This window comes from Moritella viscosa, assembly GCF_900120065.1.
Lineage (GTDB): Bacteria > Pseudomonadota > Gammaproteobacteria > Enterobacterales > Moritellaceae > Moritella > Moritella viscosa.
The window spans coordinates 1-115,343 of record NZ_FPLG01000088.1 but is presented as its reverse complement, the minus strand read 5'-3'; the positions used below and the strand labels follow the sequence as shown (position 1 = coordinate 115,343).

Annotated in this window: 99 protein-coding genes, 1 tRNA gene and 1 other RNA gene (1 of these 101 running past the window's edge); 68 read left to right on the top strand and 33 right to left on the bottom strand. The window is 40.6% G+C overall.

Going from position 1 to position 115,343, the window contains the following annotated elements; all coding sequences use genetic code 11:
- On the bottom strand, positions 1-162 hold the 5' end (the start) of the coding sequence (locus BT797_RS12625) for a KpsF/GutQ family sugar-phosphate isomerase (RefSeq protein WP_075472277.1). Its footprint begins 810 nt before the window's first position; 162 of the gene's 972 nt are visible here — the first part of the coding sequence; its start codon is at positions 160-162; its stop codon lies beyond the left edge, outside the window.
- Positions 163-209: 47 nt separating this feature from the next.
- Complete coding sequence (locus BT797_RS12620) at positions 210-1,178, bottom strand: calcium/sodium antiporter (protein ID WP_075472275.1); 969 nt, start codon at positions 1,176-1,178, stop codon at positions 210-212.
- Between the two features lie 324 nt (positions 1,179-1,502).
- Between BT797_RS12620 and BT797_RS12615 the strand changes: the two genes are divergently transcribed.
- Positions 1,503-1,760 carry a BolA family protein gene (locus BT797_RS12615; RefSeq protein WP_045112143.1) on the top strand — a complete coding sequence of 86 codons (258 nt, stop codon included), beginning with the start codon at positions 1,503-1,505 and terminating at the stop codon, positions 1,758-1,760.
- A gap of 11 nt (positions 1,761-1,771) precedes the next feature.
- Positions 1,772-3,034, top strand: coding sequence for a UDP-N-acetylglucosamine 1-carboxyvinyltransferase (gene murA / locus BT797_RS12610; protein WP_045112142.1), 1,263 nt, complete (start codon positions 1,772-1,774; stop codon positions 3,032-3,034).
- Between the two features lie 109 nt (positions 3,035-3,143).
- Here murA and degS read toward each other — a convergent pair whose 3' ends face one another.
- The 3 genes from degS to BT797_RS12595 form a co-directional block, all read right to left on the bottom strand.
- Positions 3,144-4,229, bottom strand: coding sequence for an outer membrane-stress sensor serine endopeptidase DegS (gene degS / locus BT797_RS12605; protein ID WP_082276056.1), 1,086 nt, complete (start codon positions 4,227-4,229; stop codon positions 3,144-3,146).
- 97 nt (positions 4,230-4,326) lie between these two features.
- Positions 4,327-5,685 (bottom strand): Do family serine endopeptidase, encoded by a 1,359-nt coding sequence (locus BT797_RS12600; protein ID WP_075472271.1) that lies wholly within the window; start codon positions 5,683-5,685, stop codon positions 4,327-4,329.
- A 67-nt stretch (positions 5,686-5,752) separates the two neighbouring features.
- On the bottom strand, positions 5,753-6,124 hold the full coding sequence (locus tag BT797_RS12595) for a Z-ring associated ZapG family protein (RefSeq protein ID WP_045112139.1): 372 nt from the start codon (positions 6,122-6,124) through the stop codon (positions 5,753-5,755).
- 179 nt (positions 6,125-6,303) lie between these two features.
- Here BT797_RS12595 and zapE point away from each other — a divergent pair, with 179 nt between their 5' ends.
- From zapE to sspB, 9 genes are all read left to right on the top strand, one after another.
- Positions 6,304-7,416, top strand: coding sequence for a cell division protein ZapE (gene zapE / locus BT797_RS12590; protein WP_170860756.1), 1,113 nt, complete (start codon positions 6,304-6,306; stop codon positions 7,414-7,416).
- Between the two features lie 249 nt (positions 7,417-7,665).
- Positions 7,666-8,598 (top strand): type I pantothenate kinase, encoded by a 933-nt coding sequence (coaA, locus tag BT797_RS12585; protein ID WP_045112137.1) that lies wholly within the window; start codon positions 7,666-7,668, stop codon positions 8,596-8,598.
- A gap of 248 nt (positions 8,599-8,846) precedes the next feature.
- Positions 8,847-9,275 carry a 50S ribosomal protein L13 gene (rplM, locus tag BT797_RS12580; RefSeq protein ID WP_045112136.1) on the top strand — a complete coding sequence of 143 codons (429 nt, stop codon included), beginning with the start codon at positions 8,847-8,849 and terminating at the stop codon, positions 9,273-9,275.
- Between the two features lie 18 nt (positions 9,276-9,293).
- Complete coding sequence (gene rpsI, locus BT797_RS12575; protein WP_045112135.1) at positions 9,294-9,686, top strand: 30S ribosomal protein S9; 393 nt, start codon at positions 9,294-9,296, stop codon at positions 9,684-9,686.
- A gap of 382 nt (positions 9,687-10,068) precedes the next feature.
- Positions 10,069-10,659, top strand: coding sequence for a ubiquinol-cytochrome c reductase iron-sulfur subunit (gene petA, locus BT797_RS12570; RefSeq protein WP_045112134.1), 591 nt, complete (start codon positions 10,069-10,071; stop codon positions 10,657-10,659).
- Entirely contained in the window at positions 10,659-11,867 is a 1,209-nt protein-coding gene (locus BT797_RS12565) for a cytochrome b (RefSeq protein ID WP_045112133.1), read from the top strand. The genes petA and BT797_RS12565 overlap by 1 nt, the downstream gene beginning before the upstream one ends.
- Positions 11,867-12,667, top strand: coding sequence for a cytochrome c1 (locus BT797_RS12560; protein ID WP_045112132.1), 801 nt, complete (start codon positions 11,867-11,869; stop codon positions 12,665-12,667). Before BT797_RS12565 ends, BT797_RS12560 begins: the two co-directional genes overlap by 1 nt.
- Positions 12,668-12,783: 116 nt before the next feature.
- Positions 12,784-13,419, top strand: a complete 636-nt coding sequence (gene sspA, locus BT797_RS12555; protein ID WP_006032937.1) for a stringent starvation protein SspA — start codon at positions 12,784-12,786, stop codon at positions 13,417-13,419.
- 3 nt (positions 13,420-13,422) lie between these two features.
- Positions 13,423-13,914: a ClpXP protease specificity-enhancing factor gene (gene sspB, locus BT797_RS12550; RefSeq protein ID WP_170860755.1), complete on the top strand. Its 492-nt coding sequence runs from the start codon at positions 13,423-13,425 to the stop codon at positions 13,912-13,914.
- Between the two features lie 101 nt (positions 13,915-14,015).
- Here the strand turns inward: sspB and BT797_RS12545 are convergent, their stop codons facing one another.
- The 4 genes from BT797_RS12545 to BT797_RS12530 are packed head-to-tail and all read right to left on the bottom strand — an operon-like array spanning position 14,016 to position 17,419.
- Positions 14,016-14,564 (bottom strand): BON domain-containing protein, encoded by a 549-nt coding sequence (locus tag BT797_RS12545; RefSeq protein ID WP_170860754.1) that lies wholly within the window; start codon positions 14,562-14,564, stop codon positions 14,016-14,018.
- A 2-nt stretch (positions 14,565-14,566) separates the two neighbouring features.
- On the bottom strand, positions 14,567-15,163 hold the full coding sequence (locus BT797_RS12540) for an SIS domain-containing protein (protein ID WP_075472265.1): 597 nt from the start codon (positions 15,161-15,163) through the stop codon (positions 14,567-14,569).
- 11 nt (positions 15,164-15,174) lie between these two features.
- Positions 15,175-15,582 (bottom strand): YraN family protein, encoded by a 408-nt coding sequence (locus BT797_RS12535; protein WP_045112128.1) that lies wholly within the window; start codon positions 15,580-15,582, stop codon positions 15,175-15,177.
- Entirely contained in the window at positions 15,545-17,419 is a 1,875-nt protein-coding gene (locus BT797_RS12530; RefSeq protein WP_075472263.1) for a penicillin-binding protein activator, read from the bottom strand. The genes BT797_RS12535 and BT797_RS12530 overlap by 38 nt, the downstream gene beginning before the upstream one ends.
- 84 nt (positions 17,420-17,503) lie before the next feature.
- Here BT797_RS12530 and rsmI point away from each other — a divergent pair, with 84 nt between their 5' ends.
- The 20 genes from rsmI (at position 17,504) to mutT (ending at position 40,736) form a co-directional block, all read left to right on the top strand.
- Entirely contained in the window at positions 17,504-18,343 is an 840-nt protein-coding gene (gene rsmI, locus BT797_RS12525; RefSeq protein WP_045112126.1) for a 16S rRNA (cytidine(1402)-2'-O)-methyltransferase, read from the top strand.
- 43 nt (positions 18,344-18,386) lie between these two features.
- Positions 18,387-18,762: RNase P RNA component class A (rnpB, locus tag BT797_RS12520), an RNA gene on the top strand.
- Positions 18,763-18,930: 168 nt separating this feature from the next.
- Complete coding sequence (gene rsmH / locus BT797_RS12515) at positions 18,931-19,872, top strand: 16S rRNA (cytosine(1402)-N(4))-methyltransferase RsmH (RefSeq protein ID WP_045112125.1); 942 nt, start codon at positions 18,931-18,933, stop codon at positions 19,870-19,872.
- A 1-nt stretch (position 19,873) separates the two neighbouring features.
- A complete protein-coding gene (gene ftsL / locus BT797_RS12510; protein WP_045112124.1) occupies positions 19,874-20,188 on the top strand; it encodes a cell division protein FtsL in 315 nt (104 codons plus the stop codon).
- Entirely contained in the window at positions 20,185-21,912 is a 1,728-nt protein-coding gene (locus BT797_RS12505) for a peptidoglycan D,D-transpeptidase FtsI family protein (RefSeq protein ID WP_045112123.1), read from the top strand. The genes ftsL and BT797_RS12505 overlap by 4 nt, the downstream gene beginning before the upstream one ends.
- A 52-nt stretch (positions 21,913-21,964) precedes the next feature.
- Entirely contained in the window at positions 21,965-23,473 is a 1,509-nt protein-coding gene (gene murE, locus BT797_RS12500) for a UDP-N-acetylmuramoyl-L-alanyl-D-glutamate--2,6-diaminopimelate ligase (RefSeq protein ID WP_045112122.1), read from the top strand.
- Positions 23,473-24,909, top strand: a complete 1,437-nt coding sequence (locus BT797_RS12495; RefSeq protein WP_075472261.1) for a UDP-N-acetylmuramoyl-tripeptide--D-alanyl-D-alanine ligase — start codon at positions 23,473-23,475, stop codon at positions 24,907-24,909. The genes murE and BT797_RS12495 overlap by 1 nt, the downstream gene beginning before the upstream one ends.
- On the top strand, positions 24,903-25,985 hold the full coding sequence (mraY, locus tag BT797_RS12490; RefSeq protein WP_045112120.1) for a phospho-N-acetylmuramoyl-pentapeptide-transferase: 1,083 nt from the start codon (positions 24,903-24,905) through the stop codon (positions 25,983-25,985). Before BT797_RS12495 ends, mraY begins: the two co-directional genes overlap by 7 nt.
- The gene (murD, locus tag BT797_RS12485) at positions 25,985-27,325 is read left to right on the top strand and encodes a UDP-N-acetylmuramoyl-L-alanine--D-glutamate ligase (RefSeq protein WP_045112119.1); all 1,341 of its coding nucleotides are present in this window, start codon (positions 25,985-25,987) and stop codon (positions 27,323-27,325) included. Before mraY ends, murD begins: the two co-directional genes overlap by 1 nt.
- Positions 27,325-28,506: a cell division protein FtsW gene (gene ftsW / locus BT797_RS12480; protein WP_045112118.1), complete on the top strand. Its 1,182-nt coding sequence runs from the start codon at positions 27,325-27,327 to the stop codon at positions 28,504-28,506. Before murD ends, ftsW begins: the two co-directional genes overlap by 1 nt.
- 67 nt (positions 28,507-28,573) lie before the next feature.
- Positions 28,574-29,632, top strand: coding sequence for an undecaprenyldiphospho-muramoylpentapeptide beta-N-acetylglucosaminyltransferase (gene murG, locus BT797_RS12475; protein WP_045112117.1), 1,059 nt, complete (start codon positions 28,574-28,576; stop codon positions 29,630-29,632).
- 9 nt (positions 29,633-29,641) lie between these two features.
- Positions 29,642-31,102: a UDP-N-acetylmuramate--L-alanine ligase gene (gene murC / locus BT797_RS12470; protein WP_170860760.1), complete on the top strand. Its 1,461-nt coding sequence runs from the start codon at positions 29,642-29,644 to the stop codon at positions 31,100-31,102.
- Positions 31,090-32,028: a D-alanine--D-alanine ligase gene (locus tag BT797_RS12465; RefSeq protein WP_045112115.1), complete on the top strand. Its 939-nt coding sequence runs from the start codon at positions 31,090-31,092 to the stop codon at positions 32,026-32,028. The genes murC and BT797_RS12465 overlap by 13 nt, the downstream gene beginning before the upstream one ends.
- A gap of 15 nt (positions 32,029-32,043) precedes the next feature.
- Positions 32,044-32,862 (top strand): cell division protein FtsQ/DivIB, encoded by an 819-nt coding sequence (locus BT797_RS12460; protein ID WP_045112114.1) that lies wholly within the window; start codon positions 32,044-32,046, stop codon positions 32,860-32,862.
- A 5-nt stretch (positions 32,863-32,867) separates the two neighbouring features.
- Positions 32,868-34,115 carry a cell division protein FtsA gene (gene ftsA, locus BT797_RS12455; RefSeq protein ID WP_045112113.1) on the top strand — a complete coding sequence of 416 codons (1,248 nt, stop codon included), beginning with the start codon at positions 32,868-32,870 and terminating at the stop codon, positions 34,113-34,115.
- 29 nt (positions 34,116-34,144) lie between these two features.
- The gene (gene ftsZ / locus BT797_RS12450; RefSeq protein WP_075472259.1) at positions 34,145-35,326 is read left to right on the top strand and encodes a cell division protein FtsZ; all 1,182 of its coding nucleotides are present in this window, start codon (positions 34,145-34,147) and stop codon (positions 35,324-35,326) included.
- Between the two features lie 169 nt (positions 35,327-35,495).
- The gene (gene lpxC, locus BT797_RS12445) at positions 35,496-36,419 is read left to right on the top strand and encodes a UDP-3-O-acyl-N-acetylglucosamine deacetylase (protein ID WP_045112111.1); all 924 of its coding nucleotides are present in this window, start codon (positions 35,496-35,498) and stop codon (positions 36,417-36,419) included.
- A 138-nt stretch (positions 36,420-36,557) separates the two neighbouring features.
- Entirely contained in the window at positions 36,558-37,460 is a 903-nt protein-coding gene (locus BT797_RS12440) for a M23 family metallopeptidase (RefSeq protein ID WP_244534186.1), read from the top strand.
- Between the two features lie 46 nt (positions 37,461-37,506).
- Positions 37,507-40,224: a preprotein translocase subunit SecA gene (gene secA / locus BT797_RS12435; RefSeq protein WP_075472255.1), complete on the top strand. Its 2,718-nt coding sequence runs from the start codon at positions 37,507-37,509 to the stop codon at positions 40,222-40,224.
- A gap of 119 nt (positions 40,225-40,343) precedes the next feature.
- Positions 40,344-40,736: an 8-oxo-dGTP diphosphatase MutT gene (gene mutT / locus BT797_RS12430; protein WP_045112700.1), complete on the top strand. Its 393-nt coding sequence runs from the start codon at positions 40,344-40,346 to the stop codon at positions 40,734-40,736.
- Between the two features lie 22 nt (positions 40,737-40,758).
- On the opposite strand, the gene yacG is transcribed toward mutT, so the two are convergent.
- The 8 genes from yacG to BT797_RS12390 form a co-directional block, all read right to left on the bottom strand.
- Positions 40,759-40,950 (bottom strand): DNA gyrase inhibitor YacG, encoded by a 192-nt coding sequence (gene yacG / locus BT797_RS12425; protein ID WP_170860759.1) that lies wholly within the window; start codon positions 40,948-40,950, stop codon positions 40,759-40,761.
- A 26-nt stretch (positions 40,951-40,976) separates the two neighbouring features.
- Positions 40,977-41,582 (bottom strand): dephospho-CoA kinase, encoded by a 606-nt coding sequence (coaE, locus tag BT797_RS12420; RefSeq protein ID WP_075472251.1) that lies wholly within the window; start codon positions 41,580-41,582, stop codon positions 40,977-40,979.
- 11 nt (positions 41,583-41,593) lie between these two features.
- Positions 41,594-42,481, bottom strand: coding sequence for a prepilin peptidase (locus BT797_RS12415; RefSeq protein WP_075472245.1), 888 nt, complete (start codon positions 42,479-42,481; stop codon positions 41,594-41,596).
- A gap of 119 nt (positions 42,482-42,600) precedes the next feature.
- Positions 42,601-43,851, bottom strand: a complete 1,251-nt coding sequence (locus BT797_RS12410; RefSeq protein ID WP_075472243.1) for a type II secretion system F family protein — start codon at positions 43,849-43,851, stop codon at positions 42,601-42,603.
- A gap of 86 nt (positions 43,852-43,937) precedes the next feature.
- Positions 43,938-45,641: a type IV-A pilus assembly ATPase PilB gene (gene pilB / locus BT797_RS12405; RefSeq protein ID WP_045112105.1), complete on the bottom strand. Its 1,704-nt coding sequence runs from the start codon at positions 45,639-45,641 to the stop codon at positions 43,938-43,940.
- Positions 45,642-45,648: 7 nt separating this feature from the next.
- Positions 45,649-46,104 (bottom strand): pilin, encoded by a 456-nt coding sequence (locus tag BT797_RS24580; RefSeq protein WP_045112104.1) that lies wholly within the window; start codon positions 46,102-46,104, stop codon positions 45,649-45,651.
- A 390-nt stretch (positions 46,105-46,494) separates the two neighbouring features.
- A complete protein-coding gene (gene nadC / locus BT797_RS12395) occupies positions 46,495-47,337 on the bottom strand; it encodes a carboxylating nicotinate-nucleotide diphosphorylase (RefSeq protein ID WP_045112103.1) in 843 nt (280 codons plus the stop codon).
- 24 nt (positions 47,338-47,361) lie between these two features.
- Positions 47,362-47,868 (bottom strand): retropepsin-like aspartic protease family protein, encoded by a 507-nt coding sequence (locus tag BT797_RS12390; RefSeq protein ID WP_045112102.1) that lies wholly within the window; start codon positions 47,866-47,868, stop codon positions 47,362-47,364.
- Positions 47,869-48,021: 153 nt separating this feature from the next.
- On the opposite strand from BT797_RS12390, the gene ampD reads away from it, so the two are divergent.
- The 9 genes from ampD (at position 48,022) to BT797_RS12345 (ending at position 62,614) form a co-directional block, all read left to right on the top strand.
- Positions 48,022-48,585: a 1,6-anhydro-N-acetylmuramyl-L-alanine amidase AmpD gene (gene ampD / locus BT797_RS12385; RefSeq protein WP_045112101.1), complete on the top strand. Its 564-nt coding sequence runs from the start codon at positions 48,022-48,024 to the stop codon at positions 48,583-48,585.
- 1 nt (position 48,586) lies between these two features.
- Positions 48,587-49,435, top strand: a complete 849-nt coding sequence (ampE, locus tag BT797_RS12380) for a regulatory signaling modulator protein AmpE (protein ID WP_045112100.1) — start codon at positions 48,587-48,589, stop codon at positions 49,433-49,435.
- Between the two features lie 541 nt (positions 49,436-49,976).
- Positions 49,977-50,738, top strand: a complete 762-nt coding sequence (gene pdhR / locus BT797_RS12375) for a pyruvate dehydrogenase complex transcriptional repressor PdhR (RefSeq protein WP_045112099.1) — start codon at positions 49,977-49,979, stop codon at positions 50,736-50,738.
- Positions 50,739-50,823: 85 nt separating this feature from the next.
- Entirely contained in the window at positions 50,824-53,487 is a 2,664-nt protein-coding gene (aceE, locus tag BT797_RS12370) for a pyruvate dehydrogenase (acetyl-transferring), homodimeric type (RefSeq protein ID WP_075472241.1), read from the top strand.
- A 10-nt stretch (positions 53,488-53,497) separates the two neighbouring features.
- The gene (gene aceF, locus BT797_RS12365; protein ID WP_075472239.1) at positions 53,498-55,081 is read left to right on the top strand and encodes a pyruvate dehydrogenase complex dihydrolipoyllysine-residue acetyltransferase; all 1,584 of its coding nucleotides are present in this window, start codon (positions 53,498-53,500) and stop codon (positions 55,079-55,081) included.
- A 244-nt stretch (positions 55,082-55,325) separates the two neighbouring features.
- Positions 55,326-56,756, top strand: coding sequence for a dihydrolipoyl dehydrogenase (lpdA, locus tag BT797_RS12360; protein ID WP_045112097.1), 1,431 nt, complete (start codon positions 55,326-55,328; stop codon positions 56,754-56,756).
- Positions 56,757-56,923: 167 nt separating this feature from the next.
- Positions 56,924-59,230 (top strand): patatin-like phospholipase family protein, encoded by a 2,307-nt coding sequence (locus BT797_RS12355; RefSeq protein WP_045112096.1) that lies wholly within the window; start codon positions 56,924-56,926, stop codon positions 59,228-59,230.
- 277 nt (positions 59,231-59,507) lie between these two features.
- On the top strand, positions 59,508-62,087 hold the full coding sequence (gene acnB / locus BT797_RS12350) for a bifunctional aconitate hydratase 2/2-methylisocitrate dehydratase (RefSeq protein WP_045112095.1): 2,580 nt from the start codon (positions 59,508-59,510) through the stop codon (positions 62,085-62,087).
- A gap of 155 nt (positions 62,088-62,242) precedes the next feature.
- Positions 62,243-62,614 carry a YacL family protein gene (locus BT797_RS12345; protein ID WP_075472238.1) on the top strand — a complete coding sequence of 124 codons (372 nt, stop codon included), beginning with the start codon at positions 62,243-62,245 and terminating at the stop codon, positions 62,612-62,614.
- Here BT797_RS12345 and BT797_RS12340 read toward each other — a convergent pair.
- On the bottom strand, positions 62,611-63,228 hold the full coding sequence (locus BT797_RS12340; RefSeq protein ID WP_045112094.1) for a trimeric intracellular cation channel family protein: 618 nt from the start codon (positions 63,226-63,228) through the stop codon (positions 62,611-62,613). The genes BT797_RS12345 and BT797_RS12340 overlap by 4 nt on opposite strands.
- Before the next feature lie 251 nt (positions 63,229-63,479).
- On the opposite strand from BT797_RS12340, the gene metA reads away from it, so the two are divergent.
- Positions 63,480-64,391 (top strand): homoserine O-acetyltransferase MetA, encoded by a 912-nt coding sequence (gene metA / locus BT797_RS12335; RefSeq protein WP_045112093.1) that lies wholly within the window; start codon positions 63,480-63,482, stop codon positions 64,389-64,391.
- 95 nt (positions 64,392-64,486) lie between these two features.
- A complete protein-coding gene (gene metH, locus BT797_RS12330; protein WP_082293702.1) occupies positions 64,487-68,206 on the top strand; it encodes a methionine synthase in 3,720 nt (1,239 codons plus the stop codon).
- An 81-nt stretch (positions 68,207-68,287) separates the two neighbouring features.
- On the opposite strand, the gene BT797_RS12325 is transcribed toward metH, so the two are convergent.
- Together BT797_RS12325 and BT797_RS12320 are read right to left on the bottom strand one after the other, a co-directional pair.
- Positions 68,288-69,199, bottom strand: a complete 912-nt coding sequence (locus tag BT797_RS12325) for a DMT family transporter (RefSeq protein WP_075472236.1) — start codon at positions 69,197-69,199, stop codon at positions 68,288-68,290.
- 30 nt (positions 69,200-69,229) lie between these two features.
- Complete coding sequence (locus tag BT797_RS12320) at positions 69,230-69,595, bottom strand: cupin domain-containing protein (protein ID WP_045112090.1); 366 nt, start codon at positions 69,593-69,595, stop codon at positions 69,230-69,232.
- 162 nt (positions 69,596-69,757) lie between these two features.
- Between BT797_RS12320 and BT797_RS12315 the strand changes: the two genes are divergently transcribed.
- The gene (locus BT797_RS12315) at positions 69,758-70,672 is read left to right on the top strand and encodes a helix-turn-helix transcriptional regulator (protein ID WP_075472235.1); all 915 of its coding nucleotides are present in this window, start codon (positions 69,758-69,760) and stop codon (positions 70,670-70,672) included.
- A gap of 22 nt (positions 70,673-70,694) precedes the next feature.
- On the opposite strand, the gene rsmD is transcribed toward BT797_RS12315, so the two are convergent.
- The gene (gene rsmD, locus BT797_RS12310) at positions 70,695-71,288 is read right to left on the bottom strand and encodes a 16S rRNA (guanine(966)-N(2))-methyltransferase RsmD (protein ID WP_045112088.1); all 594 of its coding nucleotides are present in this window, start codon (positions 71,286-71,288) and stop codon (positions 70,695-70,697) included.
- Positions 71,289-71,461: 173 nt separating this feature from the next.
- Between rsmD and ftsY the strand changes: the two genes are divergently transcribed.
- From ftsY to BT797_RS12290, 4 genes are all read left to right on the top strand, one after another.
- Entirely contained in the window at positions 71,462-72,931 is a 1,470-nt protein-coding gene (gene ftsY, locus BT797_RS12305; protein ID WP_045112087.1) for a signal recognition particle-docking protein FtsY, read from the top strand.
- Positions 72,932-73,080: 149 nt separating this feature from the next.
- Positions 73,081-73,752, top strand: coding sequence for a cell division ATP-binding protein FtsE (gene ftsE / locus BT797_RS12300; protein WP_045112086.1), 672 nt, complete (start codon positions 73,081-73,083; stop codon positions 73,750-73,752).
- 1 nt (position 73,753) lies between these two features.
- Positions 73,754-74,713 carry a permease-like cell division protein FtsX gene (gene ftsX, locus BT797_RS12295; RefSeq protein ID WP_045112085.1) on the top strand — a complete coding sequence of 320 codons (960 nt, stop codon included), beginning with the start codon at positions 73,754-73,756 and terminating at the stop codon, positions 74,711-74,713.
- 87 nt (positions 74,714-74,800) lie between these two features.
- The gene (locus BT797_RS12290; protein WP_045112084.1) at positions 74,801-76,012 is read left to right on the top strand and encodes a GGDEF domain-containing protein; all 1,212 of its coding nucleotides are present in this window, start codon (positions 74,801-74,803) and stop codon (positions 76,010-76,012) included.
- Between the two features lie 33 nt (positions 76,013-76,045).
- On the opposite strand, the gene BT797_RS12285 is transcribed toward BT797_RS12290, so the two are convergent.
- Positions 76,046-76,645 carry a LysM-like peptidoglycan-binding domain-containing protein gene (locus tag BT797_RS12285; protein ID WP_045112083.1) on the bottom strand — a complete coding sequence of 200 codons (600 nt, stop codon included), beginning with the start codon at positions 76,643-76,645 and terminating at the stop codon, positions 76,046-76,048.
- A gap of 250 nt (positions 76,646-76,895) precedes the next feature.
- Between BT797_RS12285 and parC the strand changes: the two genes are divergently transcribed.
- Both parC and BT797_RS12275 read left to right on the top strand, forming a co-directional pair.
- Positions 76,896-79,151: a DNA topoisomerase IV subunit A gene (parC, locus tag BT797_RS12280; RefSeq protein ID WP_045112082.1), complete on the top strand. Its 2,256-nt coding sequence runs from the start codon at positions 76,896-76,898 to the stop codon at positions 79,149-79,151.
- 67 nt (positions 79,152-79,218) lie between these two features.
- Positions 79,219-79,938, top strand: coding sequence for a 1-acylglycerol-3-phosphate O-acyltransferase (locus tag BT797_RS12275; RefSeq protein ID WP_045112081.1), 720 nt, complete (start codon positions 79,219-79,221; stop codon positions 79,936-79,938).
- Between the two features lie 175 nt (positions 79,939-80,113).
- Here the strand turns inward: BT797_RS12275 and rsmC are convergent, their stop codons facing one another.
- On the bottom strand, positions 80,114-81,148 hold the full coding sequence (gene rsmC / locus BT797_RS12270; RefSeq protein WP_045112080.1) for a 16S rRNA (guanine(1207)-N(2))-methyltransferase RsmC: 1,035 nt from the start codon (positions 81,146-81,148) through the stop codon (positions 80,114-80,116).
- Positions 81,149-81,545: 397 nt separating this feature from the next.
- Here rsmC and dapA point away from each other — a divergent pair, with 397 nt between their 5' ends.
- Positions 81,546-82,463 carry a 4-hydroxy-tetrahydrodipicolinate synthase gene (gene dapA, locus BT797_RS12265; RefSeq protein WP_045112079.1) on the top strand — a complete coding sequence of 306 codons (918 nt, stop codon included), beginning with the start codon at positions 81,546-81,548 and terminating at the stop codon, positions 82,461-82,463.
- An 81-nt stretch (positions 82,464-82,544) separates the two neighbouring features.
- Here the strand turns inward: dapA and BT797_RS12260 are convergent, their stop codons facing one another.
- Positions 82,545-83,123 (bottom strand): Lcl C-terminal domain-containing protein, encoded by a 579-nt coding sequence (locus BT797_RS12260; protein ID WP_045112078.1) that lies wholly within the window; start codon positions 83,121-83,123, stop codon positions 82,545-82,547.
- Positions 83,124-83,137: 14 nt separating this feature from the next.
- On the bottom strand, positions 83,138-84,613 hold the full coding sequence (locus BT797_RS12255) for an Lcl C-terminal domain-containing protein (protein WP_075472234.1): 1,476 nt from the start codon (positions 84,611-84,613) through the stop codon (positions 83,138-83,140).
- 308 nt (positions 84,614-84,921) lie between these two features.
- Between BT797_RS12255 and oxyR the strand changes: the two genes are divergently transcribed.
- Positions 84,922-85,818, top strand: coding sequence for a DNA-binding transcriptional regulator OxyR (oxyR, locus tag BT797_RS12250; RefSeq protein WP_045112076.1), 897 nt, complete (start codon positions 84,922-84,924; stop codon positions 85,816-85,818).
- A gap of 99 nt (positions 85,819-85,917) precedes the next feature.
- Here oxyR and BT797_RS12245 read toward each other — a convergent pair whose 3' ends face one another.
- Entirely contained in the window at positions 85,918-88,479 is a 2,562-nt protein-coding gene (locus BT797_RS12245; protein ID WP_170860753.1) for a penicillin-binding protein 1A, read from the bottom strand.
- A 203-nt stretch (positions 88,480-88,682) separates the two neighbouring features.
- On the opposite strand from BT797_RS12245, the gene pilM reads away from it, so the two are divergent.
- The 12 genes from pilM to trpS all read left to right on the top strand — a co-directional run bounded on the left by pilM (position 88,683) and on the right by trpS (position 100,462).
- Positions 88,683-89,714, top strand: a complete 1,032-nt coding sequence (gene pilM / locus BT797_RS12240) for a type IV pilus assembly protein PilM (RefSeq protein ID WP_244534189.1) — start codon at positions 88,683-88,685, stop codon at positions 89,712-89,714.
- Positions 89,714-90,274, top strand: coding sequence for a PilN domain-containing protein (locus tag BT797_RS12235; protein WP_045112074.1), 561 nt, complete (start codon positions 89,714-89,716; stop codon positions 90,272-90,274). The genes pilM and BT797_RS12235 overlap by 1 nt, the downstream gene beginning before the upstream one ends.
- Positions 90,271-90,849 carry a type IV pilus inner membrane component PilO gene (locus tag BT797_RS12230; protein WP_045112073.1) on the top strand — a complete coding sequence of 193 codons (579 nt, stop codon included), beginning with the start codon at positions 90,271-90,273 and terminating at the stop codon, positions 90,847-90,849. The genes BT797_RS12235 and BT797_RS12230 overlap by 4 nt, the downstream gene beginning before the upstream one ends.
- A complete protein-coding gene (locus BT797_RS12225; RefSeq protein WP_045112072.1) occupies positions 90,846-91,373 on the top strand; it encodes a pilus assembly protein PilP in 528 nt (175 codons plus the stop codon). The genes BT797_RS12230 and BT797_RS12225 overlap by 4 nt, the downstream gene beginning before the upstream one ends.
- Positions 91,374-91,394: 21 nt before the next feature.
- Positions 91,395-93,671 (top strand): type IV pilus secretin PilQ, encoded by a 2,277-nt coding sequence (locus BT797_RS12220; RefSeq protein WP_075472232.1) that lies wholly within the window; start codon positions 91,395-91,397, stop codon positions 93,669-93,671.
- Between the two features lie 212 nt (positions 93,672-93,883).
- Positions 93,884-94,399, top strand: a complete 516-nt coding sequence (gene aroK, locus BT797_RS12215) for a shikimate kinase AroK (RefSeq protein ID WP_045112070.1) — start codon at positions 93,884-93,886, stop codon at positions 94,397-94,399.
- A gap of 10 nt (positions 94,400-94,409) precedes the next feature.
- Complete coding sequence (gene aroB / locus BT797_RS12210; protein ID WP_045112069.1) at positions 94,410-95,519, top strand: 3-dehydroquinate synthase; 1,110 nt, start codon at positions 94,410-94,412, stop codon at positions 95,517-95,519.
- Complete coding sequence (locus BT797_RS12205; protein WP_045112068.1) at positions 95,497-96,963, top strand: SPOR domain-containing protein; 1,467 nt, start codon at positions 95,497-95,499, stop codon at positions 96,961-96,963. The genes aroB and BT797_RS12205 overlap by 23 nt, the downstream gene beginning before the upstream one ends.
- 69 nt (positions 96,964-97,032) lie before the next feature.
- Positions 97,033-97,845, top strand: a complete 813-nt coding sequence (locus tag BT797_RS12200; protein WP_045112067.1) for a Dam family site-specific DNA-(adenine-N6)-methyltransferase — start codon at positions 97,033-97,035, stop codon at positions 97,843-97,845.
- 148 nt (positions 97,846-97,993) lie between these two features.
- Entirely contained in the window at positions 97,994-98,668 is a 675-nt protein-coding gene (rpe, locus tag BT797_RS12195) for a ribulose-phosphate 3-epimerase (protein WP_045112066.1), read from the top strand.
- Positions 98,661-99,332: a phosphoglycolate phosphatase gene (locus BT797_RS12190; protein WP_045112065.1), complete on the top strand. Its 672-nt coding sequence runs from the start codon at positions 98,661-98,663 to the stop codon at positions 99,330-99,332. The genes rpe and BT797_RS12190 overlap by 8 nt, the downstream gene beginning before the upstream one ends.
- Positions 99,333-99,460: 128 nt before the next feature.
- Positions 99,461-100,462 (top strand): tryptophan--tRNA ligase, encoded by a 1,002-nt coding sequence (gene trpS, locus BT797_RS12185; protein ID WP_045112064.1) that lies wholly within the window; start codon positions 99,461-99,463, stop codon positions 100,460-100,462.
- Between the two features lie 98 nt (positions 100,463-100,560).
- Here the strand turns inward: trpS and BT797_RS12180 are convergent, their stop codons facing one another.
- The 5 genes from BT797_RS12180 to cobA form a co-directional block, all read right to left on the bottom strand.
- Positions 100,561-101,196, bottom strand: a complete 636-nt coding sequence (locus BT797_RS12180; RefSeq protein WP_045112063.1) for a bifunctional 4-hydroxy-2-oxoglutarate aldolase/2-dehydro-3-deoxy-phosphogluconate aldolase — start codon at positions 101,194-101,196, stop codon at positions 100,561-100,563.
- A 169-nt stretch (positions 101,197-101,365) separates the two neighbouring features.
- Positions 101,366-103,105 (bottom strand): bifunctional protein-serine/threonine kinase/phosphatase, encoded by a 1,740-nt coding sequence (locus BT797_RS12175; protein ID WP_045112062.1) that lies wholly within the window; start codon positions 103,103-103,105, stop codon positions 101,366-101,368.
- Between the two features lie 34 nt (positions 103,106-103,139).
- Positions 103,140-103,466: a nitrite reductase small subunit NirD gene (nirD, locus tag BT797_RS12170; RefSeq protein ID WP_045112061.1), complete on the bottom strand. Its 327-nt coding sequence runs from the start codon at positions 103,464-103,466 to the stop codon at positions 103,140-103,142.
- Between the two features lie 132 nt (positions 103,467-103,598).
- Entirely contained in the window at positions 103,599-106,133 is a 2,535-nt protein-coding gene (nirB, locus tag BT797_RS12165) for a nitrite reductase large subunit NirB (protein ID WP_045112060.1), read from the bottom strand.
- Between the two features lie 11 nt (positions 106,134-106,144).
- Entirely contained in the window at positions 106,145-106,963 is an 819-nt protein-coding gene (cobA, locus tag BT797_RS12160) for a uroporphyrinogen-III C-methyltransferase (protein ID WP_045112059.1), read from the bottom strand.
- Positions 106,964-107,360: 397 nt separating this feature from the next.
- Between cobA and BT797_RS12155 the strand changes: the two genes are divergently transcribed.
- The 4 genes from BT797_RS12155 to BT797_RS12140 all read left to right on the top strand — a co-directional run bounded on the left by BT797_RS12155 (position 107,361) and on the right by BT797_RS12140 (position 113,218).
- Positions 107,361-109,550, top strand: coding sequence for a molybdopterin oxidoreductase family protein (locus BT797_RS12155; protein ID WP_045112058.1), 2,190 nt, complete (start codon positions 107,361-107,363; stop codon positions 109,548-109,550).
- Between the two features lie 36 nt (positions 109,551-109,586).
- Complete coding sequence (locus BT797_RS12150) at positions 109,587-111,488, top strand: DmsC/YnfH family molybdoenzyme membrane anchor subunit (RefSeq protein ID WP_075472231.1); 1,902 nt, start codon at positions 109,587-109,589, stop codon at positions 111,486-111,488.
- A gap of 419 nt (positions 111,489-111,907) precedes the next feature.
- Positions 111,908-112,771, top strand: coding sequence for an RNA polymerase sigma factor RpoH (gene rpoH, locus BT797_RS12145; RefSeq protein ID WP_045112056.1), 864 nt, complete (start codon positions 111,908-111,910; stop codon positions 112,769-112,771).
- A gap of 108 nt (positions 112,772-112,879) precedes the next feature.
- A complete protein-coding gene (locus tag BT797_RS12140; protein WP_045112055.1) occupies positions 112,880-113,218 on the top strand; it encodes a hypothetical protein in 339 nt (112 codons plus the stop codon).
- Positions 113,219-113,320: 102 nt separating this feature from the next.
- Here the strand turns inward: BT797_RS12140 and BT797_RS12135 are convergent, their stop codons facing one another.
- Complete coding sequence (locus BT797_RS12135) at positions 113,321-114,112, bottom strand: RelA/SpoT domain-containing protein (RefSeq protein WP_045112054.1); 792 nt, start codon at positions 114,110-114,112, stop codon at positions 113,321-113,323.
- A 266-nt stretch (positions 114,113-114,378) separates the two neighbouring features.
- Between BT797_RS12135 and BT797_RS12130 the strand changes: the two genes are divergently transcribed.
- On the top strand, positions 114,379-115,023 hold the full coding sequence (locus BT797_RS12130) for a YiaD family glycine zipper/OmpA-like lipoprotein (protein ID WP_045112053.1): 645 nt from the start codon (positions 114,379-114,381) through the stop codon (positions 115,021-115,023).
- Positions 115,024-115,243: 220 nt separating this feature from the next.
- On the opposite strand, the gene BT797_RS12125 is transcribed toward BT797_RS12130, so the two are convergent.
- Positions 115,244-115,319, bottom strand: a tRNA-Asn gene (locus tag BT797_RS12125).
- Positions 115,320-115,343: the final 24 nt, after the last annotated feature.

Here is a 115,343-nt window from a genome sequence, read left to right as displayed (position 1 = left end):
TTTACCCATGCCAGTCACAATGACTTTGCCTTTACATGCGATTAATAATTCACAAGTCGCGGTAAACGTGGCATCAATATATTGGCTCAATTGAGAAATCGCTGCCGCTTCCGTGTTAATGACATTAAGCGCGCTTTGGCAATAGTTAAACTGACTCGACATGGTTACTCCCTAATGAAAATATTGTTTAATATTGAGATTAAACAGCATTAAATGCTACTAAATATAATGAATTGATACGCAATAAAACCAGCGAGTAAAATGGCACCTTCAACACGAGTAATACGTCCTGGACGGCCTCTAAAGCTCATTGCCATCACCAGAATTAACACCGTCGCGCCAAGCATATAATAGAAATCACGACTAATAATTGCCGGGTCAATCATGCCCGGAGCTAAAATACCAGGTAGTGATAATACGGCTAAAATGTTGAATATATTAGAACCAATGATATTACCAATAGCAAGGTCATCTTCACCTTTAAGTACACCTGTTACGGATGCGGCGAGTTCAGGTAGGCTAGTTCCAATAGCAATAATAGTCAGGCCGATCACTAAATCACTCATGCCAAAATACTGTGCAATAACAACGGCTGAGCCAACAAGAAAATGTGAACTGACAGGTAATGCAATCATGCCGAAGACTAACCAAGCAACCGCTTTCCAGGTTGGCACACCTTCAGGTACTTCATCATTATGTTCTTGGATAAGCGGATCATTACTTGGACGTTTTAATGCTAGGATAGTTAAGGTGATGATAGTAATAAAGAAAAGTAATAATAAAATCACGCCTTCGTACATTTCTAGTTTTAAATCCCATAGTACAACACCTGCCAGTAGTGTGGTAATTAATACCATCGGGATCTCGCGACGGATTGTTGCTGAGCCTACGAGCAGTGGCTTTATTAATGCGGTGATACCTAATACTAAGGTGATGTTGGTAATATTAGACCCAATCGCATTACCAATAGCTGTGTTTGGTGAACCATTAAGTGATGCCGATACTGCGACCATCATCTCTGGCGCAGATGAACCCATAGCGACAATTGTCAGACCAATAACCAGTGGTGAAATACCTAAATTTCTCGCCAGTCCTGCGGCACCATAGACGAATTTATCGGCACTGATGACCAGTCCAATAAATCCAAGAATTAAAATAATAATATTTGTAGTTAACATCGGCACAGTTTAAAAGTTGATATGAAAGAACACTATTTTCGGTCTTTTTGGACTGAAAGAAAAGGTAAATTGTTAAATCTTATTTAGTATTCAAGCTCGAAGGGTATAAATCATCATATAGTTATACTTTTATGATTGTGTATTATACCGATTACTTTTAGAATACCGGGTTATTTTAATACTTTAGTTTTAAGCGCAATTCTTTCTGCTAGATTGCCATTCACTTAAAACTAAACGTGCGGTTAAGGGTCTATTACAATAACGCTAGCGGCATGTACAGTTTTAACTATGCTCAGAATGGCGATATAATAGGATTTAAGTATTATGGATATTAAAGAATTACAAACATTGCTGGAGAATGCATACACGTTCCAGGAATTACACATTAAAGGTGAAGGCAGCCATTATGAAGTTATCGCTGTCGCTGAGATGTTTGTCGGTATGAACCGTGTAAAAAAACAACAAGCTATTTATGCGCCATTAAATGAGCATATTGCATCAAATAGTATTCATGCGTTAACCATCAAGGCATATACACCTGAAGAATGGGTTCGCGAACGTAAATTCATATTACCTTCTTAGGCTGGATTAGAATGGATAAATTTTTAATTAAAGGTCCTTGTCAGTTAAATGGCGATGTGACTATTTCGGGTGCTAAAAATGCTGCACTACCGATTTTATTTGCCACATTGCTAAGTGATGAAACGATCACTCTTAAGAATGTTCCTGAATTAAGAGATATTAAGACCACGTTGCAATTGTTACGTGAGCTTGGTGCACAGGCAGAACGCAATGCAGAAGGTGACGTTGTTATTACTGCTGGTACTGTTAACTGCCAAAAAGCACCTTATGAGTTAGTTAAAACCATGCGTGCGTCAATTTTAGCATTGGGTCCTTTGACTGCTAAATTTTCGACCGCAGATGTTTCTTTACCAGGTGGTTGTGCTATCGGTGCTCGCCCTGTGAATCTACATATTCATGGTTTAGAAATGATGCAAGCAGATATTCGTGTTGAAGAAGGTTACATTAAAGCCCGTGTTGATGGTCGCTTAAAAGGCGCGCGTATCTTAATGGACATGGTCAGCGTAACTGGCACTGAAAATCTATTAATGGCAGCGGTACTTGCAGACGGAACAACCACGATTGAGAACGCAGCAAGAGAGCCTGAAGTTGTTGATTTAGCTAACTTCTTAAACTCACTTGGCGCTAAGATTAGTGGTATTGGTTCTGATGTATTAACTATTGAAGGTGTTGAAGCGCTTCATGGTGGTACATATACTGTGCAACCTGATCGTATCGAAACAGGTACTTTCCTTGTTGCTGCAGCTGTCACTGGTGGTAAAATTAAATGCCATAAAACAGATCCTTCATTACTTGATGCGGTATTACTCAAGCTTGAAGAAGCGGGCGCCAAAATTGAAACTGGTGATGATTGGATCTCACTTGATATGCAAGGTCGTGAATTAAAAGCGGTAAATATCAAGACGGTACCTTATCCTGGTTTCCCTACGGATATGCAAGCACAGTTCACGGTATTAAATACAGTGGCGAAAGGTACGTCGACTATCATTGAAACTATTTTTGAAAACCGTTTCATGCACGTACCTGAATTAGCGCGTATGGGCGCAGACATTGAACTGGAAGGAAATACGGCTATTTGTCGCGATACTGAGAGTTTGACTGGCGCACAAGTAATGGCAACGGACTTACGCGCATCTGCGAGTCTCGTTATTGCTGGTTTCCTCGCTAAAGGTGAAACAACGGTTGAGCGTATTTATCACATCGACCGTGGTTATGAATTTATTGAAGATAAACTACAAGGCTTAGGCGGCAATATTACTCGCATTGAAGATTAATATTCTTCTGACATTGTTGTCGTTTAAATAACGGCTAATAACGTGTAGCATTTGTAAGATATAAAAAGGGCGCATTATATGCGCCCTTTTTATATCTACGAGGTCTGTATTATGGCTGTCTCGCTTGGAGCTCGCCGAGTGTGACGGAGGTATCGAATTGTTTACCTTCTCGTATAACCGTTAAATTAATTTTTGACCCCGGACGCTGTTCTGCCACCATATCCATTAACCAGATAACATTATCAATTTCAGTGCCATTGAATTTGACTACTACATCACCTGCGATTAATCCGGCTTTCTCTGCTGGCGAGTTTGGCGCGGTATTTTGTATGACAATACCTTGATTGGCTTTCAAACCAAGTAATTTTGCCATAACGGTATTTATTGATGTACCTTCAATTCCGATATAACCACGGATCACGCGACCATTGGCAATCAATGCATCCATAATTTTCACCGCGAGCGGGTAGGGAATCGCAAAGCTAATACCCATGGTTTCAACATTTTCGGCCAATTGGAAAGATGCTGTATTAATACCCACTAATTCACCCAGACTGTTTACAAGCGCACCACCCGAGTTACCTTCGTTAATTGCGGCGTCAGTTTGTAAGAAATTCTGATGGCCAGTGGTGCTCATACCAATACGACCACGGGCACTAATAATGCCTTGGGTGATAGTTTGACCTAAGTTGTATGGATTACCAATGGCGAGTACCACATCACCAATATTGGTCTGTTCATGTTTACTTTGTGGGATACTGGGTAAATTTTTGGCATCAATGTTTAACACCGCAAGGTCGGTATATTTATCAAAACCAATTAACTCGGCAGTGAAAAATCGTCCGTCTTGGAGCGCAACAATTATTTGATCTGCATTGGCAATAACGTGATAGTTTGTAAGTAAGTAACCTTTCTTATTCATGATCACGCCAGAGCCAAGGCTTTGCGGACGTAATGTCGGCTTACTATTAATAGTTGATTTTTGGTAGGTACGTGTATAAATATTGACAACTGAAGGCGCAGCGCGTTTAACAGCGGCAGAAAAACTAATTTGCTCATTAAGACCAAGTGAAAATGGTTGAGTGAGTGCTAAACCTTGTTTGTTTTTTAATTGTGGCAATGCTAAAAGTAATATCGTTGCGACAGCGATACCGAGTAAGATACTTTTTGAAATATATGACAACAAACTTTGCACTGAGATATCCCTACGTTACCTATCAAAAATAGCAACGTAGAGAATAGCATCTCTTTCTTGGAGAATGTAGGAAATAACTTGTAAAGTGATGTAAGTGCTAGCGTAACACTAAAAATAAATGCTGGTTACCCCGCTTGATATTAAGTGCCAGTGTGGATTTTTCTGCAGTGAGCAATTCACGTAACTGGGCTAAATTTTTCACTTTATCTTTATTCACACCAATAATAATATCACCTTCCTCTAAGCCTGATGCAGCCGCTATTGAACGGGATTCGACTTTCGCAATCAGCACTCCTTGATTGTTGTCGGCGCTGACGAATGCCGCACCTTCAAGTCCTGAATGTAGATTACTGGCATTTTCTAGCTTATTATCCGCGGGTTTTAATTTTGCGATTAGACGTTTTTCTTTCCCGTCTCTAATAACACCTAAAGTGACTTTTTTATCTGCGCCTAAGGTACCAATTCTGGCTCTTAATTCACTGAAACTGCGGATGTTATTATTATTGACGCTGACAATAATGTCACCGGCCATTAAACCTGCTTCTTCTGCGGCTGAATTGGGTGTGACTTGGTTAATAAATGCGCCATATTGGACATCAATATCAAACGCTTTCGCTAGATCTGTTGTTAACTCTTGGCCTGTAACACCTAATACACCACGGCGAACTCCACCATGTTCAATAATTTGCTGTATCAGATTGTTGGCCATATTAGCCGGTATCGCAAAACCGATACCGACGTTGCCGCCGTTTGGTCCTAATATAGCTGTGTTAATACCGATTAACTCGCCGCGTAAATTAATTAACGCGCCGCCGGAATTACCACTATTAATCGCCGCATCGGTTTGGATGAAGTTTTCCAAGTTCTCTAACTGAAGCCCAGTTCGACCTAATGCACTGACAATACCTGATGTTACTGTTTGGCCTAAGCCAAACGGATTACCAATGGCGATCGTAAAATCGCCGACACGTAATTTATCCGAGTCTGCGAATTTAATTTCGGTTAAGTTTTTTGCTTTAATTTGTAATAAGGCTATGTCACTGCTTTTATCCGCACCGATGAGTTTGGCATCATATTCATGACCATCTTTTAGCATCACTTGGATCTTGTCCGCATCCGCTATTACATGGTTGTTAGTGAGGATATAACCCTGTTCGGCATCGATGATTACACCAGAACCTAAACCTTGGAAAGGTTGGGTTTGTTGTTGAGAACCTGGGCCTTCAGGGCCAAAGAAATAGCGAAATGCTTCTGGGATTCGCTGTTGAGATACCTTAGTACCAGATACGGAAATATTTACCACTGCAGGGGTTACTTGCTCTAATATCGGCGCAAGACTGGGTAAGGTTTGTCCTGCAACAGCGGGGGGGAAAGCTGTTGCAGGTAAACTTGCTAACCCTATTGCTGTACTTAATGCTAAAGCTGTGAGGGTTTTAAAGTGTAATTTAGGTTTCATAACAGTTTAAGCCTTTAAAAATTAGAAGCATAAACAGTTAGGTGTAGTTGAAAGCTAAAAGTTCAAGTTATTTGTTCAGTAACCCTGAACTCGTACTTGAATAATCTTTTGGTTGCCCTTCTATTGGTTCTGCAGGGTCTACAACTTCTTTGGTTTGAAAAGGAATATCTTTAACGGCAACATTATCTAATAAATGTTTGGCATTGCTGGCTAAATGCTGTTGCATTTCTACATAGGTATCAGACAATTTCATTAATAATTCTTCGGTGCTGGTGAAGTGTTCATTAACATCATGTTTGTATTGTTCAATTTCAGCTTCTTTGGCCAGTAGTTTACCCTTAAACTTACCTGTTTGATCTTTTGTGTTGGTTATCTTCGCAATAGAAAAACCGATAATAATACCGATAACCAAACTAATTAATATTTCAAGATAGGGCATATACACCTCGTTAAATGGTAATTTGTATTCTACTAATACGGGACACTCATTCTGATACTCTAATATAAGCTCCTTAGTTTTAAAATAGTGTATTTCAAAAGAATACAACATGGTAGCATTGATTATTATTAATGCGTGGTGAGCAAGGCGTTAGAAACAGTAAAGGATTAGTAATTATAATGACCCCAATAAAAAAATATCAGCTTGATTTAAAGCGCCCTGACTTTATGTTTGATGCGGCACAAGAGAATGCAGTAATAGCACTACAACGGCTGTTTGATGAATTATTAGTTGTACCAGATAAACCCGTAAAACGCAGCTTCTTAGCCAAGTTTAAAGGGTTAAAAGCAAAGCCTACACCGACGCTAATGAATCCAGTTAAAGGTATTTATTTTTGGGGTGGAGTAGGAAGAGGTAAGACCTATTTAGTTGATACTTTCTACGATTGCCTCCCGTTCGAGAATAAAACCCGTATTCACTTCCATCGTTTTATGCATAGAATCCATCAAGAACTGAAAGGATTAGCGCAACAAAAAGATCCATTGAAAGTGATCGCAAAGAAGCTAGCTAACGAAACACGCGTTATTTGTTTTGATGAATTTTTTGTTTCGGATATTACTGACGCGATGATTTTAGGTACATTATTTGAAGAATTATTTTCTCATCAAGTTATCTTGGTTGCCACATCAAATATTATTCCTGACGAGCTTTACCGTAACGGCTTGCAGCGCGCACGTTTTTTACCTGCGATTCATTTGATTAATCAAAATTGTGACATTATTAATGTAGATAGTGGCGTTGATTATCGGTTACGTACTCTAGAGCAAGCTGAAATTTATCATTTTCCATTAGATGGTGTGGCTCAGAAAAATTTAGATCAATACTTTCAACAATTATCTTGTGATCCTCGTCAGTATAATCAATCGATAGAAATTGAAAACCGTCAAATACCTACTTTAGCAGAAGCAGATAGTGTATTGATGATTGATTTTGCAGAGTTATGTGGAGGGCCACGTAGTCAGGTTGATTACATGGAAATTTCTCGTATTTATCACACTGTATTATTAGCCAATGTGAAACAAATGGGGCGACTAAGGGATGATATTGCCCGTCGATTTATTGCGATGGTAGATGAGTTTTATGAGCGTAACGTTACCTTAATTATTTCAGCCGAATTTGAAATGTCAGCCTTGTACAGTACTGGTTTACTCGATTTTGAATTCCGCCGCTGTTTATCACGTTTACAAGAAATGCAATCCCATGAATATTTGGCACGTGAACATTTACCTTAGATTAGCATGACGAAAACACGCCTGTTTTTAGCACTAAATAGGTAGCTTTTGTGCGCGTTATTAAAATTAATACTGTAATAAACGTATTTATTGATTGAGTTACGGTAAGTATATAGGCTATTGTTTCGGCGGACATGGACTGACAAAGTGACGTTAATAGTGTTATTACGTCATTAAATCCATTCAAAGATTTGCTTCTAAACTTGTGAAGTAAGTAATTATTAGAGCGTTAAGTAGGCTTTTAGTTTAATGAATTATTCACCATACCAAGTGTTTAACAGGGAATATTGGGCTGAACTTCGAGAGTCAGTACCTTTGACCTTATCAGCTCTCGAGTTAAAACAGTTACAAGGTATTAATGAACGTGTTTCTATTGAAGAGGTGTGTGATATTTACCTGCCTTTGTCACGTTTGCTTAACCTATATGTTACTAATCGAATTCAACGCCGTTTTGTTCGCGATCAATTCTTGGGTCGTAAAGTGGCTAAAGTACCCTACATTATCAGTCTCGCGGGTAGTGTCGCTGTCGGTAAAAGTACCACAGCTAGGATCTTGCAAGCATTATTACAATGCTGGAGTGAACATCCTAAGGTGGCGTTAATCACCACTGATGGCTTTCTGTATCCAAATGCGCATTTAAAAGAGCATGGTTTGATGAAGCGTAAAGGCTTTCCTGAAAGTTATGACATTAATGGCTTAGTTAAATTTGTGGCAGATATAAAGTCGGGTCATGCTCGTGTCACGGCTCCTGTTTATTCACATTTTTCTTATGATATCGAAACAGACCAAGAAGTGGTTGTTGAGCAGCCTGATATTGTTATTTTGGAAGGCTTAAATGTATTACAATCGGGATTAGAATACCCTAATGATCCGCATCGGGTATTTGTTTCTGATTTTGTCGATTTCTCTATTTATGTCGATGCTGAGACTGAAAACCTCGAAAATTGGTATGTGCAACGTTTCTTGCAACTCCGAGAAAGTGCGTTTACCGATTCAAGTTCCTATTTCCATCATTACGCTAAACTGGGTGAGGATGAAGCAAAAGATGTAGCATTGAACATTTGGCGTACAATTAATGGTAAAAACTTAGTAGAAAATATCTTACCAACGCGAGAACGTGCTAACCTCATTCTTACTAAAGACCTAAATCATCAAGTGCATCAAGTTAAATTACGGAAATAATCTTAATTTCAGTCATTTTCTTGACCTTATTCTGATGTTTTTTGAGATTAATCTTATTTTTTTTAAAATATAGGTGAAATTTCGCTCATTTCTCTTTATAATACGCGCTGCCCACGAACAAGGTGCTGTGGTGGTTCCTTGTCCTAATGACGCCATGTACTTATTCGAAGGGATGAGTAAGGTATATAGTTCACGTATAGATAACTATATGTGATAGTTTAAACAAATTTTATTGGGTTCAATATAAAATGAAAACTTTTGTTGCTACACCAAGCACGATCAAACGTGAATGGTTCGTTGTTGACGCTGAAGGTAAAACTTTAGGTCGTCTTGCGACTGAAATCGCTACTCGCCTACGTGGTAAGCATAAGCCTGAGTACACTCCTCATGCTGATACTGGCGATTACATCATCGTTGTAAACTGTGAAAAAATCGTTGTAACTGGTAACAAAGCGAAAGGTAAAATTTACTACTCGCACACTGGTTACATTGGCGGCATTAAATCAATTAGCTTTGAACAGCTTATTGAGAAAGCTCCAGAGCGTGTTATCCAGTCTGCGGTTAAAGGTATGTTGCCAAAAGGTCCTCTAGGCCGTGCAATGTTCCGTAAGATGAAAGTATACGCAGGTCCTGAGCACAATCATGCTGCTCAACAACCACAAGTTCTAGACATCTAATTTACGGAATTTAAGCAAATGGCAGAAAATCAATACTACGGCACTGGTCGTCGTAAAAGTTCAACAGCTCGTGTATTCATGAAAGCTGGTACTGGTCAACTAACTATCAATAAACGTTCTTTAGACGTTTATTTTGGTCGTGAAACAGCTCGTATGGTTGTTCGTCAAGCACTAGAATTAGTTGAATTACAAGACAAATTCGACCTAAACATCACTGTTTCTGGTGGTGGTACTACTGGTCAAGCTGGCGCAATCCGTCACGGTATCACTCGCGCACTTATGGAATATGACGAAACTCTTCGTCCTGCTCTACGTGCAGCTGGTTTTGTTACTCGTGATGCTCGTCAAGTTGAACGTAAGAAAGTTGGTCTTAGAAAAGCACGTAAACGTCCACAGTTCTCAAAACGTTAATCCGTTTTTTGGTGGTTCGCTTTATTGCGACGAAAGCCTGGCATATGCCAGGCTTTTTTTTGTCTTTTTTTTGTCTTTTTTTTATTTAACTAGGTTATATCTTTGTTAAATGTAATGCAGTTTCTTACTTGCGCGACTGTACTTAACACAGAAAGAGAGCGACTTGCTCTGTTTACTGAGTCATAAGCGACAGATATTGACTTAATCACTGAAAATCCATGATTAATGTCTCATTATCCTTGTAAAAATGTAACCAATTAATTAAAATTCAACGGCATTTATGTAACTTTTTTAGCTATTAAAAAGTTATCTTTTTTGAAATGGTATTCACTGCAAGATAATAACAATAATTTGCGCTGAGTCCGAATGGGAGAATAATTGGATGAGCAATGCGCCTGTTGATTCTGGTCGTCGTCGCTTTTTAACTGCCGCTACATGTGTAGTAGGTGGTGTTGGAGCTGTCGGCGCAGCCGTACCTTTTATCAAATCTTGGAACCCGAGTGCTAAAGCTAAAGCAGCTGGCGCTCCGGTTGAAGTTGATATTAGTAAAATTGAACCTGGTCAGTTAATTCGTGTTGAATGGCGAGGCAAACCTGTATGGGTTGTATCTCGTACAGAAAGCGTATTAAACGAACTTGAACAGCATGATGGTTCGTTACGCGATCCGGCATCAGAGCAAGAACAACAACCAGATTACGCACAGAACAAATATCGCTCGATTAAATCAGACTTATTTGTAGCCGTTGGTATTTGTACTCACTTAGGGTGCTCTCCAACTTATCTGCCTGACAGCTTTGGCGAACAAGTCGAAGGTGTTTCTTCTGGTTTCTTCTGTCCATGTCATGGTTCTAAATTTGATATGGCCGGTCGTGTATTCCAAGGTGTTCCTGCACCCTTGAATCTAGTGATACCACCGCATTATTATATCGATAAAACGACGATTCTAATTGGTGTAGATAAGGGAGCTGCCTAATGTCATTAGTCAAGTGGATTGATGAACGTATCCCAATGACGGATACGTGGAATAAACACGCTGGTCAATATCCAGCACCGAAAAACTTTAACTTCTGGTATTACTTTGGTATTTTAGCTACGGTTGTTTTTGTCAATCAGATCCTAACTGGTATCTGGTTAACGATGAATTATAACCCATCTGGCGACGGTGCTTTTGCTTCAATTGAATACATCATGCGTGATGTTGAATTTGGCTGGTTGTTACGTTACATGCATTCAACGGGTGCGTCAGCATTCTTTGTGGTTGTATATTTGCACATGTTCCGTGGTTTGATGTACGGTTCATACCAAAAACCACGTGAATTATTGTGGATCTTTGGTTGCTTAATCTTCTTAGCGCTGATGGCTGAAGCTTTCATGGGTTACTTATTACCATGGGGTCAAATGTCATTCTGGGGTGCACAGGTTATTATCTCTTTATTTGGTGCAATTCCAGTAATTGGTGATGATTTAACACTTTGGATCCGTGGTGATTATGTAATCTCGGGTGCGACACTAAACCGTTTCTTTGCGCTACACGTTATTGCTGTGCCATTAGTACTTGTGGTACTGGTATTCTTACACATAGTTGCACTGCATCACGTTGGTTCTAACAATCCAGACGGTATTGAAATCAAAGAGAACAAAGATGAAAATGGCTGGCCGAAAGACGCTATTCCATTCCACCCTTACTACTCTGTGCACGATGCCGTTGCGGTAGTGGTGATGCTTATCTTATGTAGCATTGTGATCTTCTTTATGCCTGAAGGTGGTGGTTACTTCTTAGAAGCGCCAAACTTTGAAGCTGCAAACCCATTGAAAACACCGGATCATATTGCACCAGTGTGGTACTTTACGCCGTTTTATGCAATTTTACGTGCGGTTCCGGACAAACTAGGTGGTGTGATCATGATGGGCCTTGCTATTGTGATGCTATTCTTAGTGCCTTGGATTGATCGCGGAAAAGTGAAATCAATTCGTTACCGTAGTGTTTGGCATAAACTTAATTTATCTCAGTTTGTTATTTGTTTCATTATTCTGGGTGTATTAGGGACATTAGCACCGACACCAGGTCGTACATTATTGTCGCAAATTACCACATTAGGTTACTTTGGCTATTTCGCTCTGCTGTGGTTCTACAGTAAGAATGAAACGACTAAACCATTACCAAAAAGGGTGACAATGTAATGAAAAAATTATTTATCGCGTTACTTACCCTATTGCCTATGGCTGTATTTGCATCTGGTAATGCTGCACATTTAGATGAAGCAAATTATGATTTAAGAGACAAAGCATCATTGCAAAATGGTGCTAAAATCTTCATGAATTATTGTTCTACGTGTCACTCTACGCAATATCAACGTTATTCACGTGTTGCTGATGATCTGGGGATTGATCGTGATGTAATGACTGAAAACTTGGTATTTACGGGCGTTAAAGTTGGCTCATTAATGTTAACTGCGATGCCTGCTGAAAGTGGTGCTAAATGGTTTGGTGCTACACCACCAGACCTAACACTTGAAGCTCGTTTACGTGGTGCAGATTGGGTTTATACTTATCTGCGTTCTTTCTATATTGACGAAACTCGCCCATTTGGTGTGAATAATGTGGTATTCCCAAGTGTGGGTATGCCGCATGTACTTGAAGAACTGCAAGGTACTGCACGTCTTTTAGAAATAAAACATAACGAAGAAGAGCTAGATCTGCCGGAAGGTGCTAGAATTGTTAAAGAAACCGAAGTTGTTGACGCTGATGGTGTTGCAACAGGTGAAATTCTGACTAGCTACCTAAGTCCCGATGGAAACGGTGAGTTATCAGCAGAAGAGTTTGATGAAGCAATGCTCGATTTGGTAAACTTCTTAGTTTACTCGGCAGAGCCTAATCAGCTTGAACGTCAAGAAATGGGCTTCTGGGTTATTGGATTCTTACTAATTCTACTTGTATTTACTTGGTTCCTGAACCGTGAATACTGGCGTGATGTCCACTAATCACTGAGATGTTGCCGCATTACTTGTAAAAGTTGTTGCTGGTAAAAGAATTACGTACCGCCAATGCTAGTTTAGGCTATCATTGGCGTTTGTGTTTACAATTTATTGGAGGTGGCATGGCATTAGCTGCTAATAAACGTTCAGTTATGGTGTTGTATTCGGAGCCGACTGATCTATATAGTCATCAAGTCCGAATCGTCTTAGCTGAAAAAGGCGTAAGTGTTGATATTCATCAGGTTGATCGTAATAACCTACCTGAAGATCTAATTGATTTGAATCCATATCAGACAGTACCAACATTAATCGACCGTGAACTGACATTATATAACTCACGTATCATCATGGAATATCTGGATGAGCGTTTTCCGCATCCACCTTTGATGCCTGTTTATCCTGTATCTCGTGGTAGCAGTCGTTTAATGATGCACCGTATCGAGAACGATTGGTATTCATTAGTGACTAAGATCATGAAAGGCTCTGTTGAAGAAGCTGCTGTAGCGCGTAAGCAACTACAAGAAGCATTAATGAGTATCAGCCCTATTTTCGCTGAATACCCATACTTCATGAGTGAAGAGTTCAGCTTAGTTGATTGCTATATGGCTCCATTATTATGGCGTTTACCTGAACTCGGTATTGATCTTCCAGGTCAAGCTGCAAGTGAGTTAAAGAACTATATGCTTCGTGTATTTGATCGTGAATCATTCCAAGCATCTTTAACTGAACAAGAACGTGAAATGAGAATGTTAATGTAAGTTATGGATAAAATGACCCCAATTCGTCCCTATTTATTACGTAGTCACTATGAGTGGTTACTTGATAATGACTTAACACCACATATTGTTGTTGATGCACATATTGCTGGTGTTTATGTACCGCAGCAGTTTGTTCAAGATGGCCAAATTGTGCTGAATATTGCCCCAACAGCTGTTGTTGCTTTTGAGCTGAATAACACCGCACTGAGTTTTAATGCTCGTTTCGGTGGTGTGCCATTTGATGTTTATGTACCGATTGCGGCTATTACAGCTATCTACGCGCGTGAGAATGGCGCAGGTAGTATGTTTGAACCGGAACAGGCATATATCGACCAAGCAGAGCAAGAAAGCGCTGAAGCGGCTGTTGAGCCAAGTGAAGAGCGAAGTGTACCGGCGCTAGTTAGTGCGCCAACGGCTAGCTCTGATGATGAGAGCGAAACGCCTGAGCGTCCAAAACCTACTAAAGGTAGACCCTCTTTGCGGGTCATTAAGTAACATAACACTTAATTAACGAATCGATGCAGTACTTGAATTTGTCGACGGACAGTATTCAGTACTGCATTTTTTTATATTATATTTGCATGTATGTTCGCTGATTAGCGATAATCGAAAACTTTAATTACTTTATCTACACCCACGACATAACGTGCGGCTTCGGCAACTTTATTACCTTCTGTTTTTGTTACTCTTCCAATTAAGAATACTTCGGCATTCTCAGTGATCACTTTAATACCCAGTGGCTCAATATTTTTTAAATTAATAATACTGGTTTTTACCTTGGTCGTTAACCAAGCATCTTTACTGGCACGCTCAAATGAGATTGGTGTACCTAAACGTATCTGATTATATACTTGCTGCACTGACGTTGTATTTGCGGCAATCTCGACGATTTGCTTGCGCTCAGCTTCGGTTCTAACTTGACCAGATAGTAGTACTTTACTGTTGTTGGTTAAAATATGCAGGTTATTATTTAACAGCAGTTGTTTATTGGCATCATTAAGTCCTGCTGTGATATCCAAGGTAATTGTTTCATCATCAATTAATTGGCTAAAACTACCGGTGTTACTGCAGCCTTGTATAACAGTAAAACTCAGAAGAGTGATACTTATAGTCAGCCAATATTTTAGTTTTCTTGCTACAGCCATACTCATTCTTCGCACTCTTGTTGTGGGAATAAAGTTTGATCGATAATGTCACAAAGACAGTTAATGATCAGAGCATGTACTTCTTGTATTCTTGCTTCTCGGCGTGATGGTACGCGGACTTCGGCATCGTGTGGACCTAATAATCCTGATATTTCCCCCCCATCTTTACCCGTTAAAGCGACAATAGTCATATTGCGTGTTAGCGCTGCTTCAATGGCTTTAATTACATTACGGCTATGGCCACCTGCAGAGATCACCACTAGAATATCACCATCATTCCCTAAGGCTCGGACTTGTTTAGAATAAACCATATCAAAACTGGTGTCGGTGCCAATAGCTGTCATCAGCGTACAGTCAGGGGTTAATGCCAATGCTGGTAAGCTTGGGCGTTCGGTTTCGTAACGATTTAATAATGATGCAGAAAAATTCTGAGCCAAGCTCGCGGATGCACCATTACCACAGATTAAGATCTTGTTACCGTTTAATAAGCATTGTGCCATCATCATGGCTGAGTTTTGAATGTATTCAGGTAATGCCTCGGCTGCGGCGATCTTGGTTTGAATACTCTCAGTAAAATTTTCTTTAATTAGCTCTAACATGGGTATCTACTCTAAAAAGCATTGGTTATCCATTGAATATTATCACTGGAACCTTCAATGGCAATCACATCGAAACGGCAAGGGGTGTAGTTTTCATTTATTCCGTTGCGCACCATATAATATTGCGCCGTATAACGCAATTTTCGTTGTTTCGTGACCGGGATTGCTGAAATAGCACCGCCATAATGGGTGTATTGCCGATATTTTACCTCAACAAATACTAAGGTCGGTAGTGCTGTTGTTGATTTTACGTCACTGCTTGCGCCGTGCTGGCAAATTAAATCTATTTCACCTTGGCGACAAGCGAAATTCCGCGCCAAGATAATTAACCCTTGGCGCTGTAAAAAATCGGCTGCTATACCTTCAAAATATTCACCGCGTTTACGGGGTTGTTTTAGTTTCAGCGTTCGTGTCCTCAAGTCTTATCTTACCTGAGCGATATTTAGCCCAACTAAATTCGCGTTCGATAATACCGTTTTCATTAATATAAAGAATACCAGTCTGGCCAGCTAGGCGTAAGTCAGGAAAATTACGTAGCTGTAGCAGGTTTGGAATTAATTTAAATGAATCGTAGCCCATCGAAAATAGATTTTGCTGGATTTTCGACATATTTGGCCACAGTGCCAAAGTTTGCTGTTTCAGTTCGAGATCTGGGTTCAACAACCAAGGCATATCACTAAATATTAAACCATTAAGATCGCGGTTTTGGCTTTTGGAAAGATTATTACCATGAGTACGTGAACTTGCATACACTGCTACCTGTGGTGCATAAGGATTCTGGGTGGTAATAATGTAAGGAATTGCTAACATCGCTTCAGAAGGCGTGGCAATAATATAAATGGCATCAATATCACGACGACTGCGTGTTTTGGCTTTAATATTAGCACCGGCTAGGTTTTTCATTAAGTTAATACGCTGATTACTCGATGTCACTGAAAATAGCGAGGTCACCGTTTTTTGCATGTCACTGCGGCTTTTATATTTATAAATATCACTGGTATCTTGCGTGAGTAATTGCCATTGCTTGGCGAACACGGCTGATAAGTTATTACCTGAACGATTATTTGGTGCGAGTACTAATGGTTGTTTGATACCGTCTTTTTGCATTTTTTTCGCAGCCGCAATAACTTCATCATTCGAACTTAATGAGAAATAAAAAATATTTTCTGTTGCTGGCGCTTCTGTCAGTTTATTTAATGAGATTAATGGTACTTCTTTTACTAAAGGTAATACTTTGGTTAAATTTGATTTTAATAATGGACCTACAACAAAGTCAGCCCCATCATTAATGGCTTGTAAATACAGCTTATCTGCGCTTGTTTCTGCTGTATCATAGAAACGTAAGTTAACTCTATCGGCTTCTTCATCTTGATAGTAAGCACTTAGCATCCCATCTCTTATTGCTTTACCTGCTATGGCGCGTTTACCCGTTAAAGGAGCCAGTACCGCGATTTGATTTGGTGCATAAGGTGTTATTGCCATTGCTTTTACAAGTTCGATAGGGAAAGCACTCAATGCAGGGTGTTGTGGGTACTCTGTTTTCCATACTTGTAAATTCTGAATGAGTAATTGTGGTTCGGTACGATATTGTTGTGCGATCATACCTAAATGATACCAACCTGAAAGTGTTGGGTTTTCTGTATCAAATTGCGATGTTAGTTGTTGTAACTCTGATGTCGGTATTATCGTGACTAACTTCCATATACGCGTATTATTGGTACTATGCAGTTTTGCATCAAGGAAGTCATTTAACGCGACGCGGTATTCAACCGCTTTAGCATTATTATTCTGCAGCTCGGAAATAGTGGCGTTTAATAGATAGTAGCGTTGCCAATGTGCGAGTTTCATTGTACTTAGTGTCGAGCTAAAGTTCAATATTGTGGCCGCATCATGATAGCGCTTTTCTAATAGATAGGCTTCTGATTTGATTAACGCCACTTCAAATAATTGCTGTGTTGATAGTGGGTTTCTCTCTACCGATGATAATATATCAAGCGCTGGTTGGGGATGACCTTCTGTAATCAAAGCGCGTGCGGATAATAACTGCCAAGAGATGGTTTGTGGTTTATTCGCTAATGCTATCTTATCAATGTAGTATTGCGCCGGTTGATCTATTTGCGTAAGCACGTCTGGCGCACCAATTAGCTGAGGTTTCGATGTTGCTTTTTCAGATGTTGTGGTACTTGAACACGCACTGAGCAGTAAACTCAAACTAAAAAACATAATCAAGCGGGAATAACTGTGCTTAAATTCCATTGGTGTATTATCCTGCAAAAGAGATTTATAATACCCCTATACTAAAGCATCATCGCTTAACAAAAAACTACCCATGAGAATGAAATGTCTGAACAAGCAACTTTATTTATCGTTCCAACCCCGATTGGCAACCTTTCTGATATCACAGAGCGTGGTTTAGAGATACTAAGAAGTGTTGATTTAATTGCTGCAGAAGATACCCGCCATACGGGGAAACTGCTAAGCCATTATCAAATCAAAACTAAAACATTTGCTTTGCATGATCATAATGAACAGCAAAAAGCAGAATATTTAGTATCAAAACTACAATCTGGTATCAGCATAGCGCTGGTTTCTGATGCTGGCACGCCGTTGATCAGTGACCCTGGTTACCATTTGGTTAATACCTGTCGTGCACATGGTGTCAAAGTAGTACCACTACCTGGTCCTTGCGCAGCAGTAACTGCAATGAGTGGTTCTGGTCTCCCATCTGATCGTTTCTCGTTTGAAGGTTTTTTACCTTCGAAAGAAAAAGCCCGTAATGACAAGATCACCGAGCTGAAAGAAGAAACCCGGACGATGATTTTTTATGAATCACCGCGTCGACTGCAGTATACCTTAGATGCCTTAACGGCAATCATGGGGCCTGAACGTGAAGTGTGTGTTGCACGCGAAATAACCAAAGCGTTTGAAAGTATTACCACTATGCCAGTGGGTGAGTTAGCAGCATGGGTAGCGGAAGACAGCAACCGGAGTCGTGGTGAAATTGTATTATTAGTTTCTGGTTACAAACCTACGGGCCTAGAGATACCAGCTAAGGTTCTGAATACATTAAGATTATTAAATGAAGAATTGCCATTGAAAAAAGCGGCTGCATTAACGGCTGAAATTCACGGTGGCAAAAAAAATGCTTTGTATAAGTGGGGTTTAGAAAACTTTAATTAATCGCTGGATTTTTTGTCTTAGATTATGTAATATCCTTCGCCTTGGAGTTGGTCAGACAATCGCCGCTTTATGACTCGGTATTTATATCGAGGTTATAGAGGGGAGGAAAGTCCGGGCTCCACAGGGTAGGGTGCCAGGTAACGCCTGGGGGGCGCAAGCCCACGACAAGTGCAGCAGAGAGAAGACCGCCGATGGCTTTTTAGGAAGCACAGGTAAGGCTGAAAGGGTGCGGTAAGAGCGCACCGGACGACTAGTAATAGTTCGTTGCAGGGTAAACTCCACCCGGAGCAAGACCAAATAGGCTTTCTATAGGCGTGACCCACGCTGAAAGCGGGTAGGTTGCTTGAGTCTGTGAGCGATTGCAGACCTAGAGGAATGATTGTCCACGACAAAACCCGGCTTATCGACCAACTCCAAGACCTTATCTATATCTTCTTTACTATAGATAAGTTCTTGTTTATTTTTCCTTCTGATTATCAGCATCACTTGCAATACGTTTTACCCCTCCCTAAACTAGATCTTTTACGTTACAATAACCATTTTAGCACCTGCTATAATTTAAAGTATTTTTAAGAGCTTTCATCGACATGACACAAGAATTTGCACACGTATCCGTTTTACTTAACGAAACCGTAGCTGGGTTAGACCTAAAACCGGATGGTATTTATATTGACGGTACTTTTGGTCGCGGTGGTCACTCTCGCTTTATTTTGTCTCAGCTGGGTGAAAACGGCCGATTGATTGCAATCGATCGTGACCCTGAAGCAATTGCAGTGGGTGAAGCATTAAAATTAGAAGACCCACGTTTTGATATTGTTCACGGTCCATTTTCTGGTATTGCTGAATATATGGAAAATAAAGAACTGACAGAACAAATTGATGGTGTGTTATTGGACCTTGGTGTTTCTTCTCCACAGTTAGACGATGCATCTCGTGGTTTTAGTTTTTTACGTGATGGTCCGTTGGACATGCGCATGGACCCTACATCAGGTATCAGTGCAGCTAAATGGTTAGCAACAGCTGACTATGATGATATTGTATGGGTATTGAAAGTATTTGGTGAAGAAAAGTTTGCCCGTAAGATTGCCCGCGCCGTGGTATTTGATCGTGACGGCACGCCATTCGAAACAACAGCACAGTTAGCAAGTTTAATTTGCCGTGTGGTACCAAAATCGAAAAAAGAAACCAAACACCCAGCCACACGTTCATTCCAAGCGATCCGTATTTATATTAATAGTGAGTTAGAAGAGATTGAACGTGCATTAGCTGGCGCATTAAAATGTCTTAAGTCTGGTGGTCGTTTATCTGTGATCAGCTTCCACTCGTTAGAAGATCGTATTGTGAAGCAATTCATTCGTAAACAAGCGCGTGGTAAAGAAGTGCCATACGGCTTACCTATCATGCAAGAAGAAATTGATAAAACGCGTACCATGAAGGCAGTCGGTAAAATGCTAAAACCTTCGGAGCAAGAATTAGAATTCAATCCTCGAGCGCGTAGTTCTGTATTACGCGTGGCGGAAAAATTGTAATATGTTCGGCATTAAGTGGGATTTAGGTAAGGTTATCATGACTGACATCGGCCAGCATAAGCGAGTCGTTAGTCTATTGTTTGCCATCTTAATTTCCGCTTTTGCCGTGATCATGTTAACGCATGAAACCCGCTTAAAGACGAATAACAAAGAGCAGTTATTGACTCAGCGTGACTTGGCTGACATTGAATGGCGTAATTTATTGTTAGAACAAAGCACGTTAGAAGAGCACAGTAAAATTGAATACACCGCAAAACACAAACTCGGTATGTATCGACCAAGTACAGCAGAAGAAAAGTTGGTGACACAGCAGTGACAAATCGTAGAAATATTACCAACGAAGAACCAGCCAATTTTATCTTATGGCGCTATCGTTTAGTTGCAGCCACGGTTGTTATTATCTTTTTAAGCTTACTCGCCCGTACCGCTTATATCCAAGTTATTAATCCCGAACATCTGCGTCAACAAGCGGATATGCGCTCACTACGTGTGGCATCACAGCAAGTACAGCGCGGTATTATTACCGACCGCAATGGGGTGGAATTGGCTGTTAGTGTGCCCGTGATGGCGATCCATGTGGATCCGCGCACCATTAAAAATAAAAACAGTTTTGATAAAAAACGTGCATGGCAAGCGTTTGCAGAAATTCTCGATCTTAATCTTATTGATCTGCAAAAAAAAATCATGGATTCCAATGGTCGTTTTATGTATATAAAACGCCAAATTAGTCCCGCGGTTGCTAAGTATGTTGATGAATTAAAATTAGTCGGTGTAAGTTTGGCTCCAGAATCCCGTCGTTTTTACCCAACCGGTGAAGTTAGCGCACAGTTGGTTGGCATGACTAATATTGATGACAAAGGTATTGAAGGCGTTGAAAAGGCTTATAATGATTTTCTTACTGGTACCCAGGGTAAGCGTATTGTCCGTAAAGACCGATTAGGTAATGTTATTGAGGATATCTCTGTTATTCAGCAAAGTGAACAAGCCAATAATATCCAACTCAGTATTGATCAACGTATTCAATCGTTAGCCTATCAGCGCTTGAAAAAAGCGGTTAAATACAACGGCGCTGTGTCGGGATCATTGGTGATGATTGATGTAAAAACAGGAGAAATATTAGCGATGGTAAATAGCCCATCGTTTAACCCGAACAATCGCAGTAAGTATGACAGTTATAAGTTAAAAAATCGCGCTATCACGGATAGTTACGAACCTGGCTCCACAATTAAACCACTCGTAATTGCCAGTGGTTTAGATAACGGTATTATTGCTGCAGATTCTATAATTGATACAAATCCTGGCCGTATGCGTTTAGGTGGTCGTTTAGTACAAGATACCCGTAACCGTGGTGAGATGATACTGAGTGATATTTTACGTTATTCATCAAACATGGGCGTGAGTAAAATTGCGCTGAAACTAGGTCATCAACGTTTGCTGGATACGTATTATCAATTTGGTTTTGGTAATGAAAGTAGCTTGATCTTAAATGGTGAAAGTAGGGGCTATATGCCACGTCGTTCACGGTGGTCAGAGTTCGAGAATGCAACATTATCCTTTGGTTATGGTATGCAAGCGACAACATTACAGCTTGCTCATGCTTATGCAACAATTGCTTCTGGTGGGGTATATCGTCCACTGACAATTAGAAAATTGGATACGATGCCATTATCAGAACGGGTGTTATCTGAAGAGCACGCACAAGAGCTATTGCTCATGATGGAAAGCGTGGTGGAAAAAGGCGGTACGGGTGATAAAGCACGTATTGATGGCTACCGCGTCGCGGGTAAAACTGGTACTTCTCGTAAAGCTATTGCCGGTGGTTATGGTGACGATTATGTTGCTTTATTTGCTGGTATTGCTCCCGTGTCTAATCCTCGTTTTGCATTAGTGGTGGTGATTGACTCACCAAGCGGTGACCGCTATTACGGCGGTGTTATCGCGGCACCGGTATTTGCTGAAGTTATGGAAAGAACATTACAAATGTTAAATGTAACACCAGATGAAAAACAATCATTAACAGTAATAGCAAAAGACGCTTAAAAATTAAAGGACGCTTAGGCGTTAAGGGTTGTTTGATACTAAGGATTGTTAAATGCCACGGGCTTTAAATATTAAGGGTTTGGAAATGAATTCGTCATGTCGAGTCTTATCTCTACAAACGTGGAATATTGATTTTGAATTAGCGGTTAACGCATTGATTATTGATAGCCGGAAAGTGCAGGCGGGCGATTGTTTTGTCGCGATAAATGGTCATGCCCTTGATGGTCGCCGGTTTATTGGTAATGCATTACAATGTGGTGCAACAGTTGTACTGAAAGATGCTGATATTCAGGGAGAACATGGTCATATTGAATATGTTGATGGAATTCCTATTGTTGCTTTTTTTGGTCTTAATAAGGCCTTATCCGCATTAGCCGATAGTTTTTATCAATTCCCTTCGCAGCAATTAAAACTTGTCGGTGTTACTGGCACGAATGGTAAGAGCACTATCACGCAGATTATTGCCAATTGGGTTACTTTATTAAACGGTAAAGCTGGTGTGATGGGAACGATCGGTAATGGCTTATTCGATCAATTAGTGCAAACAGAAAATACCACAGGTAGTGGTTTAGATGTACAAGCTGAAATAGCGAGCCAAGTGCAACAAGGTGCAGAATTGTGTGCCATGGAAGTATCCTCACACGGTTTGATCCAAGGTCGTGTAAATTCTCTCGACTTTGATGTGGCATTATTTACCAATCTAACCCGTGATCATCTTGATTATCATGGAGACATGGATAATTATGCTGATGCCAAAAAAATCTTATTTCAAGGTGCTGTGAAACATAGGATCCTTAATGTTGATGATACTTACGGTAAAGCGTGGTCACAGCAATGGCCTGATGCTATCCGATTTTCAGTCCAGCAAGATTTATCAGCCTATTCTGGTGCTTTTTTATATTGTCATGATTTAAATTTTGATACCGGTGGTTTTAACTGTGAGTTAAAAACCAGCTGGGGTGAAGGTACATTGCGATGTGGTTTAATTGGCGAGTTTAATGCTTCTAATGTAGTGGCCGCTTGCGCGAGTTTGTTAGCTCTCGGTTATGATTTGGATGATTTATTACAGGTAGCACCAAAATTAACCGCCGTATGTGGCCGTATGGAATTATTCAAACAAGCAGGGCAAGCTGCTTGCGTGGTTGATTATGCTCATACACCTGACGCATTAGAAAAAGCCTTGCAAGCATTACGTGTGCATTGTGAAGGCAAGCTCTGGTGCATTTATGGCTGTGGTGGTGACCGAGATACAGGTAAAAGACCAATAATGGCACAAGTCGCTGAACAATTTGCAGATATGGCTGTCATTACAGATGATAATCCGCGTACTGAGTCTGCGTCTTCGATTGTAGCTGATATGAAAATCGGTCTTGCTAACCCTGATGTAATGCAAGTTATTCATGATCGCCGTAGTGCTATTCATTGGGCGATGGAACAAAGTCGTGCTGACGATATTATTTTAGTGGCAGGTAAAGGCCATGAAGATTATCAAATTATCGGTGTAGATAAACACCATTATAGTGATCGAGAGACGATCAGAGAGATGTTGAGTAAAAAATAATGATTAGTTTAGCGTTAAGTGCAATTGCGACACAACTCAATGCCAAGTACCAAGGTGATGATGTCGTCATTACTCATGTTTCAACAGATACACGCACGATTAAAGTTGGTGATTTGTTCGTCGCGTTAAGTGGTGATAATTTTGATGCCAATAGTTTCGTTGCCAAAGCGGCAGAGCAAGGTGCTATTGCTGCTATTGTAACAAAAAAGCAAGCGGTGGATATCCCGCAAATTCAAGTAAAAGATAGCCGTGTTGCTTTAGGTCTGTTAGGTAAAATGGTGCGTGAACATGTTAATCCTAAAGTTGCAGCGCTTACTGGCAGTAATGGAAAAACCACGACGAAAGAAATGCTGGCGGCGATTTTAAAACAAGTCGCACCAACATTAGCAACTGCAGGCAATTTTAATAACGATATTGGTGTTCCATTGACATTGCTTCGCTTACAGCAAGAAGACCAATTTGCGGTGATGGAGCTTGGTGCTAATCACAAAAAAGAAATTGCCTATACCACGGGATTGGTATTGCCAGATGTGGTGTTAATCAATAATGTTGATGCTGCACACTTAGAAGGTTTTGGTGATCTACAGGGCATCGCATTGGCTAAAAGTGAGATATTATCGGGGGTTAAGGAACAAGGCATGGCGGTACTAAACCGCGATGATAAGTTTTATCAATACTGGCTACGTAAAGTTGACTCACAGCGACACGTTAACTTTTCGGTTGTTGATGAGAGTGCCGATTATTTTGCAGCTAATATTGAATTTGCTGATTCGGGTAACCCGACGTTTAGATTATGCACACCAGACAGTGACTGTTCGATTAACTTAGGTGTTGCAGGTCGTCATAATGTCGCTAATGCATTAGCCGCCGCTGCAATGGCAAGTTGTTTTGGTATTGATATTAAAACCATTAAGTTAGGCCTTGAATCTATGGTTAATGTACAGGGACGATTGAAAATATCACAATTAACCCCACGTATTCGTATTATTGACGATAGCTATAATGCCAATATTGCATCAGTAAAGGCGGCCATTGATGTATTAACCCATTTCAAATCAACAAATGTATTAGTCATGGGCGATATGGGAGAACTGGGCGTTAGTACTGCTGATATGCATCAACAAGTTGGGCATTATGCTCAGCAGCAACAGGTTGATCATGTCTATACTTGTGGTGCCGTTAGTCGTGAAGCTGCATTAACTGCTGGTGTTATTGGTCGCGCCTTTTTAGCACAGCCAGCACTGGTTGATGCGTTAGCTGACTTAATCACTACAGCTCCCAAAGAGCAGGTGTTTACTTTATTATTTAAAGGTTCCCGTAGTGCTAAAATGGAGCAGGCAATCAGTTTGCTTACCACAAAGCTATCTGAGAACACTGCTATGTTAATCGAAAATACAATATTAGTTAAAAATACAGTAAAGGAAATAAAATGTTAGTTTGGTTGTTCGAATCTTTAAGTGAGCATTTCTCGCTATTCAGAGTTTTTTCATATCTCACATTTCGTGCAATTATCACGATAATTACCTCGTTATTACTGACATTATGGATGGGACCTAAACTTATCCGCTATTTGCAAGATATGCAGATTGGTCAAGTTGTACGTGATGATGGCCCTGAATCACATTTCAGTAAACGTGGTACGCCAACAATGGGTGGCGTAATGATCCTAGTTGCAATTTTAGTATCAACGCTATTATGGGCAAGATTAGATAATGCCTATGTTTGGATCATGATGTTTGTGTTTGTCGCATTTGGTGCGATTGGTTTTGTGGATGACTATCGCAAAGTGATCCGTAAAGATACCGATGGCTTGATTGCGCGTTGGAAGTATTTCTGGCAGTCAGCGGTCGCAATTGGTATCGCTGTTTATCTCTATGTAACGGCAGGTTCGGCGGCAGAAACGACATTAGTTGTCCCTTTCTTTAAAGAATATATGCCAGAACTTGGATTGTTATTCATTGTATTAACTTATTTTGTGATTGTGGGGAGTAGTAATGCGGTTAACTTAACCGATGGTTTAGATGGTTTAGCTATCTTACCAACGGTATTAGTGGCGGGTGCATTTATGCTTGTGTCGTACTTAACGGGTAACGTTAAATTTGCTGAGTATCTGTTTATCCCTTATATCCCACAAGCCAGTGAATTAGTGATTGTGTGCGCGGCTATGGTTGGCGCCGGACTTGGTTTCTTATGGTTTAACACGTATCCAGCACAAGTATTTATGGGTGATGTAGGTTCATTAGCATTAGGTGCGGGTTTAGGTACGCTAGCAGTATTAGTTCGCCAAGAGTTCATGTTGGTGATCATGGGCGGTGTTTTTGTTATGGAAACAGTATCGGTTATCTTACAAGTAGGTTCTTATAAGTTACGTGGTCAACGCATCTTTAGGATGGCTCCAATTCATCACCATTATGAACTAAAAGGTTGGCCTGAACCACGTGTGATTGTACGCTTTTGGATCATTACTATTATTTTAGTACTCATTGGCTTAGCCACGTTGAAGGTACGCTAATGACACCATTATCTGAGCAAAATATGGCATCGCCTATCGTTATTGTTGGTTTAGGCCAAACCGGTCTGTCTTGTGTTCGCTATTTTCTAAAGCAGGGAATTATTCCTGTTGTTGTGGATAGCCGTGATGCACCGCCGGGACAAGATGAGTTGCCAGCTCAGGTAACGTTGTACAAAGGGGGGTTACACCCTGAAGTCTTATTACAGGCTAAGCAATTAGTCGTTAGTCCAGGTATTGCCATTGCAACCCCCGAGATTGCTGCTGCACGGCAAAAGGGGGTGGAAGTGATTGGTGATATTGAATTGTTTGTCAGAGCTGCACAAGCACCAATTATTGCGATTACTGGATCGAATGGTAAATCGACCGTTACTACACTGGTTGGTGAAATGGCGAATGCAGCAGGTGTGAAGACCGCAATCGGTGGCAACATTGGCATTCCAGCATTAGACCTACTTGATGTAGCCGATCCTTATCAGTTATATGTGTTAGAGCTTTCAAGCTTTCAATTAGAAACGACCCATAGTCTAAAGGCTATTGCTGCGACCGTACTGAATGTAACAGACGACCATCTTGATCGTTACCCTGATTTCGAAGCCTATCGCCAAGCCAAATTGTCAATTTATCAGCATGCGCAAACCGTGGTAACAAATAGTGATGATGTATTAACGGCTTGTCCTCAACAAAATAATACGCTAAGTGCGGTTAAGCGTAGTTTTGGTGAGAGTGATGCTGATTATGGCTTGCTCCAACAGCAAGGGAGTACTTGGTTAGCTTATCAAGGTAAGGGCATTATCAGTGCTGATGATTTGCAGATCACCGGTGTACATAATTTAATGAACGCATTATCTGCCATAGCCCTGCTTGATGCCGCAGGTGTGGATAGAACTAAAACGTTACCGGGATTACGTCAATTTACGGGGCTAGCGCATCGCTGTGAGTTTATTCGTGAACTTAACGGGGTAAGGTGGATTAATGATACTAAGGCCACGAATGTCGGAGCAACGCTAGCGGCGCTGGCCGGGTTGAAAAGCAGTGTTAAAGGACGTTTATACCTGATTGCTGGCGGTGATGGAAAAGGCGCTGATTTTAGTCCTTTAGTCCCCGCATTACGTGATGACATTGCGTTGACGTATTGCTTTGGTAAAGACGGTGAACGTTTTTCGGCGTTAACGGATAATACGAAATTGGTCCCAGACCTGGCCGTTGCGATTGCTGAAATTAGTGAGTTTGTACAACCGGGTGACTGGGTTTTGTTGTCACCTGCTTGTGCAAGTATTGATATGTACGCTAATTTTATGGCTCGGGGTAACCACTTTAGAGCGCTAGTGAAGGCATTATAATGGAATTTCTGACACGGACGAAAGCCTATTTATTAGGTGCTGAAGAGCAGCGCGCGGCGGTTTATGATCGCCAATTATTATTATTAGCGATTATCTTAATGATGGTTGGTTTGGTGATGGTTGCATCGGCATCCTTACCTGAAGGTATTGCTCTGGGTGATGATCCCTTCATGTTTGTGAAAAAACATTTAGTCTTTCTGAGCGTTTCCTTGTGTGCTGCAATTTGTGTGTTGAATGTTCCGATTGCTTTTTTTGAGCGTAATAGTGTGCGGTTTTTATTTGTCGCTATTGGTTTATTGATCGTGGTATTAGTCATTGGTCGTACGGTGAATGGCAGTACTCGTTGGCTCTCGTTTGGTCCCTTGAATATGCAGCCCGCTGAGTTTGCTAAATTTGCTCTATTTACTTATTTTTCAGGTTATTTAGTCCGCCAAAAAAGCTTATTACAAGAAAGCTATAAAGGTTTTGTGAATGGATTACTTGTGATCGCCGTTATCTCTGCATTGCTGCTTTTTCAACCTGATTTCGGCTCTGTGATGGTTATTTTAACCACCAGTGTAGCACTGTTATTTATCGGTGGTGCAAAGTTGGTTCACTTCATGGCACTATGTGTCGTGGCTATTTTATTAGGTGTATTAGCGGTGATATTGTCGCCGTATAGAATGCGACGGATAACCTCTTTTCTTGACCCTTGGGATGACCCATTTGGTAGTGGTTATCAACTTACCCAATCTTTAATGGCATTTGGCCGTGGTAGCTTTAGCGGTGAAGGGCTTGGTAATTCGATTCAAAAACTAGAGTATCTACCAGAAGCTCATACCGATTTTGTATTCGCAATTTTGGCTGAAGAATTAGGTTTCATAGGCGTGTTTATCGTCTTGATGCTACAAATGTTATTAGTATTTAAAGCACTGCAAATTGGTCGTCGGAGTCTGGAGATTGATCAATCTTTTGCTGGTTTCTTAGCAATTAGCATTGGTGTTTGGTTTTGTTTTCAAACCTTGGTTAACGTCGGTGCAGCCTCCGGGTTATTGCCAACTAAAGGGTTAACATTGCCCCTCGTGAGTTATGGTGGGTCGAGCTTATTAATTATGAGTTGTGCAGTGGCTGTGCTATTGCGGATCGATTATGAATATCGTGCACAAAAAGTGTCGATGTCAAATTGTACAACTCCCAGTTAGTTATCATATGTATAAGTAACTTATGCCTTAATAACTGATTAAATCTATTACAATGAAAGATAATATTATGACAAAACGTTTATTAGTGATGGCTGGTGGTACTGGCGGTCACGTATTTCCTGGTATTGCGGTAGCAAAATATTTAGCACAGCAGGGCTGGGTGATTCATTGGATTGGTACTGCGGATCGTATGGAAGCCGATTTAGTCCCGCAACATGGTTTTGATATTTCATTCATTGATATTTCAGGGGTGCGTGGTAACGGAGTTAAGCGTTTATGCCTTGCACCCTTTCGAATTTTAAAATCCGTGTTACAGGCACGTAAAGTGATGAAAAAATTCAAACCTGATGTTGTTTTAGGAATGGGTGGTTTTGCTAGTGGACCGGGTGGCGTAGCGGCTTGGTTACAAGGTATTCCTGTGGTATTGCATGAGCAAAATGCGGCGGCAGGTCTCACTAACCGTCTATTAGCTAAAATTGCTAAACGTGTACTCATGGCCTTTCCTGGTGCATTTTCTCAGGGTCTGTTGGTTGGCAATCCAGTACGTGAAGATGTACTGGCTTTACATGCATTACCACACGTAAGCACTGACAAGCTGACGGTATTGGTTGTTGGTGGTAGCTTAGGCGCAAAAGTATTAAATGAAACGTTACCAGCAGCACTGGCGTTATTACCCCAAGATAAAATTAGTATCCGCCATCAAGTGGGCAAAAATAATAGTACTGCGGTGAATGTTGCTTATCAGTCTGCTGGTGTTACAGCTGAGATTAAAGTATCTGATTTTATTGATGACATGGCGCAAGCTTATCATCAAGCTGATGTGGTAGTGTGTCGCGCTGGCGCGTTGACGGTGTCAGAGGTGGCTGTTGCTGGATTACCCGCTATTTTTATTCCATTACCACATGCAGTGGATGATCATCAGACTAAAAATGCCCAATCATTGGTACAAGCAGGTGGCGCGGTATTGCTCCCACAAAGCCAACTCAATGCCGTGGATTTAGCCAAATTATTACAGCAATGGATTGACGATGAAGCACAACTTGTCGCTATGTCAAATGCAGCCAGAAGTGCTGCTATTCTAGATGCAACTGAGCAGGTCGCAAATACCTGTTCAGCATTAAGTTAAGAGAGATAGATAATGCCTGAACAAAAGATCGCACAACTAAGAACGGTAGTGCCAGAGATGCGTCGTGTGAAAACTATTCATTTTGTTGGCATCGGTGGTGCTGGCATGGGTGGGATCGCAGAAGTATTAGCGAACGAAGGTTACCAAATTACGGGGTCTGATCTCGCGCCTAATCCTGTGACTGAACGTTTAGTCAAATTAGGTGCAAAAATTAATTTTGAGCATAAAGCGGAAAATGTAGAGAATGCTAGTGTAGTGGTGGTATCAACGGCTATCGATCTCACTAATCCTGAAATTATGGCTGCACATGAAAACCGTATTCCTGTGATTAAACGTGCTGAAATGTTAGCAGAATTAATGCGTTTTCGTCATGGGATTGCAATTGCAGGTACGCATGGTAAAACGTCGACTACAGCGCTAGTGACAGGTATTTACCATCAAGCAGGCTTAGATCCTACATTCGTTAATGGCGGATTAGTAAAGAGCACTGGCACCAATGCAGGTTTAGGTAAAAGTCGTTACCTGATTGCTGAAGCGGATGAGAGCGATGCATCATTCTTACTGCTGCAGCCGATGGTTGCTGTCGTGACGAACATCGAAGCTGACCATATGGATACTTATGGTGGTGACTTTGCTAAATTAGAAAAAACCTTTATGGATTTTTTGCATAATTTGCCATTTTACGGTTTAGCTGTGATGTGCGCTGATGATGCTGTTATTGAAAAGTTGATCCCAGACATTGGTCGTCAGGTCGTGACTTATGGTTTTTCCGAAAATGCCGATGTACGCATTATTGATTATGTGCAAAAAGGTCATAAAAGTCACTTTACCATTTGTCGGAAAGATCGCGAAGATTTACGTGTTAGCTTGAATTCTCCGGGTCAACATAATGCCTTAAATGCGACAGCTGCAGTAGCCGTCGCGACTGAAGATGGCATTGATGATCGCGCTATTATTACCGCGCTCGCTAATTTTGCGGGTACTGGTCGACGTTTTGATCATCTTGGTGCATTTGATTCAGGTGCAGGTAATGTGATGTTGGTTGATGATTATGGTCATCACCCGACCGAGGTTGATGTTACTATTACTGCTGCACGAGCAGGCTGGCCTGAAAAACGTTTGGTTTCGGTATTCCAACCACACCGTTATACACGCACCCGTGATTTGTATGAAGACTTTGCAAACGTGTTATCAAAGGTTGATTTGTTATTTTTATTAGAAGTATACCCAGCAGGTGAAGAACCCATTCCTGGTGCTGATAGTCGTTCATTATGTCGTAGTATTAGACAACGTGGCAATATTGAACCAATTTTTGTTTCTAGTCCTGATGAAATCCCGGCCATTTTAGCTGAGCATTTACAAGATGGTGATTTGGTATTAACCCAGGGTGCTGGTAATGTGGGGACACTTGCTAAGGAATTGGCTGCAATGGAAATGAATGTTAGTACGATGAAACAATGGAAGAAGTAATCATGAGCGTAACAAGTACTAAAAAAGTAGCAGTATTATTTGGTGGGAATTCTGCCGAACGCGAAGTCTCACTAAAATCGGGTGTCGCAGTTACAGCAGGTTTACAACGTGCAGGTGTGAATGCACATGCTTTAGATACGGCTGAATATGATGTTAGTCAACTGAAGGGTGATGGTTTCACCCATGCGTTTATTGCGCTACATGGCCGCGGTGGTGAAGACGGTGTGATGCAAGGTGCGTTAGAACAGCTTGCTATTCCTTATACTGGTAGCCGGGTTTTAGGCGCAGCATTAGCGATGGATAAGATCCGTACTAAACAAATTTGGCAGTCTCAAGGTTTACCGACTGCGCTTTATCGTATTGTTACACCAATTAATTTTGATAATGCGATAGCAAGCGATATCATTGCAGATCTTGGTTCTCCCGTGATAATTAAACCAGCGAAAGAAGGTTCCAGTATCGGGATGGCTAAAGTACATAACGTCGCGGAATTAGAAACGGCGGTCACGGCTGCGTTTGAGTATGATAATGAGATCTTAATTGAGCAATGGATTGAAGGACCTGAATTCACGGTTGCAATTTTAGGTGATGAAGTACTGCCAGTTATTCAGCTTAAAACACCAAATACGTTTTATGATTACCAAGCTAAATATCAATCAAATACCACTGAATACTTGTGTCCAGCTCCCATTACTGATGAACAATGTCAGCAGTTGCAAGCTTATGCATTAAAAGCATTTCGTGCAGTAGCTGCTGAGGGCTGGGGTCGTGTTGATGCAATGTTAGATGCACAGGGGCAGTTCCAATTGTTGGAAGTAAATACAGTACCGGGCATGACTGAAAAAAGTTTAGTACCAATGGCAGCCAACGCTGCTGGGTATAACTTTGAGAGTTTAGTTTCTAAAGTATTAGCGCTCGCGCATTAATAAACGTATCTTGATATGACTGCTGTTATTCCAACACCGAGAGATGAAGCCGTAGATGATAGTATCTACGCGCTTACCGAACTTGAGATTCAAGCGGATGAATCCTGTGCGGAAGAATTAGCGCCATCACGCTTAAAGCGTGGTTTAGGTCTCTTATTCTTTTTTATGGTGGTAGTATTTTTTAGCTGGATGTTTAGTAGTATGGAAGCATACCTGACTGATGCCAGTAAAATGCCAATGTCAGCACTTATTATTCAAGGTGAACGAGATTATATCAGTGATGATGATATTCGCGTTGTATTACTGCAAAAACCGGCGATCGAAAATTACTTTTCGGTAAATGTTGATGATATTCAAAGAAAAATTGAATCATTACCTTGGGTTTATCATGCGTCGGTACGTAAAAGCTGGCCTGATTTATTACGTGTGTATATTCAAGAACAACCCGTAGTTGCAGTGTGGAATGATACGCAATTATTGAACGAAGATGGAATCGTGTTTGATGCCGATACTAATCGAGCACCAAAATCATTAGTGAAACTTTATAGCCCGAGTGATAGAATCAAACAAACATTGGCTAAATACAACGAATTCAATGGATTGCTGCAGCTTAATAATTACCAAATAGACGCGATGACACTGAATTTACGCAATGCAATAACGGTTGAATTAAGTAATGGTATAATGCTGCGTTTAGGACGAGAAAATGCAATGTCACGGATTCAGCGCTATATCGATTATGTTGCAGTATTAGATAAAGAAAAAATAGCCTATATAGATTTACGTTATGATACAGGTTTCTCAGTTGGCTGGAAAAATGACAAGAAAGAGTAATGATAATGACTAAGTCGATGGAACGGAAATTAATTGTAGGTTTAGATGTCGGCACATCAAAAATTGCCGTTGTTGTAGGTGAATTATTACCTGACGGTGAACTGAACATTATCGGTTTAGGAAAAAGTGCATCGAGAGGGATGGATAAAGGTGGTGTAAACGACCTGGAGTCTGTTGTTAAAGCGGTTCAACGTGCAAAACAAGAAGCCGAAATGATGGCTGATATGAAAATATCGTCTGTCTACCTGAGCATTTCAGGTAAACATATTAGCAGCCAAGATGAAATTGGCATGGTGGCTATCTCTGAAGATGAAGTCACGCAAGATGATGTTGATAATGTGATCTATACCGCAAGGTCTGTGCGAATTCGTGACGAACATCGAATTTTGCATGTAATTCCACAAGAATATGCTATTGATTATCAAGAACGGATTAAAAATCCTGTGGGTTTATCCGGCGTTCGGATGAAAGCTAAGGTACATTTGATCACTTGTCACAATGACATGGCAAAAAATATTGTAAAATGTGCTGAACGTTGTGAACTGCAAGTGGATAAATTAATTTTTTCTGCTTTAGCATCAAGTTATGCCGTCGTTACCGATGATGAAAAAGAGCTCGGTGTATGTGTTGTAGATATTGGTGGTGGCACTATTGATATCGCCGTATTCTATGATGGTTCATTACGTCATACATCCGTATTTTCGTATGCAGGTAATGCAGTTACTAGTGATATTGCGTATGCATTTGGAACCCCTCCTGCAGACGCGGAAGAGATTAAAGTTAACTTTGGTTGTGCGCATGCTCAGTTGTTACAACGGGATGATACCATCGAAGTTGCAAGTGTAGGTGGGCGACCATCACGCACTTTACAGCGACAAACACTTGCGGAAGTGATAGAACCTCGATACTCTGAACTATTCGGAATGGTTGAAGCTGAATTAAAAACTATTTTAGAGTCATTAAAACTGGAAAAATTGGCGGCTGGCATTGTTCTTACTGGTGGCGCGGCACAAATTGAAGGTTTAGTTGAATGTGCAGAAAGCGTATTCAACTCACAAGTTAGAATAGGTATTCCATTAAATATAAATGGATTAACTGAATATGTAAATACACCAGTGTATTCAACAGCGGTTGGCTTACTTCAGTTTGGTAAAGAACAGCAGTTCGAACCAACAACAGACGTAGTCGTAGAACGGAATAATTGTAATCAGTTACTTAAAAAAATAATGAGCTGGTTCAAAGGCGGGTTTTAAAACCCTATAAGATTTTTGGAGATATTACCATGTTTGAACTATTAGATGATAGTAACGATGAAGCTGTCATTAAAGTCATTGGTGTTGGTGGTGGTGGCGGTAACGCTGTTGATCACATGGTCAGTGAAACAATTGAAGGTGTTGAATTTATTGTCGTAAATACGGATGCACAAGCATTACGTAATTCAGCCGCTGGATCTGTTATTCAAATCGGTAACACTATCACTAAGGGTCTAGGCGCAGGCGCGAACCCTGCGGTAGGCCGTGAAGCAGCTTCGGAAGATCGCGATACTATTCGTGAGCAACTGCAAGGTTCTGATATGATCTTTATTGCTGCAGGTATGGGTGGTGGTACAGGTACAGGTGCAGCTCCGGTTGTTGCTGAAATTGCTAAAGAATTAGGTATTTTAACAGTAGCGGTAGTAACTAAACCTTTCTCATTTGAAGGTAAGCGCCGCTTGAATTATGCACAAGCTGGTATTGATGCATTAAGTGAACAAGTTGATTCTTTGATTACAATTCCTAACGACAAGTTATTGAAAGTATTGGGTCGTGGTGTCAGTTTATTAGATGCATTTAAAGCTGCAAATAATGTACTACTTGGTGCTGTACAAGGTATTGCCGAATTAATTACGCGTCCAGGTCTAATCAACGTGGATTTCGCCGATGTTCGCACAGTAATGAGTGAAATGGGTACTGCAATGATGGGCACCGGTGTTGCTTCTGGTGAAGATCGTGCAGCAGAAGCCGCAGAAGCGGCAATTTCAAGTCCGTTACTTGATGATGTTGATTTAGCTGGTGCTCGCGGTATTCTGGTTAATATTACTGCTGGCCTCGATATTAATATCGAAGAGTTCGAAACAGTGGGTAATTCAGTTAAAGCTTTTGCTTCTGACAATGCAACGGTTGTTGTGGGCGCGGTAATTGACCCTGAAATGACGGATGAATTGCGTGTAACTGTGGTTGTTACGGGGATCGGGGCTGAAAACAAACCTGATATTACTTTAGTACCAACGCCAGCGAAAAAAATTGAAGAAGCGAAAGTTGAATCGACGAAAGTTGACGAAACAGTTAAAGCGACAGTTGTACCGGCCGATAACCAAGTAGATGTACAGAAAATTGCTGTTGGTGAAAGTAATACGACAACGGCAACGAAAAGTGAACCGGATTATTTAGATATTCCGGCGTTCTTACGTCGCCAAGCAGACTAATACTTTACTGTATTATAGCTAGAACATGATTCAGTCTTTCGGGGGATTTTTAGCGTAAAGACTGAATTATATAAGACGTGTCTGGATTGGTGATTTTGCATTTTCAGTAGGGCTGTGGTAAATTGCTCGGCCTCGCGTTGGAGTGTGGGATTTAAATAGGGTGACATTAATGATTAAGCAAAGAACATTAAAACAAGCGGTACGTGGCACCGGTATCGGTCTGCATTCTGGCAACAAGGTTACCCTTAATCTTCGTCCAGCAGCAGCCAATACAGGTATTATTTACCGTCGTATCGATCTTGATCCAGTAGTTGATTTCAAAGCATCGGCTGACATGGTGAAAGATACAATGTTATGTACTTGTCTAATTAGCGAAGATGGTCATCGTATTTCGACTGTAGAACATCTAAACGCGGCCTTAGCAGGTCTCGGCATTGATAATATTATTATTGAAGTAGATGCGGCTGAAATTCCAATTATGGATGGTAGTGCAAGTCCTTTTATTTTCTTACTGCAAAGTGCGGGAATCGAAGAGTTAAATTGCGCTAAGAAATTTATCAAAATTAAACAACCTATACGTGTTGAAGATGGCGATAAATGGGCTGAATTTTTACCGTCGAACCATGGTTTTATTATGGATTTACGTATTGAATTTGATCATCCTGTATTTGAAGGTCAAAACCAACATATTCGAGCAGATTTTTCGGGTGATTGGTTCCATCAAGAAATCAGCCGAGCACGTACTTTCGGCTTTATGAAAGACATTGAATATCTACAATCACAAAACCTTGCACTGGGCGGTAGCCTAGAGAACGCTATTGTGATAGATGATTTTCGTATTCTTAATGATGACGGTTTACGTTATGAAGATGAATTCGTGAAACATAAAATGCTTGATGCTGTCGGTGATCTGTACTTGTCAGGTCATTCAATTTTAGGTGAGTTTAGAGCATTCAAAACTGGTCACGGCATGAATAACTTATTGCTAAGAGCATTACTTGCTAATCAAGAAGCATGGGAATTCACTACTGTAGATGAAGCCCAAGATGCGCCAATTCGTTGGTTAGAGCCAAATTTAGAACTGGCGTTATAATCTAATCAAATCGGTTTGGCATCTCGGAACTGGGTGAGTTAGTTCGCTCCGAGATAAATACAGATAGAATTGTGGCATCAAATTGTTTATATTTAGTGTCACCAATTCATCATTTAATAAAAGATTATGAGCGTTACAGTGACTTATTCGAATGGTAATCATAACCATTCTAAATTATTTAATATCTATTTTTTAATATTTTCATTAATAGCTGTTATTGCCATCTCGATTACGTCTTCTTGGTTTCTCTATTCCAACTTCTCTTCCCAAGCAATACAACTTAAGATTGCGAAAACACAACAAAAATATCAGCAGCAAGCAGATGAAGTTATTGCGCTACGTCAAGAAACTGATTTGAAAATTGCCGTATTTGCGAGTAAAGTTGGCATGATGCAAGCCGAGGTTAACCGTTTGAGTTTATTGGGTGATGAATTGGTTAAAGATGCCAGTTTAACGCGTGGTGAATTTGATTTTAACCTAAAACCTGCAATAGGCGGTCCGATTGATACTGATTCAAGTTATGCTGTTGATTTGCAAGCCTTGCTCGAAGAGATGGATTTGTTGTCACTCGAAGTAAATAATCGCTCCCAACAACTATCACTACTTGAAACTATGCTATTGAATCACAATATAAGTGATGAGGCTGTTTTATCTGGACGTCCAGTTATTCAACGTGGCTCTTGGTTATCGTCCCATTACGGCGTGCGTAAAGACCCTTTTACAGGGCGAGCGACTATGCATAAGGGGATTGATTTTGCAGGTAATAATGGTATGCATATTATTGCAACGGGTGCTGGAGTGGTAACTTGGTCTGGAAGACGTTCGGGTTATGGCTTATTAATCGAAATTAATCACGGAAATGGTCTGTCGTCACGTTATGCTCATGCTAAAGATCTCATCGCAAAAGAAGGCGATGTTGTTGGCAAGGGTCAAACAATTGCTATTATGGGGAGTTCAGGGCGCTCTACTGGACCTCATGTGCACTACGAAGTGCTAAAATCGGGACGACAAGTCGATCCTAAACGCTATGTTTATCGCTAAAATGCTTTAAATTTCAAATAGATTCACAATAACTTTTGGTCATAAAATGTTAACTAATATAATTACAAAAATAGTCGGTAGCCGCAATGACCGCATTTTAAAAAAATTGCATAAAGTTGTAACACAGGTCAATCAATTAGAAGCAGAGTTTGAAGTATTATCAGATGCAGAGTTAAAAGCAAAAACTGTTGATTTTCAACAACGAGTAGCATCTGGTGAGACTCTTGAAAGCATTTTAGCTGAAGCCTTTGCGGTTGTTCGTGAAGGCTCTAAACGTGTATTTGGTATGCGCCACTTCGATGTACAGTTACTTGGTGGTATGGTTTTAAATAATAACCAGATTGCTGAAATGCGTACTGGTGAAGGTAAAACCCTAACCGCAACGTTACCAGCATATTTAAATGCATTAACAGGTAAAGGCGTACATATTATTACGGTGAATGATTATCTTGCTGCACGTGATGCAGAATGGAATCGTGAACTATTTGAATTTTTAGGTTTAACGGTTGGCCTTAACGTTTCAGGCATGGATAACATGGCCAAACGTGAAGCGTATGCTGCAGATGTTACTTATGGTACTAATAATGAATTTGGTTTTGATTACTTACGTGACAACATGGCGTTCGAACCGCAACAGCGTGTTATGCGTCCGTTATATTACGCGGTAATTGATGAAGTGGATTCAATCTTAATTGATGAAGCACGTACCCCGCTTATTATTTCAGGTCCTGCTGATGATAGCTCAGAATTATATACTAAGATCAACACTATCATCCCACTGCTAGAGCAACAAGAGAAAGAAGATACCGAAGAGTACACGGGTGACGGTCACTACACTGTTGATGAAAAGAACAAACAAGTATTACTGACTGAAAATGGTCAAATCAAAGTTGAAGACATGCTTAAAGAGCGTGGCTTATTAAGCGAAGATGATTCTTTATTCTCTGCAGGTAATATTTCATTACTTCATCACATCAACGCCGCATTACGTGCGCATACGTTATTTGAAAAAGACGTTGATTATATTGTGAGTGACGAAGGCGAAATTGTTATTGTCGACGAACATACTGGCCGTACTATGCCTGGTCGACGTTGGTCTGAAGGCCTACATCAAGCGGTAGAAGCGCGCGAAGGTGTGAAGATCCAAAATGAAAACCAAACACTAGCATCGATCACGTTCCAGAATTATTTCCGTATGTATGAAAAACTATCGGGCATGACTGGTACGGCAGATACTGAAGCATTTGAATTCCAATCTATCTATAGCCTAGAAACAGTTGTTTTACCGACTAATAAACCAATGGCGCGTAAAGACTTTGGTGATCTGGTTTACCTGACGGCAAATGAGAAACATATTGCTATCATCGAAGATATTAAAGATTGTGTTGAAAGACAACAGCCAGTGCTGGTTGGTACTGTATCAATTGAAAGTTCTGAGTTACTGTCTAAACTACTTAAAAAAGACAAAATCAAACATAACGTATTGAATGCTAAATTCCATGAACGTGAAGCTGAGATTGTTGCTGATGCGGGTCGTTCGGGTGCTGTTACGATTGCAACAAACATGGCTGGTCGTGGTACCGATATCGTGTTAGGTGGTAACTGGCAGACTGAAGTTGATAAGCTGAAGAATCCAACTGAAGCGCAAATCGCACATATTAAAGCGGAATGGCAAGTTCGTCATGATGCTGTACTTACTGCGGGTGGTTTACACATTATTGGTACTGAACGTCATGAGTCTCGTCGTATTGATAACCAATTACGTGGTCGTTCTGGTCGTCAAGGTGATGCGGGTTCAACACGTTTCTATCTATCAATGGCCGATCCTTTAATGCGTATTTTCACATCAGATCGTATTACAGGCATGATGAAGAAGCTGGGGATGGAAGAAGGTGAAGCGATTGAGCATAAGTGGGTAACACGCGCAATTGAAAATGCACAACGCAAAGTTGAAGGTCGTAACTTTGATATTCGTAAATCATTACTTGAATTCGATGATGTCGCTAATGACCAGCGTAAAGTGGTTTATGAGCAACGTAATGAGTTAATGGAAGCGGAAGATATCAGCGAAACCATGGTTGTGATCCGTGAGGACGTGATTAACGCTGTAATGGATGCTTATATTCCACCACAATCTTTACATGAAATGTGGGATATTTCAGGCTTAGAGCAGCGTTTGCGTGCTGATTTCATGCTTGAACTGCCAATTCAGCAATGGCTAGATGATGATACTAAGTTATACGAAGAGAAGATTCGTGAACGTATCATGACTGCAGCCAAAGAAGCTTACACTGCGAAAGAAGACGCGGTTGGTGCGCAAGTGATCCGTCAGTTTGAAAAAGCAGTGATGCTACAAACGTTGGATAGCTTATGGAAAGAACATCTAGCGGCGATGGACCATTTACGTCAAGGTATTCATTTACGTGGTTATGCACAGAAAAACCCGAAACAAGAATACAAGCGTGAGTCGTTCGAACTGTTTACGGAAATGTTAGAAAATCTAAAATCAGATGTGGTGGGCGTTATTTCTAAAGTGCAGGTACAAGCACCAGAAGACGTTGAGGCAGTTGAAGCACAGCGTCGTCGTAGTGAGTCATTACCACAAAATATGAGTCATGCAGCCGCTGAAAACCAGCTTGCTGATGCACCGGCAACGCCAGATGCTGAGACATTTGTGCGTCAAGGTCAAAAAGTAGGTCGTAATGATCCTTGTCCTTGTGGCTCAGGCGCTAAGTTTAAACAGTGTCATGGTAAATTAAGCTAGTAGCAAACACTATTTGTTAGTGACGGTTATTACTTAAAATTGAAAGCGCTAAAACAGCAATGTTTTAGCGCTTTTTGTTAACTATATTTTATTCCAATTATTAAATAAGAGAAATAATGATGAAAGTCGTTCATGTCGCTGCTGGTATTATTGTTCGTGATCAACAAGTATTTATCAGTAAACGTAGCTCAGCGCAGCACCAAGGTGATAAGTGGGAGTTTCCGGGTGGTAAGGTAGAGTCAGGAGAGTCTGTGCTTGAGGCGTTAACCAGAGAGCTAAAAGAAGAAGTGGATCTTGATGTCATGAATGCACAGGCATTTCACCAGTTAGAATTTGATTATGGCGATAAAATCGTGCAATTAGATTTCTATCTTGTCGATAAGTTTGAAGGGGTAGGTAAAGGACTCGAAGGGCAGCAAACGGCTTGGATAAATATAAGCGAGTTGGCGGATTATAATTTCCCCGCTGCGAATCAAGTGATTGTTGAAATGTTAATGACTCAGTTTGCCTGAGCCATTACGCTAAGGTCACGACTTAATCGAATTCGTAACCTTTAGGCTGCAATTCTTGTGGTGATACATCTTCACCTGGAATGGCGCGTTCTTCGTTTGCCCATTCGCCAAGATCAATCAGCTTGCAGCGTTCACAACAAAACGGGCGAAATTCGCTAATAGCAACCCATTCAACAGGTTTTTGACAGGTTGGGCAATTTACTTGCATAGTGATTTCCTAAATATACAGAGCTTAAGGCTTTAGTCTGCCATGGCTGCAGTCGCTAACTCAAGAAATTTTTGATGTAAGACGGCTACATCCTGCTCAAGCTGTTGGCGATCGTTATTCACCACCACCGAATCTGCTGCTGCAAGGCGCTGCTCACGACTAGCTTGTGATTTTAATATCGCATTCACTTGTTGTAGTGATACCTTATCCCTCGCCATCGTACGGTCGATTTGGACTTGTTCTTCCACATCAACAACCAGAACGTGATTGCATAACGTGGTGAGGTTGTTTTCAACTAATAATGGCACCACTAACAAAGTATAAGCGGACTTACTGGCGGCTAATTGCGCTAATAATTCAGCGCGGATCATGGGATGTAATAAGTTATTTAACCATTGCTTATTGGCGTTATCAGAAAATATTTTTTCACGTAACAAGGGGCGATTTAAACTGCCATCATCTAGTAATATCCGTTCACCAAAATGAGCGCTAATCTGTTTTAATCCATTACTGCCAATCGCCACCACTTCTCTGGCAACAATATCGGCATCGACTAAATTAATCCCTTCGCTCGCGATTAGATCGGCAACGGTTGTTTTACCTGATGCGATACCACCTGTTAATCCAACTACATACATAAATTTCTACCTTAATAAATAAAATTGGATAGATAGAAATCAACGAGTTGATCACCCCAAATAAGATACAGCCAACCTGCAATCGCCAGATAAGGACCAAATGGAATGGGGTTACCTTGGGTATGCTTTTTCAATAGGATTTGACTAATACCTATGATAGCGCCAGCAAATGACGAGAGTAATACAATCGCTAAAATCGACTGCCATCCGAACCATGCGCCAAACGCGGCTAATAGTTTGAAGTCACCATAGCCCATGCCTTCTTTACCGGTCAGTAATTTAAATCCCCAATAAACAGTCCAGAGAGATAGGTAACCAACCATAGCACCGATGATCGCATCAGAAGGGGTAACCCAAGCGTAGTTGACATTGAGTAGTAAGCCTAACCATAACAAGGGTAATGTCATTTGGTCGGGTAGTAACATTTTATCGATATCGATAAAGGTCAGCGCAACCAAACACCAAGTCAGTAATAATGCCCCCGCTAATTGGATACCGTAGGGAATGTACAAGGCCACGACGAGCGATAACAAACCGGTTAGTAGCTCAATACTAGGGTAACGTGCTGAAATGGGGTTCGCACAACTGCTGCACTTTCCGCGTAATACTAACCAGCTGATCACGGGAATGTTTTCTAATGCGGTTATTTGATGATCGCATTTAGGACAAGCGGAGCGGGGTAATAATAAATTGAATTTAGTTGCTTCTGGTTCTGATTTTGCGGTCTTGCATTCTTCATCAAAGTAAACGGTGCACTCTTGCTTCCATTCACGCTCCATCATGATAGGTAAACGGTAAATGACCACATTTAAGAAACTACCAACGAGTAGGCCAAGTAAGGTAGCGAATAACCATAATAGCCAAGGATAGAGTTGAAAGAGAAGCGCTAAGTCTTGCATGTAAATTACCTGTACCGAATCAAATTGATAGATAAATATTAATTGAAATAAGATGATAACAAACCCATCACAAAAAAGCTGTTAAAGCTTGCTATCAAAATAACACTGGTCGATATTCACTACATAATACTGCCCATTTCAAAGATAGGTAAGTACATGGCAATAACGAGGCCGCCGATGACCACACCTAATACCACCATGATCATGGGTTCGATTAAACTAGTTAAGCCATCGACCGCATCATCGACTTGTTGTTCATAAATATGGGCGACTTTCGCCAACATATCATCAAGCGAGCCTGACTCTTCACCAATCATAACCATTTGCGTGACCATATCAGGAAATAAATTGGTTGAGCGCATGGCGATATGCATTTGTAATCCGGCGATAACTTCGTTACGCATATTCATCACCGCATTTTTATACACGATGTTACCTGATGCGCCAGCTGCTGACGTTAATGAATCGACAAGCGGAATACCAGCGGCAAAGGTTGTTGATAGAGTTCTGGCAAAACGCGCCATCGCCCCTTTGTGCATGATCGGCCCAATCGCTGGTATCTTGAGAATCGTGCGCTCAGTGATGTGTTTAACTTTTATCGAACGCTTATTAGCTTTAAGGTAAGCAAAAGGTAATCCGAATAATATACCGATCACCAAATACCAAAATTGACTGACAAAGTCAGAAATAGATAATACAAACAGGGTGAAAGGGGGAAGTTCAGCCCCAAAACCTGCGAAAATTTCTTTGAATTGAGGTATAACATAGAGTAATAAAACCAAGGTTACGACAGTTGCAACGGCGACTACCATAATCGGGTAGAACAAGGCTTTTTTAATCTTAGATTTGAGTGCTTCTGCTTTTTCTTTATAAGTCGCGATACGATCATAAATACTGTCTAATGAACCGGATTGTTCACCTGCGCTAATTAAATCGCAATATAAGTCATCAAAATAAAGTGGATGTTTACGTAATGCATCTGAAAGCGGGGTGCCTGTCGCTACTTCTGCTGCGACTTCACCAATTAGTGCTCGCATGGCAGGGCTATCATTACTGCGGGCGATGATCTCTAAGCTCTGCACCAGCGGTACGCCAGCACTAAGCATGGTTGATATTTGTCGTGAAATAAGCGCAATATCCATTGGTTTTATTTTGGCCGTGGCTTTGGAAAATAAGCCTGTTGATTTACGATTGGCTTTTAATACATTAATACCTTGACGGCGTAGCTCAACTTTTAAGTTACTGATGCTTTCAGCTTGCATCTCACCACTGACTTTTTTTCCTTTGCGGTTAACGCCTTGCCAGTTATAGGGATAGCGTTTTTTGACTGTCGATGTGCTGCGATTGGCTTTTTTAGTTACTGCGACCATGATGCTATCCTTAGCTGATGGTGTGAGATAAGATCCTCCTTTATGAAAGAGGATTATTTTGATTACTGGTCGTGAATCATTGCGTACTAATGGTTAGTGATACGTTCAACCTCAAGTAAACTGGTCACGCCGTCGATCACTTTTTTCAGGGCTGATTGACGTAATGTATTCATGCCTTCTTGCTGCGCTCGTTCGCTGAGTTCAAGCGAGTTACTGCCGGTTAAGATCATGCGAGCGATCTTATCTGACATCGGCATTACTTCGTAGATCCCGACACGCCCTTTATAACCTTTGGTACATTGGTTACAACCTATGGCTTTAAATGAAGTGATCCCATCATTGATTTGCTGTTGGCTAAAACCGAGTTTGGCTAATTCGATAGCGGGTATGTCTTCGAGTTGCTTGCATTCATTGCAAAGGCGACGACTAAGCCGTTGGGCTATGATCAAGCTGACCGATGAACCTATATTATAAGCAGGGACACCCATATTGGATAAACGAGTAAGGGTTTCTGCCGCAGAGTTGGTATGCAGAGTCGATAATACTAAGTGACCGGTTTGCGCTGCTTTGATCGAAATCTCGGCTGTTTCTATATCTCGGATCTCACCAACCATGACCACATCTGGGTCTTGGCGTAAGAATGACCGCAGTGCACTGGGGAAAGTCAGTCCAGCCTTCAGGTTGATCTGGACTTGATTGATACCAGTGAGGTTGATCTCGATAGGATCTTCGGCTGTGGATATGTTGCGTTCCACGGTGTTAAGGATATTAAGGCCACTGTATAAAGACACCGTTTTACCACTTCCCGTTGGACCAGTGATCAAGATCATGCCCTGTGGTTTTTGTAACGCTTTAAGGTACAGTGCTTTTTGTTTATCGTCATAACCGAGAATATCAATGTTGAGACTGGCTTGGTTAGAATCTAAGAGCCGCATCACCACTTTTTCACCCCACATGGTGGGCAGGGTACTGACACGTAGATCAACGGATTTATTCTTGGATAATCTTAATTTGATACGGCCATCTTGTGGCACTCTACGCTCAGCAATATCTAATTGCGCCATGACTTTTAAGCGCGCAGAAAAACGCATGGCTAAGTTAACGGGCGGCGATACCATTTCATGTAAGATACCGTCGATACGAAAGCGCACCCGGTATTTGAATTCATACGGTTCGAAATGAATATCCGATGCGCCTTTTTTAATTGCATCCAGTAAGATCTTATTGACGAATTTAACAATCGGCGCATCGTCAGCACCGTTGTTATTTTCTTGCTCTAGGCGAGACTCATTTTTATCAACTTCCAAATCATCAATGCTGGCGTCATTCAGATCGCCAAGGGCATCAATATCATTTTCTAATACAGCTTCTAAGGCTTTTTGTAATTGCAGTTCATCAATCAAGAGTACTTCGGTATGCAAACCAAAACTAAAGGAAAACTCTTCTAGTGCGATTACATTAGTTGGATCTGACATCGCTAGGTATAGGGTTTGACCCTGGACATAAATTGGTAAAGCATGATGTTTATCAATGAGCTTTTCGTTGATTAGATTATCGGGGATTTCTTCGAGATTAAAAGTATCTAAATCAAGCAGTGGGACGCCATATTCACGCTCTAATAATTGTGCCAACATTTGACTATTGATGATGTTATTGTCGACGAGATAGGTTGTGAAGGATTTACCTTCCTGTTTGGCGCTTTGTAGAAGTTGTGGAATTTCTTCTGCCGCGAGATATGAATGTGCGACCAGGCTATGCGCCAAGCCGCTCGCGTTATGTTGGTTAGGCACGACTACGTTATTCTACATGTGTTACTTCAGTGCCACCAAAGCAAAGGTCTTTTGATGTACTTGCACATGCAGTTTTAGCTCCCCAAGTTAGCTTTCCGCCCTGAAGAGTAGGTGTTAACGCATATGTCACACCAACATCATTTGTTAACACGTTGATAACACCTGTTGAAGCATCAACAGATAATGTTTTAATCTCAGTACTGACTGAATTACTTGCTGTTATCGCTGCAGGCATTAAATCGTAAGAGTCACAGCCTGATATCTTACTTGTTTCACTATAACAAATTGCTAAAGGAATCTTGTAGGTATCGGCAACCGTAATATACTGAGCTTGTCTTGCTTTTATTACATACTTCTGATATTCGGGTAGTGCAATACCAGCTAAGATCGCAATAATAGCGACTACAATCATTAATTCAACTAACGTAAAACCTTGTTGTTGTGCTTTCTGTTGTACTCTCATTTTTTATATCCTTATAAAATTAGCTAATAGTCCTTTATTCATCAAATGGTATGAGATACCTGATGAGTTGATTTATTTAAACCCCAATTTAACATTTTGTATACAAGTGTTTAACGATCAAGTTCAAGTTATAAGACAATGCGTCGAAATAAGCAGTTGATTTGTTGATATATAATTATCTTGTACTAAGGGTTTTGAAGTTGGAATTAAGTAATTTAAAAGCTATTTATAGATGAATAACTAAAATGAGGGTTATTATGCAGTGGTTAATTTTATTCTACTTGGCTCTACTAGAAAATGAAAAAGCACTACCCTAATGAGATAGTGCTTAGAGGCTTAATTAGGACTTTGTCATTAATTCTATTATTAGTGATTATTATTCAATAATGGCTATTTAATAAAACGCATCGACAGATCGGTTGCTTGCACGTGTTTTGTTAGTGCGCCTACCGAAATAAAATCAACGCCAGTTGCAGCAAAACTCGCAAGGGTCTTGATTGTCACATTACCTGATACTTCTAATTTCGCTTTACCTTGGTTTAATTCAACCGCTGCACGCATCATTGGAATGTCGAAGTTATCGATCATAACGATGTCTGCACCGGCATCCAATGCTTGTTGCAGTTCAGCAAGACTTTCGGTTTCAACTTCAACTGGTTTACCTGGTTGTAACTCTTTTGCTTTGGCAATCGCATTTTCAATACCGCCACAGGCCATGATGTGGTTTTCTTTAATCAGGTAAGCATCGAACAGGCCGATACGGTGGTTTTTACCGCCACCACAAGTCACTGCGTATTTTTGGGCGAAGCGTAGACCTGGGATTGTTTTACGCGTGTCTAATAACTGACATTTAGTACCTGCAAGTTGATCAACGTATTCTTTGGTTAATGTGGCAACGCCAGATAATGTTTGTACAAAGTTGAGTGCATTACGCTCACCCGTTAATAATGTACGGGCAGGGCCTTCTAGCGTAAATAGTGTTTGATCTGCAGCGACTAGGTCACCATCAGCAACAAACCAAGTCACTGTTACAGTGCCACCTAGCTGGTGGAAAACTTCATCAACCCAGGCTTTACCACAAAATACCGCTTGTTCACGGCTGATCACTTTGGCTTTAGCTTGTGTTTCTGCTGCGATTAAGTTTGCCGTGATATCACCTTCTGCCACACTTTGACCACCAAGGTCTTCTGCTAATGCAGTGCTTACTGCGCGGCGTATTTCTTGTTGTAACATAATAATTCCTAGGTCGATTAAAAACTAATACTCACTTAAGGTGAGGGTTTTGCCTTGCTGGACTAATTTAACTTGTTTTAATGCATTCATACCAAGCAGAATAGTATCACCTTGCATGTAGGGATTGATATTCGCACTAAGGTCGTAGAGCGTCAATTCACCTACTGATAAGCTGTCTAGATGCGTCGAAAATACTTCAATCACGCCATTGGCTGTATTCACCGATTGACTGTAACCCGCGGTAAGCCCGATCTGTTTCGCTATGTTAGCTGGTATCGAAACCTGCGTGGCTCCCGTATCAAGTAAAAATTTTACCTGATAACTATTTATATAACCATTAGTAACATAGTGGCCAGCACGATTTTGTTGCAGCATGACGACTGCATTGCCATTTTGTTGGTAGCTTTCTGGTCGGGTGTTGGGATTTTCTTGCTTGGCCAAATAATTATTAAAGAATAGAGTCATAATAATTAACCCACTGATCCAGGCGATATAAGTCATGGTTTTGGCGATTTTTTGATTTCCATCCATTGTCTTTCTCCGTTATGAGTGTGTTAATTTATTCGTTTTGTATTTTACGGACTCTGCTATGTTATTGCTAACGATATCATTGTAAAGTGGAGCAATTGTGAAGAGTAGTCTTGAATAGCAGTAACTCGATTATAGTTAGAAGGTATAAACAGCGTGACAAACAGACAATCAAGCTCAGGGTTATTGGCAAGTGCACATTTTTTGTCATCGCCACATTTTGATGATCGTCCGCCGAAGACTGATATTGATTTATTGGTTATTCATTGTATCAGTTTACCACCGGAACAATATGGTGCGGAGTACGTTGAAGATTTTTTTCTTGGTAAACTCGATTGTAGCTTACACCCTTATTTCCATCAATTAGAATCAGTGCGGGTATCGGCACATTTATATATTAAGCGAGATGGCCAATTGATCCAATTTGTACCTTTGGATAAACGCGCTTGGCATGCAGGACTTTCTGAATTTGCTGGTCAATCTCGTTGTAATGACTTTTCTATTGGTATTGAACTGGAAGGAGATGTTAATCATCCTTATACACCTGTGCAGTATCAGTGTTTAGCGACTGTCACTGCGGACATCCAGCAACGTTACCCCTTAATTACTCTAGACCGCATTATTGGTCATAGCGATATTGCCCCTGTGCGTAAAGATGATCCTGGTCCGCATTTTGATTGGCAGCATTATTTTGCATGTTTAAATTTGAAGGACAATTAATATGGCCTTAATATCATTATTGCTCGCATTATTCATTGAACGTGTGGTGCATTTGAGTGCTAAGTTACAATTGGATAATGTCTTGCAGCGTTATCTTTATCCTTTATTACCCTCATTTATTAACCAAGGTCTGTTTGGCACCTTGGCTATTATTGCGTTGCCGACAGCGGTTATGTATAGCTTATTAGACGCTATTTCAGGTTTATATTATGGTGCTTTTACGGTACTCGCTTGGCTGATGCTGCTATTAATGAGCTTTGGTGGCAGTGACTATCGCCGTGATTATCGCCAGTACTTAAAAGCATTAAGTCGTAATGATTTAGAAGCGAAAGGTACGTATGCCGGATGTTTGGATGTCAACTGTGAGCGTTTTTGTGCAACATTACTGACAGAGGCGGTTGCCCAACAATTGGTCTGGATTAATTATCGTTTTTATTTTGCTGTGATCTTTTATTTTGTGGTGTTAGGTCCGGTAGGTTTAACTATGTATGTAGTGGCTCGTAGTTATCATAAATATATTATTCAGCATCATAATAATCAATTAAACCGCAGTGGTATTCACCGCGTTATGCGCGTCGTTGATTGGTTACCAGCACGCTTAACTATGTTTGGTTATGCTGTTGTCGCAGAAGAGCAGGCTGCTTTACCTCAGAGTTTACGTAGCTGGCGTGATTTATCAACACCGGAGTTTGACTTGCTAGGGAAAGTTGTTTGCTTGGCGAGCAAAGCGAACGTGACAACTGATAAGTGTTATGACTATACCTGTTATTTGGTGCAACTGGCTAAACGTAACATCATTTTCTTTGTAACAATAATATCTCTCCTTACCATTAACGGTACAATTAATTAACTGAGGCATGGTACTTAAGCAAGGTTGTTAACGAGTCTTAGCTTTGACTGATACGTTAGTGACCTTGATAATAACTATGTTTTCTTCCTTCTTTCCTCCAAATTGTTTTTCATGTCATATACATCAGCAGGCGTATCAGTATTTAGCTGTTTACCAAGCGGGTCTTATCTCGCTTAATCCTTGTTATATCTTTATTTTTTATTTTGCCCTTGGGCTTTTTGTCGACCTGCTATCTTAGATCTAAATAATTGTATTAAGTGGTAAGACCAATACGCGGTGGTTATTACCTTTGAGGTAGTTGATCGACTGTGTATCTTTAACTTGTAGTTATTTAAACTGCCTTTAATGTACATTTCAATATCTTTATGCTTAGTTTATCCGGTTACTTAGATGGATTTATACTGACTATTTTGATTTAAACACTATAAATACGAACAAATATATCTATTTTTAATGACAATCGAGCGTGGTTTTGGTAAATTGTCATGACTTAATATTAAATTGGTCTGACCAATTTACCACTGGTCATTTTGAGGTTCACATGGTCTATCAAAAAATTCAGCCGCCGAAGTTGTCCGATGCGATTGCAGAGCAACTAGAGCAAATGATTTTGGAAGGTAGTTTAGAATCTGGCCAGCGCTTACCTTCAGAACGTGATTTAGCCCTACAGCTAGAGGTATCTCGCCCGACTGTACGCGATGCAATCTTACGGTTAGAAAGTAAAGGTTTATTGGAACGTCGTCAAGGACGTGGAACATGGGTGAAAAAGGTCATGGACCAAACACTGATGGAACCACTGTTTCAATTATTGACGACACACCCAGAAGCGCAATTAGACCTATTAGAATTTCGTCATGCACTGGAAGGTATTTCAGCGTATTACGCTGCGTTACGTGGTACTGAAACCGATTTTCAGCAATTACGCGTTGCGCTCGATGCCATTAGTGCATCGGAATTAGCACATGATCCGCAGCTACAAGCGCAAGCAGTCAGTGCGTTTAATATTGCGGTCACCGCCGCATCACATAATATTGTGTTGTTGCATCTTCTACGTGGTTTGAATCCATTATTAGAAGACAATATCTGCCAAAATTTTAGGTTGTTGGAAAAGCGTCAAGGTGTGGTTGAACAAATTAGCCAACATCGCGGTGATATGCTTACTGCAATTCTTAACCGACAGCCAGAAGCAGCCAGAGAAGCATGTCATGCCCATCTGGCTTATATCGAGCAAGCATTGCTGGATATGGGGCGTGAAGATAGCCGCATTAATCGTGCGTCACGCCGTATACAACAAGCTAAATAGTGTTACTAATGAATATTCTTAAACGTGAAGATGCTTAAGAATATTTCTTTAATATTGTAGAGATCTAATTAGTAAGGAATCTCATATGTCCGACATCTTAAAGCATGATGTAGACCCAATCGAAACTACCGAATGGCTAGAATCAATCGAATCTGTAATTCGTGAAGAAGGTCTTGAACGCGCACAGTATTTACTAGAAAAAGTAATTGCAAAAGCACATCAAGACGGCGTTGCACTAGGTAAAGGCGGCATCACTACGGATTACATTAATACTATCCGTACTGAAGACCAACCTGTATACCCAGGTGACGAGAAATTAGAGCGTCGTATTCGTTCGATTATCCGCTGGAATGCTTTAATGATCGTACTACGTGCATCGAAGAAAGACTTAGAGTTAGGTGGCCACATGGCTTCTTTCCAGTCTTCTGCTGCACTTTACGATGTATGTTTCAACCACTTCTTCCGTGCTCCAACGGAAAAAGACGGTGGCGATTTAGTTTATTACCAAGGTCATATTTCTCCTGGTATTTACGCTCGTTCATTTGTTGAAGGTCGTTTAACTGAAGAACAACTAAACAACTTCCGTCAAGAAGTTGATGGTAAAGGTATCCCGTCATACCCACATCCTAAGTTGATGCCTGAATACTGGCAGTTCCCTACAGTATCTATGGGTCTTGGTCCATTCTCTGCAATCTATCAAGCACGTTTCTTGAAATACCTAGATGGCCGTGGTCTAAAACAAACTGAAGATCAAACTGTATACGCTTTCCTAGGTGATGGCGAAATGGATGAACCAGAATCACGTGGCGCATTATCATTTGCTGCACGTGAAGGTTTAGACAACTTAGTATTCGTTGTTAACTGTAACTTACAACGTCTTGACGGTCCTGTAATGGGTAACGGCAAGATCATTCAAGAACTAGAAAGCTTATTTAAAGGCGCTGGTTGGAATGTTATTAAAGTTGTTTGGGGCGAAGAATGGGATGAACTTCTTGCTAAAGACACGTCAGGTAAACTACTACAGTTAATGAATGAAACTGTTGATGGTGATTACCAAACGTTGAAAGCTAAAGGCGGCGCTTACGTACGCGAGCACTTCTTTAACCGTTACCCTGAAACAGCTGAATTAGTTAAAGACATGACTGATGATGAAATCTACGCACTTAAGCGTGGCGGTCACTCATCAAGCAAGCTTTACGCTGCATATGCATATGCAAAAGCAAAAGCAACGGTTGGTAAGCCTACTGTAATCCTAGCTAAAACTGTTAAAGGTTACGGCATGGGTGAAGCAGCTGAAGGTAAAAATATCGCGCACGGCGTGAAAAAAATGAAATCGGATACGCTTAAGCAATTCCGTGATCGTTTCGATGTACCAGTATCTGATGATCAATTGTTAGAACTACCGTATGTTAAAATCGAAGAAGGTACGCCTGAACACGAATACATGCATGCGCGTCGTAAAGAATTAAACGGTTATTTACCACAACGTAAACCTGAATTCTCTGGGAAGCTAGACATCCCAACAGTTGAAGACTTCAGTGTGCTACTTGGTGAGCAAAAGCGTGAAATTTCTACAACTATGGCTTATGTTCGTGCCTTAAATGTGCTGCTTAAGCATAAAGGTATTGGCAAAAACATCGTACCAATTATCGCCGATGAAGCGCGTACATTTGGTATGGAAGGTTTATTCCGTCAAGTTGGTATTTACAACCCTAAAGGTCAAGCATACACACCTCAAGATCGCGAAATCGTTTCTTACTACAAAGAAGAAACTAGCGGCCAAGTACTTCAAGAAGGTATTAATGAGTTAGGTGCTATGTCTTCATGGGTTGCAGCGGCTACATCATACAGTACGAATGATGTACCTATGATCCCACTGTATATCTACTATTCAATGTTTGGTTTCCAACGTATTGGTGACTCTGCATGGATGGCTGGCGATCAAATGGCTCGTGGCTTCCTATTAGGTGCTACAGCTGGTCGTACAACACTAAATGGTGAAGGTCTTCAACATGAAGATGGTCACAGCTTAGTACAAGCAGGCCTTATCCCGAACTGTGTGTCTTATGACCCAACATTCGCGTATGAAGTTGCTGTTGTATTACAAGACGGTTTACGTCGTATGTATGGCGAACAGGAAAATGTTTTCTACTACATCACATTGATGAATGAGAACTATGCTCACCATGCAATGCCTGAAGGTGCTGAAGCTGGCATCCGTAAAGGTATGTACAAGCTAGAAACTTATACTGGCGAAAAAGCAAAAGTACAGTTATTAAGTTCAGGTACTATCATGATGCAAGTTCGCGAAGCGGCTCGTATCTTAAGTGAAGACTATGGTATTGGTTCTGACGTATTCTCTGTAACTTCATTCAATGAAATTGCACGTGATGGTCAAGACGTTGAACGTTACAATATGCTACACCCTGAAGCAGAGCAAAAAGTACCGTACATCACTACACTAATGAGTGATGCACCAGCTATTGCCGCGACAGATTATATCAAAAACTATGCAGAACAAGCGCGTGCATACGTGCCAACTTCATACAAAGTTCTTGGTACAGACGGTTTTGGTCGTTCAGACAGCCGTGCAAACTTACGTCGTCACTTCGAAGTTAACGCGCAATACGTAGTTGTTGCTGCATTATCTGAATTAGTTAAGAAAGGCGATCTAGAAAATCAAGTTGTTGTTGATGCAATTGCAAAATATAACATCGACGCTGATAAATTAAACCCTCTATACGCATAAGGTATAAAAAATGAGTATTGAAATTTTCGTTCCAGACATTGGTGATGATGAAGTAGAAGTAACTGAGATTTCCGTTCAAATCGGCGATACAGTTGCAGAAGAAGATACTTTGCTTGCTGTTGAGGGTGACAAAGCGTCTATGGAAGTTCCTGCACCACAAGCTGGTGTAGTACAAGAAATTCGTGTAAATGTTGGTGACACAGTAAAAACTGGTTCATTAGTATTTATCTTTGCTGATGCTGCAAGCGTAGCTGCGCCGGTTGCAGAGGTTGCTGTTGAAGCAGCTCCTGCACCAGTTGCAGCGGCAGCAGTGCAAGTATTAGAAGTTAACATTCCTGACATCGGCGACGATGAAGTGGAAGTAACTGAGATTTCAGTTAAAGTTGGCGATACTGTTGCTGAAGAAGACACGTTAATGGCTGTTGAAGGCGATAAAGCTTCAATGGAAGTTCCTGCACCATTCGCTGGTGTTGTGAAAGAAATTAAAGCAGCTGTTGGCGATAAAGTAACAACTGGTTCTTTCATCATGACGTTTGAAGTTGCTGGTGCGGCACCTGTTGCAGCTCCTGTTGTAGCTGAAGCGGCTGCACCTGCTGCAAAAGTTGAAGCTCCGAAAGCTGCTGCTCCTGTTGCTGCAAAAGCAGCTGAAGCTACTGGTTTCGTTGAAAACGACGCTTACCATCATGCATCACCAGTAGTTCGTCGTCTAGCACGCGAATTCGGTGTTAACTTAGATAAAGTTGGCGCAACGGGTCGTAAAGGTCGCATCGCGAAAGAAGACGTACAAACTTACGTTAAAAACGCTGTTAAACGTTTAGAATCTGGCGCTACTGGCGGCAACGGTTCTGGTATGGACGTACTAGCATGGCCGAAAGTTGATTTCGCTAAATTTGGTGAAATCGAAGTAGTTAAGATGACTCGTATCCAGAAGATTTCTGGTCCGAACCTGCACCGTAACTGGGTTAAAATCCCACACGTTACACAGTTCGACGAAGCAGATATCACTGAACTAGAAGCGTTCCGTAAAGTTGAGAACAACAAACTTGTTAAGCAAGATAAAGGCTTCAAGATTTCTCCACTCATCTTCATCGTTAAAGCTGTTGCTAAAGCGTTAGCTGATTATCCGAAGTTCAACACTTCAATCGGCGAAGATGGCGAAAGCATCATTCAGAAGAAATACATCAACGTTGGTGTTGCTGTTGATACACCAAACGGTCTAGTTGTTCCGGTTATCCGTAACGTTGACCAGAAAGGTATTTACGAGCTTTGCCAAGATCTTGCTGTTATCTCTAAGAAAGCACGTTCTGGTAAACTGACTTCTTCTGATATGCAGGGCGGTTGTTTCACAATTTCTAGCCTTGGCGGTATCGGTGGTACTCAGTTCACACCAATCGTTAATGCTCCAGAAGTTGCAATTTTAGGCGTATCACGTTCTGAAATTAAACCTAAGTGGGATGGCAAAGACTTTGCTCCTCGTCTTATGTTACCAATGGCACTTTCATATGATCACCGTGTGATCGATGGTGCTGACGGTGCTCGTTTTGTTACAGCATTAAACGGATATCTTTCAGATCTTCGTCAACTAGTACTGTAATTTTAATTAACGAATAGTTAATTTTAATTGCGTAATAGTTTTAGTATTTAATTAAAGAGAAGTTTTACTAGTTAATAGAGAAGAGTTATCGCATTTTTGCAATGTTTTAACTCTTTTTACTTCTCATTTATTTAACATATATGTAAAATTATCTGGATTCGAACATCATTACTCAGAAGCTTTAAATTGTGCCTCTGAGTGAGGTAACCGCCATTCCAGATAATTAAATGACAACGAGGTCATAATGAGTAATGAAGTTAAAGCTCAAGTAGTAGTACTTGGCGCTGGTCCTGCGGGCTACTCTGCTGCATTCCGTGCTGCAGATTTAGGTTTAGAAACTGTAATCATCGAACGTTACAATACCCTAGGTGGTGTTTGTCTTAACGTTGGTTGTATCCCTTCAAAAGCTTTACTACACGTAGCTAAAGTAATTGAAGAAGCAAAATCATTAGCTGATCACGGTATCGTGTTTGGCGAACCACAAACTGACATCACTAAAATCCGTTCATGGAAAGAAAAAGTTGTTGGTCAATTAACTGGTGGTCTTGGCGGTATGGCTAAGATGCGTAAAGTTAAAGTGGTTGAAGGTTTAGCACAATTTACTGGCGCTAACACTATTGAAGCAACAGACCGTGACGGTAACGTTACAACTGTTACATTTGATAATGCAATCATTGCAGCGGGTTCACGTCCAGTTAAACTACCATTTATTCCGCATGAAGACCCACGCGTTTGGGATTCAACAGATGCACTAGAACTGAAAGAAGTTCCTGGTAAATTACTTGTACTTGGTGGTGGTATCATCGGTCTAGAAATGGGTACTGTGTACTCTGCTCTAGGTTCTGATATTGACGTTGTTGAGTTTGCAGATCAATTAGTACCTGCGGCGGATAAAGACATCGTTAAAATTTATGCTAAAGCAGTTAAAAACAAATTTAACGTAATGCTAAGCACAAAAGTAACGGCTGTTGATGCAAAAGAAGACGGCCTATATGTTACGTTTGAAGGCAAAAAAGCGCCTGCTGAACCAGTACGTTATGACGCTGTTCTTGTTGCTGTTGGTCGTGTACCAAACGGTCTAGGCTTAAATGCTGAAAAAGCAGGTATTACAGTAACTGAACGTGGTTTTATTGAAACAAATAAAACCATGAGCACGAACGTTCCACACATCTATGCAATCGGCGATATCGTTGGTCAACCTATGTTGGCGCATAAAGGTGTGCATGAAGGTCACGTTGCTGCAGAAAACATTGCTGGCAAGAAACACTTCTTCGATCCTAAAGTTATTCCTTCAATTGCTTACACTGAGCCAGAAATGGCGTGGGCTGGTCTAACTGAAAAAGAAGCGAAAGAGCAAGGCGTAAACTACGAAGCTGCTGTATTCCCTTGGGCTGCATCAGGTCGTGCAATCGCTTCTGACGCATCTAACGGTATGACTAAATTATTATTCAACAAAGACACTAACCGTATTATCGGTGGTGCTATGGTTGGTACTAACGCTGGTGAATTACTAGGTGAAGTTTGTCTAGCAATTGAAATGGGTTGTGATGCAGAAGATATCGCATTAACAATTCATGCGCACCCAACGTTACACGAATCAGTTGGTATGGCTGCAGAAATTTATGAAGGTTCTATTACTGACCTTCCTAATGCTAAAGCGATAAAGAAAAAATAATTTAACGTGTTAATCGTTAATGTTAGAAAGCGACCTTAGGGTCGCTTTTTTTATATCTGAAATTAGGAGTTTTAAAACAGGCGCTGCTAATATAGTTAGGTTACATGCAATATAACCTACTGTTCCCATGAATGGGATGGATTAATTTTTAGGGTAGATGTCAAAATATGGTACAGATTAAGCGTATTTTTGGTTCTTTATTTAAGATAATGATTGGGTTATTACTTGCTTTTATCTTCTTGCATTTAAATACGGCTATAGCCGCAGAAACCGCTTCAGATAGCGGTAATAACAATGAACAGCAACGGCCTAAAATTGGTCTCGCATTAAGTGGTGGGGGGGCTAAAGGTGCTGCGCATTTAGGGGTGATCAAATATTTAGAAAAAAATAATATCCCTGTCGATTATATAGCGGGTACCAGTATGGGCTCATTTATTGGTGGTATGTATGCGATGGGGCGTTCAACGGAACAAATCGAAAGCATATTATCTGAGTATGATTGGAGCCAAGGTTACAATGATGACGTACCACGTGATGCACTCTCGGTAAGAGAGAAGCAGCGTCAGGATTCCTTTCAATTGCAAACCAATATTGGTTTTGATGGCACCAGTGTGGAATATCCATCTGGTTTTGTCCAAGGCCAAGGCATGGCAAAGTTATTACGTTTATCAACGAACAGCTTGCCTTATGTACGCCATTTTGACTTATTGCCGATCCCTTATCGTGCGGTCGCTACCAATATTGAGACCATGAGTGAAGTGGTATTAGAACGTGGTGATTTATCTAAAGTGATGCAGGCGAGTATGTCTATACCGGGGGCGTTAACCCCTGTTTTTATTGACGGTCAGTATCTTGTCGATGGCGGAATGGTAAACAATTTACCTATATCGGTATTACAAAATATGGGGGCGGACATTATTATTGCGGTTGATATTGGATCACAGCTTTATCGCCAGGAGGAGATAACCAGTGCTTTCCTTATCTTTGATCAGTTATCGAGTTCGATGACGCGTACCAGTGCCAATGAACAGATATTAAAACTATCCGAGCAAGATATTTTACTCAGTCCTGAAATTGACGGTATTGGTACTGCAGATTTTGGTTTGATGCTAGATGCGGTGGCTCGTGGTGAAAAATCTGCGCAGAGTGCGAATTCTAAATTAACGGGTTTGTCGTTATCTGATGACGACTACGCATTATATCAACAACAAAAGATATATAAAAAACAACAGTTGGCACAAATTGATATTATTCAAATCAATGATATCGATATCACCACTGATACCCGTTTAAGTTCCAAGGTGCTTGAAAATAAATTAAACTTAAAACGTGGGGATAAGATTACTGTTGCTGAATTAGAGAAGAAAATTGATGTGCTTTATGCATTAAATTTATTCCAAAAAGTCGATTATAGCATTACTGAAAAAGAGGGTATCTATGACTTACATATCAACGTAGTAGAGAAAAGTTGGGGGCCTGGCTATGTTGATTTTAAATTTAATATTCAAGAGTCTACTTCCAGTGATGATCGTCAGCAAATCGGCTTGCAATACATACTAACGGATTTAAACCGGTTGGGTGCGGAATGGCGCTCTGAGTTAGTGTATGGCTCGGATTCTAATATTAGTACTGAATTTTATTCACCGATTGATTATAACCAAAACTTCTTTTTTAAAGCGGGGATAAGATTAGAAGACTATGAAAGTAAGGTATACCTAAGCTCAATAAATGCTCCTGAACTCAAGCCTGTTAAATCTAGTTTTGAATATTTTGTTGTTACCACAGAACAAATCAATGTTTATGCAGAGCTCGGTATCATTCCTTTTGATTGGGCACAAATTGCGGTTGGTAGTTATTATCAAACTGGTACTGCAGACATCGAGGGTTCGAATATCAATACAAAATTTGATAGTCAGGGGTGGTATTTACAGACGCGCTTAGATTCATTCGATAATATATCCTTTCCAACTAAAGGCTTTAAACTCGACTCTGATATATACATAGATACAAGTGACTACTTTGATAGTAGTGAAAATAATGTGTTCTTTAGCTTAGATTGGCGTAATGCGATGTCATTTAATCGTTCGACCTTTGAGTTTAAAGTGTCGATGGCAAGTTATGATGGCCCTCCTATTTCACCAACATTTGAAGTGGGGCTCGGTGGTTTCCACAACCTCTCGGGTTATGGTATTAACGAAATCACCGGTAATTATAAAGGTTTGGTTGCTCTAATTTATCGACATCGTTTATTGGATAATAATTTTGGTGCATTCTCATTTCCACTTTATCTGGGCGCGTCCATCGAACAAGGGAATGTTTGGAATGATAAAGATGACATCAGCTTTGACTCAACCATTTCTGCGGGCAGTGTATTTATAGCCTTAGATACGGGCATAGGTCCTGTGATGTTGTCTTACGGTTATGCTGAAGGTGGACACGCTTCTGGTTATCTCTTTATTGGTAATAATTTCTAATTACGCGTTAGGACTATTCATATGAATTAACTCTTCTTTTTACACCATAAATCTGATGAATGTTGAGTATTGATGTAAAAAGCCCTCTGCACTTGCTGCTTTAATTTTAATTTTAGGTTAAAAATGTTATATTTGTGAACACTCTGCAAGAGGCCTTAACTTTATTATTGCTGAATTCACCTCAATAACCGTTGAATTCAAATAACAAATGAGTAGGTTAGGGTTACATATAACAAGGATGTCCACCATGGGTGGCATAAACTAAGAGGAATGAGTCGTGTTAGAAGCTTATCGTAAACATGTCGAAGAACGTGCCGCTGATGGGGTTGTACCTAAACCTCTTGATGCTGAACAAGTTGCTGGTCTAGTTGAATTGGTAAAAGCACCAATCGCTGGCGAAGAAGAAGTTATTTTAGATCTTTTAACCAATCGCGTACCACCAGGTGTGGATGAAGCTGCTTATGTTAAAGCCGGCTTTTTAACTGCGATTGTTAAAGGCGAAGCGACATCACCGATCTTATCTGCAGAACGAGCTACTGAACTACTTGGTACGATGCAAGGTGGTTACAACATCGAAACATTGGTTGAATTACTTGATGTTGATGCGCTGGCTCCTATTGCAGCAGAAGCCTTATCACATACGCTATTAATGTTCGATGCTTTCTATACTGTTGAAGAAAAAGCAAAAGCGGGTAATAAATTCGCACAACAAGTATTACAGTCTTGGGCAGATGCAGAATGGTTCTTAAGCAAACCTGAAGTAGCTAAAAAAATAACTGTTACTGTATTTAAAGTACCTGGCGAAACTAATACCGATGACTTATCACCAGCACCAGATGCATGGTCTCGCCCAGATATACCACTACATGCCCTTGCTATGCTTAAAAATGAGCGCGAAGGTGTTGCTAAAAATCCACTGCAAGCAATTGAAGAACTAAAAGAAAAAGGACATCAAGTTGCTTACGTTGGTGATGTTGTTGGTACGGGATCTTCTCGTAAATCGGCAACTAACTCTGTGTTATGGTGTATGGGTGATGATATCCCTTATGTACCGAACAAACGTGGTGGTGGTATTTGTATCGGTTCTAAAATCGCGCCTATTTTCTTCAACACAATGGAGGATTCTGGTGCGTTGCCATTAGAGTTTGATGTTACTAGTTTAAATACTGGTGACGTTATCGATATCTTCCCATATGAAGGTCTTGTTAAAGCGAACGAAACTGGCGCGGTGATCACTGAATTCAAGATCAAAACAGATGTAATTCTTGATGAAGTTCGTGCTGGTGGCCGTATCCCACTTATCATTGGTCGCGGTCTAACTACACGTGCACGTACAGCTCTCGACCTAGATGATTCAACAGTATTCCGTCTACCTGAAGATGTTGCTGCTTCAAGCAAGGGCTATACTTTAGCACAGAAAATGGTTGGTAAAGCATGTGGTGTTGCAGGTGTACGCCCTAACCAATATTGCGAACCAAAAATGACCACTGTTGGTTCTCAAGATACCACGGGTCCAATGACACGCGATGAGCTAAAAGATTTAGCCTGTCTTGGTTTCTCTGCGGACTTAGTGATGCAGTCTTTCTGTCATACTGCCGCTTATCCAAAACCAGTAGATGTTAACACTCATCATACACTGCCTGACTTTATCCGTAACCGTGCGGGTGTTTCTTTACGTCCAGGTGATGGTGTAATTCACTCTTGGTTAAACCGTATGTTATTACCTGATACAGTTGGTACTGGTGGTGATTCTCATACACGTTTCCCATTAGGTATTTCTTTCCCTGCGGGTTCTGGTCTTGTTGCATTCGCAGCCGCGACTGGTGTTATGCCACTGGATATGCCTGAATCTATCTTGGTACGCTTTAAAGGTGAACTACAACCGGGTATCACACTACGTGATCTCGTAAATGCAATCCCTTACTATGCGATTCTAAAAGGTCTACTGACTGTTGAGAAAGCAGGTAAAATCAATGCATTCTCTGGTCGTGTGCTGGAAATTGAAGGTCTACCCGATCTGAAAGTTGAGCAAGCATTCGAATTATCGGATGCATCAGCAGAACGTTCTGCTGCAGGTTGTTCAATCAAGCTTAACGAAGCGCCAATCATTGAATACCTAGAGTCTAACATCGTGATGTTAAACTGGATGATTGCTGAAGGTTATGGCGATCCGAAGACGATTGCTCGTCGTGTAGCTGAAATGAAAGCATGGATTGCAGATCCACAATTGCTTGAAGCTGACGCAGATGCTGAATATGCTGAGATCATTGAAATCGATCTAGCAGACGTTAAAGAGCCTATCCTAGCCTGTCCGAATGACCCTGATGACGTTAAATTATTAACAGACGTTGCAGGTGTTGAAATTGACGAAGTATTTGTTGGCTCATGTATGACTAACATCGGTCATTTCCGTGCAGCAGGTAAACTACTTGAGAAATTCAACGGTACGCTACCAACACGTATGTGGGTTACTCCACCAACGCGTATGGATGCCGCACAATTAAGTGACGAAGGCTATTACTCAATCTTTGGTAAAGCGGGTGCTCGTACAGAAATGCCTGGTTGTTCACTGTGTATGGGTAACCAAGCGCGTGTAGGTGATAATACTACGGTTGTTTCTACGTCAACGCGTAACTTCCCGAACCGTTTAGGTAATGGTGCTAACGTTTACCTTAGTTCTGCTGAAGTTGCTGCAGTAGCGGCAATTAAAGGTAAGATCCCTACGGTTGCTGAGTATATGGAACTTGCGTCAGAGATTGATGCAACAGCGGCTGATACTTACCGTTATTTAAACTTCGATCAAATCGCTACTTACATTGAAAAAGCGAATGAAGTGATTGTTCAAGAAGCAGTGTAATTAACGAATAATATCGTTGGTTAAATAAAGATATAAGAATAATGAAACGGCTCCCTCGATAGGGAGCCGTTTTTGTTTCTGCCATTTTTTGTTACACTTCGGCTTTGAACACCGATTAAACTATATCTATTAACTAATAAGAAGCAGGCATAACCGTGGATTTTGAATTTCGAAAAGATACCCTTACTGATACCTACCGCGTAATAATATCAATGGAACAGACGGCGCTAGGAAATTGGATCCAAGGCACTTTAGGCACGGATAAAGCCACTATTGCATTAATTCAAGCTGAGATCGATTTATTAAAAGCGCGCCAAAAACAAGAATACCGTTTAATTGGTGATGAAATGACATTAACTCTGACACAAGAAGATGTCTGTGCCTGTGCGAATTCAGAGCTGATTGATTTTGGTGAAGAATTAGATGACGATATGAATTTTTATGATGCGGAAACGGTAGCTGTTTGTGGCTTGGAGGATTTTGAAATTTTACTCCAAGCCTGGTTACGCTTTTTTAGTCAGCGTTAATCCCACTCTTCTGAAGTGTAGTTAAATGTTGGTAATGACCACTTCCAATAAATCGCACACAAGCGCAGTGAGACACCAATACAGAAGGCCACAATAAGATTAATGTTGTGGTCAATGCCAAGCGTTTCTAAGCCAAGATAAAGTACCGCGACTAATAATGAGATACCCGCGTAGATCTCTTTACAGAATACTACGGGGGTACGGTTACAAAGTAGATCGCGTAATACCCCTCCACAAATACCCGTTATCATACCCGCCATAATCACGACGGTTGGATGGTAGCCTAACTTCATTGCTACGTTACAACCAATGATGGTAAATGCAATTAGCCCAAGGGCATCTAGCACCAAGAATAAGCGGCGTAAATGATTCATGTGCTTAGCAATCAGAATCGTGAACAAACCTGCGCATATGGTGATGTAAACATAGTGGGGATGCTGGGTCCAAGATATTGGGAAATTACCCAGTAATAGATCTCGCACTGTACCACCACCAAGCGCGGTAACAAATGCGATAACAGCTACACCGAAGATGTCCATATTACGGCGACCAGCCATCAATGCACCCGACATAGCTTCGGCTGTGATCGCAATTAAATAGATATAAGTAAGCATTATTGCGAACCCTTTAAGTTAACGAAATTTGGGGGGATATCCATTTAAAATATGCTTAGCTCCTTGCAAGTTGGCGATCCTATACATAAACACTTTTATGATCAACCTAAACTGGATTTGAGGTCTGGATTTTACTTCGACTCGGATTGTAAACTCTGTGATGTGGTATTAAATCTGTTGTAACACTTACAAAGGTTATATAAATAGGGTAGACTTCTAGATGGCTAACATATTACTTAAGGATGGGAATGATGCCAATTAGAATTAAAGACGGGCTACCAGCGGCAGAAATATTAGGTAATGAAAATATTTTTGTAATGCTAGAGTCACGGGCAACCAAGCAAGAAATTAGACCGTTACAGGTTGTTGTTCTTAACCTTATGCCAAAGAAGATTGAGACTGAAAATCAAATTTTACGGTTATTATCGAATACGCCACTGCAAGTAAATGTAGAGTTATTGCGGATTGATTATCGTGCCTCTAAGAATACCCCCCAAGAACATATTGATGAGTTCTATCACGACTTTGAACGTATTCGACATAATAATTACGATGGTTTGATCATCACGGGTGCACCATTAGGCTTAGTCGGCCATGATGAAGTGGTATATTGGCCACAAATAGAAGAGATCATCAACTGGTCTAAAACCCACGTAGTATCCACTTTGTTCTTATGCTGGGCTGCACAAGCTGCATTAAAAGTCTTGCATGGCATTGATAAAAAAGTCCATGAAAAGAAATTTTCTGGTGTCTACCCACAGCAAACATTCCACCGTCATAACCCATTAGTTCGCGGATTTGATGATGAGTTTTCCGTGCCGATGTCGCGTTATGCAAATTTCTCTGAAGAAATGTTTACTGGTACAGATCTAAATATTTTAGCCGCGAATGATGAAACAGGGGTGTATTTAGCCGCCTCTAAGGACTTCCGTCAGGTATTTGTTACTGGTCATCCGGAGTACAGTGCAGATACTTTACACCAAGAATATATGCGTGATATTGCTGATGGTGTTAAAGCTGAAGTACCAGCTAATTATTATAAAGGTAATGATGCAGAAAATGCCCCTCGTGTTACTTGGCGAAGTCATGGTAATCTGCTCTATAGCAATTGGTTAAACTATTATGTTTATCAACAAACGCCATATGACTTAAACGATCTATAAATGCAATGATCTATAGACGTCTTAAGCACGTAGAGATTAGTATTAAAATAATAAGATTCAGGACTGAGTCTGCAGTAAATTAAATGAGGGATCTTGTGGCTACTATAAAAAATAAACAGCAACTGGAACAACAGTTAAAAAAACGTATCATGCTTATCGATGGCGGCATGGGTACGATGATCCAAGACTATAAATTGGAAGAAGCTGATTACCGTGGTGAACGCTTTGCTGACTGGCATTGCGACGTCAAAGGTAACAATGATTTATTGGTATTAAGTAAGCCACAGCTAATTGCTGATATTCATAAAGAGTACCTCGACGCAGGTGCTGATATTCTTGAAACCAATACGTTCAATGCGACTACTATCGCAATGGCTGATTATGATATGGAATCATTATCGGCAGAGATTAATCGCGAAGCTGCACGTATCGCACGTCAAGTTGCCGATGAAAAAACCGCAGAAAACCCTGACCGGCCACGTTTTGTTGCTGGTGTATTAGGACCAACGAACCGAACTTGTTCTATTTCTCCTGACGTAAATGATCCCGCTTTCCGTAATACTTCATTTGACCTTATGGTTGAAGCCTATATCGAATCAACCAAAGCGTTAATCGAAGGCGGTTCAGATATTATTCTTATCGAAACTATCTTTGATACCTTGAACGCTAAAGCGGCGGTATTTGCGGTGAAGACGGTATACGAAGAACTCGGTTACGAATTACCGATTATGATCTCAGGTACCATCACTGATGCCTCGGGTCGTACATTGACGGGGCAAACAACAGAAGCATTTTATAATTCATTACGCCATGCAGAGCCGATCACTTTTGGTCTTAACTGTGCGTTAGGGCCTGATGAGCTACGCCAATATGTAGATGAATTATCTCGTATATCAGATAGTTATGTCACGGCGCATCCAAACGCGGGTTTACCTAATGCGTTCGGTGAATATGATTTAAGTCCGGAAGACATGGCTGTGCATATTAAGGAATGGGCTGAAGCCGGTTTCTTAAATATGGTCGGCGGTTGTTGTGGTACCACACCAGAACACATTAAAGCCATGGCTGATGCCGTTGAAGGTGTTAAGCCGCGTCAATTACCTGAAATCGAAATTGCTTGTCGTCTCAGTGGCCTCGAGCCATTAACGATAACCAAAGACAGCTTATTTATTAACGTTGGTGAACGTACTAATGTTACCGGTTCGGCACGTTTCAAACGTCTGATTAAAGAAGAAAACTACGACGAAGCTCTGCATGTTGCCCAGCAACAAGTCGAATCTGGTGCGCAAATTATCGACATCAATATGGATGAAGGTATGCTAGATTCGTTGCATTGTATGCAGCGATTTTTAAACCTTGTTGCGTCAGAACCTGACATTTCAAAAGTGCCTATCATGGTCGATTCGTCGAAATGGGAAATTCTTGAAGCGGGTCTGAAATGCGTACAAGGTAAGGCGATTGTTAACTCAATCTCGCTTAAAGAAGGTGAGGATAACTTCCGCCATCAAGCTAAATTAATCCGTCGTTACGGTGCTGCAATGATTGTTATGGCCTTCGATGAAGATGGCCAAGCGGATACCCAAGAACGTAAATTTCAAATTTGTAAGCGTTCTTACGACATCCTAGTTAATGAAATTAATTTCCCGCCTGAAGATATTATTTTTGATCCAAATATTTTTGCCGTAGCAACGGGTATCGATGAGCATAACAATTATGCTGTTGATTTCATCGAGGCAGTAAAAGACATCAAACGTGAGTTACCTCATGCGATGATCTCGGGTGGTGTATCTAACGTATCTTTCTCGTTCCGTGGTAATAACCCGTTACGTGAAGCTATCCATGCCGTATTCTTGTACTACTGTATCCGTGAAGGCATGGATATGGGTATTGTGAACGCGGGGCAGTTGGCGATTTATGATGATTTGCCAAAAGAGCTGTTGGATGGTGTGGAAGATGTGATCCTTAATCGCAATGATAATGCCACCGAAGCACTATTGGCCCTTGCCGATAAGTATCGAGATTCCGGTGTTGAAGTGGAAGCTGAAACACAGGAGTGGCGCAGTTTTGAGGTAAACAAACGTTTAGAACACGCTTTAATTAAAGGTATTACTGAATTTATTGAAGAAGATACCGAAGAAGCTCGTCAACAAGCGGCATTGCCATTAGAAGTTATTGAAGGTCCGTTAATGGACGGCATGAATGCGGTTGGTGACTTATTTGGTGCCGGAAAAATGTTCTTACCGCAAGTTGTTAAATCCGCACGGGTAATGAAACGTGCAGTGGCTTACCTGAATCCTTATATTGAAGCATCAAAACAAAAGAGTTCGTCAAACGGTAAAATATTATTAGCCACCGTAAAAGGTGATGTCCACGATATTGGTAAGAATATCGTCGGCGTGGTGCTGCAGTGTAATAACTATGAGATCGTCGATATGGGGGTGATGGTTTCTTGTGATGATATTTTGAAAAAAGCAGTGGAAGAAAACTGCGATATTATTGGTCTATCCGGTTTGATCACCCCATCACTCGATGAAATGGTGCATGTGGCAAAAGAGTGTCAGCGTAAAGGTTTTAAACTGCCTATTTTGATTGGTGGTGCAACTACATCTAAAGCTCATACTGCAGTTAAGATTGAGCAAAATTATGACGAACCGGTTATCTATGTTTCTAATGCATCACGCGCAGTCGGTGTGGTTTCGGCATTATTGTCAGAAACCAAGAAACCTGAACTCGTCGCTAGGATGGCGAAAGAATACGAAACTGCTCGTGAACAACATGCTCGTAAACGACCACGCAGTGCACCGGTTACACTTGACGTTGCACGTGCAAATAAAGCACCGATTGATTGGGTTAACTATACGCCGCCAGTACCAAAAACATTAGGTGTGCAGAAATACATTAGTTACTCGATTGCGGAATTGCGGAAATACATTGATTGGACCCCGTTCTTCATGACTTGGACTCTGGCGGGTAAATATCCACGTATTCTTACCGATGAAGTTGTGGGCGAAGAAGCGACGCGTTTATTCAATGATGCTAACGACATGCTTGATCGTTTAGAAGAAGGTGGCGCTGGGCTTGAAGGCGTATCTGACGATTATAAAATTGCTGTCAACGGTGTGATTGGTCTATTCCCAGCGAATACTGTGAATGACGATACCATTGAAGTGTATACCGATGAAACGCGATCACAGGTATTAACCAAACTTGAGCATCTACGTCAGCAAACTAAGAAGAAACCAGGGCAATATAATAATTGTTTAGCGGACTTCGTGGCACCCAAAGATTCAGGTAAATTCGATTATGTGGGGGCATTTGCAGTAACGGGCGGTATTGGTGAGGATGATGTAGCTAATTACTTCAAAGGTATTGAAGATGATTACAACGCGATTCTTATCCAGTCTGTGTGCGACCGTTTGGCGGAAGCAATGGCCGAGCGTTTACATGAATTAGTGCGTAAAGAAGAATGGGGTTTCACGCCTGAAGAAGAGTGGAACAACGATGATTTGATCCGTGAAAAATACCAAGGTATTCGTCCGGCACCGGGTTATGCAGCATGTCCTGAGCATACTGAGAAAGGTACTATTTGGGAGTTGCTAGATCCAGACAGTATCGGTATGAAGTTAACCTCTTCTTATGCGATGTGGCCGGGTGCTGCTGTCTCTGGCTGGATATTCTCCCATCCAGAATCACGTTATTTTGCGGTTGCGTCTATCCAAGAAGACCAAGTGAAAGATTATGCTGAACGTAAAAACATGACACTTGAAGAAGCAGAGCGTTGGTTAGGGCCTAACTTAGGGTATGCGCCTGATTAATGTGATGTATTGATTACAAAAAATGCCCGTATAGTAAATTAACTATACGGGCATTTTTATATTCGATGATCAATAAAACGCTTATCTATACATTATTAATGATTGCACTTTAGTACGTGTAAGCAAGGCTTTCTTACGTTGGGTTAATACATTGCCTAATATCACCAATACCAGTCCCAGCGTTGAATACAGTGTCCAGTAATAATCTTCAAATACCGCAGAAACACTCAAAGCTACAACCGGGGTGATAACTAAAATATAGGCAGCGTTACTGGCCCCTAAACGGTCTACCAAGATAAGATAAAACGTAAAGCCAAGTACCGATGCCGGAATGGCGAGATATAATAAACTGCCGATATATTGCGTCGTTATTGTAAATTCAAACGAGATACCACGGACTAAAATAATCAATAATAAGGCAACACAGCCATAAACCATGGCATAGCTGGTGGCGGTGAAGGGCTGCACATTATTCTTGGTATTACGTATACTTAGCATATTGCCAATCGAGAAACACCAAGTGCCAAGTAGGGCAAATAACAGACCGTATAAAGTACCTTGTGACCAATCTGTTTGCAGTAAATCACCTGCAAACAACAAGCTAATACCAGCAAGCCCAAGTATGGCCCCTAACCAGAAATTAGCATTGGTTTGGGTTTTGTAAAACAGCTTACTGTGAAAGGCATTGAATACCGGTGCACTTGCCATAAATACCGCGACTAAGCCACTGGGAATATACAAAGTCGCACTGTAAAAGGCGATGAAATTACAACAGAATAAACACACGCCTTGCAATGCCAAAAAAGCATGGTCTTTACGTTTTACGGATTGTAGTTTTCCCCATATTTTGCCGACAACAAACATGACCGTAGCCGCAATTGCAAAACGGTAAAAGATTGATACTTCCATTGGTACATCACCGTGTTGCCACTTGATTGATATCCACGAAAAACCCCAAATAAATATCATCGAAACATAAAGTAATGCTGACATAGTGGTTCCTTAAATATAGTATTTTATGCGCTAAATCCACACTTGTTTACTTGACGATATGGTTACTTCACTTTGAATTTCGCCAGTATGAGCTGTTGATGAAGGCTCCACCATCATAAAGTGAGTATCAGGTTCGGCCTTAGGGCAATGCTCCACACCTTTAGGTACAACATACATTTCACCAGTGTTTAGTACAATATCTCCAGATCTTAATTGTAAAGTAAGCTGACCTTTAAAAACGATAAATAGCTCATCTTCATCATCATGTTTGTGCCAAACAAGTTCACCACTACCTTTAGCTATTTTGACTAACTGCCCATTTGATGTTGCGATTATTTTTGGTGTCCACTCTTCTGTGAACAGTTCAAATTTTTTATAAATGTTTATTTTATTCATTAAAACCTCATTAGCGTATAGCAGTAAGTTAACGAGATTATGGTGGAATTATAAAGTGTGAAATATCACGATGTCGGTAAAACTAACACAATATTGCGGTTTAATTATTAGCATGATCACGGTATCTGTTGAGCAATCTGACATTAATGGTAATATTTTGTTATGCCTTTAATAAAACCTGTAATGGACCAGCTGGATATTGCCTTACCTCAACTTGAGGCCAGTGCTACTAGCTTTGAACAATCGCCCAGTAAGATCTGTTTACGACAAACGTCATTAACGGATGCACTGTCGTGGGCGCATTATCAAAATGAACATGACCGCTTATATTATGTGAATGATAAGCAGCACACTTTGAGTTTGTACATGTCTGGTGGCTATGAAACCCACCGTACTGATGTTGACTCGGGGTTTGGTGCGCCAGGTAAGTTTTGTTTAATGCCGAAAGATTCTGAAAGCCATTGGCAATTGGGACAAACGCAGCAATTCATGCATCTATATTTTAGTGATGATTATCTTAAGCAATTAGCGTTGAAAGTGTTTGATATTGATCCGCGTATGTTACAACTGCCGGAATTAACTTTTACCGATGATGCGGCAACCGAAGCTTTGTTTCGTTATTGTATGGCGACTAGTGATTGGCGCAGTCGCGATGATCATCTCGCTATGGAACAAGTGACGAACACTATTTTGGTGTCGATGTTGCAAAATATGGGGGTCACTAAACTTACTGCACCAATAAAAGGCGGGTTATCACCCAAAGTAACGGCGCTGGTATGTGATTATATGCAGGCGAATTTTTACCGTCAGGTTTACCTTGCGGAGCTGGCCGAGTTAGCTCAATTAAGTGAATATCATTTTTGCCGGATGTTTAAACAAAGTATGGCGCAAACACCACAAGCATATTTGTTAGCGATTCGGATAGAGCAAGCGAAGTTAAGTATGCGTACTGGGCAGGCGAGTATGGCTGATATTGCGTTGCAATGTGGCTTTGCTAACCAAAGCCACATGGGGCGTTACTTTAAAAAGTTGGTGGGTATATCACCGCGCCAGTATCGCGATCTAAGTGCGAGTTAGTTTTATTCAGGCTTGCTGGTCGTTATTGCTGACGCTGATATAATTCAAAACAAACTTGCCCAGCTTGTTTTTCTTTTAAGATCGTCCAATTAGCTGGTAACTTAACTTGATTCAGTTCTTTTTCGCGCTCGATATAAATCACTGCATCGGTACTTAACCAATTGTTTTCTTCAAGCTTAGCGCAACACTCTTCCAATAAAGCCTGACGAAAAGGCGGGTCAATAAACACCAGATCATAGCGCTGTACTGGTACCTTGGTTAGTAACTGAAGTGTATCACCACGTACTAATTGGGCATTATCTGCTTTTAACAAATTAATGTTTTGTTGTAGTTGAGTAGCCGCGTCAGCGTCTTTTTCAAACAGTAGGCCAGTTTCAGCATAACGAGATAAGGCTTCAAAGATTAATCCGCCGCTTCCTGCAAAAAGATCCAAGCAATGACTGTCACGGACATAAGGTGATAACCAGTTAAACACGGTTTCCTTCACCCGGTCAGTGGTCGGGCGTAGACCTATAACATCTTTAACAGGGAGTTTTCGACCGCGCCATTGACCACTGATGATCCGAATTTGTCCAGAAGGACGTTGATTTTGTTGTTTGCTGTTAGATTTTGCCATAGTAATTCTTTGTCTGGACAGAATAATGGTAATATACTCAAGCAACTTAGAAATGCAAGCTTCAGTGCTCGGGTTGATACCGGATCACACTGTCACTTGTAGGTGAAGTTTAATTATATCGATATTGAGTCATTGTAGCAGGTCAATGCTGCTGAAAGTAAGGTTTTCCGAAAATGGCAAAGAAAGGCATGAAAAATTGGTTTGGCTTCGGTAAAAAAGAAGCAGAAGACACACATGAAAATGAAACTTCAGTAAATAATGAAGATATTCCACAGGGTAATGTAATTGACAGTATTCAAACTGACAGCGCTCAAGTTAGCAATACTGAGATAACAGAAACAGACGTTGAGGTGATTGAAACTGCGATTATTGATAACACTGAGGCTCGTGTTATTGATGAGACTAGGGCTGAAACGGCTGAGACTGATAGCGTGGATATTGACGCTCCAAAGTGGTACCAGTTTGGTAAAAAGAAACAATCAAAACAGGATACCGAACAAGCCGAGACAGAAGCGCAACCGCAACAAACGATAGACGAAATCGATGAGCAAGTAACAGACGTTGTTGTTACACCGACGATTATTGCGGATGAGGTTCAAACAACAGCAAAGGTTATCGAAACCACTCCTGTTATCGACACTGAAAGTACGCCTGTAACTGAAGTTCCCGCTGTAATTAATGAACGTGCAGATGATGTGGTTAATGAAGAACCAAAAGATAAGTTTTTTACCCGCTTAAAACGTGGTTTATCACGTACCAAGGGTAATATCGGTAGTGGTTTTAAAAACTTCTTCCGTGGTAAGCATATCGATGATGAGTTATTTGAAGAACTCGAAGAGCAGTTATTAATTGCCGATCTTGGTGTTGCGACAACGACTCGCATTATTGATAACTTAACGCAGCAAGCCTCGCGTAAAGAATTAAAAAATGCAGAAGCTCTTTACGATATCTTGAAAAAAGATATGGCTGAGATGTTGCATAAAGTTGAGCAGCCCTTAGAAATCGATAGTAACAACAAACCACACGTGATCTTAATGGTCGGTGTGAATGGTGTGGGTAAAACCACTACTATCGGTAAAATGGCGAAGAAATTCCAAGGCGAAGGTAAATCTGTGATGCTGGCTGCTGGTGATACATTCCGTGCAGCAGCGGTTGAGCAATTACAAGTATGGGGTGATCGTAACGGCATCCCTGTTGTTGCACAACATACTGGTGCGGATAGTGCGTCGGTACTATTTGATGCCATGCAATCGGCAACAGCAAAAGACGTAGACGTACTGATCGCAGATACCGCAGGTCGTTTGCAAAACAAAGCGCATTTAATGGAAGAGCTGAAGAAAGTTGTGCGTGTGATGAAAAAACACGACGCGACTGCACCGCATGAGATCATGTTAACGATTGATGCTGGTACCGGTCAAAATGCCTTAAGCCAAGCGGAACTATTTAAAGAAGCCGTAGGTCTTACCGGCATTACTTTAACTAAGTTAGATGGTACTGCGAAAGGTGGTGTTATCTTTGCGGTAGCAGATAAATTCCAGATCCCAATTCGTTTTATCGGTATTGGTGAAGGTATTGATGATTTACGTACTTTTAATTCTGAAGAGTTTATTGATGCACTCTTTAGTACTGAAGAACAAAAATAATAATATTAATACAGCGATATCAAGTTGTTACTACATTTTGTAGTAGGTGCTGTTAATCATATGTTGACCAAATACTCATCGATAATACGATGAGTATTTGGTTTCACTATTTTAATTTTCATACAAAATATATCAAGGACACGGTCATCATGATTCGGTTTGATAATGTATCTAAAGTTTATCCAGGCAGCCTTAGTGCACTACAAAAGGTCAATTTTCATCTTGAAAAAGGTGAAATGGCTTTTTTAACGGGTCCATCGGGTGCCGGTAAAAGTACTTTATTAAAATTAATCAGTATGTTAGAACGGCCAACCGCTGGTGAGATCACCTTAAATGGTCGTAATGTCACTAAAATTAGCAAATCTGAGATCCCCTTTCTACGCCGTGATATCGGTATTATTTTTCAAGACCATCGTTTATTAGTCGATCGAACCGTATTTGACAATGTTGCATTGCCTCTGATTATCAAAGGTTATACTGCCAAACAAGTTAACAACAGAGTGTTGGCGGCATTAGATAAAGTGGGTTTATACAATAAAGCCAAGTGTTATCCGCCCATGCTTTCTGGTGGTGAGCAACAACGTGTGGGTATTGCCCGTGCTATTATTTCTCGTCCTAAATTGTTGTTGGCCGATGAACCTACTGGTAATTTGGATCCGCAATTATCGATGGAAATAATCAAACTATTTGAAGAGTTCAATCGCACTGGGACTTCAGTATTGATTGCCACTCATGATTTGGGTTTGATTGCTAAAATGCGCTATCGCACTTTGCGTATTAGGCGTGGTGAGATGTGTAATGATGAGTTACAAGGGATTTAACATGAATAAGCAACCCAACCGACCTGATGCATCATTCATTCAACGTATCCAAATTCGTTGTCAGCAGCATATTCACCAAGCCATATCGAGTTTGACTGATGTGTGGCGTACACCCATTGCATCCTTAATGACGATGCTGGTACTTGGTGTCAGTTTAGCCTTACCGAGCACCTTGTACGTTGTATTAAAAAATAGCCAAACAGTTAGCGAAGGCTGGACTAGCCCGACCGACATTAATCTATTTTTAAAGAAAGACTTACCTGAATCCCGTTATAAAAACTTATTACATCGGTTAAAAACTTACAAAGAAGTCGATACTTTTGAGTATATTTCCAAAGAACAAGGCATGGAAGAGTTTAAGCGTTCTTCTGGGTTAGTTTCGGCATTAACACTATTAGATCATAATCCATTACCTGCTGTTGTAGTAGTGACGCCTAAACCTTATTACCGTACTGCAATTGCCGCGCAAGAGTTATTAGCGAAATTAGAGCGCGAGCCTGAAGTCCAACAAGGCAAGTTGGATATTATGTGGTTAGCACGCCTAGAAGGTATTATCTCGATCTTCAGTGATGCGGTATTAGTAGTATCAGTACTATTATTAAGTTCAGTGTTATTAATTACAGGTAATACAATACGGTTAAATATTTTATCTAATCGAGCCGAAATTGAAGTCTTAAAATTGGTAGGTGCCACTAATGCATTTGTGCAACGACCATTTTTATATACCGGATTTTGGTATGGTGCTATCGGCGGGATTTTAGCTTGGTTAGTGACTATATTCATGGTGTATTGGATGGAAGATACCGTCCTAAATCTTGCTCAATTATATAATACTGAATTTATGATTGAGGGATTAGTTTTTAGCGAGGTAATGTTGCTATTCATAACTGCTATTGGCATGGGGCTAATCTCAGCAGCTATTTCTGTTAATTACTATATCGCTAAAATTGAACCGAGTTAAGACTAAATTGAACGGAGTTATTATAAAACTAAATCGAGTTGAGCTAGATTGCGCGCAGGTATTGCGCTGCAACAATAAGTGATATCCATGTATTTAAAATTATTACTTACATTTGTCATTATGTTCGCTGGGCTTTGGAGCCCGCCATTTTTTGCTGTGCTCTCAACAGCGCAGCAGGCCATGTTAGTTGGATTACCAACGATTCTGTTTTTACTCGTGATTATTCTTAGCCATTTTTTTAAGCAAGGTCGTAGTGGTTTTGCTGCGTTATTAATGCTGGTGGCTTATAATGTTATCCAGCAGCGCCTACAAACGCCTTTGACAATGGGTAGTACGTTATTTGAATTCTATTTTCTGGTTTTGATATTACCCATCAATCTCGTATTACTATTATTCTTGCCTGAACGCTCGCTGTTTTCTTTTAAAGCACTGTCGTATCACTTTATCCTTATTTTACAAGCTGCGATTTTTTATTGGTTTATTCAACCAGAACAATTATTTCTGGTGACCCATATACTTATCGTTATCGAACCTTGGCTTCTGGTTATGGGTGATTTTTCGGTATTACCCAGTATTCTACTTGGCTTATTAGTCGGTGCGGTATTAACTGCGGCTACCGTAATGTTATTTAGAGAGGAGTCTTCAGACCAAGCGTTGTTGAGTGCATTACTTGCCTGTACATTGACTGTGATTGAGTTTGATAAGCAGTGGATATCTGTCTGCATGTTTATCATAAGTGCGATATTATTGTTATTAAGTATATTGAAGCGCAGCCATGAACAAGCATTTATGGATGACCTCACTCGTATTCCTGGGCGGCGTGCGTTGAATATTGATCTTGCACAATTGAGTGGTAAGTACTGCATTGCGATGTTAGATATCGATCACTTTAAACAGTTTAATGATACTTACGGTCATAATACTGGTGATATGGTATTAAAAATGGTGGCGTCACAATTAGCAACGGTGAGAGGTCGGGGTAAAGTCTATCGCTATGGCGGTGAAGAATTTACTATTTTATTTAAAGGTAAATCGGTGTCAGATTGCGTCGATTACTTAAACGAGGTTAGATTATTGATTGCTGGTTATCCTTTTCAAATCCGCAAATCTGTTGAGCGCAGAGAGGCAGAGAACGAAGAGAAAATTGTAGAAGGCATTGAAAAAGTTGTACAGGTAGCAATTAGTATTGGCGTTGCCCAAAGGGGCAAGTCAACAAGAAACCCGGAAGATGTGATTAAAGAAGCAGATAAATTATTGTATAAAGCAAAAGAGTCAGGGCGTAATAAAGTGTGTGCTTAAGTTACCCTGTTCTTTTATTATCTAAATATGATGCTACTGATAAATATAACTACCATCTTCACGTAACGAAAATAGCACAGGTTCACTATCTACATCACTAATGCGAAGCTGTATTAGCTTGCCTGCCGTCGAGATATAAAATGACATAATCTGCCCTGGCTTCACTTTCGTAATGTATTGCTCTGGTGTGCGTAATGCGATTAAATCATGCAGTACAGCAGAGGGAATATCATATTGACGAAAAATCCGGTAAACAGAATCACCTTTGCGAATGACATGCGCGCGCCATTCTCCGTCGATATTTTCAGGATCTAGTAGTTTAATTTGTACCGGAGGCGGGGAATTACGAGTTTTACTCTGTCCTAGGCCCGCTTTATTTGCTACATTTTGTGTCGATGTGATCGTCAGTGCGATTGACTTACGTTCGCTGCTGGCCTCTTCACTATTAGTTATGTCATTTGATATTGGAATAATAAGTAACACGATGACAACCAATGATAGCACGGGTAGTAATTTGCGGTGAATATTGGGCAGAGACTGATATGTACTGCGTAACGCATTAACGCGTTTTGTTAATGATGGAAATAATAATTTAGTTTTTTCGATAAGAGAATATAATGCATTGCTCCCCATGATTAATTTCCTGTCATTTATGTTTTTAATCGGATTTTGAGCTAATTAAAGTTACTTTAGATAATCACAATATTGGCGCGTTATAGTTGAAATAACTATCTATAACGGCACTAAACAATACAAATTTTTGTTATTATCTAAGATAATTTTATTGCGCGTTTTATCATAGTATAAATGCTGAAGAATAGCATATGTTGTTTTCGCCTTTGAATGTGAAATTTTTACTTTATTCTAAATAACAGGAATCTTGATGACTGACGTTATTGATATGAGCTTAGAGGGTGTCGAAGAGCAACCGCTAAGGGAATTTACTGAGCAAGCATATTTGAATTATTCCATGTATGTGATTATGGATCGTGCCTTGCCTCATATTGGTGACGGGTTAAAGCCAGTACAACGACGTATCACTTACGCAATGTCAGAACTGGGGTTACACGCAGGGGCTAAATATAAGAAATCAGCACGTACTGTCGGTGACGTACTCGGTAAGTACCATCCTCATGGCGATAGTGCTTGTTATGAAGCCATGGTGCTCATGGCGCAACCTTTTTCTTATCGTTATCCATTAGTCGATGGTCAGGGGAACTGGGGTGCACCGGATGATCCGAAATCATTTGCGGCAATGCGTTATACCGAAGCTAAATTATCAAAATTTTCGGAAGTATTATTAGGTGAAGTAGGGTTAGGTACTGTTGATTGGTCTCCTAACTTCGATGGCACTATGAAAGAGCCCCAGCTATTACCTGCACGGTTACCGCATATCTTATTAAATGGTGTGACCGGCATTGCGGTTGGTATGGCAACAGATATTCCACCACATAACGTGCGCGAAGTGACGAATGCATGCCTACATTTGATTGATAAGCCAAAAGCTGAACTGTCTGAATTGATGGCGTATGTGAAAGGACCTGATTACCCGACTGAAGCAGAAATTATCACCCCAGAAAAAGATATCGCTAAGATCTACGAAACTGGTAAGGGTAGCATTAAGATGCGTGCGGTATTTGGCATTGAAAATGGTGATATCGTGATTAGCGCGCTGCCTCATCAAGTGTCTGGTGGTAAAATTTTAGAACAAATTGCTGCGCAAATGCAGGCGAAGAAATTACCGATGGTGGCTGATTTACGTGATGAATCTGACCATGAAAATCCAACGAGATTAGTGATAATACCACGCTCTAACCGCATCGATATCGAGCAGTTAATGGCGCATCTATTTGCCAGTACTGATCTTGAAAAAAACTACCGTGTTAACTTGAACATGATCGGTTTGAATGACAAGCCGCAAGTTAAAGGTTTAAAGAAAATATTATTAGAATGGTTGGAGTTCCGTCGTACTACGGTACGTCGTCGTCTGCAATTCCGTTTGGATAAAGTGCTCACACGTTTACATATGCTCGATGGTTTATTGATCGCATTTTTAAACATTGATGAAGTGATTGAAATCATTCGCAACTATGATGATCCAAAAACTGAGTTAATTGCACGTTTTGATTTATCGGTTAAACAAGCTGAAGCGGTACTGGAACTTAAACTTCGTCATTTAGCTAAGTTAGAAGAAATGCGTATTCGTGGTGAGCAAGGTGAATTAAATACCGAACGCCATAAACTTGAACAACTATTAAGTTCAGATCGACGCTTAGCGACATTAGTAAAAAAAGAATTAATTGCAGATGCAGAGAAATTTGGTGATGAACGTCGTTCACCTATCATCGAGCGTAAAGAAGCTAAAGCGTTAACTGAAAAAGAATTAATGCCAAATGAAGCCGTGACGGTAGTGTTATCACAACAAGGTTGGGCACGTTGTGCCAAGGGTCATGATGTAGATGCCAAAGGACTCAGCTATAAAGCCAGTGATGGTTATAAAGATGCTGCAGAAGGACGTAGTAACTGTCCTGCGGTATTCATTGATTCAAGTGGTCGTTCGTTTGCACTTGATGCGCATACATTACCATCTGCGCGTAGTCAGGGTGAACCATTAACGACCCGCTTTACGCTAGCGGCGGGGAAAACCTTTACCCACGCTATTATGGCTGAAGATAACCAACAGTTCTTACTGAGTTCTGATGCGGGTTATGGTTTCATTGGTAAATTTAGTGATATGGTGAGCCGTAATAAAAACGGTAAAGCATTATTAACCTTGCCAGTTGGCGGTTTAGTGATTGAGCCACACGCGGTGACTGATATAACGACTGATCACTGTTTAATTATCTCCAACGAAGGTCGGATGTTGATTTTCCCTCTGTCATCATTACCGTTATTATCGAAAGGCAAAGGGAATAAGTTAATGAATATCCCGTCAGCACGTGTAAAAAGTCGTGAAGAATTTGTGCAAATGTTGACTATAGTTCCCGAAGGGAAGTCGGTAACACTTTATGCTGGAAAGCGTAAGTTAACCTTGAAACCTGTTGATTTAGAACACTATAAAGGTGAACGTGGACGTCGTGGGTTTAAGCTACCACGCGGGTTACAGCGTGTTGATACGTTAGAAGTTGTGGATGAATGATTCAGCTAACGCTTGTACACCGAGTATCGGCTAGGTATACTGCTGCCATGTTAAAAGAGGGTTACAAATGTTATTAATTAGTCGTTTAGTCTTGGTCATGCTATTTATGATCTATTTATTGATCATGAGTGTAGTGCGATTTAGCTTACAACCTAGAAATCCAAAACACGTGGCATGTGTGGCGCGAAACTTCTCTCGTTTGGCGCGACTTATGGGAATTAAACTAATTGTACGGAAACCTGCGGATTTGAATGATGGTGGTCCGTATGTATTTGTTGGCAATCATCAAAACAATTTTGATTTGATGACCATGACTGCAGCAGTACAACCTGGGACTGTATCAGTCGGTAAGAAAAGCTTAGTTTGGGTACCTATTTTTGGTTTTGTATATTGGTTGTCGGGTAATATTTTGATTGACCGTAATAACAAAAGTAAAGCGGTCGGTACTATTTCTGCGGTAGCGGATCGTATTCGTAAAGGTCACTTGAGTATTTGGATGTTTGCTGAAGGTACGCGTAGCCGTGGTCGTGGTTTATTACCGTTTAAAACCGGTGCATTCCATACTGCAATTCAAGCGGAAGTACCGATTGTGCCAGTATGTTGTTCAAATACGCATAACAAAATTAAATTAAACCGCTGGGATAATGGCGAAGTGATTATTGAGATTATGGCACCGATTCCAACAGTGGGATTAGAACGCAGTTCGGTAAGAAAGTTATCAACGGACGTGCACGCGATAATGAAAAAGCGTATTGACGAGTTATCTGTAGAAGCAAGAGATGCTTAATTAGATTGGTAAGTTTAGCTTAAATGCTGTATCTGAATTTAAGATAAATAACGTTTTGTTAATAGTAAAACGCCCATCACAATCGAATTGTGATGGGCGTTTTTATTTATGCTATTTATTAACGCAATGCGTTATTAGTGTAACTATTGATTCGCGGACTTATTTATTAGCGTAACTATTTATTAGCGTAGTAAACAGCGAACTTAGATGATTTTATTTGTAGTAAGCAATGCCCAAAAGCAGCTTCGATGATTTCTGGGTATTTAAGGAAGCTATTTGCAACTAAGACTAAATGACCGCGTGGATTAATGTAATTATGCGCTTCTTTTAAGAATGTTTCAGTACTTGCATAATGTGTTTTTAAACCAGCATGGAACGGTGGGTTAGAAATAATATAATCAAACGTACCACTAATATCAGAATACACATCAGAAAGGTACGCTTTACCAGCTAATTCATTTGCCGCTAATGTTAATTGACTTGATTTAACAGCAAGCGCACTAACATCTGTCATTTCAACTTTGCTTTCAGGGAAACGTTTCGCGATATAACTACCGATAATACCTGCACCACAACCAAGATCAAGCACACGACCTGATGGTTTTTTGTGTAGGTTATTAAGTAGAATATTACTGCCAGTATCCAGTTTTCCGTGGCTAAATACTCCCGGTAATGTACATACGGTTAGCTCGATCCCTTTCACTGTCATTGGGAATGTTGTGATCCAATCACTTTGCACAAATTTAGCCACAGGTTTATTCAATTGAGTTACAAATAGTGAGCTACGACGTGCTGCATCTAGTTTGTTACAAATATCGCCATAAGGGGCAAAGAATTTATTGGCGCTGCGAATACCTGCATTATTCTCACCAACCATGAAGATCATCGCGTCATCTTCAAGATGCTCTGTAATGTTGGCTAATAGGTACTCTACTTCTGCTTTTGATTTTGACATATAAATCAATGCTACTTGGTGTTTCTTAACTGCTTGATATTCTGTAGAGCAATGATTATCAATATTGCTGACATTATCATAATGTAGCTTAGCAGAGTAATCGTAGCTGAATAGCGTTACTTTTTTAGCTATTTTTGCTAACTCAGCAGGAAATGTATCTTCGATGTAACCCGCAATCAACAGGTCTTTATCTTCAAAATGTGCAGTATTACGTTCGAGTAATTGACTTGCTGGGGTATAGCTATTGCTGATCATGGGTCTGGGCTCTTTACTTAATTTGGTCGAAGATCTGGCCGGAGAGTATATACCCAAATTACTTCAATATCCTCTCCTTTCGGTTTGCTGATTATGCACCTCGGCGTTACTTAAGTATCGCTTTACCTTGTGGGATGGTCTTCTTTGTTTTTTCTTATGCTTAACCCGCTTGACATTTTGCAGTGAATGAAGAATTATTGAATGATACACAATCAGTTTTATAAATAATTTTTCAAACTATACGAGTTTAATACATGCTTAATTCTAAACGAAAACAAGATAAACAAGGCAAATTAAAGCTAACGTAGCATGTGACTCGAGAACATATAAATCCCTATAGAAACCTCGACCGCAATTTATGTAATCGAGGTTTTTTTATAATCGAAATGGAGCTTCTATGAGTGTTAACTCAACGGTCACCGATAAATCAGCAATGAAAGAATTACTTAAAGGCTCAATTGTTGCCTTGGTTACCCCGTTTAAAAACAATGAAATTGACGAACCAGCATTACGTAATCTCGTTGACTGGCATGTAGAGCAGGGAACGCATGGTATTGTTGCTGTGGGTACAACGGGGGAATGCCCAACACTTTCATTAGAAGAGCATTGCCAGATCCTTGATATTGTGGTGAATCAAGCTGCTGGTCGTTTACCGGTTATCGCTGGTGCAGGTTCAAATAACCCAACTGATGCAATCTTACTTTCTAATCATGCGCAAGCGGCGGGTGCTATCGCGACGTTACATGTTGCTGGTTATTATAACCGACCTTGTCAGGAAGGTTTATATCAACATTTTAAAGCAATTAACGATAATAATGACTTACCTATCATTGTTTATAATATTCCAGGCCGTGCAATAGTTGATATCCAACCAGAAACGTTAGCACGTATGGCTGAGCTTGAAAATGTTGTCGGTATTAAAGATGCAACAGGGGATCTGTCGCGTCCTTGGTTAGAGCGTCAATTAATTAAAGGTGACTTCTCTTTCCTGTCTGGCGATGATTGCACAACGGTTGCTTATAATGTATCTGGTGGTAATGGCTTAATTTCGGTGTCTGCTAATGTGGCGCCAAAACTGTATGCAGAAGTGCAGGAATTAACGTTTGCGGGTAAATATGTAGAAGCGAGAGAATTGCAAGATCGTTTGATTACGCTACATAACTTAATGTTTAAAGAAACAAGCCCAGCAGGTGTGAAGTATGCGGTGTCATTATTAGGCTTGTGTGAACCTGAGTGCCGTTTACCTGTTATTGAACTGACCCAAGGTACCAAAGATGAAATTCGTGCAGCCATGGTTGAATTAGAGTTGATTTAAGCGTGATGGTGTAGGGTTTATAAATAATGAAAACGGCGAGCTAAGCTCGCCGTTGTTGATCTTAACCGATTTATTTATCGATTAGCGATAACCACCTTTTACTGCGCGTACCGCATAAGTAGTTAGCGAACTATCATGTTGCCCGAGTGGCATTTCAGTACCTTTAGAAAAATCGATAACCCGTGATACTAGATGGCTGTATTCAGTGCCATTCGCGCTACCTTTAAATGGTGTACTTGAATAATAAACACTGGATACGGTATTTGGAAATAGCGTTAAATTAATTGTAGGTTCTGCGCAACTGCGATCAACGAGTGATCCCAATTCTTTGATATTGGGCAAACGCCAACCTGTAGTGCCATTGATACTGTAACTATCTGCAGCGGCAAGTGCTTCTCTCCATGTTGCATAACTAATAGCGCCACTGCCTGAACATGAGTTTGATGATAGTGTATAGGTTTGTCCTATACTGCATTTTGCCCAGATTAAGCTGGTGCGCAGATCGGTAACGCTACCATCTTTATTATCAATAAAATCAGACGGGGTATAATCTTGATATAGAGTCGGATCGCAGTTGATGCCGACAGGATCGGATGCCGCAATAGCAGCGAAGCTAAATAGACTTGAGCTTAGTAGTAATATGGTTGTTGATTTAATCATTGTCATAGCTCCTATTATTCTGATTCGGCTGAATCATCAGCAGCTTGAGTGAAAAATTCAGCTGGGATATTACTGCTTACCAGCATCACTTTACGCGCTTCATCTTTATTACAGGTATTAACGTTGCCTGTTTGCAGATTGATACACCAAGCCAGAGACTCTGCTCCTTTTACTTGTGATGAGGTCCAGTAAACGGGATTACTATCATTACTTATCACGCAGTCATTGCTTGTACAATCAAAGAAATTGCTATCCAGAGCATGCTCTGTTGCTAATGATAAGCTTGAGTAATCTGTCACTTTACTGTAATCAATGATACTTCTTAATTGTTCTACGGTCGGTACCATCCAGTTAGTTTGTCCGCAGGCTCCGATAAAGTTGGCTTCATTAGCATAAGAACCTGAACTACAATAAAGAGATTGGGCACGGCCATAAAGATCATTGCGATAACCGCAATAAGGATTAGCGAAGTCATTGCCATCTCCAGCGTCTTCAAGTGGACCATCATTAAGAGAAGATTCCCAGCCCTTGCCTTGAGTTCCCAATGCTGAAGCATTCCATAGGTAGGTAAAGTTGGCTGCACTGTAATTTTGTTTGTTTGACATTTGAAACCTATCTGCAATGACAGGATCTGGGCTAATGGTATTTGTAGGGCCTTTAATCTGCCAAGTTAATCCAGTAATTTCATCTTTCACACACTCATAATTTGTGTTGTTAGCCGTTCTCGGCATACCGTCATTACCAATCTTGACAAAGCGAAATCCAGCTCGACCTTTATATTCAGTATCTGCATTGTCTATATCGCGGCTGTTTTTATAGAATTGACTACTTGCATCTTGGGTATCACCGCCAGCATTTGCTAGCGTATTAGGGTTAATAATGACATCCAGTCCATATGCCGCATCTTGCAGAGCAAGATCGCCGCCTGGTTGTGCTCCTAGGTTGAAGTTACTACCGTCGGAATAATCGTTTATGCCTGTATCATTAAGATAAACATTACCCGAGATGAGCAGATTAATTGTTGCTGGTTCACCGACATTACCAGTAAACGTTAATGACAGAGTTCGCGTATCATATACATCATCTTTTTGATAGGTAGTGATAGTGAGGCTTGTTGTCGTCGAGCCTTTAGCAAAGGTGAGGGTTGAAGCATTACTGATGGTGTAATCTTGGTTTGTGCCTTGGATTGCAGTGCCAACAATGTCAATATCGTAAATAACGGCAGCATCAGGTGTTTTATCTAAGTAATAGTTGAAAGTAAATGTTTGCCCGCGTTGGATAACTTTGGGTGATAAATTACCACTGGCAGTGTAAACGGTATCTTCGTTACTACTGTTATCAGTATCGTCACCGGAGCCTGTATTACTACCATTACCAGAGCTTGTATCACCAGAGCTACTTGTGACTGCGTCTAAGTTATCACTACCACAGCCAGTTAAGCCGAGAGATAGCAGTAAAATAGTTAAGAGACTTAACTTTTTTAAGTGCATATAAAATCCTTATTATTGCTACGACAGTAATCCGTTACTGAATAAGTGTGCTTTATTCTTTAAATTAACATCAAGTAAATATTGCTGTGATGTTGCTGTAATATTGATTTAAAGTAAGTTTATGATAATACCTATAATTTTAACGCCTGAGAAGTGTCAATTGTCACAAATGGTTATAATATTTTTATTTATGATCAATTTGTTGTGTGTTTTTGGTGATAAAGTTTGTGGTAATTAACGTTTTATTGATAGTATATACAAATTGTTTTTTATTTTTCAATTGTTATTACCGTTCAGGTTGGGTCGATATGAACTTAAGAGATTTAGAATACCTTGTCGCGTTACAAGAGTTAAAGCACTTTAGAAAAGCGGCTGAAAAATGCTTTGTTAGTCAACCTACACTTAGTGGCCAGATCCGAAAGTTAGAAGATGAGCTGGATGTTATTTTAATTGAGCGTACATCAAGAAAGGTATTATTTACGCCTGCAGGAGATCAAATTGCTGATCAAGCTCGTACGGTATTATTAGAATCGAAAGCTATTAAAGAAATTGCTAAGAGCTACGCGAGCCCAACAGCAGGGGCTATCCATATAGGCTTGATTCCAACAGTAGCACCGTATTTGTTACCGTTAATTGTACCGTCTATGAAGAAAAAATTTCCTGATCTAGATATGTTTTTACATGAAAATCAAACGCACGAATTATTAAAACAACTCGATGAAGGTGAGTTGGACTGTTTGTTATTGGCTTATTTACCGGGTATGGAAAAATACGGTCATATTGAGTTATATAAAGAACCATTAGAGCTTATTGTTCCAAGTTCACATCACTTTAAAGGTCGTGACCGTGTTGATTTATCGGAGTTACGTGGTGAGAATATTTTAATGTTAGAAGATGGTCATTGTTTACGTGATCAAGCTATGGACTATTGTTTTACCGCAGGCGCAAAAGAAGATCAGAGCTTTAAAGCGACAAGTTTGGAAACTCTGCGCCACATGATTGCAGCAGAAGCTGGGATTACTTTATTACCGCACCTTGCGATACCTCGTAGCCGTTTTACCGAAGGCGTTGAATATATAAAATTGACTGAACCTGAGCCTATTCGACGTATTGTTTTATTATACCGTAAAGGCTCGGTGAGACGCCCTTGTTTTAACGATATTGCACAAGTGATTAATAAACAAGTGACCGCAACCATCTCTTAATATATTGGCGTACGGTGACTAAAATGTTGATATAAAAATGGCGCTACTTTTAAAATAAAGCAGCGCCATTTTTAGTTTATTTATTTAATGCAATTGGTATTAAAACAAGTCGTCCAGTGATTCATTTGCATCATCACTGTTTTCACCGCCGCGATTAAATGAAGAATCAGCATCTTGATTGTTAACGTATTCTGTTGGTTCAGTTCCTTGAATAAAGTATTCAAAACGAGAAGTATAATCAGACTTATAGGTTAACAATCCCGATTCACGGTCGATACGGACTTGCACAATGTTTTCAGGTAGTACATTCGGGCGTTCTGGGATGCCTTCTAGCGCAGATTTCATGAATTCAATCCAAGCCGGTTGGGCTGTTTTAGCTCCTGCTTCACCACCACTAACTTGATGCTTATCTAAATTAATATTGCGGCTTACACGACCTAATTCACGGCGATGATCATCAAAACCAATCCAGCTTGTTGCTGATATATCTGGATTAAAGCCGGAGAACCAAGCATCTTTCGCTTCATTTGTTGTACCTGTTTTACCACCAAGATCATGACGTTTTAGTGCAGCTGCTGCACGCCAACCAGTCCCATTCCAGCCCGTTTTATGACGCCAACTACCTCCGCCCCAAATCACACTTGCCATCATTTGACGCATTAAGAAGGCATTCTGTTCAGTAATAATACGCGGAGCCACTTGTAGGGTTCCGTAAGGCGCGATGTCACAGAGTGTGCGTGCATCTCCTTCAATTGCTGACCAATATTCAGGGTCATCAGTGTTTAATGCAATTTGTTTTTCACACGTTAGGCAGGCTTGCTTTGGTGTTGTTTGATAAAGGAGTTCACCATTGGCATTTTCAATACGGTCAATAAAGTAGGGTTCAACTTTAAAACCTCCGTTCGCAAATGTTGCGAAAGCAACAGCTACTTTAAGCGGTGTTAAAGATGCAGATCCCAATGCTAATGATTCATTACGTGGTAATTTACTTTTATCAAAACCGAATCTGGCCATGTAATTAATGGCGTTGGTCAAACCGACTTGACGGAATAAACGTACCGACATTACATTTTTTGATTGTGCTAAACCTAAACGTAACCGCGTTGGACCATTATATGTTGGCGGCGAATTTTTTGGTCGCCAAGCGGTACCTGCTCGTGGATCCCATTGGTTAATCGGTGCATCATTAATAAGACTTGCGAGCGTAGCGCCTTGCGCGAGACCTGCTGAATAAACAAATGGTTTGATGTTTGAACCAATCTGACGCTCAGCTTGGGTAACTCGGTTAAACTTGCTTTGTTGATAATTAAAGCCACCCACTAAGGCTTCAATAGCACCGTCATTATTATCAATGGCAATGAATGCTGAACTGGCATCTGGGAGCTGACCTAACATCCATTGATCGTGCTTATTATCCACTGACATTGGACGTAATAGTACGATGTCACCCACGTTGACGATTGCATCTGCAGTTTGTGGTGCGGGGCCTTGTTTTTTATCAGAAATGAATGGGCGAGCCCATTTTAGCCCAGCCCAGCTCACAGTAACTTGATCACCATTGGCAAGTAAGGCTTCAACTTGTTGTTCTTTTACAGTCATGATAACGGCAGGCTGCAGTGGTTTATAACTTGGCTTATCTTTAAGTAATAACAAGATATCTTCGTTGCTTAGCACTTTATCATTAGTCCAAGCCTGACCAAGTGGTCCACGGTAACCGTGGCGTAAATCATAATTGAGTAGATTGTTTATTAATGCAGTCGTTGCCGCTGTTTGGCGATTGCTGTGTACAGTTGTATAAACGTTTAAGCCTTGCGTATAGGCTTTCTCTTCTCCATAGCGTGAAATCATTTCACTACGTACCATTTCAGCTAAATAAGGTGCTGATAGGTCAATTTCAGCACCGTGATACACACCAGTAATAGGGGCTGTGTTGGCGTCTTCAAATTGCGCTTGAGTAATATAGTTCTCGTCTAGCATGCGTAATAACACAACGTGACGACGTGCTTTGGCGCGCTTTGGCGAACGGATTGGATTTAATGCAGAAGGTGCTTTTGGTAATCCGGCAATGACCGCCATTTGGGCTAGGGTTAACTCATTTAACGTTTTACCGTAATAAACCTGTGCTGCAGAACCAATACCAAATGAGCGGTAACCGAGAGGGATCTTATTAAGATACAAGGTTAAAATTTCATTTTTAGTGAGATTTTGTTCGATATGCCACGCTAAAAATATCTCTTTAATTTTTCGAATAAAGGTTTTTTCTCGAGTTAAAAAGAAATTTCGAGCAACCTGTTGGGTGATGGTACTCGCCCCTTGTTTACGTTCACCCGTCATAATCATGATGCTGGCTGCACGTATTATACCAATCGGGTCTATGCCTGGGTGGGTATAAAAGCGGTTATCTTCTGTAGCAAGAAATGCCTTGATCATTAAGGGCGGGACATCGTCAATCTCTATAGGGATACGACGTTTTTCGCCAAATTGAGAGATCAGTTTGCCGTCCTGGCTAAAGACCTTCATCGGTGTTTGCAGCTGTATTGTTTTTAATGTAGTTACATCAGGTAGTTCTGGCTTGATATAGAAGTAAAGTGCAATGATGCTACCTACGCCGAACAGTCCGCTAACTAATAACAATACGGATAATCGTTTAATCCATTTCACAATAATTTCCACAATAATTTCCACAATAATTGAGTATTATATCTCTGTTTTGTGAAATAGTACGAGTTCTTTATGATAGACCTCAGAGATTTAAATCTGTATGCTTTAAATGTAACAAATAATTAACAAAATCCAATCGATGTTATTACATAGAGTTGAAGATCATCATGCTAAAGCTGTTTAAAAGGAATCAGACAGTGGCAATGATCGGAGTTGATTTTGGATCATCTTCCGTAAAAGCCCTAGCGCTGTCTAAGCGATCAGAGCATTATGTGGTAGATATGGTATCAGAGGTTGCAACGCCAAAAGGATGTGTCGTTGATCACCAATTGCAAGATATAGAAGCATTAACAAATGTGTTGCAACAAGTGCGTCAAAATTTTCCTTTCCGTTATAAGCAAGCTGCTACTGCCGTATCTGGTACAAATGTTATTACAAAAATTATTTATGTTGATACAGACCTTTCTGGCCCTGAGCTTGAAATGCATATCGAGTTGGAAGCGGAGAGTTTAATTCCTTTTCCGCTTGACGAGATCAGCCTAGATTTTGAAATATTAGGAGTAAATGAGAATAATCCCAGCAAGCATAATGTGCTGTTGAGCGCCACTCGCACCGAAAGCGTAGCTTCATTAGCAGGCTGTTTAGAAGAAAATAACTTTATTCCTCAAGTTGTCGATGTGGCTGCACATGCGTTAGCACGATCTCATGATCTGTATTTACGTTTGGCTGAACTACAAGATGATAGCAAGGTTGTCGCTGCGATAGATATTGGCACCAATATGACTATTTTTTCAATGCTGCATCAGGGGGAGTCGATTTATTCTCGAGTACAAAATTTTGGTGGTGAAAATTACACGCGAACGATCAGTGAACATTATGGTTTAAAGCGTGACGAAGCTGAGAAAGTGAAGCTCGCTCAAAATTTACCAATGGATTATGACATTGATGTTCTCGCCCCTTATATAACGGCATGTATTCAACAGATCCGTCGTAATGTGCAACTGTTTACTAACTCAGGTTCGTTACAAAAGATTGACATGATCACGCTGAGTGGTGGTTCTGCATTAATCATCGAGTTGGCTCAACAAGTCGAAATTGAATTGGGGATTACTACTCGTGTTGCGAATCCTTTTGCACAATTTGATTACTCTGAAGATGTTGAAGATAAAGCACGTTTAATCGCCAATGGTCCTCGTTATATGGTGGCACTTGGTTTAGCGATGAGGGCTTTATAATGTCAAATATTAATCTTCTTCCGTGGCGAGAAGCCGAGAAAAAGTCCCGACAGCAGCGTTTCTTTACCTTAAGTTGCATGAGTCTAGGTGCTACTTTGTTGGTCATGATTATGTTGAATATGGTGGTTGGTGGTTACATCAGTAATCAAAAACAACGTAATGCCTTGTTGATGCAAGAGATGCAAGTTATTGATGTTAAACTAGGTAAAATTAAAGAGTTACGTGGGCGTAAAGATAAACTACAAGAGCGTATTGATTTAATTCAAAGTTTACAGCGTAGTCGCAATACGCCGACACAGTTAATGAACACCTTGCCGCAATTGGTACCAGCTGGCGTTAATCTCGCCACTCTCACGTTTAAAAATGACATAATCAAAATACATGGCACCAGTGATTCGAATACGCGTCTCGCGGTATTACTGCGGAATATTGAGGAATCAACTTGGCTCAGAGATGGTAATTTAGACTCTATTATTGCGTTGTCAGAAGCAGAAGGAAATCGTTTTGAAATGCGATTTTCGGTAACGCCAATGATGACAGACGAGGGGGATCTAAAATGAATTTACAGGAACTTAATGAACTTGATCTTGAAGATCTTGGTAATTGGCCTAAGCCCGCTAAAATAGCTATTAATATTATATTTTCAGTATTAATTGCTGCGTTATTTTATTGGGTTTTTATTTCGACTTCACTACAAACGCTCGATAAAATTGAAAAAAAAGAAGCAAGTTTAAGGTTACAGTTTGAAGCAAAAGCAAGTCTTGCTGGTAACTTAGGTTTATATACCGCTCAGATGTCGGAAATGGAAAATTTATTTAACAGTATGCTTAGGCAGTTACCATCAAAAAGTGAGACTGCAGGATTGCTTGATGATTTGAGCTATATTGGTCAGCATAATGGTTTGCAATTACGTAAATTCAAATGGTTGCAGGAAGTAAAGCGAGACTTTTCTTATGAAGTACCCGTTAACCTTGAAGTGATAGGTACTTTTCATCAACTTGGTCAGTTCACCAGTGATATTGCTGCATTGCCACGGATTGTAACGCTAGAAGATTTCACTATTACTAAGTTGCAAGGGGAATTACTCAAAGTGAATATGATTGCCCGTACTTATCGTTATAAGGGGGATAAATGAAGCGTATTAGTAGCCTAATTTTTCTATCTCTGACGGTAGGTGGTTGTACTGCGGATAATCAAGATCTCGTTGATTATATTAATGAAGTTAAAGCACGTAAAACGATTAAAATTGAAAATGTACCGGATATGGAGGGGTTTGTTGCTTTACATTATTCTGAAACAGGGGCGCGTAACCCCTTTTCAAATCCTCGTCCAGAATCGGTAAAAGCAGAAACGCCATTTCCACAAGATTGTCCGCAGCCTAATTTTGCGCGGATTAAAGGACCGTTAGAAACTTACTCATTAGATAATTTGGGCATGCATGGCACCCTTGGAAGTGATAAACACCTCTGGGGATTAATTAGAGCAAGTTCGGGGGAAATATTTAGAGTCTCACCAGGTGATTATATTGGACTTAATCACGGTGAAATACTCGATATTACTAAAAACTATATTGAACTTTCTGAGTTGATATTAACAGGAAAGGGATGCTGGCAAGTTCGTACGACCCAAATTCCACTCAGTAACCAAGACCACAGTTAAGCCATTTTCAGGGATGATAAAATGACTAAATCACATGTAAGATGTGCCAAAATAGCAAAAATTTTGGTTTTATGGACGACCATTTTATGTTCTGCTTTCAGCTTTGCTGAACCGCAACTAAAACAAATTCATTTAAACGCTTTGGCAGAAGGGCTGTTAGAGCTCGAACTGGAGTTTAGTGAACATGTTGTTGAATATGCAGATAAATTACAATATTCACCGCATCAATTAATTATTTTAGTACCGGATGCTAGCTCAACTTTGTTGCTTAACCCTGTGGTTATCGAACAAGGTAATGTATTAAACGTAGCTGCAGAACGTGTTGATTTAGGGCTTAAAATTACTATCGCGTTAGATGAACTCGTACCGTATCAAATCACTCAAACGAATAACAGCTTAATCGCGACATTTGGCTTACTTGCCAGTGATGTGGCGGTGCCTGAAATCGCAAATAATACCGCCGATATAGATACGTTGGTGCTTGCTGTGGAACCGACTATCGTTACTACTAGCAATAGTGCTGTACTACCTGCTGCTTCTGTTATTGATAGTCATGTTGTTAGTCTTGATGTGCCTGCTGCGACGGTAAGTCCTTCGTTGCTTGTCACTAAGGATGGTCGTCAAGTGACAGTAGAATCGCCTAAAATCGAAGATATTTTACCTGTTGAAGAGAATGAAGAAGAAGATTTTAGTGGTTTTGTAAACCAAGTACGTGGTATTGATTTTCGTACAGGCAATGATGGCAGTGGTAAGTTAATTTTAACTATGAAAAATAGCTCTATGGCCGTTGATATTCAACGTAAAGGCAATAAATTAATCGCAGAATTTCACAGTACGGCTATTTTGAAAAAATTGCTCTATATTTTAGATGTAGCGGATTTTGGTACACCTGTAACCGCGATTGAAACTTTTCATGATGAAGGTGTGACTGCGTTTGAATTAGACGTGAGTGATGATTTCACTTACCGTTATGATCAAGCTGATAATATTTTTGTAATTGAAATTACTAAGCAAGATCCAGATGAAAAAACCAATAAATATCAAGGACAAGCGATTTCACTTAACTTTCAAGATATTCCTGTGCGTACAGTATTACAGTTAATCGCTGATTTTAATGAGTTTAACTTAGTTACCACGGATTCTGTGAATGGTAATATCACCCTGCGTTTAGATAGTGTACCATGGGAACAAGCACTTGATATTGTCATGAAAGTGAAAGGGTTAAGTAAGCAGCTTGAAGGTAATGTGCTGATGGTTGCCCCTTCGGATGAATTAGCTGCATTAGAGCGCCGTGATCTTGTCAGTAAAAAAGAAGTGGAAGGTTTAGCTGAGTTACAATCAGAGTTTATTCAGATTAGCTTTGCAAAAGCTGCTGATATCGCAAAGCTTTTAGCACAAAAAGATTCTAGTCTGTTATCATCTCGGGGTTCGATTAGTTTTGATGAACGTACAAATACAGTATTAATTAAAGATACAGCGACAGCAATCGCTAATGTGAGGCGGATTGTTGACGTATTGGACATTCCGGTTCGTCAGGTGGTTATTGAAGCTAGAATGGTATCTGTCGTTGATAATCTGGATGATGAACTTGGGATCCGTTGGGGTCTAAGTGGTAGTACTGATATTGGCAGTGGCTTTGGTTTATCATCGGGTTCGATTGAAGGTAACGATGCTTTTGCTGGTGGTAATGTGCCCGCTATTGGTGACAGACTCAATGTTAATTTGCCCGTGGCATCACCTGCAGGTTCTATCGCTTTTCAGATTGCTGAACTAGCGAATGGTCAGATACTCGATTTAGAACTTTCTGCATTAGAAGCAGAACAAAAAGCAGAAGTGATTGCGAGTCCAAGAATTACCACTACCGACCAAAAGTCTGCGTATATTGAACAAGGTACGGAAATCCCGTATGTTGAATCAAGTTCAAGTGGTGCTACTACTATCGCGTTTAAAAAAGCGGTATTGGGTTTACAAGTTACACCACATATTACCCCGGATAATAAAATAATCTTAGATTTGAAAATTAATCAAGATACTCGTGGTGATGATGTGAAAACCGTTGGTGGTGAAGCTGTCTCCATTGATACCCAAGTTATTAGCACGCAAGTGTTGGTTGAGAATGGCGAAACTATCGTGTTAGGCGGTATATTTAAGCATGAAATTAAAAAGATTGTAACGAAAGTTCCGGTTCTCGGTGATATCCCTTGGTTAGGTGTATTGTTCCGTAGTACTAAGAATATTAACCAAAAACGAGAGCTGTTAATCTTCGTTACACCAAAAGTGGTAGTGGATACGTTGTAACCTACCTTTGACAAAAGGCCGTAAAAACTATATAAATAGCGGTCTTTTTCTGCCTGAAATGTCATCACCTGGTTTTTTACCGGGTGTTGCTGATTTTGGCTGTTGCCAAATGTCTCATCACTGGTTGCTGCAATCAGAGGACATTTTATAGGTAGGTCTGGTGCCCCCTAAGAAAAAGGGTGTTATTACTTTAGATTTATTGAAGAGTTAAAATGGCTGAAAAACGTAATATATTCCTAATAGGCCCAATGGGCGCAGGTAAAAGTACAATTGGTCGCCAACTAGCGAGCCAGTTGCATTTAGACTTTATCGATTCGGACCATGAAATTGAACGCCGTACTGGTGCTGATATCTCATGGGTATTCGATGTTGAAGGTGAAGCTGGTTTCCGTGTTCGTGAGGCGGAAGTAATTGACGATCTAACGCAAGAGCAGGGAATTGTGTTAGCAACGGGTGGAGGCTCTATTTTAAGTAAAGAGAGTCGTAATTACCTTTCTGCTCGTGGTGTAGTTGTTTATTTAGAAACAACTATTGATAAGCAGTTAGTAAGAACATCACGCGATAAGCGTCGCCCTTTACTACAAACAGAAGAACCACGTGAAGTTCTGGAAACATTAGCTGATGCTCGTAATCCTTTATACGAAGAGATTGCTGATTTTACAGTTAAAACAGACGAACAAAGTGCGAAAGTTGTGGCGAATCAAATTATAAAGTTATTGGATTTTTAATTGGAGTAACATGGAAAGTTTAACTGTTGAACTGGGTGAGCGGAGCTACCCTATTTATATTGGTGAAGGCGTATTAACGCAAGTAGCGCAATTTACGGCTGCAATAACGACCAATAAAGTTGTTGTGATCTCAAACGATACGGTTGCACCGTTGTATTTACAACAGGTTCAAGCATTGTTGCACGACTATAAATTCGACAGTATTATTCTTTCTGATGGTGAACAATTTAAAACGTTAGATACTTTAAATGAGATCTTTACCGCGCTACTGCGTGAGAATTGTGGACGTGATACCACGTTGATCGCTCTCGGTGGTGGTGTTATTGGTGACATGGTTGGCTTTGCGGCCGCCTGTTACCAACGCGGTATCCCCTTTATTCAAATCCCGACGACTGTGTTGAGTCAAGTTGATTCCTCGGTTGGCGGTAAAACGGCAGTTAATCATCCGTTGGGTAAAAATATGATTGGTGCTTTTTATCAGCCCAATGCTGTTTTTATCGATACTGATTGTTTAGCGACCTTGCCTCGACGCGAACTGGCGGCAGGTATGGCTGAAGTGATTAAGTACGGGATCATTTATGATGCGGACTTTTTTGTTTGGCTAGAAGAAAACATTGCAGCGCTAATGGCGCTCGATACGGCAGCGTTGGAATACGCAATTTATCGTTGCTGTGAAATCAAAGCTGAAATTGTTGCTATTGATGAAAAAGAGCAGGGTTTACGCGCGTTACTCAACCTTGGTCATACATATGGTCATGCTATTGAAGCTGAAATGGGCTATGGCGTTTGGTTACACGGTGAGGCGGTTGCTGCTGGGATGATAATGGCAGCACAAACATCGGCATTAATGGGGCTATTAACAGCATCTCAAGTAACACGTATTGCTGCATTAATTGCGGCTGCTGAATTGCCTTTACTGGCGCCAGCAGAAATGAGCTTTGACGCATTTATGCAGCACATGAAACGTGATAAGAAAGTACTTAATGACCAACTTCGTTTTATTTTACCAACATCGATTGGTAGTGCCGAAGTATTATCGACAGTAACTGAAAGTACGTTACGCGATGTGGTTAATTTCCATAATCAGGCGGATTCTAGTGCACTATTCAGTTCAAACTGAAATTTATTCTCAAACGCAGCTGTGTGAACGGCTGCGTCATCTCACACAATTCTCTTCACATTTATTATTCGTAAGCGGTGAATCTGGTTCAGGAAAATCAACAGTATTACGTAATTATGTAGAATCAGATTTTAATCAAAAAACCATTACAATTGATGCGCAGCAGTGCCATGATGATAGGGCTGTGAGAACGCAAGTATTACAACAGATCAGCTATGATGGCCGTTTCAATGCGCATATAATGTTAGCCGAGAGCTTACCGTTACTTGCTCAGCAGCTTGAACATGAACTCACGCTATGTATTGATAATGCGATGACGTTATCGCATGCAAGTATTGCTGAGTTTGCGCAATTAGTGGAATTAAGTCTTAATCATAAAATTAATATTAAAATAAATATCATTTTATTTGCAGAAAGTAAGTGGGTTGATATAACCATACTGCCATTTGCAAAATCAGCAACAAATGTATTGGAGTTGGAAATGACTGTATTAGATCCAAAAGCCGCTGTGCAATTTGTTGAGCAGCAATTTAGTCAAGCTGGTTATAAACCCACGTTTGTTAATCAGGATGCAATTAATCATCAAATTGAAGCGTGTGATGGTAATCCCGCTGAATTAGCAAAATGTGCGCAAGCGATCATGCAAGGTCGAGTATATCGCGCTGAGTCACCCGCACCGAGTAAGAGGGATAAGACTGTGATAACGTCCAATAAGTCATTTTATTTAGCGGCGATCATTGCTGGCGTGTTGTTGTTAGGTAGTGCTGGATCATTTTTATATGATGTTTATCAAACGGAGCAAAAAGCTGTTGATACCGTGCTGGAAGAGCCTCTATTGAGCTCTCCCGTGATGACCGAGGGCGATGTTGTGATAGCTGATGTAAATACGGATGCGAGTGAGCCACAAATGTTAGCCAGTGATTGGGATGATGAGTTACCAACCGAAATAGGCCAAACTATCACGTTAACAGAACCTGTTGTACCCGCACCAAGCTCGCAAGTGGAAAAACAACGTATTGTAATTGATGATGCCGCCGTGAATAAGATGATCGCCAAGCAAAATTCATTAAATACTGCAAAAATAATTGATAGTAAAATGGTGGTTGAAGTCTCTAATGAAATAGTGCAAAAAGACACTGTAACGACAGCTAATACATTAGCCGGTCAAGCCTGGTTAATGGCTCAACCGGCGAAAAATTATACGTTTCAAATTGCAGGGTTAAGTCATAAATCACAGTTAAAGCAGTATTTAAACGAGAATGAATTATCTGAAAATATCTGGACATATCAAACACTACGTAACAACAAGCCTTGGTATGTGGTTCTTTATGGTAGCTTTACCAGTGTTGAGCAGGCGAATGCCGCGAAACTAAAATTACCAGCGTCCGTACAAAAAGATAAACCTTGGTTGAAACGATTCGCTCAAATCCAAAGAGATTTATAAATAAACAGCGCAATTTAGCTGTAATCCATGTACAATCGGCCCCCTTTTATTTAGCGATATAAGTCACAAATGCAGAAAACGCGAGCCTTCTTAAAATGGGCCGGAGGTAAGTATTCTCTGGTTGATCATCTACGTGAAAAACTACCGACTGGTAAGCGTTTAGTTGAACCGTTTGTTGGCGCTTGTTCAGTATTTTTAAATACTGATTATGACGAATACCTGTTGAATGATATTAATCCTGATTTGATTAATATGTATAAGATCCTACAAAACAAACCAGAACAATTTATTGCCGATGCTCAGCGTTTCTTTACGCCTGAATTTAATGATAAAGAGCGTTATTACAAAATACGTGAAAAGTTTAACAAAACTCGTGACCCTTATCAGCGTTCGTTAATGTTTCTTTACATGAATCGTCATGGCTTTAATGGTTTATGCCGTTATAACAAATCAGGTGGTTTTAATGTGCCATTTGGTTCTTATAAGAAGCCGTACTTCCCGTTAAAAGAATTACGTTTTTTTGCTGAAAAATCGAAAAAAGCCACGTTTATTTGTGAATCTTATTCTGAAGTTTATAAACGTTTACGCAGTGATGACGTCGTTTATTGTGATCCGCCGTATGCACCATTAAGTACAACTGCAAGTTTTACTTCGTATGCGACCAATGGATTTAGTCTGGATGATCAGGCGCTACTGGCTAAAGTTTCTCGTGAAACAGCACAAGAGCGACAGATCCCGATATTGATTTCGAATCATGACATTCCTTTAACGCGTGAACTTTATCATGGTTCTATATTTGAGGTTGTTCAGGTTAAACGTACTATCAGCCGTAATGCTGGTAAGCGTAATAAAGTCGACGAACTGTTGGCGTTATACAGCTAAATCATAATGTATTAACACTATTCGCTTAAATTTATCGGCCAATGCTGAGTTGTCAGTGTTATTCTGGTTTTATTATTTTACCCTAGGGGCTAACTTAGGGTAAGATTTGCACAGAGTAATGGAATAATAACAACTGAGAGCACGCTAAATGAAAAACTTTCTGATTGCCCCTTCAATTCTGTCTGCTAATTTTGCTAGCCTTGGCCAAGAAGTCGATGCTGTACTAGCTGCTGGTGCTGACGTCATTCATTTTGATGTTATGGATAACCACTACGTCCCTAATTTAACTATTGGTCCAATGATCTGTAAAGCATTGCGTGATCATGGTGTGACCGCGCCGATTGATGTGCATCTAATGGTACAACCGGTTGATCATATGATTAATGAATTTGCCAAAGCGGGTGCATCAATGATCACTTTTCATGCTGAAGCGTCTGATCATGTAGACCGTTCTTTGCAACTAATTAAAGAGCATGGTTTAAAAGCTGGCTTAGTATTAAATCCTGCGACACCTTTGCATTACTTAGATTATGTGATGGACAAGTTGGACATGATTTTATTGATGTCGGTAAACCCTGGTTTTGGCGGCCAAAGTTTTATTCCTTCCACCTTACAAAAATTACGTGATGTACGTAAATTGATTGATGCCAGTGGTCATGACATCATTCTTGAAATTGATGGTGGTGTTAAAGTTGATAATATTCGTGAAATTGCAGAAGCAGGTGCTGATATGTTTGTTGCTGGCTCTGCGATTTACGGCCAAGAAGACTATAAAAAAGTCATTGATGAAATGCGTTTGGAGTTAGAAAAAGCCAATGTTTAAGCTTATTTGTTTTGATTTAGACGGTACCCTTGTTGATAGTGTACCTGATCTTGCAGCTGCCGTTAATTGTATGCTGAGTGATTTTGAACGTGCTCATTTTTCGGAAGATGAAGTACGCGGTTGGGTTGGTAATGGTGCTCAAGTACTCGTGCAACGTGCGTTATCAGGCAGTGTTAATATATCTGATGATATTGATCCGGCATTATTTAATGATGCGCTGGCGTCATTTTTAAAGCACTATTCTGCAAATGTATATACACACAGCGTGTTATACCCAAATGTAAAAGAAACGCTAACAGCACTGAGAGAGGCAGGGTTTAAACTTGCTATAGTGACCAACAAACCTATGGTTCAAACCACGCCAGTACTTGAATTAGCGGGTATCAGTGAGTTCTTTGAAGTGGTACTTGGTGGCGATTCGCTAGCGGAGAAAAAACCAAATCCATTACCACTATTACATTGTTTAGATCACTATCAGTTTAAAGCTGAAGATGCGCTAATGGTGGGAGATTCTAAGAACGATATTATTGCAGCACAAGCGGCAAACTTCACTAGCTTTGGCTTAACGTATGGTTACAACTACGGTATTCCAATTAGCGACAGTAATCCTGACTTTGTAGCTGATGATATCAGTGAGCTTTTAGCGGCGGTGAAATTGAAGTAACGGCAGTGAAGTTAACGTAATCGCCTACTTTAGCGATAAAAATAGCCGCGATAACAGTATAAACATGATTGGGTAAGTAAGCTTGCTTGCCCACAATTGAATAAATTAAGAGATTGGGAAATATATCTATGACGAAACCTGTGGTATTAAGTGGTATTCAGCCTTCAGGCAGTATGACGATTGGTAACTATATTGGTGCAATCAATCAATGGCTGGACATGCAGGAACACAGCGACTGTCATTTCATGCTTGCGGACTTACATACCATCACGGTACGCCAAGACCCGAAAGAGTTTAAATCACAGGTGCTTGAAGGCCTAGCAATGTATGTTGCATGTGGTTTAGACCCTGAAAAGTCGACTATCTTCTTACAATCTCAAGTACCAGAACATGCACAATTGAGTTGGTTACTTAACTGTTATACGCAGATGGGTGAATTAAACCGCATGACGCAGTTTAAAGATAAATCGAACAACTCTAGCAGCAGTAATTCAGGTTTATATACTTACCCTGTGTTAATGGCGGCAGACATTCTGCTCTATCAAGCAGATGAAGTACCTGTTGGTGACGATCAAAAGCAGCATTTAGAATTAGCGCGTACGATTGCGACACGTTTTAATAATATCTACGGTGACGTATTTAAAGTGCCTGAACCGATGATTCCAACTTTGGGCGCTCGTATTATGAGCTTGCAAGATCCGCTGAAGAAAATGTCTAAGTCAGATGACAATCCAAAAGCTTTTATCAAGTTATTAGATGAGCCTAAAAAGATTGTCAAGAAACTGAAAAGTGCAGTAACAGACAGTGATGAGCAAGCGCGTATTTATTTTGATAATAAAGAAAAACCGGGCGTATCTAACTTATTGACGTTACTCTCTGTTGCAACAAAACGTTCAGTTGCTGATCTTGTGCCTGAATACGAAGATAAAATGTATGGCCACTTGAAAAAAGATACGGCTGATGCTGTTGTTGCTATGATTGAGCCGATTCAAGCGCGTTATCATGAGTTACGTGCTGATGAGACTGAACTGCAGCGCATTATGCGTATCGGTGCTGAAAAAGCGTCTGAGCGTGCTGCTCCTACGTTAGCTAAAGCATATGAAGCTGTTGGTTTCATTGCTAACAAATAAACCGTGGTTAGGTGATAGGCTTATTACCGAATAACAGTATTATTGAATAATCTAATCGTTAAAACCCTATATCTGATGGTATAGGGTTTTTTTATGATTTACTGTTCCGCTATATGTGCAACTGCTTCACGCACGAGGCGGCCAATCTCTACCCAGTTTCCTGCCATAATTAGCTGCGGCGCGACCATCCAAGTACCACCACAGCAGACGACACGCTCTAAATCGAGGTAATCAGACACATTTTTTTTACTGATGCCGCCAGTTGGCATTAAAGAAACGTCGACATAAGGTGCAAGTAAGGATTTTACCATTGCTATGCCACCGGACGCCTCTGCTGGGAAGAACTTCATAAACGTTAAGTTAAGCGCTAAACCTTGCTCGATTTGACTGGGACTATTAACGCCAGGAACGATCGGCATGCCAATCTCTTGGCTGTATTTTACTGTGGTTGGGTTTAGCCCTGGCGCCACGACGAATTCTGCACCTACTGCCTTTGCCTTATCTACTTGTTCGGCGTTTAATACAGTGCCTGCGCCAATACACATGTCTGGGTAGGCCTCACGCATTAGGCGGATAGCTTCTGCTGCAGCTTCTGTCCTGAATGTAACTTCTGCAACAGGTAAACCATTCTCTACTAAGGCTTTAGCCAATGGTACGGCTTGTGAAGCATCATCAATTTGAATCACTGGGATGATTTTGAATTGTTTTAACTTAGCGATTAGCTCTTTAGACATGGTTATGCTCCTGTTATACCATTGGGTTTTAATGATTAGCGATTAAATATGCTCAAATTGTATAGAACAATACTATACCTTGCATAGTATAAGCATTTATTTAATACCCTGTAATATTGAGGTATTTTACGTGTATTTACATACAAGGTTAGATTTAGCTTGGTATGGCTTAGCTAAATAATGAAATGCACAAGGCAAAGAGTAATAATAGTGAGATAACTTGCCAAAAACGTTCCGGATTTTTTTCAACCAATGTTTGCTTACGATTATTCTTATATTTGGGATTAGGATGTTGTAACTCATATAAGAGTTCGGATACATCTCCATGGCGCTTATTCGGATCGAAGCGCAGGCCTTTTTTTATTGTGCCATCTAACCAGAATGGGACTAATGGGTTGTGTTCATAGGCCGGAATATACTTAGTATTAAGATACGCCTTTTGGGTTCGACAGGTTTCTAGTTTGCCATTAAAAGGTTGTTTACCTGTAAGCATCTCAAAAATTATAACGGAAATGGCAAAGATATCTGATTGCGCAGTACTATCACCATTGATCACGGTTTCTGGGGCGGAGTAGGCTGCTGTGCCAAGGATCTTGTCTCGTTGTAATGGGGTCGCTATTTCTGCGATGCCTTTGACGAAACAAGAACCAAAATCAATAATTTTAACTTGGCTGTTGTTATCGATCATGATATTACCGGGCTTTAAATCTTGATGTAGTGTTTCTTTACGATGAAAAGCACGTAAGCCTTTAATGACCTGTTCTACAATATTAAGTACATCTTGGATTGGCGGATTCGGATTTCGACTTATCCATTGCTCTAGCGTAATGCCTTCAATGACTTCCATTAAATAATAGAGGTGGCTTTTTTTCCTGTTGGTTTCGACAATTTTTAAAATATGCGGGTTATGCAGTCGTGAACCAATCCAAGTTTCCATGGTAAAGCGTTCGATATAAGCATGGTCATCGATATAATTGACCGAGGGAGCTTTCATACAGTATTGCTGCTTGGTTTCTTTATCTTCGACTAAATATAAGTGACTGCTGCTACTGGCATGTAACTCTTTAATGACTTTTAGTCCATCAATCGATAACCCAGTGCGTAATGCGGGAGGGAAAGGCATGGAGGCAAGGTGTACATGTACATCTTCGGCACTGAGCTTAGGTAAACTGTCGATACGCAATAATTGGCAGCTGATATTATCATTACTGTTATTGGCCAGAGCATGTTGAATTAGCTGCTCGCAGCATGCTTCAAAATTATTATCTACAGATTCATGCGTCTGTTGCACCATCTCTCGTAATAATTTATCGCTAACAAAATCATGCAATCCGTCGGTTGATAATAAGAACACATCACCGACTTGTAATTCGACTTCTTTATAATCCACATCGAGGGTGACATCTAGACCCATCGCGCGGGCGAGGTAAGACTGTTTACTATTAACAACAGTGGTGTGATCTCGGGTTAATTGCTCAAGGGTATTGTTACGTAAACGGTATATTCGTGAATCACCGACATGCAATAGATGGGCCGCATGCGATTTAAAGACAATGGCACTTAAGGTGGTGAGGTAGCCTTTTTGAGCATCGGCAAATTGTCGACCTTGACTGTATAACCAACGATTGAGTGCGGTTAACACCTGACCTGTTGATTTTCCAACGGACCAGGTTTCAGGTGTAGAGTAATAATCAGATAAGAAATTATGTACGCAGGTTTCACTGGCTTCTTTACCTGCTTCTGACGCGCTGACACCATCAGCGATAATGGCAACAGCGCCTTTGGTGGTAAGCAGTAAATCATCAGGAATACGAATACCTATGGCATCTTCATTTTGGGCTTTTATGCCTTCAACAGAGCGCTGACCTATGGTGAAGGTCGCACTGCCTTGTAAGTGCCATGGCGACATAATTACTCCTTGTAAATGATATCAATACTGAATGTTATGCTGTTACTTCCACCATACCATCTGTAATACGTACCGCATATACTGGTACAGATAAAGTGTCATCTTCAAGACATTCACCTGTGGTTAAGCTGAAATGTTCTTTATACAGTGGTGATGATACCGTTAAAATGTCTTTTACCGATGTAATAAGGCCGCGTGATAATACGTTGGCTTTACTGGCGGGGCAGTAGTTATCAATGGCAAATAATTGATCCGTTTTACGGTCAAAGAAAATAGCAACTTGCTTACCGTTCACTAACGCACACACACCGGCATCTGGGGTGAGTTTATCTTTTGCAATAATTGGAGTCCAAGTCGTCATAATAAATCCTTAAATCTGCTATTAGCGGGTGAGGACTCCCGCTAACAGCTGTTATAGATAGTTGTTAATCGATAACGGTTATAATTGTTGTTATCGATTGCTGTTAGGTTGAACCTGATGGTTATTAACCTGTTAGTTCACTTCGAGCACTGGGATTTGACCGGCGCGCTCTGCGGGTGTCGCAGGACGGATTTGATCGCGGACCTCAACAAATTGTACAGCGCTGTCTTGTTCTTCAGAGTTAATGAAGTGCTTAAAGCGCAGTAGTTTTTCAGGACTTTCAATCGTTGTTTTCCACTCACATTGGTAGTTAGCAATGTTTGCGGCCATTTCAGATTCAAGCTCTGCAGTAACACCCAGTTTGTCGTTAATTACAACGTCTTTAAGGTAATCCAAGCCACCTTCAAGGTTTTCTAGCCAAACCGATGTACGCTGTAGTCGATCTGCGGTGCGGATATAGAACATCAATACACGATCAATATATTTGTACAGTGTGTCAGTATCTAGGTCGGTAGCGAATAAATCGGCATGACGAGGGCGCATACCACCGTTACCACAAACATAGAGACCCCAGCCACCTTCTGTCGCAATAATACCGATGTCTTTGCCCTGCGCTTCAGCACACTCTCGAGTACAACCAGAAACGCCAAACTTAATTTTATGGGGAGAGCGTAAACCTTTATAGCGGTTCTCAAGATCAATGGCTAGTGACATGCTGTCTTGCACACCATAACGACACCAGGTACTACCAACACAGGATTTTACTGTACGTAGTGATTTACCGTAAGCATGGCCTGTTTCGAAGCCTTCAGCGATCAGCCATGCCCATATGTCGGGTAATTGATGTAATTGCGCACCAAATAAATCGATACGGAGTCCACCTGTTATCTTGGTATATAAGCCATACTTTTTAGCTACTTCACCGAGTACAATTAATTTTTCTGGCGTGATTTCACCCGCTGGAATCCGTGGTACAACAGAGTAGGTACCATCTTTTTGCATGTTACCTAAATAAACGTCATTGACGTCTTGCAGGCCAAGGTGATCGTCTTCGAGAATGTAATCATTCCAGAATGACGCCAGAATGTTGGCCACTGTTGGACGACAAACTTCACAACCATGACCTGAACCAAATTCGGTGATTAATGCTTCGAATGTTTTAATACGTTTAACCCGTATTATGTCCGCCAGTTCTGCACGTGAGTAAGTAAAATGCTCACACAGGTCGGTGTTTACTTCAACACCCATGCTTTCAAGCTCGGCATTAAGTACTTGCGTGACGAGAGCGCTACAACCACCACAACCTGTACCGGCTTTAGTAATTGATTTAATATCACCAATGCTGGTTGCACCATCTTGTACCGCCGCGCAAATCTGACCTTTTGTGACATCAAGGCATGAACAAATAACGGCTGAATCAGGCAGGGCATCAACCCCCATCGTCACTGCGCCACCTTCTGCTGGTGGTACTAACATGTTCTCAGGTGAACCTGGAATATCCATGTCGTTTAAGTAAATTTGTAACCAGGTACCGTAATCTTCAGCTTCACCAACCATGACAGCGCCAAGTAGTTTCTTACCGCATTCGCTAATCACTAATTTTTTATAAATTTGGTCTGCTTCGTTGGTGAATACATAATTTTGAGCGCCTTCGGCATTACCATGGGCATCACCGATACTTGCAACGTCAACACCAAGCAGTTTTAGCTTGGTACTCATATCAGCACCTGTAAAGGCTAACTTTCCTTCACCAACGATGTGGTCAACAGCGACTTTCGCCATTTGGTAACCCGGCGCCACAAGCCCGAAGATACGTCCCTGCCATAATGCACATTCACCAATTGCGAAAATATTTTCGTCAGATGTTAAGCAGTTATCGTTAATTTGGATACCACCACGTTCGCCTAGTGTTAGGTCGAATGAACGTGCTAATTCATCTTGCGGGCGAATACCGGCAGAGAAGATGATCATGTCGGTTTCAACGTGAGAACCGTCAGCAAAGTTCATGCGATAACGACACGTTTCACCTTTAACAATTTCTTTGGTATTTTTTTCTGTGTGTACAGTAACGCCTAATTCTTCAATCTTATTACGAAGAATTTTGCCACCACCATCATCAACTTGCACTGCCATTAGGCGAGGTGCGAATTCAACAACATGGGTTTCTAAACCTAATTGTTTGATTGCATTTGCAGCTTCAAGACCCAGTAGACCACCACCGATAACCACACCAACTTTACTTTCTTTTGCCGATGCTGTGATGTCTTCAAGATCGTTAATTGTACGGTAAACAAGACAATGGTCTTGGTCTTTACCTGGAATTGGCGGCACGAATGGATATGAACCTGTCGCGAGTACTAACTTGTCATAACTCTCGACACGACCTTGTGCTGTTGTTACTGTTTTAGCTGCTTTATCAATACTAACAACTTTATCGTTTACAAAGTACTGAACGCCATTGTTGTCATAGTATTCTGGCGATGTCATCATTAAGTCATCAGCTGTTTTACCACTGAAATAAGCACTTAATTGAACACGATCATAAGCAAGGCGAGATTCTTCACTAAATGTGGTGATTTGCACTTCACCCATCTTTTCTTGTTGAATAAATTGGTCAATGAAATGGTGACCTACCATGCCGTTACCGACAACTATAATTCTTTTCATGACATGCTCCGTTATGCGCTTAATTCTTGATTTTTTGCCGCTTGCTCTAGATCTCTCCAACTCAGTTGCTCTGCAAGAGAGACAACTTTACCGATCACGATCAGGCTAGGGCTTTGTAATTGGTGTTCAATCGCGAGTGCTGGCAATGTAACTACTGTGCCAACGAATTCTCTTTGTTGTAGTGTCGAGCCGTTTTCTATCAAGGCTGCAGGTGTATCACTGGCTAAACCATGGCTGATAAGTTGCGCTGAAATTTCAGCTAATTTACCAAGTCCCATATAGAACACTAAGGTGTGTTCAAGGTGTGCAAGTTGCGACCAATTGAGGTCTAGCTGGCCATTTTTTAGGTGTCCAGTAATAAAGGTACAGCCTGTTGATAAACCTCTGTGGGTTAACGGGATTCCTGCGTAGGCGGTACAACCTGATGCCGCTGTTACGCCAGGCACGACGATTGTTTTTATATCGTGGGCATGGAGCACAAGTTGTTCTTCACTACCGCGGCCAAATACAAACGGGTCACCGCCTTTTAGGCGACAAATATTCAGACCTTGTTTAGCTTTATCGACCATGAATAAATTCAACTGATCTTGTGGAATACAATGGTCTGCTTTTTTCTTACCCACATAAATAGCTTTGGTGTGGGTTGGAAATAAGGCTCTAATTTCATGGCTAACCAAGTTATCAAACAAGATCAGATCGGCATTCTCAATCGCTTTTAATGCTTTTAGTGTGAGTAACTCTGGATCCCCCGGACCTGCTCCTACTAATGCCACTTGACCTAGCGTGTTGTTATTTTTTGATTGCGCTTTGGTAATTAATTCAACTGTCATGACTCACATCCCTGTAGTACTGCTCTGTACTCACTAACGCAAAGACAGTGCCAACTCTGTAGGTTAAGTGTTAGTTGTTGATATTTAAGGGTTTGTTTCTATGCCTTGTTTTGTATAAGGGATTTTAGATGATTAAGTACTGTGATGTTGCACCAGTTTTTTCATTCACGCACAGCCATGGTGCAGTTAAGTTGGAGTTGTTGATAACAGATGTCGTTAAAATGGTGGAACGTGTGGGCAAATGACAGGAAAATCTCTGTGTTTATGCAGTTAAAGAAGAACATCATCCTTTTTATGGTGAATTAAAGTAAGGTGGCTTGGTTATTGCTCACCTGTGTTTATAACAAAGCTATAAAAACAATAAACAATGTGTTGAGCAATTCAATGGAGACGTCTTATGATTTTCGGACGCAAGGATCAAAAGCCTATTCGTATTGCGGATAAGCAGGTAAAAGAATGGAAATATACAACGTGTGGATATTGTTCTACAGGTTGTTCTATCGAGATCGGTATTAATAAGCAAGGGAATGCAGTTGCGAGTCGAGGCGTTGCTGACGCAGATGTCAACAGAGGTAAATTGTGTATTAAGGGTATTTTTGAACATGAATTATTTGACGCGGCGGGCCGAGGTAATAATCCGCTTGTGCGCGATCACATTCATGATCAGTATAAAGAAACGAGTTGGGACAGCGCGCTCGATACCATGGGCGATAAAATTAAAGCGATTCAAGCGCAATACGGTAAAGATTCATTTGCGATTGTTTCTACTGGGCAGTTACTAACCGAAGAGTTTTATACGTTAGGTAAATTAACGCGAGGCTGTATCGGAACGAACAATTACGATGGTAATACAACATTGTGTATGGCCTCGGCCGTATCAGGTTATAAACGTTCATTTGGTTCGGATGGGCCTCCCGGTTGTTACGATGATTTCTTGCACACCGATTGCCTTATTGCCTGGGGTTCTAATCTGCCTGAGCAGCACCCTGTTATTTATTGGCGTTTAAAAGAAGCCAAAGAACAACGTAACTTCCCGCTTATCGTGGTTGATCCGCGTGTCACTATGCTTGCACAGTTTGCTGATATCCATTTACCCATTAGTCCTGGTACCGATATCGTATTACAAAATTCATTAATGCACGTGATCTTAAAAGAAGGTCTCGAAGATAAAGACTATATCGAAAAATACACCAACGGTATTGAAGAATTAAGAGCCTGTGTCGAAGATTTTGACCCAACATCAGCCGCTAAAATATGTGGTATTGATGAAGATACCATTCGTCATGTAGCTCGTTTATTTGCTAAGGCTGGGCGTGCTATGAGTATCTGGACCATGGGACTGAATCAAAGTACTCATGGTAGTGATGCGATTACCGGCTGTAATTCGTTATCGCTTATCACTGGTAATATCGGTGTACCGGGTGGCACGAGCTTATCTATTACTGGTCAATGTAATGCGATGGGCACACGTGAATGGTCTTCTTGTTCAGGCTTACCTGGTTATCGCGCATTAGAGAAAGAAAAGGATCGTAACGATATTGCTGAATTTTGGGGCATTGACCCAGAGTTCTTTCCGAAAAAACGTGGTTTAGCACAAACTGATATTTTCCCTGCTATTGAAACAGGGCAAATTAAAGGCCTATGGTTAGTGGCGACAAACCCGATGACGTCGATGCCGAATACTTCACGTATTCGTAAAACGTTGGAAAAATTAGATTTCCTCGTGGTGCAAGATGCGTATCAAGATGTAGAAACAACCCAATATGCGCACATGTTTTTACCTGCTGCTGTTTGGGCAGAGAAAGAGGGTGTATTCACCAATACGGAGCGCCGCGTTAACCGCGTGAGTAATGTGCAAGCACCAAAAGGTAACTCTAAATCTGACTTTTGGATCTTCTCTGAATTATCGAAACGTTTTGAAAATGGTCAAAAAATCACTTTTCCTGTGACGACTGAAGAAGCATTTGAAGAAATGAAAACCTTGTCTAAAGGCGCTGGCCGTAACCTTGATATTTCAGGGATGACGTACGAAAAAATTGAAAAAGCTCGTGGTCTGCAGTGGCCGTATCGTGAAGGTGCAACGAACAATGATGAAGGCGCTCGTTTATATACCGATGGTAAATTTGCAACGCCAACAGGCAAAGCCAACTTAATTCCGCTGCCTTGGATTGATAATAATGAACACCCCTGTGATGAATACCCATTCTGGTTAAACAGTGGCCGTGTGGTTGAACATTTTCATACCCGTACGCGTACCGGGAAAATGGGTAATCTCAACAAATATAGCCCAACACCGTATATGGAAATGAATCCAGATGCCGCAGCTAAGCTCGGTATCAAACATCAAAGTTATGTGCGTTTGGCTTCGCGTCGTGGCGATGCGGTGGTCATGGTGCAATTAACGCAGCGCGTCGCACCAAATGCGGTATTTATTCCATTCCATTTCCATGATTGTGTGAATCGCTTGTCGTTAGGTCTACTTGATCCGCATTCTCGTCAGCCTGCATTCAAGCAGAGTTCAATTCGTATTGAACATGTGGACCAGAAGCTGGCGGCGAAAATGAACCGCGAACGACGTACGTACTAAGTTAAGCGCAACGCGATAACATAAGAGGGATAAATTATGTTAGACAAATTAGAACAGTTTAGAGACCGCCTTGATCAAATAGGCGCGGCAGAAAAACCGGTTGTTAAAGATGGTACGCCTATCTTTGAACAGCGTGTTGGTGAGCAACATTACGCAAAATTATCAGATGTAGAAATATTTGATGTTAATACATACGGTAAAAAAATTGACTTAATCGAACGTGCCGAAGGCAAACTACCCGTTGGTCGTTCAATGAATATTAATGAAAATAAAGCGGTAGGTGATAACCCTAATCGTAATAAACAGCATGCTTTCCACTTTACTGCGGATAACTGTATTGGTTGTCACGCTTGTGAAGCCGCATGTAGTGAAAAAAATGACAACCCTGCACACATTGCCTTCCGTAGTGTGGGTTATGTCGAGAGTGGTAGCTATCCTGATTACAAACGTATTAATATTTCAATGGCGTGTAACCATTGCGATGATCCTGTTTGTTTGAAAGGTTGCCCAACGAAAGCTTATACCAAACATGTTGAATACGGTGCTGTATTACAAGATCCTGATACCTGTTTTGGTTGTGGTTATTGTACTTGGGTTTGCCCATACAATGCACCACAGCTTGACCCAATTAAAGGTCAGGTATCTAAATGTAATATGTGTGTCGACCGATTAGAAGTTGGTTTAAAACCTGCGTGTGTATCTGCATGCCTCGGTAATGCACTTAATTTTGGTGTTGTGGAAAACATGCCAGAGAACCGAATTCAGGCTAAAACATCTATTCCGGGATTTCCTGACCCAAGTATTACCAATCCGAATATTCGTTTTCAGCAGACCACCAGTACTCAGCGTGAAATGACGCGTACTGATAACATGCCGCTTAAATACCATAAACAAGATGATGGGTCATTCCGCTCTGTTGTTGATGAAAAAGATGGTAAAGAGCAATCGTGGAACTTGGGACGCTTGAGTTCACGTGAAAATCCATTGGTGATATTCACGTTGTTTTCACAAGCGGCGATGGGCGCATTTGCGCTTATTTTCCTTGGTCCATTACTGGGTATTGAAAGCTTAACTGGATTTGCAGAATCAGGCGCGGGTTTATCATTACTGGTTATATTAATGGCGATGCAAGCTATTGGTTTACTAATGTCGACACTTCATCTTGGTAAACCAAAGCGTTTCTATCGTGGTTTTAACAATTTAGCGCATTCTCCTGTCAGTCGAGAGGGTTTAGGCGTGGCTTTATTCTTTGGTTTCATGGGGGCATTTACTTTCTTCCAAGGCGTAGCATGGTTCTTTGATATGCACTTCTTTACTTATGTCGCGTCACTATTTGGTGTACTGGCGTTAGTGGGCACCACGGGTGGTTTGTACTACATGTACCGCAGCTATCGTATTAAAGCACGTCCGTTCTGGGACCATTGGCAAACTGCTTGTTCGTTTGTTGGTTCTGCCATCGCACTTGGCACGCTATTAACGGCATTAGTCGCTGTGATTGGTAGCGCTGAGCTTTATCCATTACTGACTGAGCTGGCACCGATTGCAATCATAGGCTTAGTGATTGAAGCATTTGGCCTTTATTCACATGCAAAACATCTTAATGTAGAGCAGGGGGAAGGTGCGGCTTCGCATTATGTACAATGCACTACTTTTGGTAAAACGTATAAGTTACGTAACCTTGCCATTGCGGTTAATATTTTTGTAGTAACTTTGCTGTCTTTATTAGCGCCTTCTGGCTTATTAAGCTTGTTATGGTTATTGCCAATTGTATCGATTGTATTCGCGTCAACGGTAAGTCGTGCGCTGTTTTATGTACTTGTTATTCCGACTACAATGCCAGGTGCATTTTTCTGGAAAAATAAAGGTTTTGAGCAGCATGCCCGTGATGTTGGCTTAGCAGATATGCCACAAGTGGGTGTTATACCTGATTTTCACTAATGGACTCTGATTTGCAATAAATTGTAGAGACAGAATGATAAGGGCAGCGCTTGCTGCCCTTTATTATGTTCATGATAATATTAATTTTCTCGAAGTATTGAATCTTATCGATAAGTTAAAGTCATACTAAAGGATTAGCATTAGCCGATTGATTTATTTTTATTTTTCATGTTAATGTAATTTTCTGTAATTAAACTAGAGCTTTAATAATCTAGCGTTAAACTAGATTGTACATAAATAATACAGTTTCCGATAAGTTAATAACTTTTTAGTTATTTATCAGTAGGCTGAATTATCAATTTGAAATATTCAAGACTATATATTTTATTTGTGGGGTTGCGCGGATGCTCGAATTTGTCGATAAGCATCAGTCGTGATAAGATCTCGCGGGTTAATTTGTGATAACGGGAGAATTGTTGATGAGCAAAGATATGCAAAGTATGGCATTAGTTCCTCAGGGGAGCATTGAAGCCTATATTCAAGGTGTGAATAGTATTCCAATGTTGACTGCTGAACAAGAAAAGGAACTAGGCGAACGCTTGCAGAATGAAGGTGATGTTGATGCTGCACGTCAGTTAATCATGTCGCATTTACGCTTTGTTGTTCACGTTGCTCGTGGTTACGCAGGTTATGGCCTTTCTCAAGCGGATCTAATCCAAGAAGGTAATATCGGCTTAATGAAAGCCGTTAAACGATTTAACCCTGCAGTTGGCGTAAGACTGGTGTCTTTTGCTGTACATTGGGTGAAAGCGGAAATTCATGAATTTGTGCTTCGTAATTGGCGGGTAGTGAAAGTTGCGACGACTAAAGCGCAACGCAAACTATTCTTTAATTTACGTAAATCAAAAAAACGCTTAGGCTGGTTTACCAATGCTGAAGTGCAAACAGTTGCTGAGACCCTTGGCGTTTCGACTAAAGATGTAGTCGAAATGGAATCAAGAATGTCTTATTCAGATCAAGCATTTGATTTGTATGCTGATGATGATAGCGATAAAGATTCAGGTTCGATGAGTTTCTCGCCAGCACAGTATTTAGAAGACAATGCTTCGGATGTTGCACAACAAGTTGAACGTGAAAACTGGGATAAAAGCGCATCTCAACGTTTAACTAACGCAATTTCTGAGTTAGATGAGCGCAGTCAAGATATCGTTAAATCTCGTTGGTTGGCGGAAGATAAAGCTACACTGCAACACTTAGCTGATCGTTATAGTGTTTCTGCTGAACGTGTACGTCAGTTAGAAAAAAATGCAATGAAAAAACTTCGCGAGTTTATTTCAGAATAACGAACACACAGAATTGTTAAAAATGAGGTCTCCGAATGGAGGCCTCATTTTTTTTGGCAAGAAATTAAGTACAAGTTTAATTATAGTTAATGATAGATGGAAAATAACATGAATAGAGATCCCCTATTTGGTTTTCAGGGAAGTGAGCTTAAAAGCTACTTAGAGCGTAATAAATTAACTGAAAATCAAATGATGTTGGTTTATAACGGGTCTGGTATGACACACGAATATAGCCTAGCACATGTTGTAATACCTGAAGAGGGTAAGCAAAAAAGGATTGTTGTGCGGCTCTTAAGTAGCGGTGAAGACGTTACCTTCTTCCGTACAGGTAAAAGTGTACTGAAGAAAACTGCGCATTATAAAGTGATGCCTATGGTACCTTGGCTAATGACACGTTTTGGTACGCAAGAGCAAATTCGATTTAACTGGAAATGGGGTTATGCTTAAACTCTCGCGTTAAGTTTAGAAGAGAGTTGGCCCAATCATAAGTTTTTATGATTGGGCCTTTTTGTAACTAAGACGTGCTAACTCTGGTATGTTAATAAGCGATTATGCCATCTGTTTAAAGCTAGTCTTTAGTTCAACCATTAACTGTTGTTGCCAAGCCACTTGGTATAAATTGGTAGACTCTTCTTTTAACTGCGCAATTTTAAATAATTCAATTTCAGATATTTCACGTTGCTGCTGCTTGGCATTATGATTGATTTCTTGGATCTTGGCGTAATTGTCATGTTCAGGCCCATTCTTAATTGCTTCAATACGATCTACATGCAACTGCACTTCTACTATCATTTGTGTTTTTGGTAATCGTACTAATAAATTTATATCACGGTAACCATTTTGTTTTGGGCTGTTAAAACGGTTTTTCACTTGGATGATATCGGTTTCTTGTTCAAGTAGCTCATAAGCACTGAGTAATTCATGACTGTTTTTGGCTACAATTGAGCTACGGGCTAAATCGGTAATTTTCTCTACTGCGCCATCATGTTTGTTAGCAATCTTAGCTTGTGCTCTTTTAATGCTTTTGATTGCAGGAATAACAGCACTTGTCTGTGACATTAATGCAATTTGTTGAGTTAAGGTCGCTAACTCATTTTGTGCTGATTCAGCTAATGAATAAAGTGAGTCAAAATCGCTGTAAGGTTGCATGATATTACTGCTGCTAATATCAGACAGTTGATAAAGTCCGGCTAAGTCTTTGCTTATTTGTGTGCGTACTCGGTTAGTTGCACTGCCGTTATTAGAAGTTTGACTAAGGCTAAGCATGGTTGCGGCTTCAAGCGGCGCTTTACCTGCTAGCATTAATACTAAAATTAATGATGTTCTGAGAAAGCTATACATAGGTATCCTTTTTTAGAAAAAGCATTTGCATCATTGTATGCTGATACTTAGTAATAGATGAGTGCGCTCAGTCACAATTCAAGCTGAGGCAGTGTAAAGCTGTGTAAGAAGTGACTAAGCTTGTCGAATAGTGAGAGTGATATCACTTATTCACGTGGAATCAGTTTATTAACTAGTAAATATGCCTGTGCGCTTGTATTTTATTTAAGTTAGAGTGTTTGGGATCAATCATCCCCAATATCGTTTCTATAATTAAGGCTTATTCAATGATGAAAAAAACAATAACGGCAGTAATGATTGTTGCAGCTCTTTCTGGCTGTGCTCGTCAAAATGCGACAACTGGTGAAGACGAAACGAATACCGCAACGAAGTCTGCCATTGGTGGTGCAATTGCTGGTGCATTAATCGGTGCTGCAACGGGTAAGAAAAATGCAGCGATATATGGGGCCGTTGGTGGTGCTGCAATCGGTGGTGGTATTGGTTACTATTTTGATCGTCAAGAAGAAGAATTACGCCAAGAATTGACGGGTTCTGGTGTACAAGTTAAGCGTGTTGGTGAAAACGAACTGCAGTTGATTATGGCTAAGGGTATTGGTTTTAAAACCGCGGGTTATAACTTAAGTGGTGATATTCATTCAAGCTTAAACAGTGTTGCTAAAATTCTTAATGAATATCCTAAGTCATCACTACGTATTGTTGGTCATACGGATAGTATAGGCAGTGCAGAGTCTAATTTAACACTCTCTGAAGAGCGTGCAGAATCTGTGAGTGAATACCTCAATAAACGTGGTATTAAATCAGGTCGTTTATCTACGCGTGGTTATGGTGAACGTCGTCCTATTGCATCAAATATGACAAAAGATGGTCGTGCTGCTAACCGTCGTGTGGAAATTACTATTACTGCTAATTAGTTTCAAAACATGCAGGAGCGACCAGCTGACGTCATATTAATTGTTGCTGGTTGTATCATAAGCCGAACCAAGTGTTCGGTTTTTTTGTATTGATAAATTAAAGGGCTCAGCTAATGCGCGAGTAGTATTAATATATAGGATTATTAAATTAAAATACGAGGCAGGACTAAATTTTAGATAAAAAAAGACCCAGTTATATAAATAACTGGGTCTTTTTAATTGGCTCCCCTTGCTAGACTTGAACTAGCGACATATGGATTAACAGTCCACCGTTCTACCAACTGAACTAAAGGGGAATTATTTGGTGCCCGAACCCGGAA

Bases quoted from the DNA above. Each gene is read 5' to 3' on its own strand.
- BT797_RS12620 (WP_075472275.1), bottom strand. From the start codon at position 1,178: ATGTTAACTACAAATATTATTATTTTAATTCTTGGATTTATTGGACTG.
- BT797_RS12615 (WP_045112143.1), top strand. From the start codon at position 1,503: ATGGATATTAAAGAATTACAAACATTGCTGGAGAATGCATACACGTTC.
- murA (WP_045112142.1), top strand. From the start codon at position 1,772: ATGGATAAATTTTTAATTAAAGGTCCTTGTCAGTTAAATGGCGATGTG.
- BT797_RS12600 (WP_075472271.1), bottom strand. From the start codon at position 5,685: ATGAAACCTAAATTACACTTTAAAACCCTCACAGCTTTAGCATTAAGT.
- BT797_RS12595 (WP_045112139.1), bottom strand. From the start codon at position 6,124: ATGCCCTATCTTGAAATATTAATTAGTTTGGTTATCGGTATTATTATC.
- zapE (WP_170860756.1), top strand. From the start codon at position 6,304: ATGACCCCAATAAAAAAATATCAGCTTGATTTAAAGCGCCCTGACTTT.
- coaA (WP_045112137.1), top strand. From the start codon at position 7,666: ATGAATTATTCACCATACCAAGTGTTTAACAGGGAATATTGGGCTGAA.
- rplM (WP_045112136.1), top strand. From the start codon at position 8,847: ATGAAAACTTTTGTTGCTACACCAAGCACGATCAAACGTGAATGGTTC.
- rpsI (WP_045112135.1), top strand. From the start codon at position 9,294: ATGGCAGAAAATCAATACTACGGCACTGGTCGTCGTAAAAGTTCAACA.
- petA (WP_045112134.1), top strand. From the start codon at position 10,069: ATGAGCAATGCGCCTGTTGATTCTGGTCGTCGTCGCTTTTTAACTGCC.
- BT797_RS12565 (WP_045112133.1), top strand. From the start codon at position 10,659: ATGTCATTAGTCAAGTGGATTGATGAACGTATCCCAATGACGGATACG.
- BT797_RS12560 (WP_045112132.1), top strand. From the start codon at position 11,867: ATGAAAAAATTATTTATCGCGTTACTTACCCTATTGCCTATGGCTGTA.
- sspA (WP_006032937.1), top strand. From the start codon at position 12,784: ATGGCATTAGCTGCTAATAAACGTTCAGTTATGGTGTTGTATTCGGAG.
- sspB (WP_170860755.1), top strand. From the start codon at position 13,423: ATGGATAAAATGACCCCAATTCGTCCCTATTTATTACGTAGTCACTAT.
- BT797_RS12545 (WP_170860754.1), bottom strand. From the start codon at position 14,564: ATGGCTGTAGCAAGAAAACTAAAATATTGGCTGACTATAAGTATCACT.
- BT797_RS12540 (WP_075472265.1), bottom strand. From the start codon at position 15,163: ATGTTAGAGCTAATTAAAGAAAATTTTACTGAGAGTATTCAAACCAAG.
- BT797_RS12530 (WP_075472263.1), bottom strand. From the start codon at position 17,419: ATGGAATTTAAGCACAGTTATTCCCGCTTGATTATGTTTTTTAGTTTG.
- rsmI (WP_045112126.1), top strand. From the start codon at position 17,504: ATGTCTGAACAAGCAACTTTATTTATCGTTCCAACCCCGATTGGCAAC.
- rsmH (WP_045112125.1), top strand. From the start codon at position 18,931: ATGACACAAGAATTTGCACACGTATCCGTTTTACTTAACGAAACCGTA.
- ftsL (WP_045112124.1), top strand. From the start codon at position 19,874: ATGTTCGGCATTAAGTGGGATTTAGGTAAGGTTATCATGACTGACATC.
- murE (WP_045112122.1), top strand. From the start codon at position 21,965: ATGCCACGGGCTTTAAATATTAAGGGTTTGGAAATGAATTCGTCATGT.
- BT797_RS12495 (WP_075472261.1), top strand. From the start codon at position 23,473: ATGATTAGTTTAGCGTTAAGTGCAATTGCGACACAACTCAATGCCAAG.
- mraY (WP_045112120.1), top strand. From the start codon at position 24,903: ATGTTAGTTTGGTTGTTCGAATCTTTAAGTGAGCATTTCTCGCTATTC.
- murD (WP_045112119.1), top strand. From the start codon at position 25,985: ATGACACCATTATCTGAGCAAAATATGGCATCGCCTATCGTTATTGTT.
- ftsW (WP_045112118.1), top strand. From the start codon at position 27,325: ATGGAATTTCTGACACGGACGAAAGCCTATTTATTAGGTGCTGAAGAG.
- murG (WP_045112117.1), top strand. From the start codon at position 28,574: ATGACAAAACGTTTATTAGTGATGGCTGGTGGTACTGGCGGTCACGTA.
- BT797_RS12465 (WP_045112115.1), top strand. From the start codon at position 31,090: ATGGAAGAAGTAATCATGAGCGTAACAAGTACTAAAAAAGTAGCAGTA.
- BT797_RS12460 (WP_045112114.1), top strand. From the start codon at position 32,044: ATGACTGCTGTTATTCCAACACCGAGAGATGAAGCCGTAGATGATAGT.
- ftsA (WP_045112113.1), top strand. From the start codon at position 32,868: ATGACTAAGTCGATGGAACGGAAATTAATTGTAGGTTTAGATGTCGGC.
- ftsZ (WP_075472259.1), top strand. From the start codon at position 34,145: ATGTTTGAACTATTAGATGATAGTAACGATGAAGCTGTCATTAAAGTC.
- lpxC (WP_045112111.1), top strand. From the start codon at position 35,496: ATGATTAAGCAAAGAACATTAAAACAAGCGGTACGTGGCACCGGTATC.
- secA (WP_075472255.1), top strand. From the start codon at position 37,507: ATGTTAACTAATATAATTACAAAAATAGTCGGTAGCCGCAATGACCGC.
- mutT (WP_045112700.1), top strand. From the start codon at position 40,344: ATGAAAGTCGTTCATGTCGCTGCTGGTATTATTGTTCGTGATCAACAA.
- coaE (WP_075472251.1), bottom strand. From the start codon at position 41,582: ATGTATGTAGTTGGATTAACAGGTGGTATCGCATCAGGTAAAACAACC.
- BT797_RS12415 (WP_075472245.1), bottom strand. From the start codon at position 42,481: ATGCAAGACTTAGCGCTTCTCTTTCAACTCTATCCTTGGCTATTATGG.
- BT797_RS12410 (WP_075472243.1), bottom strand. From the start codon at position 43,851: ATGGTCGCAGTAACTAAAAAAGCCAATCGCAGCACATCGACAGTCAAA.
- BT797_RS24580 (WP_045112104.1), bottom strand. From the start codon at position 46,104: ATGAGAGTACAACAGAAAGCACAACAACAAGGTTTTACGTTAGTTGAA.
- nadC (WP_045112103.1), bottom strand. From the start codon at position 47,337: ATGTTACAACAAGAAATACGCCGCGCAGTAAGCACTGCATTAGCAGAA.
- BT797_RS12390 (WP_045112102.1), bottom strand. From the start codon at position 47,868: ATGGATGGAAATCAAAAAATCGCCAAAACCATGACTTATATCGCCTGG.
- ampE (WP_045112100.1), top strand. From the start codon at position 48,587: ATGGCCTTAATATCATTATTGCTCGCATTATTCATTGAACGTGTGGTG.
- pdhR (WP_045112099.1), top strand. From the start codon at position 49,977: ATGGTCTATCAAAAAATTCAGCCGCCGAAGTTGTCCGATGCGATTGCA.
- aceE (WP_075472241.1), top strand. From the start codon at position 50,824: ATGTCCGACATCTTAAAGCATGATGTAGACCCAATCGAAACTACCGAA.
- aceF (WP_075472239.1), top strand. From the start codon at position 53,498: ATGAGTATTGAAATTTTCGTTCCAGACATTGGTGATGATGAAGTAGAA.
- lpdA (WP_045112097.1), top strand. From the start codon at position 55,326: ATGAGTAATGAAGTTAAAGCTCAAGTAGTAGTACTTGGCGCTGGTCCT.
- BT797_RS12355 (WP_045112096.1), top strand. From the start codon at position 56,924: ATGGTACAGATTAAGCGTATTTTTGGTTCTTTATTTAAGATAATGATT.
- BT797_RS12340 (WP_045112094.1), bottom strand. From the start codon at position 63,228: ATGCTTACTTATATCTATTTAATTGCGATCACAGCCGAAGCTATGTCG.
- metA (WP_045112093.1), top strand. From the start codon at position 63,480: ATGCCAATTAGAATTAAAGACGGGCTACCAGCGGCAGAAATATTAGGT.
- BT797_RS12325 (WP_075472236.1), bottom strand. From the start codon at position 69,199: ATGTCAGCATTACTTTATGTTTCGATGATATTTATTTGGGGTTTTTCG.
- BT797_RS12320 (WP_045112090.1), bottom strand. From the start codon at position 69,595: ATGAATAAAATAAACATTTATAAAAAATTTGAACTGTTCACAGAAGAG.
- BT797_RS12315 (WP_075472235.1), top strand. From the start codon at position 69,758: ATGCCTTTAATAAAACCTGTAATGGACCAGCTGGATATTGCCTTACCT.
- rsmD (WP_045112088.1), bottom strand. From the start codon at position 71,288: ATGGCAAAATCTAACAGCAAACAACAAAATCAACGTCCTTCTGGACAA.
- ftsY (WP_045112087.1), top strand. From the start codon at position 71,462: ATGGCAAAGAAAGGCATGAAAAATTGGTTTGGCTTCGGTAAAAAAGAA.
- ftsE (WP_045112086.1), top strand. From the start codon at position 73,081: ATGATTCGGTTTGATAATGTATCTAAAGTTTATCCAGGCAGCCTTAGT.
- ftsX (WP_045112085.1), top strand. From the start codon at position 73,754: ATGAATAAGCAACCCAACCGACCTGATGCATCATTCATTCAACGTATC.
- BT797_RS12290 (WP_045112084.1), top strand. From the start codon at position 74,801: ATGTATTTAAAATTATTACTTACATTTGTCATTATGTTCGCTGGGCTT.
- BT797_RS12285 (WP_045112083.1), bottom strand. From the start codon at position 76,645: ATGGGGAGCAATGCATTATATTCTCTTATCGAAAAAACTAAATTATTA.
- parC (WP_045112082.1), top strand. From the start codon at position 76,896: ATGACTGACGTTATTGATATGAGCTTAGAGGGTGTCGAAGAGCAACCG.
- BT797_RS12275 (WP_045112081.1), top strand. From the start codon at position 79,219: ATGTTATTAATTAGTCGTTTAGTCTTGGTCATGCTATTTATGATCTAT.
- rsmC (WP_045112080.1), bottom strand. From the start codon at position 81,148: ATGATCAGCAATAGCTATACCCCAGCAAGTCAATTACTCGAACGTAAT.
- dapA (WP_045112079.1), top strand. From the start codon at position 81,546: ATGAGTGTTAACTCAACGGTCACCGATAAATCAGCAATGAAAGAATTA.
- BT797_RS12260 (WP_045112078.1), bottom strand. From the start codon at position 83,123: ATGATTAAATCAACAACCATATTACTACTAAGCTCAAGTCTATTTAGC.
- BT797_RS12255 (WP_075472234.1), bottom strand. From the start codon at position 84,613: ATGCACTTAAAAAAGTTAAGTCTCTTAACTATTTTACTGCTATCTCTC.
- oxyR (WP_045112076.1), top strand. From the start codon at position 84,922: ATGAACTTAAGAGATTTAGAATACCTTGTCGCGTTACAAGAGTTAAAG.
- pilM (WP_244534189.1), top strand. From the start codon at position 88,683: ATGATCGGAGTTGATTTTGGATCATCTTCCGTAAAAGCCCTAGCGCTG.
- BT797_RS12235 (WP_045112074.1), top strand. From the start codon at position 89,714: ATGTCAAATATTAATCTTCTTCCGTGGCGAGAAGCCGAGAAAAAGTCC.
- BT797_RS12230 (WP_045112073.1), top strand. From the start codon at position 90,271: ATGAATTTACAGGAACTTAATGAACTTGATCTTGAAGATCTTGGTAAT.
- BT797_RS12225 (WP_045112072.1), top strand. From the start codon at position 90,846: ATGAAGCGTATTAGTAGCCTAATTTTTCTATCTCTGACGGTAGGTGGT.
- BT797_RS12220 (WP_075472232.1), top strand. From the start codon at position 91,395: ATGACTAAATCACATGTAAGATGTGCCAAAATAGCAAAAATTTTGGTT.
- aroK (WP_045112070.1), top strand. From the start codon at position 93,884: ATGGCTGAAAAACGTAATATATTCCTAATAGGCCCAATGGGCGCAGGT.
- aroB (WP_045112069.1), top strand. From the start codon at position 94,410: ATGGAAAGTTTAACTGTTGAACTGGGTGAGCGGAGCTACCCTATTTAT.
- BT797_RS12200 (WP_045112067.1), top strand. From the start codon at position 97,033: ATGCAGAAAACGCGAGCCTTCTTAAAATGGGCCGGAGGTAAGTATTCT.
- rpe (WP_045112066.1), top strand. From the start codon at position 97,994: ATGAAAAACTTTCTGATTGCCCCTTCAATTCTGTCTGCTAATTTTGCT.
- BT797_RS12190 (WP_045112065.1), top strand. From the start codon at position 98,661: ATGTTTAAGCTTATTTGTTTTGATTTAGACGGTACCCTTGTTGATAGT.
- trpS (WP_045112064.1), top strand. From the start codon at position 99,461: ATGACGAAACCTGTGGTATTAAGTGGTATTCAGCCTTCAGGCAGTATG.
- BT797_RS12180 (WP_045112063.1), bottom strand. From the start codon at position 101,196: ATGTCTAAAGAGCTAATCGCTAAGTTAAAACAATTCAAAATCATCCCA.
- BT797_RS12175 (WP_045112062.1), bottom strand. From the start codon at position 103,105: ATGTCGCCATGGCACTTACAAGGCAGTGCGACCTTCACCATAGGTCAG.
- nirD (WP_045112061.1), bottom strand. From the start codon at position 103,466: ATGACGACTTGGACTCCAATTATTGCAAAAGATAAACTCACCCCAGAT.
- nirB (WP_045112060.1), bottom strand. From the start codon at position 106,133: ATGAAAAGAATTATAGTTGTCGGTAACGGCATGGTAGGTCACCATTTC.
- cobA (WP_045112059.1), bottom strand. From the start codon at position 106,963: ATGACAGTTGAATTAATTACCAAAGCGCAATCAAAAAATAACAACACG.
- BT797_RS12155 (WP_045112058.1), top strand. From the start codon at position 107,361: ATGATTTTCGGACGCAAGGATCAAAAGCCTATTCGTATTGCGGATAAG.
- BT797_RS12150 (WP_075472231.1), top strand. From the start codon at position 109,587: ATGTTAGACAAATTAGAACAGTTTAGAGACCGCCTTGATCAAATAGGC.
- rpoH (WP_045112056.1), top strand. From the start codon at position 111,908: ATGAGCAAAGATATGCAAAGTATGGCATTAGTTCCTCAGGGGAGCATT.
- BT797_RS12140 (WP_045112055.1), top strand. From the start codon at position 112,880: ATGAATAGAGATCCCCTATTTGGTTTTCAGGGAAGTGAGCTTAAAAGC.
- BT797_RS12135 (WP_045112054.1), bottom strand. From the start codon at position 114,112: ATGTATAGCTTTCTCAGAACATCATTAATTTTAGTATTAATGCTAGCA.
- BT797_RS12130 (WP_045112053.1), top strand. From the start codon at position 114,379: ATGATGAAAAAAACAATAACGGCAGTAATGATTGTTGCAGCTCTTTCT.